This window comes from Duodenibacillus massiliensis (assembly GCF_928721995.1).
In the GTDB taxonomy this organism is placed as follows: domain Bacteria; phylum Pseudomonadota; class Gammaproteobacteria; order Burkholderiales; family Burkholderiaceae_F; genus Duodenibacillus; species Duodenibacillus massiliensis.
Genome location: NZ_OV788642.1, coordinates 1,770,329 through 1,885,174, shown reverse-complemented (window position 1 = coordinate 1,885,174; position 114,846 = coordinate 1,770,329). Strand labels below are relative to the sequence as shown.

Annotated in this window: 98 protein-coding genes, 4 tRNA genes, 3 rRNA genes, 1 other RNA gene and 1 pseudogene (1 of these 107 running past the window's edge); 37 read left to right on the top strand and 70 right to left on the bottom strand. The window is 55.9% G+C overall.

What is annotated here, in order from left to right; genetic code table 11:
* From NXF97_RS08700 to hemC, 4 genes are all read right to left on the bottom strand, one after another.
* Positions 1 to 1,501 carry the 5' portion of an NAD+ synthase gene (locus NXF97_RS08700; protein ID WP_274955742.1) on the bottom strand. It extends 122 nt beyond the left edge of the window, so only the first 1,501 of its 1,623 coding nucleotides appear in the window; its start codon is at positions 1,499 to 1,501; its stop codon lies beyond the left edge, outside the window.
* Between the two features lie 130 nt (positions 1,502 to 1,631).
* Positions 1,632 to 2,183 (bottom strand): inorganic diphosphatase, encoded by a 552-nt coding sequence (gene ppa, locus NXF97_RS08695; protein WP_074009139.1) that lies wholly within the window; start codon positions 2,181 to 2,183, stop codon positions 1,632 to 1,634.
* Between the two features lie 174 nt (positions 2,184 to 2,357).
* On the bottom strand, positions 2,358 to 3,152 hold the full coding sequence (locus tag NXF97_RS08690) for a uroporphyrinogen-III synthase (protein ID WP_022374037.1): 795 nt from the start codon (positions 3,150 to 3,152) through the stop codon (positions 2,358 to 2,360).
* 36 nt (positions 3,153 to 3,188) lie between these two features.
* Positions 3,189 to 4,130: a hydroxymethylbilane synthase gene (hemC, locus tag NXF97_RS08685; RefSeq protein WP_274955741.1), complete on the bottom strand. Its 942-nt coding sequence runs from the start codon at positions 4,128 to 4,130 to the stop codon at positions 3,189 to 3,191.
* 311 nt (positions 4,131 to 4,441) lie between these two features.
* On the opposite strand from hemC, the gene argH reads away from it, so the two are divergent.
* Entirely contained in the window at positions 4,442 to 5,881 is a 1,440-nt protein-coding gene (argH, locus tag NXF97_RS08680) for an argininosuccinate lyase (RefSeq protein ID WP_274955740.1), read from the top strand.
* 79 nt (positions 5,882 to 5,960) lie between these two features.
* Here argH and NXF97_RS08675 read toward each other — a convergent pair whose 3' ends face one another.
* Positions 5,961 to 6,209, bottom strand: a complete 249-nt coding sequence (locus NXF97_RS08675) for a hypothetical protein (RefSeq protein ID WP_274955739.1) — start codon at positions 6,207 to 6,209, stop codon at positions 5,961 to 5,963.
* On the opposite strand from NXF97_RS08675, the gene NXF97_RS08670 reads away from it, so the two are divergent.
* Positions 6,208 to 7,986: an LTA synthase family protein gene (locus NXF97_RS08670; protein WP_274955738.1), complete on the top strand. Its 1,779-nt coding sequence runs from the start codon at positions 6,208 to 6,210 to the stop codon at positions 7,984 to 7,986. The genes NXF97_RS08675 and NXF97_RS08670 overlap by 2 nt on opposite strands.
* A 63-nt stretch (positions 7,987 to 8,049) precedes the next feature.
* Here NXF97_RS08670 and NXF97_RS08665 read toward each other — a convergent pair whose 3' ends face one another.
* From NXF97_RS08665 to NXF97_RS08630, 8 genes are all read right to left on the bottom strand, one after another.
* Positions 8,050 to 8,880: an undecaprenyl-diphosphate phosphatase gene (locus NXF97_RS08665; protein WP_274955737.1), complete on the bottom strand. Its 831-nt coding sequence runs from the start codon at positions 8,878 to 8,880 to the stop codon at positions 8,050 to 8,052.
* A 9-nt stretch (positions 8,881 to 8,889) separates the two neighbouring features.
* Positions 8,890 to 10,290 carry a hemolysin family protein gene (locus NXF97_RS08660; protein WP_022374032.1) on the bottom strand — a complete coding sequence of 467 codons (1,401 nt, stop codon included), beginning with the start codon at positions 10,288 to 10,290 and terminating at the stop codon, positions 8,890 to 8,892.
* A gap of 112 nt (positions 10,291 to 10,402) precedes the next feature.
* On the bottom strand, positions 10,403 to 10,735 hold the full coding sequence (locus NXF97_RS08655; RefSeq protein WP_022374031.1) for a YbaB/EbfC family nucleoid-associated protein: 333 nt from the start codon (positions 10,733 to 10,735) through the stop codon (positions 10,403 to 10,405).
* Complete coding sequence (locus tag NXF97_RS08650; protein WP_274955736.1) at positions 10,677 to 11,177, bottom strand: hypothetical protein; 501 nt, start codon at positions 11,175 to 11,177, stop codon at positions 10,677 to 10,679. Before NXF97_RS08650 ends, NXF97_RS08655 begins: the two co-directional genes overlap by 59 nt.
* Positions 11,178 to 11,202: 25 nt before the next feature.
* Positions 11,203 to 12,528 (bottom strand): DNA polymerase III subunit gamma/tau, encoded by a 1,326-nt coding sequence (dnaX, locus tag NXF97_RS08645; RefSeq protein ID WP_338031946.1) that lies wholly within the window; start codon positions 12,526 to 12,528, stop codon positions 11,203 to 11,205.
* 118 nt (positions 12,529 to 12,646) lie between these two features.
* An RNA gene (ffs, locus tag NXF97_RS08640) (signal recognition particle sRNA small type) lies at positions 12,647 to 12,745 on the bottom strand.
* Between the two features lie 221 nt (positions 12,746 to 12,966).
* A complete protein-coding gene (locus tag NXF97_RS08635; RefSeq protein ID WP_274955735.1) occupies positions 12,967 to 14,709 on the bottom strand; it encodes a glycosyltransferase in 1,743 nt (580 codons plus the stop codon).
* Positions 14,710 to 14,833: 124 nt separating this feature from the next.
* Positions 14,834 to 15,586 carry a basic amino acid ABC transporter substrate-binding protein gene (locus tag NXF97_RS08630; RefSeq protein WP_274955734.1) on the bottom strand — a complete coding sequence of 251 codons (753 nt, stop codon included), beginning with the start codon at positions 15,584 to 15,586 and terminating at the stop codon, positions 14,834 to 14,836.
* A 436-nt stretch (positions 15,587 to 16,022) separates the two neighbouring features.
* Between NXF97_RS08630 and trxA the strand changes: the two genes are divergently transcribed.
* From trxA to NXF97_RS08615, 3 genes are all read left to right on the top strand, one after another.
* Positions 16,023 to 16,352, top strand: a complete 330-nt coding sequence (gene trxA, locus NXF97_RS08625; RefSeq protein ID WP_022374026.1) for a thioredoxin — start codon at positions 16,023 to 16,025, stop codon at positions 16,350 to 16,352.
* 148 nt (positions 16,353 to 16,500) lie between these two features.
* On the top strand, positions 16,501 to 17,763 hold the full coding sequence (rho, locus tag NXF97_RS08620; protein WP_022374025.1) for a transcription termination factor Rho: 1,263 nt from the start codon (positions 16,501 to 16,503) through the stop codon (positions 17,761 to 17,763).
* A 4-nt stretch (positions 17,764 to 17,767) separates the two neighbouring features.
* Positions 17,768 to 18,532, top strand: a complete 765-nt coding sequence (locus NXF97_RS08615; protein ID WP_274955733.1) for a glycerophosphodiester phosphodiesterase family protein — start codon at positions 17,768 to 17,770, stop codon at positions 18,530 to 18,532.
* Positions 18,533 to 18,538: 6 nt separating this feature from the next.
* Here NXF97_RS08615 and NXF97_RS08610 read toward each other — a convergent pair whose 3' ends face one another.
* From NXF97_RS08610 to msbA, 4 genes are all read right to left on the bottom strand, one after another.
* On the bottom strand, positions 18,539 to 20,317 hold the full coding sequence (locus NXF97_RS08610) for an ArnT family glycosyltransferase (protein ID WP_274955732.1): 1,779 nt from the start codon (positions 20,315 to 20,317) through the stop codon (positions 18,539 to 18,541).
* A gap of 171 nt (positions 20,318 to 20,488) precedes the next feature.
* Positions 20,489 to 20,773: a type B 50S ribosomal protein L31 gene (locus NXF97_RS08605; protein ID WP_022374022.1), complete on the bottom strand. Its 285-nt coding sequence runs from the start codon at positions 20,771 to 20,773 to the stop codon at positions 20,489 to 20,491.
* Between the two features lie 186 nt (positions 20,774 to 20,959).
* On the bottom strand, positions 20,960 to 21,523 hold the full coding sequence (gene dcd, locus NXF97_RS08600) for a dCTP deaminase (protein WP_074009150.1): 564 nt from the start codon (positions 21,521 to 21,523) through the stop codon (positions 20,960 to 20,962).
* Positions 21,524 to 21,562: 39 nt separating this feature from the next.
* On the bottom strand, positions 21,563 to 23,416 hold the full coding sequence (gene msbA / locus NXF97_RS08595) for a lipid A export permease/ATP-binding protein MsbA (RefSeq protein ID WP_274955731.1): 1,854 nt from the start codon (positions 23,414 to 23,416) through the stop codon (positions 21,563 to 21,565).
* Between the two features lie 168 nt (positions 23,417 to 23,584).
* Between msbA and NXF97_RS08590 the strand changes: the two genes are divergently transcribed.
* Genes NXF97_RS08590 through NXF97_RS08580 form a run of 3 tightly spaced genes read left to right on the top strand, consistent with a single transcriptional unit; the run spans position 23,585 to position 26,344 of the window.
* Positions 23,585 to 24,475, top strand: coding sequence for a glycosyltransferase family 9 protein (locus NXF97_RS08590; RefSeq protein WP_274955730.1), 891 nt, complete (start codon positions 23,585 to 23,587; stop codon positions 24,473 to 24,475).
* Between the two features lie 29 nt (positions 24,476 to 24,504).
* The gene (locus tag NXF97_RS08585; RefSeq protein ID WP_274955729.1) at positions 24,505 to 25,275 is read left to right on the top strand and encodes a glycosyltransferase family 2 protein; all 771 of its coding nucleotides are present in this window, start codon (positions 24,505 to 24,507) and stop codon (positions 25,273 to 25,275) included.
* A 16-nt stretch (positions 25,276 to 25,291) separates the two neighbouring features.
* A complete protein-coding gene (locus tag NXF97_RS08580; RefSeq protein WP_274955728.1) occupies positions 25,292 to 26,344 on the top strand; it encodes a glycosyltransferase family 2 protein in 1,053 nt (350 codons plus the stop codon).
* Position 26,345: 1 nt separating this feature from the next.
* On the opposite strand, the gene dnaE is transcribed toward NXF97_RS08580, so the two are convergent.
* Positions 26,346 to 29,783 carry a DNA polymerase III subunit alpha gene (gene dnaE / locus NXF97_RS08575; RefSeq protein WP_274955727.1) on the bottom strand — a complete coding sequence of 1,146 codons (3,438 nt, stop codon included), beginning with the start codon at positions 29,781 to 29,783 and terminating at the stop codon, positions 26,346 to 26,348.
* 109 nt (positions 29,784 to 29,892) lie between these two features.
* The gene (gene ettA / locus NXF97_RS08570) at positions 29,893 to 31,557 is read right to left on the bottom strand and encodes an energy-dependent translational throttle protein EttA (RefSeq protein ID WP_022374014.1); all 1,665 of its coding nucleotides are present in this window, start codon (positions 31,555 to 31,557) and stop codon (positions 29,893 to 29,895) included.
* A gap of 221 nt (positions 31,558 to 31,778) precedes the next feature.
* On the opposite strand from ettA, the gene NXF97_RS08565 reads away from it, so the two are divergent.
* Entirely contained in the window at positions 31,779 to 33,329 is a 1,551-nt protein-coding gene (locus NXF97_RS08565; RefSeq protein WP_274955726.1) for a lytic transglycosylase, read from the top strand.
* A gap of 39 nt (positions 33,330 to 33,368) precedes the next feature.
* A complete protein-coding gene (gene fabI / locus NXF97_RS08560; RefSeq protein WP_274955725.1) occupies positions 33,369 to 34,160 on the top strand; it encodes an enoyl-ACP reductase FabI in 792 nt (263 codons plus the stop codon).
* A gap of 41 nt (positions 34,161 to 34,201) precedes the next feature.
* Here fabI and NXF97_RS08555 read toward each other — a convergent pair whose 3' ends face one another.
* Entirely contained in the window at positions 34,202 to 34,981 is a 780-nt protein-coding gene (locus NXF97_RS08555) for a glycosyltransferase family 25 protein (protein ID WP_274956737.1), read from the bottom strand.
* Between the two features lie 43 nt (positions 34,982 to 35,024).
* Entirely contained in the window at positions 35,025 to 35,507 is a 483-nt protein-coding gene (gene fur, locus NXF97_RS08550) for a ferric iron uptake transcriptional regulator (RefSeq protein WP_022374010.1), read from the bottom strand.
* Between the two features lie 189 nt (positions 35,508 to 35,696).
* Here fur and NXF97_RS08545 point away from each other — a divergent pair, with 189 nt between their 5' ends.
* From NXF97_RS08545 to NXF97_RS08500, 10 genes are all read left to right on the top strand, one after another.
* On the top strand, positions 35,697 to 36,089 hold the full coding sequence (locus NXF97_RS08545; protein WP_074009157.1) for an outer membrane protein assembly factor BamE: 393 nt from the start codon (positions 35,697 to 35,699) through the stop codon (positions 36,087 to 36,089).
* 18 nt (positions 36,090 to 36,107) lie between these two features.
* The gene (dapB, locus tag NXF97_RS08540) at positions 36,108 to 36,899 is read left to right on the top strand and encodes a 4-hydroxy-tetrahydrodipicolinate reductase (RefSeq protein ID WP_274955724.1); all 792 of its coding nucleotides are present in this window, start codon (positions 36,108 to 36,110) and stop codon (positions 36,897 to 36,899) included.
* A 72-nt stretch (positions 36,900 to 36,971) separates the two neighbouring features.
* Entirely contained in the window at positions 36,972 to 37,178 is a 207-nt protein-coding gene (locus NXF97_RS08535; protein ID WP_274955723.1) for a hypothetical protein, read from the top strand.
* A gap of 22 nt (positions 37,179 to 37,200) precedes the next feature.
* Positions 37,201 to 37,488, top strand: a complete 288-nt coding sequence (locus NXF97_RS08530; protein WP_022374006.1) for a cell division protein ZapA — start codon at positions 37,201 to 37,203, stop codon at positions 37,486 to 37,488.
* A gap of 493 nt (positions 37,489 to 37,981) precedes the next feature.
* On the top strand, positions 37,982 to 38,458 hold the full coding sequence (locus NXF97_RS08525) for an EVE domain-containing protein (protein ID WP_274955722.1): 477 nt from the start codon (positions 37,982 to 37,984) through the stop codon (positions 38,456 to 38,458).
* Positions 38,448 to 39,257: a sulfite exporter TauE/SafE family protein gene (locus NXF97_RS08520; protein ID WP_022374004.1), complete on the top strand. Its 810-nt coding sequence runs from the start codon at positions 38,448 to 38,450 to the stop codon at positions 39,255 to 39,257. Before NXF97_RS08525 ends, NXF97_RS08520 begins: the two co-directional genes overlap by 11 nt.
* A 24-nt stretch (positions 39,258 to 39,281) precedes the next feature.
* Positions 39,282 to 40,085 carry a hydroxyethylthiazole kinase gene (thiM, locus tag NXF97_RS08515; RefSeq protein WP_022374003.1) on the top strand — a complete coding sequence of 268 codons (804 nt, stop codon included), beginning with the start codon at positions 39,282 to 39,284 and terminating at the stop codon, positions 40,083 to 40,085.
* 54 nt (positions 40,086 to 40,139) lie between these two features.
* A complete protein-coding gene (thiE, locus tag NXF97_RS08510) occupies positions 40,140 to 40,793 on the top strand; it encodes a thiamine phosphate synthase (RefSeq protein WP_274955721.1) in 654 nt (217 codons plus the stop codon).
* A gap of 101 nt (positions 40,794 to 40,894) precedes the next feature.
* Positions 40,895 to 42,421, top strand: coding sequence for a DUF2868 domain-containing protein (locus tag NXF97_RS08505; RefSeq protein ID WP_274955720.1), 1,527 nt, complete (start codon positions 40,895 to 40,897; stop codon positions 42,419 to 42,421).
* A 4-nt stretch (positions 42,422 to 42,425) separates the two neighbouring features.
* Positions 42,426 to 43,853: a DUF3482 domain-containing protein gene (locus NXF97_RS08500; protein ID WP_074009162.1), complete on the top strand. Its 1,428-nt coding sequence runs from the start codon at positions 42,426 to 42,428 to the stop codon at positions 43,851 to 43,853.
* A 248-nt stretch (positions 43,854 to 44,101) separates the two neighbouring features.
* On the opposite strand, the gene NXF97_RS08495 is transcribed toward NXF97_RS08500, so the two are convergent.
* The 10 genes from NXF97_RS08495 to NXF97_RS08450 all read right to left on the bottom strand — a co-directional run bounded on the left by NXF97_RS08495 (position 44,102) and on the right by NXF97_RS08450 (position 53,622).
* Positions 44,102 to 44,602 carry a Dps family protein gene (locus tag NXF97_RS08495; protein ID WP_022373999.1) on the bottom strand — a complete coding sequence of 167 codons (501 nt, stop codon included), beginning with the start codon at positions 44,600 to 44,602 and terminating at the stop codon, positions 44,102 to 44,104.
* 259 nt (positions 44,603 to 44,861) lie between these two features.
* Positions 44,862 to 45,797 (bottom strand): protein translocase subunit SecF, encoded by a 936-nt coding sequence (gene secF / locus NXF97_RS08490; RefSeq protein ID WP_274955719.1) that lies wholly within the window; start codon positions 45,795 to 45,797, stop codon positions 44,862 to 44,864.
* Positions 45,798 to 45,826: 29 nt separating this feature from the next.
* On the bottom strand, positions 45,827 to 47,716 hold the full coding sequence (secD, locus tag NXF97_RS08485) for a protein translocase subunit SecD (protein ID WP_074009164.1): 1,890 nt from the start codon (positions 47,714 to 47,716) through the stop codon (positions 45,827 to 45,829).
* Between the two features lie 199 nt (positions 47,717 to 47,915).
* Complete coding sequence (gene yajC, locus NXF97_RS08480) at positions 47,916 to 48,263, bottom strand: preprotein translocase subunit YajC (protein ID WP_204206992.1); 348 nt, start codon at positions 48,261 to 48,263, stop codon at positions 47,916 to 47,918.
* A gap of 501 nt (positions 48,264 to 48,764) precedes the next feature.
* Positions 48,765 to 49,832, bottom strand: coding sequence for an N-acetyl-gamma-glutamyl-phosphate reductase (argC, locus tag NXF97_RS08475; RefSeq protein ID WP_022373995.1), 1,068 nt, complete (start codon positions 49,830 to 49,832; stop codon positions 48,765 to 48,767).
* 151 nt (positions 49,833 to 49,983) lie between these two features.
* Positions 49,984 to 50,376: a 30S ribosomal protein S9 gene (gene rpsI / locus NXF97_RS08470; protein ID WP_022373994.1), complete on the bottom strand. Its 393-nt coding sequence runs from the start codon at positions 50,374 to 50,376 to the stop codon at positions 49,984 to 49,986.
* Between the two features lie 11 nt (positions 50,377 to 50,387).
* Complete coding sequence (gene rplM, locus NXF97_RS08465; protein ID WP_074009166.1) at positions 50,388 to 50,816, bottom strand: 50S ribosomal protein L13; 429 nt, start codon at positions 50,814 to 50,816, stop codon at positions 50,388 to 50,390.
* A gap of 309 nt (positions 50,817 to 51,125) precedes the next feature.
* On the bottom strand, positions 51,126 to 51,671 hold the full coding sequence (locus NXF97_RS08460; RefSeq protein WP_274955718.1) for a sulfatase-like hydrolase/transferase: 546 nt from the start codon (positions 51,669 to 51,671) through the stop codon (positions 51,126 to 51,128).
* Positions 51,672 to 51,687: 16 nt separating this feature from the next.
* On the bottom strand, positions 51,688 to 53,289 hold the full coding sequence (locus NXF97_RS08455) for a transposase (protein ID WP_274955717.1): 1,602 nt from the start codon (positions 53,287 to 53,289) through the stop codon (positions 51,688 to 51,690).
* Positions 53,290 to 53,316: 27 nt separating this feature from the next.
* The gene (locus NXF97_RS08450; protein ID WP_274955716.1) at positions 53,317 to 53,622 is read right to left on the bottom strand and encodes a hypothetical protein; all 306 of its coding nucleotides are present in this window, start codon (positions 53,620 to 53,622) and stop codon (positions 53,317 to 53,319) included.
* A 430-nt stretch (positions 53,623 to 54,052) separates the two neighbouring features.
* Here NXF97_RS08450 and NXF97_RS08445 point away from each other — a divergent pair, with 430 nt between their 5' ends.
* Positions 54,053 to 54,259: a cold-shock protein gene (locus NXF97_RS08445; protein WP_022373044.1), complete on the top strand. Its 207-nt coding sequence runs from the start codon at positions 54,053 to 54,055 to the stop codon at positions 54,257 to 54,259.
* Between the two features lie 110 nt (positions 54,260 to 54,369).
* On the opposite strand, the gene icd is transcribed toward NXF97_RS08445, so the two are convergent.
* Positions 54,370 to 55,629, bottom strand: coding sequence for an NADP-dependent isocitrate dehydrogenase (gene icd / locus NXF97_RS08440; RefSeq protein ID WP_274955715.1), 1,260 nt, complete (start codon positions 55,627 to 55,629; stop codon positions 54,370 to 54,372).
* A gap of 126 nt (positions 55,630 to 55,755) precedes the next feature.
* Between icd and NXF97_RS08435 the strand changes: the two genes are divergently transcribed.
* Positions 55,756 to 56,172 carry a DUF192 domain-containing protein gene (locus NXF97_RS08435; RefSeq protein WP_022373042.1) on the top strand — a complete coding sequence of 139 codons (417 nt, stop codon included), beginning with the start codon at positions 55,756 to 55,758 and terminating at the stop codon, positions 56,170 to 56,172.
* A 164-nt stretch (positions 56,173 to 56,336) separates the two neighbouring features.
* Here NXF97_RS08435 and NXF97_RS08430 read toward each other — a convergent pair.
* The 3 genes and pseudogenes from NXF97_RS08430 to infA all read right to left on the bottom strand — a co-directional run.
* Positions 56,337 to 56,915 (bottom strand): annotated as a pseudogene (locus NXF97_RS08430) (superoxide dismutase); the annotation flags it as partial.
* A gap of 192 nt (positions 56,916 to 57,107) precedes the next feature.
* A complete protein-coding gene (gene xseA / locus NXF97_RS08425; protein ID WP_274955714.1) occupies positions 57,108 to 58,616 on the bottom strand; it encodes an exodeoxyribonuclease VII large subunit in 1,509 nt (502 codons plus the stop codon).
* A 79-nt stretch (positions 58,617 to 58,695) separates the two neighbouring features.
* Positions 58,696 to 58,971, bottom strand: a complete 276-nt coding sequence (infA, locus tag NXF97_RS08420; protein ID WP_022373040.1) for a translation initiation factor IF-1 — start codon at positions 58,969 to 58,971, stop codon at positions 58,696 to 58,698.
* 352 nt (positions 58,972 to 59,323) lie between these two features.
* Between infA and hemG the strand changes: the two genes are divergently transcribed.
* The 3 genes from hemG (at position 59,324) to NXF97_RS08405 (ending at position 61,206) form a co-directional block, all read left to right on the top strand.
* Entirely contained in the window at positions 59,324 to 59,887 is a 564-nt protein-coding gene (gene hemG, locus NXF97_RS08415; protein WP_022373039.1) for a menaquinone-dependent protoporphyrinogen IX dehydrogenase, read from the top strand.
* Positions 59,888 to 60,090: 203 nt separating this feature from the next.
* Positions 60,091 to 60,441, top strand: a complete 351-nt coding sequence (locus NXF97_RS08410) for a CidA/LrgA family protein (protein ID WP_022373038.1) — start codon at positions 60,091 to 60,093, stop codon at positions 60,439 to 60,441.
* A 6-nt stretch (positions 60,442 to 60,447) separates the two neighbouring features.
* On the top strand, positions 60,448 to 61,206 hold the full coding sequence (locus NXF97_RS08405) for an LrgB family protein (RefSeq protein WP_274955713.1): 759 nt from the start codon (positions 60,448 to 60,450) through the stop codon (positions 61,204 to 61,206).
* A gap of 251 nt (positions 61,207 to 61,457) precedes the next feature.
* On the opposite strand, the gene NXF97_RS08400 is transcribed toward NXF97_RS08405, so the two are convergent.
* The 6 genes from NXF97_RS08400 to NXF97_RS08375 form a co-directional block, all read right to left on the bottom strand.
* Positions 61,458 to 61,679, bottom strand: a complete 222-nt coding sequence (locus tag NXF97_RS08400) for a hypothetical protein (RefSeq protein ID WP_274955712.1) — start codon at positions 61,677 to 61,679, stop codon at positions 61,458 to 61,460.
* 387 nt (positions 61,680 to 62,066) lie between these two features.
* Positions 62,067 to 63,236, bottom strand: a complete 1,170-nt coding sequence (gene dnaJ / locus NXF97_RS08395) for a molecular chaperone DnaJ (RefSeq protein ID WP_274955711.1) — start codon at positions 63,234 to 63,236, stop codon at positions 62,067 to 62,069.
* Between the two features lie 137 nt (positions 63,237 to 63,373).
* The gene (gene dnaK / locus NXF97_RS08390) at positions 63,374 to 65,314 is read right to left on the bottom strand and encodes a molecular chaperone DnaK (protein ID WP_274955710.1); all 1,941 of its coding nucleotides are present in this window, start codon (positions 65,312 to 65,314) and stop codon (positions 63,374 to 63,376) included.
* 344 nt (positions 65,315 to 65,658) lie between these two features.
* A complete protein-coding gene (grpE, locus tag NXF97_RS08385; RefSeq protein ID WP_074009176.1) occupies positions 65,659 to 66,294 on the bottom strand; it encodes a nucleotide exchange factor GrpE in 636 nt (211 codons plus the stop codon).
* Positions 66,295 to 66,360: 66 nt separating this feature from the next.
* Entirely contained in the window at positions 66,361 to 67,356 is a 996-nt protein-coding gene (gene hemH / locus NXF97_RS08380) for a ferrochelatase (protein ID WP_274955709.1), read from the bottom strand.
* Between the two features lie 160 nt (positions 67,357 to 67,516).
* Positions 67,517 to 68,086, bottom strand: a complete 570-nt coding sequence (locus NXF97_RS08375; protein WP_022373551.1) for a VUT family protein — start codon at positions 68,084 to 68,086, stop codon at positions 67,517 to 67,519.
* A gap of 226 nt (positions 68,087 to 68,312) precedes the next feature.
* Between NXF97_RS08375 and NXF97_RS08370 the strand changes: the two genes are divergently transcribed.
* Positions 68,313 to 68,639: a hypothetical protein gene (locus NXF97_RS08370; protein ID WP_338031945.1), complete on the top strand. Its 327-nt coding sequence runs from the start codon at positions 68,313 to 68,315 to the stop codon at positions 68,637 to 68,639.
* Here NXF97_RS08370 and NXF97_RS08365 read toward each other — a convergent pair.
* The 7 genes from NXF97_RS08365 to NXF97_RS08335 form a co-directional block, all read right to left on the bottom strand.
* Complete coding sequence (locus tag NXF97_RS08365; RefSeq protein WP_274955708.1) at positions 68,565 to 69,986, bottom strand: zinc ribbon domain-containing protein; 1,422 nt, start codon at positions 69,984 to 69,986, stop codon at positions 68,565 to 68,567. The genes NXF97_RS08370 and NXF97_RS08365 overlap by 75 nt on opposite strands.
* Before the next feature lie 15 nt (positions 69,987 to 70,001).
* A complete protein-coding gene (locus NXF97_RS08360; protein ID WP_274955707.1) occupies positions 70,002 to 70,166 on the bottom strand; it encodes a hypothetical protein in 165 nt (54 codons plus the stop codon).
* A gap of 184 nt (positions 70,167 to 70,350) precedes the next feature.
* Positions 70,351 to 71,127 (bottom strand): radical SAM protein, encoded by a 777-nt coding sequence (locus tag NXF97_RS08355; RefSeq protein ID WP_074009177.1) that lies wholly within the window; start codon positions 71,125 to 71,127, stop codon positions 70,351 to 70,353.
* A 49-nt stretch (positions 71,128 to 71,176) separates the two neighbouring features.
* Entirely contained in the window at positions 71,177 to 72,346 is a 1,170-nt protein-coding gene (locus NXF97_RS08350; protein ID WP_274955706.1) for a M20 aminoacylase family protein, read from the bottom strand.
* Between the two features lie 154 nt (positions 72,347 to 72,500).
* Complete coding sequence (locus NXF97_RS08345; RefSeq protein ID WP_274955705.1) at positions 72,501 to 73,196, bottom strand: orotate phosphoribosyltransferase; 696 nt, start codon at positions 73,194 to 73,196, stop codon at positions 72,501 to 72,503.
* Between the two features lie 2 nt (positions 73,197 to 73,198).
* Complete coding sequence (locus tag NXF97_RS08340; protein ID WP_022373545.1) at positions 73,199 to 74,206, bottom strand: amidohydrolase family protein; 1,008 nt, start codon at positions 74,204 to 74,206, stop codon at positions 73,199 to 73,201.
* Between the two features lie 50 nt (positions 74,207 to 74,256).
* Positions 74,257 to 75,366, bottom strand: coding sequence for an FAD:protein FMN transferase (locus NXF97_RS08335; protein ID WP_274955704.1), 1,110 nt, complete (start codon positions 75,364 to 75,366; stop codon positions 74,257 to 74,259).
* Positions 75,367 to 75,570: 204 nt separating this feature from the next.
* Here NXF97_RS08335 and NXF97_RS08330 point away from each other — a divergent pair, with 204 nt between their 5' ends.
* Positions 75,571 to 76,149 carry an AIM24 family protein gene (locus NXF97_RS08330; protein ID WP_274955703.1) on the top strand — a complete coding sequence of 193 codons (579 nt, stop codon included), beginning with the start codon at positions 75,571 to 75,573 and terminating at the stop codon, positions 76,147 to 76,149.
* Between the two features lie 77 nt (positions 76,150 to 76,226).
* On the opposite strand, the gene NXF97_RS08325 is transcribed toward NXF97_RS08330, so the two are convergent.
* The 3 genes from NXF97_RS08325 to NXF97_RS08315 all read right to left on the bottom strand — a co-directional run bounded on the left by NXF97_RS08325 (position 76,227) and on the right by NXF97_RS08315 (position 79,518).
* The gene (locus NXF97_RS08325; protein WP_022373542.1) at positions 76,227 to 76,559 is read right to left on the bottom strand and encodes an FMN-binding protein; all 333 of its coding nucleotides are present in this window, start codon (positions 76,557 to 76,559) and stop codon (positions 76,227 to 76,229) included.
* 318 nt (positions 76,560 to 76,877) lie between these two features.
* Complete coding sequence (locus tag NXF97_RS08320) at positions 76,878 to 78,287, bottom strand: flavocytochrome c (RefSeq protein WP_274955702.1); 1,410 nt, start codon at positions 78,285 to 78,287, stop codon at positions 76,878 to 76,880.
* A 166-nt stretch (positions 78,288 to 78,453) separates the two neighbouring features.
* Positions 78,454 to 79,518 (bottom strand): YheT family hydrolase, encoded by a 1,065-nt coding sequence (locus NXF97_RS08315; RefSeq protein ID WP_274955701.1) that lies wholly within the window; start codon positions 79,516 to 79,518, stop codon positions 78,454 to 78,456.
* 472 nt (positions 79,519 to 79,990) lie between these two features.
* Between NXF97_RS08315 and aroG the strand changes: the two genes are divergently transcribed.
* On the top strand, positions 79,991 to 81,052 hold the full coding sequence (gene aroG / locus NXF97_RS08310) for a 3-deoxy-7-phosphoheptulonate synthase AroG (protein WP_022373539.1): 1,062 nt from the start codon (positions 79,991 to 79,993) through the stop codon (positions 81,050 to 81,052).
* A 76-nt stretch (positions 81,053 to 81,128) separates the two neighbouring features.
* Here the strand turns inward: aroG and tgt are convergent, their stop codons facing one another.
* Both tgt and queA read right to left on the bottom strand, forming a co-directional pair.
* A complete protein-coding gene (gene tgt / locus NXF97_RS08305; protein ID WP_022373538.1) occupies positions 81,129 to 82,262 on the bottom strand; it encodes a tRNA guanosine(34) transglycosylase Tgt in 1,134 nt (377 codons plus the stop codon).
* A 5-nt stretch (positions 82,263 to 82,267) separates the two neighbouring features.
* Positions 82,268 to 83,371 (bottom strand): tRNA preQ1(34) S-adenosylmethionine ribosyltransferase-isomerase QueA, encoded by a 1,104-nt coding sequence (gene queA, locus NXF97_RS08300; protein ID WP_274956736.1) that lies wholly within the window; start codon positions 83,369 to 83,371, stop codon positions 82,268 to 82,270.
* A 693-nt stretch (positions 83,372 to 84,064) separates the two neighbouring features.
* On the opposite strand from queA, the gene NXF97_RS08295 reads away from it, so the two are divergent.
* A complete protein-coding gene (locus NXF97_RS08295; protein WP_274955700.1) occupies positions 84,065 to 84,760 on the top strand; it encodes a trimeric intracellular cation channel family protein in 696 nt (231 codons plus the stop codon).
* Here NXF97_RS08295 and NXF97_RS08290 read toward each other — a convergent pair.
* The 7 genes from NXF97_RS08290 to NXF97_RS08260 all read right to left on the bottom strand — a co-directional run bounded on the left by NXF97_RS08290 (position 84,757) and on the right by NXF97_RS08260 (position 94,394).
* Positions 84,757 to 85,794 carry a DMT family transporter gene (locus NXF97_RS08290; RefSeq protein ID WP_074009184.1) on the bottom strand — a complete coding sequence of 346 codons (1,038 nt, stop codon included), beginning with the start codon at positions 85,792 to 85,794 and terminating at the stop codon, positions 84,757 to 84,759. The genes NXF97_RS08295 and NXF97_RS08290 overlap by 4 nt on opposite strands.
* Positions 85,795 to 86,216: 422 nt before the next feature.
* A complete protein-coding gene (locus NXF97_RS08285) occupies positions 86,217 to 86,450 on the bottom strand; it encodes a sulfurtransferase TusA family protein (protein ID WP_074009186.1) in 234 nt (77 codons plus the stop codon).
* A gap of 5 nt (positions 86,451 to 86,455) precedes the next feature.
* A complete protein-coding gene (gene alaS, locus NXF97_RS08280; protein ID WP_274956735.1) occupies positions 86,456 to 89,077 on the bottom strand; it encodes an alanine--tRNA ligase in 2,622 nt (873 codons plus the stop codon).
* A gap of 267 nt (positions 89,078 to 89,344) precedes the next feature.
* Positions 89,345 to 90,679, bottom strand: coding sequence for a phosphoglucosamine mutase (gene glmM / locus NXF97_RS08275; protein ID WP_274955699.1), 1,335 nt, complete (start codon positions 90,677 to 90,679; stop codon positions 89,345 to 89,347).
* Positions 90,680 to 90,718: 39 nt separating this feature from the next.
* The gene (folP, locus tag NXF97_RS08270; RefSeq protein ID WP_022373531.1) at positions 90,719 to 91,585 is read right to left on the bottom strand and encodes a dihydropteroate synthase; all 867 of its coding nucleotides are present in this window, start codon (positions 91,583 to 91,585) and stop codon (positions 90,719 to 90,721) included.
* A 90-nt stretch (positions 91,586 to 91,675) separates the two neighbouring features.
* Entirely contained in the window at positions 91,676 to 93,574 is a 1,899-nt protein-coding gene (gene ftsH / locus NXF97_RS08265) for an ATP-dependent zinc metalloprotease FtsH (protein WP_274955698.1), read from the bottom strand.
* 157 nt (positions 93,575 to 93,731) lie between these two features.
* The gene (locus tag NXF97_RS08260) at positions 93,732 to 94,394 is read right to left on the bottom strand and encodes an RlmE family RNA methyltransferase (RefSeq protein ID WP_274955697.1); all 663 of its coding nucleotides are present in this window, start codon (positions 94,392 to 94,394) and stop codon (positions 93,732 to 93,734) included.
* 61 nt (positions 94,395 to 94,455) lie between these two features.
* On the opposite strand from NXF97_RS08260, the gene NXF97_RS08255 reads away from it, so the two are divergent.
* Complete coding sequence (locus tag NXF97_RS08255; protein ID WP_274955696.1) at positions 94,456 to 94,893, top strand: YhbY family RNA-binding protein; 438 nt, start codon at positions 94,456 to 94,458, stop codon at positions 94,891 to 94,893.
* 84 nt (positions 94,894 to 94,977) lie between these two features.
* On the opposite strand, the gene NXF97_RS08250 is transcribed toward NXF97_RS08255, so the two are convergent.
* Entirely contained in the window at positions 94,978 to 96,231 is a 1,254-nt protein-coding gene (locus NXF97_RS08250; RefSeq protein ID WP_274955695.1) for a hypothetical protein, read from the bottom strand.
* Positions 96,232 to 96,423: 192 nt separating this feature from the next.
* On the opposite strand from NXF97_RS08250, the gene NXF97_RS08245 reads away from it, so the two are divergent.
* Together NXF97_RS08245 and NXF97_RS08240 are read left to right on the top strand one after the other, a co-directional pair.
* Positions 96,424 to 98,805, top strand: a complete 2,382-nt coding sequence (locus NXF97_RS08245) for an inorganic phosphate transporter (RefSeq protein ID WP_022372440.1) — start codon at positions 96,424 to 96,426, stop codon at positions 98,803 to 98,805.
* A complete protein-coding gene (locus tag NXF97_RS08240; RefSeq protein ID WP_274955694.1) occupies positions 98,805 to 99,479 on the top strand; it encodes an HAD family hydrolase in 675 nt (224 codons plus the stop codon). Before NXF97_RS08245 ends, NXF97_RS08240 begins: the two co-directional genes overlap by 1 nt.
* On the opposite strand, the gene uvrB is transcribed toward NXF97_RS08240, so the two are convergent.
* Positions 99,459 to 101,495 (bottom strand): excinuclease ABC subunit UvrB, encoded by a 2,037-nt coding sequence (gene uvrB, locus NXF97_RS08235; RefSeq protein WP_274955693.1) that lies wholly within the window; start codon positions 101,493 to 101,495, stop codon positions 99,459 to 99,461. The genes NXF97_RS08240 and uvrB overlap by 21 nt on opposite strands.
* Before the next feature lie 198 nt (positions 101,496 to 101,693).
* On the opposite strand from uvrB, the gene NXF97_RS08230 reads away from it, so the two are divergent.
* Positions 101,694 to 101,769: transfer RNA gene (locus NXF97_RS08230), tRNA-Asn, on the top strand.
* Positions 101,770 to 102,082: 313 nt separating this feature from the next.
* Here NXF97_RS08230 and NXF97_RS08225 read toward each other — a convergent pair.
* On the bottom strand, positions 102,083 to 102,502 hold the full coding sequence (locus NXF97_RS08225) for a hypothetical protein (protein WP_274955692.1): 420 nt from the start codon (positions 102,500 to 102,502) through the stop codon (positions 102,083 to 102,085).
* A gap of 426 nt (positions 102,503 to 102,928) precedes the next feature.
* Between NXF97_RS08225 and NXF97_RS08220 the strand changes: the two genes are divergently transcribed.
* On the top strand, positions 102,929 to 103,888 hold the full coding sequence (locus NXF97_RS08220; protein WP_022372444.1) for a bile acid:sodium symporter family protein: 960 nt from the start codon (positions 102,929 to 102,931) through the stop codon (positions 103,886 to 103,888).
* A 102-nt stretch (positions 103,889 to 103,990) separates the two neighbouring features.
* On the opposite strand, the gene NXF97_RS08215 is transcribed toward NXF97_RS08220, so the two are convergent.
* The 7 genes from NXF97_RS08215 to NXF97_RS08185 all read right to left on the bottom strand — a co-directional run bounded on the left by NXF97_RS08215 (position 103,991) and on the right by NXF97_RS08185 (position 110,406).
* Positions 103,991 to 104,734, bottom strand: a complete 744-nt coding sequence (locus NXF97_RS08215; RefSeq protein ID WP_274955691.1) for a basic amino acid ABC transporter substrate-binding protein — start codon at positions 104,732 to 104,734, stop codon at positions 103,991 to 103,993.
* A gap of 185 nt (positions 104,735 to 104,919) precedes the next feature.
* Positions 104,920 to 105,034 (bottom strand): 5S ribosomal RNA (gene rrf / locus NXF97_RS08210).
* Between the two features lie 158 nt (positions 105,035 to 105,192).
* Positions 105,193 to 108,075, bottom strand: a 23S ribosomal RNA gene (locus tag NXF97_RS08205).
* 265 nt (positions 108,076 to 108,340) lie between these two features.
* Positions 108,341 to 108,416: transfer RNA gene (locus tag NXF97_RS08200), tRNA-Ala, on the bottom strand.
* Between the two features lie 21 nt (positions 108,417 to 108,437).
* Positions 108,438 to 108,514: transfer RNA gene (locus NXF97_RS08195), tRNA-Ile, on the bottom strand.
* Positions 108,515 to 108,601: 87 nt separating this feature from the next.
* Positions 108,602 to 110,135, bottom strand: a 16S ribosomal RNA gene (locus NXF97_RS08190).
* The 16S, 23S and 5S rRNA genes sit together here with 3 tRNA genes alongside, the layout of an rRNA operon.
* 194 nt (positions 110,136 to 110,329) lie before the next feature.
* Positions 110,330 to 110,406, bottom strand: a tRNA-Met gene (locus NXF97_RS08185).
* Positions 110,407 to 110,758: 352 nt separating this feature from the next.
* Here NXF97_RS08185 and NXF97_RS08180 point away from each other — a divergent pair.
* The 3 genes from NXF97_RS08180 (at position 110,759) to NXF97_RS08170 (ending at position 114,817) form a co-directional block, all read left to right on the top strand.
* Complete coding sequence (locus tag NXF97_RS08180; RefSeq protein ID WP_274955690.1) at positions 110,759 to 111,811, top strand: quinone-dependent dihydroorotate dehydrogenase; 1,053 nt, start codon at positions 110,759 to 110,761, stop codon at positions 111,809 to 111,811.
* 203 nt (positions 111,812 to 112,014) lie between these two features.
* Positions 112,015 to 114,042, top strand: coding sequence for a heterodisulfide reductase-related iron-sulfur binding cluster (locus NXF97_RS08175; protein WP_274955689.1), 2,028 nt, complete (start codon positions 112,015 to 112,017; stop codon positions 114,040 to 114,042).
* Positions 114,032 to 114,817: an IclR family transcriptional regulator gene (locus NXF97_RS08170; RefSeq protein ID WP_022373480.1), complete on the top strand. Its 786-nt coding sequence runs from the start codon at positions 114,032 to 114,034 to the stop codon at positions 114,815 to 114,817. Before NXF97_RS08175 ends, NXF97_RS08170 begins: the two co-directional genes overlap by 11 nt.
* The last annotated feature ends 29 nt before the right edge of the window (positions 114,818 to 114,846 follow it).

The following is a 114,846-nucleotide window of genomic DNA, read 5'->3' as shown; positions in this document are numbered from 1 at the left end:
GCACGAGACTCTCGGGTAACCCTGTTTCTCGGGCAATGGTCTTTTCATCCTCGCGCTTTTCCATGTAGCGCGCAAGAATGGCATCGAGTTCTGCGTAATCCGGAAGCGAATCCTGATCGGTCTGCCCTTCGCGGAGCTCAGCGCTCGGCGCACGCGTAATGATTGTTTCAGGGATGAGTTCAAAACCCGCTTCCCTGTTGATTTCTCGGGCCAGAGCCCAGACACGGGTCTTAAAGACATCCTTAATAGGCGCAAAGGACCCCGCCGTGTCGCCGTAGAGCGTGGAATACCCCACGGCCGTTTCGGACTTGTTTCCTGTTGTGAGCACCAGCTGCCCGAACTTGTTGGAATAAGCCATAAGCAAAACACCGCGGATTCTGGCCTGCAGGTTTTCTTCGGTCACATCGGGCTTTCGATCTTTGAAGTCCGCGGAGAGCTCTGAGACAAAGGCAGCAAAAAGCGGTTCAATGGGCCGCACGACGTAGTGGATGCCGAGGTTGGCGGCAAGCTTCTCTGCTTCCGTGACACTTAAATCCGCCGTAAACCGTGTGGGCATCATGACGGCGTGCACGTGCTCTGCCCCCAGTGCTTTGACAGCTACTGCTGCCACCACGGCGCTGTCAATGCCGCCGGAGAGCCCGAGCACCACGTCCGTAAAGCCGCTCTTTCTCACGTAGTCTCTCACGGCCAAGGTGAGCGCCTTATAAAGCTCGGATTCCGGAGTTTCTTCAGGAGCCGCAACCGGTTCATAACTGTGAGCCGTCTCAAAAACGGCGAATTCCTCGTCAAACGCCGTAAGGCGCAGGCCGATCGTTCCTTGATCATCGGAAACAAAACTCGCGCCGTCAAAAATGAGTTCGTCCTGCCCGCCCGTGCAGTTGACGTAAATGAGGCCGAGCCCTGCGGCTGCGGCATGTCCTACGACAGTGCGTTCCCTCTGACGTGCCTTACCCGCTTCGTAGGGGCTCGCGTTACAGGCAACAAGGATCTCGGCGCCCATCGCTTTAGCTTTTTGAGCGACGTCCGGGTACCAGAGGTCTTCACAGATGCAAAGGCCGACTTTGACGCCTTCGACCGTTACGACCGTTGTGTTGTTGCCCGGCGTAAAGATGCGGGTCTCGTCAAACACACCGTACTCTGGAAGATGCTGCTTGCGGCAAAGGGCCTCGATGCGGCCTGCTCTGAGGACCGCAATGCTGTTAAAGCGATGTCCCTCTGCGACTTCCGGCACGCCGACCAGGACCCCTAGATCCGGGAAGTCTGCGAGTTTTTCCGCCAGCCGCTGAAGTTCCGCCCGGGCCTTCGCGCAAAAGTCGTCTCTTAAAAGCCAGTCCTCCGCGGGGTAGCCCACAAGGCTCATTTCGGGCGTCACAAGAAGCGAGCAACCCGCATCGGCCGCCTTTCGGGCCGCCGACAAAATTTTCTCAGCGTTTCCCCTAAAGTCACCGACTTTTGGGTTCATCTGATAGAGCGCGCACCTTATCGGTTCTTTGGTCTGCATGGCGTTTTGTGAAAGAAGTCTCAAAGCAAACAACGGCACAGATGACACAATAGCGAAAAGCCCGCCACAAACAAAGAAAACGAGAATTCTCTGTTCGCCGCGGGCTTTACCGGGAGCTCAAAACCGAAAATTAAGCGGTCTTGGGCTTCACGTCCATTTCTTCGTAGGCTTTGGCACCGGCCATGATGAGTTCTTCGGCGTCCTTGGCAGTCTTCCAACCCTTCACCTTCACCCACTTACCCGGTTCGAGATCCTTGTAGTGCTCGAAGAAGTGACGGATCTGATCGAGTTCGTCTGCGGGAACGTCGTCAGCGGACTTCCAGGTGGAATAACGCATGCAGACCTTGTTAACGGGCACTGCAAGGATCTTCCAGTCAATACCGCCTTCGTCTTCCATCACGAGAACGGCGATCGGACGGCAGCGGATCACTGTGCCGGCGGTAAGCGCAAAAGGCGTCAGAACACACACGTCAACCGGGTCACCGTCATCGGCAATCGTCTGCGGAATGTAGCCGTAGTTGCAGGGATAGCGCATTGCGGTACCGACGAAGCGGTCCACGAAAAGGGCGCCGGACTCCTTGTCCACTTCATACTTGATGGGATCGGAATTCGCCGGAATTTCAACGATCACGTTAAAGTCATGCGGCACATCACGGCCGGCAGTCACTCGGGCAAGACCCATTTTTATGACACTCTGCTAAAAAATTCTGTGAAAGAAACGCATCCGGCCCGTCAAACAAGGCCCCATAAAAGATGATGCATTCCGAAAGGGGGCGTATTTTAGTGCAAAAGGCGCCGCAACGGAAAAAAGGAACCTGTAATTACAGGCAATTTCGCAAATTTCCGTTGCACCGCCTTACGCGTAAAGGTTTGCGCAGATGTGGCCTCTCACGCGCTCATCGTCCGTCCCGGTGATTTCGATGTGCTCGAACCCTGCTTCTTTTAAGCGCTCAGCACAGCGGGGATGAATCGTGACCGCGGCGCCCTTTAAGAACCACTCGCGCGCGCCGGGCACAACCTTTACGGCATGAAGCATCGTTGCAACTGAGTCGGAACTCGTGAGGTACACGATGGGAGACGGACCGTTAACGGCCTTTTCCAGATCCCGGATCTGCCGGGGATTCAATTCAATCGGCACTCGCACGTAGCAGGCAAGTTTTTCGACGTCGGCTCCGAGCGCAATCAGCTGGTCGCTTAACCACTCGCGCCCGGTCTGCCCGCGCGCAATCAAAACGCGCATCGGAACGCCCGTCTTTTTAACGAGCGCAAAAAGCGCTTCGCTGCCGGAGTGCTCAGCGTCACCCTTGGGGAAGAGAACCTTGACGTCGTCGCCCCAGGCTGCCTTAATGACTTTAGCCGTACCTTCACCGACTGTGGCAAGCGTAATGTGCTCGGGCCAGCGGCGCACCCAATGAGCGACCGCAGCGACTGCGGCAGGAGAGGCCATCACCACCATCTGGACGTCATCGAGATGCGCAAAGCGGTCCGAAACGATGTCCTGATCCTCGGGTAGCGTGATCGTGAAAGCGGGCCAGCGCCAGACTTTCTCAACGCCGTCGGATTCCAAAAGATCGGCCAGCCGGTCGTTTGCCGCGCCGGGGCGCGTCAGAATCACCGGCCGCTGCTTGTTTTCAACAGAACTCCCTGACATTCTTCTCTGTGTTTGGATTGTTAACGAGCTTCTGACTCAGGCGTCCGTTTCTCTGAGAACTTTCTCAAGAAGCGCACGCGCACCCTGCTTTTCGAGTAATGCCACAACCGTGGCGGCAAGGCCCTCGGGATCGGCAAAGGCGCCTCGGGCCTCGGCCCGGATGCATTCCCCGGTGCGGTGGTCGCCTACGTGCGCTCTGAGCCACAACTCGCCCTTATCAACAATGCAGTAAGCCGCCAAAGGCACCTGGCAGGAGCCACCCAGCGCGCGAGAGACAGCGCGCTCGGCCATCGTACAGGCACGGGTTTCGGTGTCGTTTAAAAACTGAAGGGCTTCAAGGATTGCCTTGTTGTCAGCCCTCACTTCAATACCCAGGGCGCCCTGCCCCGGCGAAGGAAGACTCTCAGCCGGTTCAATGAAATGGCGGATACGATCCGATAAGCCCAGACGCTTTAAGCCGGCACCTGCCATCACGAGCGCATCAAAATCACCCCGATCGAGCTTCGAGAGGCGCGTACCGACGTTACCGCGGATCGAAGCCACGTTTAACTTCGGAAAGCGCGAACGGATCATGAGTTCACGGCGAAGGCTCGCGGTTCCGACCTTGGCGCCGTCCGGCAGGTCTTCAAGACGCTCGTACCTGGGGCTTACAAAGGCGTCACGCGGATCTTCGCGCGTACAGACTGCGGCAAGCACGAAGCCTTCGGGGAGCTCCATCGGCACGTCCTTTAAGGAGTGCACGGCAAGGTCTGCTTCACCCGCAAGCATCGCGGCTTCGAGTTCCTTCACAAAAAGGCCCTTGCCGCCCACCTTGGAGAGGGTCTTGTCAAGGATCTGATCGCCGCGGGTGGTCATACCGAGAATATCCACCTGCGCCTTCGGATAGTGCTTTCTGAGCCTGTCCTGAATATGAAGTGCCTGCCACATCGCCAGCGGACTTTCACGCGTGGCGATAACGCAATGCTGCAGATCAGCCATGAACCTTTTCTCCTTTGCTCTTTCTTTTTGCGCCGAGCCTTTCTGTACTCCGGACGCAGACAATTTAGGAATTGTATCAAGCCGTCATTGCGCAAACCTTACTGCCCGCGGCCCTGCGGAAAAGCACCTGCAGAATCTTCCCGTGATACGGTCAGAAGCACAAAATTCCACAGCTGATCAGGCAATTACACCTAGTTTTGATCGGGTGCTTTTTGCTAGAATGCGCGTTTTTCCACGGATTTTGACCGGATTACCCCGGCCGCACAATCCCTTACCGCGGCAATACGCCGCACACTGCCGGACTCTCCGCTATGACTCAAGAGCACAACAACTCCGCCGATCCCCTGCACGCCAAGAAAGAAGCTTGGTCAGGCCGCTTCTCTGAACCCGTTTCCGAGTTCGTGCTCCGATACACGCAGTCGGTGAGTTTCGATAAGCGCATGGCGATGGCCGACATTCAGGGGTCGCTCGCGCACGCGGCAATGCTCGCAAAGTGCGGCGTCATCAGCGAACAGGATCTTGCCGACATCCGCCGCGGCATGGCCACGATCACCGATGAAATCAAGACCGGCAAGTTTCTCTGGCAGCTTGAGCTCGAAGACGTGCACCTCAACATTGAAGCGCGCCTTACGGCCCTGATCGGTGACGCCGGCAAACGCCTTCACACGGGCCGCAGCCGCAACGACCAGGTGGCTACCGACATTCGTCTCTATCTGAGGGGCGAAATCGATGAGATCATTCGGTTGCTCGATCACCTTCAGGAAGTACTCGTTGCGCAGGCCCACAAGGAATACAACACGATCATGCCGGGCTTTACGCACATGCAGGTGGCGCAGCCCGTCACGTTCGGGCACCACATGCTTGCCTACGTCGAAATGTTTGAACGCGACCGCGAGCGTATGTCTGACCTCCGTCACCGTGTGAACCGCTCGCCCTTAGGCGCTGCGGCTTTAGCCGGCACCACCTACCCCATTGACCGCGAGTACAGTGCAAAGCTCCTCGGGTTTGAAGCTGTTGCGCAGAATTCGCTGGACGCCGTAAGCGACCGCGACTTCGGCATTGAATTTACTTCGGCCGCGAGCCTCATCATGGTGCACATCTCGCGCCTGTCCGAAGAGCTCGTCTACTGGATCAGCCAGCCCTTCTCCTTTGTGAAGCTCCCCGACCGCTTTACGACGGGGTCTTCGATCATGCCGCAGAAGAAAAATCCGGACGTCCCCGAAACCGCCCGCGGCAAGTGCGCGCGTGTGGTGGGCGACCTCATCTCCATGGCCATGCTCATGAAGGGGCTGCCTCTTGCCTACAACAAGGATCTGCAGGAAGACAAGGAACCGGTCTTTGACGCAATTGACACCGTCAAAGACACGCTGCGCGCCTTCATCGAAATGATGGCGGGCGTCGTCCCCAACCGCGAACAGATGCGTAAGGCTGCGGCGGCCGGTTACCCCACCGCCACAGACCTTGCCGACTACCTCACCCGCCGCGGCGTACCGTTCCGTACCGCGCACGACATCGTGGGGCGCGTCGTGCGTCACGCCTCCGAAGCGGGCTGCGACATTGCGGAACTCTCGCTTGACGATCTCAGAAGCTACAGCGACGTAATCACCGATGACGTCTATAAGGTTCTCACGCTTGAAGGGTCTGTTGCCGCACGCAACCACGTGGGCGGCACGGCTCCCAACCAGGTCTTAAAGCAGGTGGAGCGCTGGGAAGCGATCTTTAAGGATCGCCACGCCAAAGGCGAAGCGTAAGAAACGTTTCGGCTGAAAACGCGAAAGCCCGGTTTTGACGCCGGGCTTTTTCATGGCTCCAACCTCTAGCGTCCACCCTTTAAAATACCCCCGTTAATTCGAACTCTGACTGCCGCCTGCGGCCGATACCGATGCCCCGCCCCTTCAATGCGCCGACGCTCTTTTCCTTTTTCATAAAACCTGTCGTCTTTTTCCTCGGTTTTCTTCTGATCCTGACAGGGATCCGCTGCTTTTTTTTCACGGAATTCGGTTCAGGCACCCTGACGTGGGATGATTTTTCGCCTGCCTTTTGGATGGGACTGAGAATTGACGCACGATGGCTTTCCATGCTGATGCTTCCGGCCTGGGTACTGTGGCTTTTCGGTGCACGCTTTAAAGCCTGCCGTACGGCATCCGTTCTTTTGGGACTCTTGGGCGGCGGCGTAATGCTCTTTTTGGGATTCGTCAACGTTGAGTTTTTCCGCTTTTACGGCACCCCCATCTCCACCGTCATCTTCGGACTTTTTCAGGACGACACCAACGCCATTATTGCTACCCTGGTTTCCGATTGGCCCATCCTGCAGTACAGCCTCTTCTTTTTAATCTGCACGCTGCTGCCGCTTGTCTTGGCGTGGTACCCCGGCGTCCGGTACACCCCCGGCGGATGGATCCGCTTTTTTTCCGCGGCTGCTTTACTTTCCGTAATTCTTGGGGTGATGCTCAGAGGAAGTCTCAGTACCTTTCCGCTTCGCTATGAAAATCTCGCTGTCTCAACGCACCCTTTCATCAATCAATGTGTTCCCAACGGTGCCATCGGGCTATATGAAGCATGGAAAGGGCAAAAGGCACTGTCGTTTAATGACGGCCCGGAAGGAGGCCTGAAAAAACTGGGCTTCCCCGACATCAATGCCGTCAATAAGGTACTCGGCGCCCCTGAGTCCCGGTCGGTTTCTTCTGCTCCGGCGGTCAAGCCCCACGTTGTGCTCGCTGTAATGGAATCCATGGGCCGAGACGAATTTGAAGCGCATGTCCCCGGAAAAAACAACATGCTCGGAAGGCTGAGCGGTGAACTCGATGACGCCTGGGTTTTCCGAAACGGACTCACAATCGGCAGCGGAACATTTCCGGCACTGGAAGGCATCTTGTTTGATACGCCCTATACGCCGCTTTCGCAGAGCCGTTACGGACACAAACCTTTCCCGTTTGCCAAAGTCATGGCCTTTAAAAATGCCGGTTACAAAGTCGTTTTCCTGAGTGCGGGCTCTGCCAACTGGCGCGGCCTTAATGAAACACTGCCGCTGCACGGCTTTGACAAGGTGTTCGGCGCCTCCGACATCATGGCGGCGTTTCCTGAAGCCCAAACCGGTACTTGGGGTGTCGGTGACGAATGGATGTTTAAGTACGCCCGGAAACTGCTCGCTCAGTCAGACGCAGTAAAACAACCTTTACTTTTGGTTTTATTGTCCACGACCAATCACCCGCCGCACAAAGTACCGGACGGGCGTGCGTCACTGCCCGTGGATCCGGATCTGCTCCCTGCGGTTATTGTCCGGGACAAAACCAAAGACGAGTTTGTTCAGGAACTCAGAACCTATCAATATGCAACCGACTGGCTGGGCTGGTTTATCGGTGATACCCGCAAATCAGGGCTTCTTTCAAAAACGATCATTGCTGCAACGGGCGACCATAATGCCCGCTTTACCTATCCTGCAGCCGGGGCGTGGCATCATCACCTCGGGGTCCCTGTGCTTTTTTGGGTTCCCGAAGCGGTCAGAACCCCCTTAGGAGATGTTGACCAAAACCGCTGGGTCACACAACGGGACATCTTTCCGACTTTGATCGGATTATCACTCGGGCAAACTCCGGCCGCTGAAGACGGCCAGAACCTCGCCCGGCCGACAAGAAAATTCACCTACGGCTTTTTCGGTATCGGCAAATACGGCTTTTCCATCGGACCAGCCGGCATTGCCACCGTTGAAGAAGCAGGAAAAACAAATTGCTTCCGGTTCAGCAGCGACGTACTCAAACCCGCCGTGTGCACAGATACACTCCGGGCGCAGGCAAGATTCAGTGCTGCTCAGCGCGCCAAAGTGGATTGGAATATCCGGTCGGCCCTGCTGAAATAAAAAGGAATCTCTCAGAACGAGCTCTGTTGTCTCAACACCAGAGCTCTTCCTGCCGGTCTGTACTCAGAAATCGGCAAGTCCAGCAGCACACAGCGCAAGAACCACGATACCGAAGACAATACGGTACCAGCCGAACACGCGGAAGTCGTTCGTACTCACAAAGCGCAGCAGCCACCGTACCACAAGGATGGCGGAGAAAAAGCTCACCACAAAGCCGATGGCAACGGACGGCAGCACATCAAAAGAGAGCACCTCACGGCTTTTATAGAGGTCGTAGACCGTTGCGCCGAAAATCGTCGGGATCGCAAGGAAAAACGAGAATTCCGTTGCAGCCTTGCGCGAGAGCCCCAAAACAAGTCCCCCGATAATCGTTGCACCCGAGCGGCTGGTGCCGGGAATAAGGGCAAAACACTGCATCAGTCCCACACCCACCGCGTCCTTCCAGGTCATGTCGTCCATGGAAGCCACGCGCGGCGCCTTGCCGCTTTTTTCATGAGCACGTTCAATCCAGAGAATCAGAATGCCGCCTACGATAAGGGCCGCTGCTACCGCCGCCGGATTAAAGAGGTAGGCTTTAATCGTTGAGGAAAGGAGTACCCCGAGGAAAGCCGCCGGAATAAAGGCGATCACGGTGTTCACGGCGAGCCGCTGTTCTTTCCCGGGCACAAAGAGGTTTCTCAAAATCGCGAAAATCCTCTCCCGGTAGTGCCAGCACACGGCAACAATGGCGCCCGCCTGAATTGCAATGTAAAAGGTGTCCGCGGAGGGCCCCGTGTGAAACCCGATGAGGTCACCCGCGATAATGAGGTGCCCGGTGGAACTCACCGGCAGAAACTCCGTGAGCCCCTCGACAATTCCTAAAAAAGCCGCCTGAAGCGCTTCAATCCACTGCATTCTCTATCCTCAGACCGTTTTGTTGGCGGGTTTAGCTTTGGCTTCACCGACAGCAGCCTGAGCGGCAACAGCGGTTGTTCCGGTACGCACGGCAGAAACGTCAGTCGGCTTGATATCGGCGCGGATCGGTGTTGCGAGCACCTTGTCAATACGGCGCCCGTCCATGTCGGCAACTTCAAACTTCCAGCCGGCCCAGCGCACAACGTCGCCGGTCTTCGGAAGCCGCGCGAGAAGCACCATCATCATGCCGGACAATGTGTTGTAACGCCCCTGCTCTTCTTCGGGCACCGCCTTAATCTGCAGGCAGTCCTTTAATTCGGGGACGGGAATGATGCCGTCCAAAAACCACGAGCCGTCGTTGCGGGGCACCGCCCAGGCGTCATCCGTCGTTGCGGGCTTAAATTCACCGGCAATCGCTTCCAGAAGGTCGCGCGGCGTAACCAACCCCACCACGCCGCCGTACTCGTCCACAACGAGCGCAAGTTGCGTATCCGTCACTTTGAACTGCTCCAGCAATTCCATCCCGGAAAGGGATTCCGGCACATAAGTGGCCGGCGTGAGGTTACTCATGAAGTCGGGTTTGCCGCCCTCAAGCATCTGCTGCAGCAGGGAGCGCGTCGTACAGTAGCCCTTGATGTCATCGAGGCTGCCGCTTGCGACAATCAGGCGCGAACTCATCGAAGTCTGCACCTTGCGGACGTTTTCTTCCTGGCTGTCTTCAAGATCGATCCATTCAATGTCCGCGCGCGGCGTCATCAGCGACCCCACCTGACGGTCGTCTAAACGGAAGACGTTACGCACCATATCGCGCTCAGACATGTCGATGACGCCTGATTCACTGCCTTCTTCAATCATCGCGTGAATTTCTTCTTCCGTGACGCTTGCCTGGTCTTTCCCGGACTGACCGAAAAGCTTGAGCATGCCTTCGGTGGAAACGGAAAGAAGCTTCACAAAGGGACTCATCACGACGGAAAGGAGCTTCAAAGAACCCGAGACACGGCAGGCAACGGTTTCGGGATTGACCTGTCCCAGGCGCTTGGGAACCAGTTCACCGAACACAATGGAGAAGTAAGTGACAAGCACCACCACCGTCACGATGCCGATGAGTTTTGAAGTTTCCGGCGAAATGCCGAAGCCCATCAGAAAATCCGCAAGGGGTTTTGCAAGTGCCGACTCGCCCACAATACCGGAGAGAATGCCGATGGAGGTGATCCCCACCTGAATGGTGGAAAGCGCCCAGGTCGGGTCACTCTGGAGTTTCAACGCTGTATCGGCCCTCTTGTCTCCGTCCTCAGACATCACCTGCAGACGCGCACGGCGGCTCGTGACGAGCGCAATTTCGCTCATCGCGAAAACGCCGTTCATAAAAAAGAGAAAGGCCAAAACCAGGACATCAACCCAGCTACTCATACGACGATGATCTCAAAGGAATAAATCAGAAAAAGCGGATGATAAAAAATCCCGGCGCCAAATGGCTGACAGAAGCGCCATCCGCACCGGGTTTTCTTGTTTCTTAATGCAATCAGAAGGGGAGCTTGAACCCGGGGGGCAGCGGCAACCCCGCCGTGGCTTCCTTCATCTTCTGCTGCGAAAGGGCCTCGGCCTTGTGCGCTGCATCATTAATGGCAGCTGCCACGAGGTCTTCGAGCATTTCCTTGTCATCAGGATCGCCCGAAAGAAGCTTCGGATCGATTTCAACGCGCCGGGCTTCGTGCTTGCAGGTGATCGTGATTTTCACGGCGCCCGCACCGGCTTCACCGGTCACTTCAATGTTGCCGAGCTCAGCCTGAAGGCGCTCAACGTTTTTTTGCATTTTCTGGGCCTGCGCCAGCAGTCCCTGAATGTTTCCACGCATAAGTCTCTGTTTCCTTAATTTCAGCGTCCGTCATATCCCTCACCGAGGCATCAATGACTTTCGCCTGTAGTAGTTGCACGCATTTTTGCACAAAAGGATCACTTTTGAAGGCCGTGATCATCGCAAGACGCGCCTTTCGCCGTTCCGTTTCCACTAAAAGTGAGACGCTTGGCTCATCCTGAGATCTTTCCCGCGGCGCAAAATGCACGGCAAAGGGGTGTCCGAGCGCTTTCTCGATGGCCTCACGGATTTCCTGCTGAATGGCTTCGTTGACCAACGTCTGTGAGGCAACCGCCAGGAGCACGTGATGGTCATCGAGCTCATCCACGGCGCTTGAAGCGGCCACTTCTTTTGCCAGTCCCTTAAGACTGGTTCTGCACAGCAGTTCGCGCCAGTTAAGCAAAAGCGCCGAAGGGTGGACTTCCTGCGGAAGCGGTATCACCTCAGGGCTTTTGGTGTGCAGTGACTTAACCGGCGCCGTGCTCTCCCCCGTCGTCCTCCCAGGGCGGCGGCATATCCGAAATGTTGGGTTCGACAATGTCGGGTTCATGCACCGCCGGTGGTTCGGCGATTTCAGGAGCAACCTGCGGTTTAGGTTCTGCCGGCTGAACCGGCGCCGCAGCTGCAGCAGCGGTTGCCGCAGGAGTCGTTGCCGTTTCCTTCTTTTCCGGTACCTTAAGGCCGAGGCGCGTTCCCGCCGGCCTAAACGCCATCATCCGGAGAATGGCCATCGTAAAGCCGGCATATTCGTCCGGCGCGAGCGGCATATCGTTACGTGCCTGCTGTGCAATCTGGTAATCGAGCTGCACTTCTTCCGGGGTCATGGCTTTTGCCAGAGCCCTGATGCCGGCAGACGTCGTGTCTTCATCGTCCAGAAGTTCCGGCACACGCTGTACCAAAGCCACGCGGTGCAAAAGCCCCGCCATCGCCCGCACGGCTTCCGTGTAGGAAAGCCCTTCGGAACCCAACTTTTCGGCTTCAGCAAGCGCCGCCTGCGTGTTGCCGGAAGCCACATGCATCATGAGGTCAACAAGGGCCTCGTCCCCGATGACACCCAGCATTTCACGCACGGATTTAAGTGTCACGGGACCCGCTGCATAAGCAATTGCCTGATCCAGAAGGCTCAACCCATCGCGCATGGAACCGCGCGCGCATTTGCCGAGCAACAAAAGGGCTGATCGTTCGGCTTCGATTCCCTCTTGCTTGAGAATATTTTCCATGTGATCGGCCACGGCCTGCGGTGACATATTGCGCAAGTTAAATTGCAGGCAGCGGGAAAGCACCGTCATCGGCACTTTCTGAGGATCAGTTGTGGCGAGAATGAACTTCACATACTCAGGCGGCTCTTCCAGGGTCTTTAACATGGCGTTAAAGGCATGTGTTGTGAGCATATGCACTTCGTCGATCATGTAGACCTTGTAGCGGCCCTGCGTGGGAGCGTACATCGCGCGCTCCAAAAGCGCGGTCATCTCTTCAACGGAGCGGTTGGAGGCCGCGTCGATTTCGATGTAGTCAACGAAACGCCCTTCGTCAATCGCCCGGCAGGCTTCGCACTTGCCGCAGGGGTGCGAGGTCACGCCCCCTTTGCCGTCTTCTCCCGTGCAGTTAAGGCACTTCGCAAGAATACGGGAGAGCGTTGTCTTACCCACGCCGCGCGTGCCGGTAAAAAGGTAGGCATGATGCAGACGGTTTTCGTCCAGTGCATGCTTGAGTGCCGCAACAACGGCATCCTGACCGACCATACTGTCAAAGTCATGCGGACGCCATTTGCGGGCAAGTACCTGGTAGCTCATGAAAACGATCCTGAAAGGGTGACCTCAGCAATACCCAGCAGACTGTGCGCCGAGTAACGGTTGCAGCGGAGAGTTTAAGGCACGCAACGGCCGATCGGCAGATTTTTGAAGATACAAAAACGGCGAGCCTTATCCTCGGCACTGAAAGACTTCCGCTGTGGCTGCTTCGTTCCCGACCTGACCAGGTTCACAGAGCTTTCATGCGAGGGGACCCGCCGAGCGCGCATTATATGTGAAAACTATTATTTCAACAATGGCTGAGCTGTACAAAAACAGCCAAACACTAGTGTTTTTCATTCATGCTATTGCTTGGCTCATTATTCAAAGAAAGCATTATCGAAACTTACTGATAGCCAATAAAAGCATTGAAAACCGAGCACCCTAGCTCAAACTAGAGATCAAACCATCCAAAACAATCCAAATTATTTTTACTTAAAACTATCTGTCGTTTTTTTCAAAATATCTCCTCCAAAAGTTTTCGGTAGTCAACTTCTCAAGTTGGGTTTCGTATTTCTTATTACAGCATCTGAATTTCATAAAAATTCTCACCCCCATACAAAAGTTCCGAAAAAATGACTTGATAATTTCTATTTTATTATGACGAAAGCATGTCATCACGCCCGCATCATTGTTATAACAATAGCAATCACGATAAAAACATGTTAACTTCCAAGTTAATGGCTGCCATTTTTTTACAAAAGCTCTGCTCCCTAAAAGAAAACGAGGCAACAATACACAATTTAAAGATATCTTTCTCATTGGCCCCATCCAAAAACGCTTCTTCAACATCTTCTGAGGAAACTCTATAAAGGGAATAACATGATCAAATGCAGGGATATCCTGCAACTCTCCTCTAAACTTCTCCCCCGTCATGTCTTCAGTAAATAGGTTAGTTTTACACAATATATCCTGATACGCTTTATAGGTTGCATAGGACAAAGCATAGTTATAAGAACCTACGCACCCTCTGTTTTGAGATACAAAAAGCCTGAACCAGGATCTCGCAGATGCTCTTTTGGCGTAAATTGAAATAATCAACTGAGAGCGAGCAGACAAATATTGCGTAAACACTGATTCCTTATTTGAAAAACTGTCAACCCATGTAGACACTCCGAGGAGCGTAATAATTTTTAAATTATTTTGCAGAGAAAAAAGAATATCATCACCACGGACAAAAAACGGAAAGGGATAGTGACTAATGGATTTCACAGAAAACGAAAAAAAACACCAGGCCCCATAATTAGCCGAGTACCCAAGGCTATCCATTACTGTTAAATCGTCAATAGAACCAGCATTTTTCTTTTGAAAAACACCAAAACCTCCTCGCTCGCTCCAACGCCCACCTGCTTCCAATACCGTGACAGGAAAATTCTCATCAAATAAAATTCCGCTTATGCCCATTGATCGATCATCAACAACATAAGACCAGTAAGCATAAGTTCTTTTAATACTTTCCTCATGGCAACTAGCATCATCATCCATAAAAAGACAATGGCTAAAACCATTATCTTTCAGATATAGCAAACCTCGAGCAAAGCCCCCCGAACCTCCAACATTTGTATTAGGTATCAAATAGACTTTGTCATTACTTTCCAGTTCATGCCTAGTCAAGTTTTTAGAATTATCAACTACCACCAAATAAATATTTGAATATCTCGTATCGTTTAAAACATCTTGGCAAATACGATGGACCGCAGGTATCACGCATTTTTTTCGATTGAAGTGTGTTATCACCAACCCCAACTTAATGTCTCTTCTAGTTGGTTCGTTTGTAAAAAAGCCACCACCAGATATCTCACCATCACTGATAGCTGTAACACCGACAAAAACCAGTCCTTGCTCCAGGTCTTCCCAAAACGGCATGTCAATGCAAGCCTCATCTGCTTCCAATGATACCTGGTGATCTCCCAACCAAAGAATCGGCTTATACGCCTTTTGCAAACCAAATCTGACGATAAACTTACCGCTACCTCTTATCTTCATAAAAACATGATTAATTCCACATTCTTTTTTCCATGTTTTTACTGACAAAGAATTGAAAAACGTATTAAATAATTCTTCCTGCCCCTTTCTAAAATACAGTGTTTTATTCCTTTTATCACAAACTGCATTGCCGCGGTAGAAAAGATCATGTGCTTCTATGCCTTGATCTTGTTCAAAAGTTATATTTTGGAGAATCATTTATTTAAATTTACTCAAAAAGGCAGGACAAAGAGCTTTTAATCTTTAGCTTGCAAAAAAGGAGAAGACGTATCCCGCCCTCTCCTATTTTTTACCACTGAATTATACCAAGGCTCTTTTTTGGTTATTGAGCACCGAACCACTTCTGATAGAGCTTCTGATAGGTTCCGTCCGACTTCATCGAGCGCAACGCATCATTGACTTTCGTTGCCACGGCTTTATTGCCCTTTTTTACGGCAAAGCCGAAGTACTCGGCATCAAGACGCGTCTTCTGAAGCGTCAGGCCCTTGGCTGCCTTCGGATTCTTCACCATGAAGTAGCCGATCACCGGACGGTCCGTGATGACGGCTTCACTGCCCCTCATCTTCAGATCCATGAAGGCTTCGGCGCCCGTATTAAAGGCCTTGATTTCAGCGCCCTTAATGGTCTTGGCAAGATCCGCGCCGGTCGTGCCGATCTGAACGGCAACAACCTTACCTTCGAGGCTCTTTAAGTCCTTGTAGGTACCGGACGATTCCGTGCGGACCAAAAGGCCCTGACCTGCCTGATAGTAAGGATCACAGAAGTCAACCTTCTTCTTGCGCTCTTCCGTGATGGTGATGCCGGATGCCGCGATATCAATCGTGCCGGAAAAAAGCGCCGGGATCAGACCGTCAAAGCCCATGTTGACGATTTTGACGTCGTAGCCCGCGCGCTTGCCGATTTCACGGATGAGGTCCATGTCAAACCCGACATACTCACGGGTGTGCGTATCCATGAATTCAAACGGCGCAAACGTCGGATGCGTCCCGACACGCAGTTCTTCGGCCGCCTGAGCAGCAAAAGACGTTACGGCTGCAGTCAACGCAGCGGCCACAGCAAAAAGTTTGTTTTTCATTGCAAGAAATCTCCTGCACAGTATGAGAAAGGAACAATCATCTTTGTCGCCTGCCCTGCAGTTATTCCCGCCTGCAGCACATCGGGATTCGTGAAGGAAATATCCATGCACGACCAAACTCTAATTTTGCCCTGAGTCTTCCCTCTTCTCCAATAGGCCTTTATCCCTACTTCAGCCTCACTGGGTCTACCGATGCTATAGGCTATCAATCTTGTCTGAGCCGCAGTTTTTTTGTATAGTGCATCTCACATTTAACGCATCGGGCCCGCATGCTTAAGAGCAGTTCCGTGAGCCCCTTGATTCGAGAGGTTCTGTCTGTCCCTGCTTATTCCCATACCTAGCGAAGAGCCGCAGCATTCATGGATTTCTGCGGAAATGCGCGATCAGGGCGCAGAAACGTCTCCCCAAATTCCATCTTTTTTACAGGACATCAAAAATGAGCGAAAACATCCGTGTCGTAAACGACTCCAACTTCGACGCCGAAGTCAAGCAGGTTGCCGACAAGCCCGTGTTTGTTGACTTCTGGGCTCCGTGGTGCGCCCCCTGCCGTATGCTCGGCCCGCTTCTTGAGGAAGCTGCCGACACCTACGCCGGTAAGGTTGTCGTTGCCAAGTACAACGTTGATGAAAGCAACCAGGTTGCCACCGAAAACGGCATCCGCGGCATCCCGACCATCCTCGTTTACAAGAACGGCGAAATCATCGGCCAGCACACCGGTGCCCTGGGCCGTGCCCAGCTCACCGCCTTTATCGAGCAGTACTGCTGATAAAATGTCACGGCGCCGTGCGATGCGGCGCCGTTTTCTTCCCGCCTTCCGGGAAGTTCCCTGCGTTAAAAATCCGCTTCCTCACACAGAAGCCGTATACGGCTTCTGAATCCGGATACGGCGGATTCACTCTTCCCTATTATCAAAAATGCATCTTTCAGAGCTCAAAACTCTGCACATCAGCCAGTTGCTTGACATGGCGATGGAGCTTGAGATCGACAATGCCCAGCGCATGCGCAAACAGGAACTCATGTTTGCGATTCTCAAAAAACGCGCCAAAGCCGGTGAACAGATTTTCGGCGACGGTACCCTTGAAGTCCTTCCCGACGGCTTCGGTTTTCTGAGAAGTCCCGATACGAGCTATCTCGCCTCCACGGACGACATCTACATTTCGCCCTCCCAGATCCGCCGCTTTAATCTGCACACGGGCGACTCCATTGAAGGCGAAGTGCGTACGCCCAAAGACAACGAACGCTACTTTGCGCTTGTAAAGGTTGACACCGTCAACGGTCAGGCACCGGAAGCCGTCAAACACAGGATGCTTTTTGAAAACCTGACGCCGCTTTTCCCCAACGTCCCGCTGCAGCTTGAACGCAACATGCGCGGTGAGGAAAACCTCACGGGGCGTCTGATTGACATCATTGCCCCGATCGGTAAGGGCCAGCGCGGCCTCATCGTTGCAAGCCCTAAGTCCGGTAAGACGGTTCTGATGCAGCACATCGCGCACGCCATTACCGCAAACCACCCCGACTGCGTTCTGATCGTTCTTCTGATCGACGAACGTCCGGAAGAAGTGACGGAAATGCAGCGCTCCGTCAAAGGCGAAGTTGTGGCTTCGACCTTTGATGAACCCGCCACGCGTCACGTCCAGGTGGCCGAGATGGTCATTGAAAAAGCCAAGCGCCTTGCCGAAAGCAAGAAGGACGTCATCATTCTTCTGGACTCCATTACGCGTCTTGCGCGTGCTTACAACACCGTGATCCCGAGTTCCGGCAAGGTCCTTACGGGCGGCGTTGACGCCAATGCCCTGCAGCGTCCGAAGCGCTTCTTCGGTGCTGCCCGCAACATTGAAGAAGGCGGCTCGCTCACGATCCTTGCAACGGCCCTGATCGACACGGGCTCGCGTATGGATGATGTCATCTACGAAGAATTCAAAGGCACCGGCAACATGGAAATCCATCTGGAACGCCGTCTTGCCGAAAAGCGTGTGTACCCGGCCATCAATGTGAACCGCTCCGGTACGCGCCGTGAAGAGCTGCTCCTCAAGCCCGACGTTCTTCAGAAGGTTTGGGTTCTCAGAAAACTTCTTTACGACATGGATGAAATTGAGGCAATGGAATTCCTTCTCGATAAAATCCGCAGCACGAAGAGCAACAACGAGTTCTTCGACATGATGCGTAAGGGAGGTTAGTTCCATGTCCAGTGTTTCCGCCGCGGCCCCAAATTCTCATTGGCCTTATCCGCGGTTTATAGCGCACCGCGGTGGCGGAACACTGGCTCCCGAAAACACGCTGGCCGGATTCCGGGAAGCTCGGCACTTCTGCTTTCAAGGTATCGAAACCGATGTCATGCTCACCGCGGACGGCGCTGCCGTCCTCTCCCACGACCCGGTTCTCGGGCGTGTCGTTAAGTCCGCATCCCCTGTTGCAAGTCTCTCGCTCAAAGAAATCAAAACGCTTGACGCGGGCTCACTGACCGCACAAAAATGGGCCGGAGAACGGATTCCGACCCTGGAAGAAGCGATTGAAACATGCGAAGCCAACGGGCTTTTCATGAACATCGAAATTAAGCCCGCGAGCGAAAGCGCAGCCCAGGCAACAGCTCAGGAAACCGTGCGGATTGTGAGGAAACTCTTTGCAGGAAAAAGCCTTCCCCTGCTTTCTTCGTTTTCAAGAAACGCCTTGGCAGCGGCTGCCGTTGAGGCACCTGAAATTCCGAGAGGACTTCTTCTTGAAGGGATCCCAACAGACTGGAAAGAAGCCTGCATGAAACTTGCCGTAAAGACGGTGCATCCCGACTGGCAGTCCGTTACTCCCGACTTTGTGGAAGAAGCGCATGCCATGGGGCTTGGGGTTATGTGCTACACGGTAGATTCACCGGACACTGCTGATGCGCTCTTTACTCTCGGCGTTGATGCGGTCTGCACCAACCGCCTCGACCTCTTTGCCGACTGCCGTTAACCCGCCTCAGAGCCGCTGAGGATTTCCCGATTCAATGAAGAAGAAGGATCCGGGATAAAAGCGCCGCACAATGAAACGCTCGTCGGTTCTCGGACGCTTGATGATGTCTTTGGCACGGTCTTTCAGAAGCGGCTGATACTTCTTGTCATCCACGTCAAAACGCAGCAGCTCAAAGCGGCAGACCATCGATTTTCCGGCGGTTACAGGCATGTGCCCGTAATAGGAAATAAGGGACGCCACACCCTGAGAAGCTCTGACCATCTTTAAGCAGTCATCGGGCTGAAATCCCAGCTTATCAAGCTGAGCACGCACGGCCTGTCCCACCGGTTCATAGCTGCGGTTTTCGTTTACGGCCTGCGTGAAAAGGTTCACGACAACAATCCAGAGCACCACCATACCGACGGCCGAAAGCCAGGGACCGTTCCAAAGAACGGGCGAGCGACGCTGCAGACGCTTGTATCCGACCCAGCACCAGGCAACCGTTGCGGTTAAAGCCAAAAGAATTCCGAGGAATCCGGCTTCCGATGCCTGCGCGGTCGGCGCAAGATTAATGATGGACTTAGCCATCTTGGGCGGAAAGCCCATCAGCCAGGCAAACCAGTAAGCCCATACACCGAGCAGTCCGAGCGTCGTGATCGTAAGAGCAAAGCCGTCGAGCATGCTCTGAAAAGAGCGTTTGGCGGAGATAAGCCCAAAGGCCGCCACCGTGCAAAGCGGGGCAATGATGAGGTTTAAGAGATCTTCAGCGCTGAGGCTTCCCGACACCAAAAAGCCCACAAACCACACCGAGAGAAAAACAGCCGGTAAGGCCATGAAGGGCGCCGTCTTGTGCTTTCGCCACTTCACGAAGCCGAGAATGGCAAACGGCCACACTGGGCACAGGTACCACAGCACATGACGGACAAACCAGTCCAGTTCCTCAAAACTGAGAAACCCGAAATACTCAACCTGCTTCTGAGCCCAAAGAAGGAAGTAGTCGCTGATCACTTCCGACGAAGTCACCCAGGCAGCCAGCGGCCAAAGCGAAAACAAAAGAACAGTGACCGCCAGCGTGATGCTCAGTTTCTTATCGGTCTTTCCCCGCGTAGGGAGCATCAGAAAACTGAAAAGGCAGGCTAAAAGCGCCGCAATCCCCAAGATGAGACTTGCCGTAAGCATCAGACCGGCACAGGCGACACCTGCCAATGCCGCCCCAAAATAGGGCCTTGTAAGTGCCCAGGCGCAGGAGAAGAAAGCCAAAGAGCAGAACGCGAGTTCTGCGGAATCGTATGTCGGCTCTCGCAACCGGATCACGAGCCCGAACAAAGCAATGAAAAAGAGTGTGGCGGCATCAGCGACCATGCGTCCGTAATCCCGGTAAGTCGCTTGGTCTGCAAAGATTGTACCCAAGGGCTGTGCTTCTTTACGACGCGCCAAATACCACGTTCCGTACCAAATCGAAGCGGTTGTGATGGCAAACCACAGGCAGGCCGTAATTCTCGCTGCCACCACGGGGGTAAATTCATTCCCCAGCAGCCGCATCAGGATGGCCCCCGCCCAAATGGAAAGCGGGCCGTGATCCGTGATCACAAGACCGGAAGCCATAGGGAAAAGCCAGGAGACGAAGTCACCGTGCGCCATCTCCCAAAACTGTCCGAAAGCGGCCCCTTCTCTCACGGTCCAGACAGCTCGGTCAAAGAGCCCCGGAACAATGAAGAGAATCAGAATCGCCAGCAACAGAAAACGCGGTAGCTTGGCAGCAGCCGTTGAGCTGACGTTGGCGGGAATCGGGCGAAGGTCAAGCATGAACTTTCCAATAATCGGGGAAAAGCAGGGCCGGAACAGCACAGGGCAATAATAAGGTGCTCAACGCCATGAAAAAAGGGCAGCCGGACTCAAAAATTATGATTTTGCGTCCTTCTGCCCCTTTTTCCGAGAATTTGCGTCGGTCAGACGCAAACCTCAAAGAGCCCGAAATTACTTGGCCTTTGCCTTGGCAGCAGCGGCGTTGAGTTCCTGGTTCTTCGCAGCGAACTTGGCGCGGAACTTTTCAACACGGCCGGCTTCAACGATACGGGTCTGAGCACCGGTGTAGAACGGATGGCTTTCAGAAGAGGTATCGAGCTTGAAGAGCGGATAGGTCTTGCCGTCGATTTCGATGGTCTCTTTCGTCTGAACAGAGCTCGAAATGATGAAGGTCTTGTTGATCGAGAGGTCAACGAAGGCAACCTCACGGTACTCGGGGTGAATATTGGGTTTCATTTGATAAAAATTCCGATTAATTAGTCGGTCGCCCTGGCTGCCTTGCGCGCCTGCCGCTATATATCAAGCCGTCTGCTGACGGAGCGGTCTTACGACGGGCATGCGCCCACGTGCCAAACCGGGAAGGGGCGTATTATCAGCAATTTCCAGCATAAAATCAAGGAAGACAACCCTGTTTTTTCAGCTTTATGTCCTGGGGAGAGTAACACCAACCTGCCCCTGATACTTTCCGCCTCTGTCCCGATAACTCGTTTCACACTCCTCATCCCCTTCAAAGAAAAGGACCTGTGCACAGCCTTCATTCGCGTAGATCTTAGCCGGCAAAGGCGTAGTGTTTGAAAACTCCAAAGTTACGTACCCTTCCCATTCCGGTTCAAACGGCGTCACGTTCACGATGATGCCGCAGCGGGCATATGTGGACTTACCCAAACAAATCGTCAGTACGTTGCGGGGAATTCGGAAATATTCAACGGTACGGGCCAGCGCAAAGGAATTGGGAGGAATGATGCAGACATCACTTACAACATCCACAAATGAGGCCGGATCGAAATCCTTCGGATCAACGATGGTCGAATTGATGTTGGTAAAGACCTTGAACTCGTTGGCACAGCGGATGTCATAGCCGTAAGACGATGTCCCGTAGCTGACAATCTTTCGGTTGTCGACATAGCGCACCTGATTAGGTTCAAAAGGCTCAATCATGCCCTGAGCCGCCATCTTGCGAATCCATCTGTCTGACTTAATACTCATTTTTTCAAATCCGATCAAAATAAACTGTCCTACCGGACATCAGGCTGACTGAATCTTGTCTTCTGTGGGTTTTTGCACAAACTGAATGTTGTAGAGGTGAGCGTAAGCCCCCTTCTTTGCGAGAAGTTCTTCATGCCGCCCCATCTCGCAGATTCTGCCCTCTTTAATAACGACAATTTTGTCTGCACCCATAATAGTTGACAGACGATGCGCGACGACAAAAGTCGTTCTACCCTTCATCAAACGGTCCAACGAAAGCTGGATATATTTCTCACTTTCAGTGTCCAGCGCACTTGTGGCTTCATCCAGCAGAAGAATTGGAGCATTCTTCAATAAAGCTCTGGCAATGGAAATTCTCTGCTTCTGTCCACCTGAGAGTTTTTGGCCCGCAGGACCAACCGGGCTGTTTAAGCCTTCGGGAAGTTCGCGGATAAAAGGCGTGAGATATGCAGCATCCGCAGCTTGCTTTATGTCCTCTTCTGACACGTTTTCCATGCCATAGGCAATGTTTGCTGCAATCGTGTCATCAAAGAGCACAACATCCTGACTGACCAACGCTATCTGCTGTCTCAAGCTCTTTAAAGTAACAGTGCTTTGCGGAATGCCGTCAAAATAAATTTCGCCTTCCGTCGGTTGCCAAAATCGCGGAACAAGATTAATCAGTGTTGTTTTTCCAGCACCAGATGCACCTACAAAAGCGATCGTCTCCCCGGGCTTAACGTCGAAAGAGACACCCGTAAGGGCCTGTCGTCCTGCTCCCGCATATCGATAGCCTACATGTTCAAACCTCACACCGCCCAAAAGACGAGGCAATTCCATATTGCCTGGATCTTTTTCTGTCGCCTCATCCATCGTTGTGAACAGGCTTTCTGCGGCAGCCGATATTCTCGCAACAGAACCATTGAGTGCAGAAAGCTTCTTAACGGGATTCATTAATAAAAGCAGGGCAGACAAAAAAGTAATGAAATCGCCGAGTGTCAAATGTCCTGCCTGCGCCTGCAACAGTGCCACGATGACAACGATGGAAACACCGGCCATTGTGACAAACTGGGTTAGTGGCGTTCCTGCTGCAGTCACTGCCTGCATACGCATGGACAATTTATACAAGAGTTCATTAACACCGCGAAACCGCGTCTGCTCCTTTTCGTAAGCATCGTAAATTTTGATGATTCGCTGTCCTTGATATGCCTCAAGAACCGTGTTCATCATGTTCCCCAGCGCCGTCTGTGTCTGCAGACCATATTTCTTGGTCTTTTTATTAACCCACCGAAGAATGACTGCAATCAGCGGTGCCACCACAAGCGTCACCAAAGTTAACTTCCAGTCATGCCATATCAGCAAGCCCAACAACGCCACCAGTTGCAACGAGTCTCTAACAATTGTCGTCAGAAGCTGTGCTGCTCCCCCTAAAGCTGTGCTTGCTTCGTTGATGTACTTAGACATCACAATGCCCGAAGTGTATTTTTGATAATTAGCTGCCGGCCAACGGATCTCCTTCTCAAACATTTCACAGCGGATCTTGAGCAGCACCTGCTGAGAGACTTTTTGCAGAAGATAGGAGCTTCCAAAAGTCGAGCCTCCCTGCAAAAGAGCCACTGCAATCAAAGCTGCCGGCGCCCACCAAAGAGCATTGACATCCTTGGCATAAAAACCCTGGTCAGTCAGTTTTCCCATCAAAACAGCAATCATCGAAGACGTCAGTGCTGTTATCACCATAAAAAACATGGCTGCAATGACTGTCTTGGCATAGGGAACCAAGTAATTAAGCAACCTCGCATAGATCCCCGGGATGCGTTTAAGCCATCCTTTCTGCCAGGGATAATGTCCGCCTTGGAGCGCCGATATGGTTTGCTCTGCGGTTGCTTTTGCCTCAGCGGAAGCGTTCAAAGGCATTTCGCTCGCCCAAAGTGATAATGTCGGTCGCATTGTACATTGCATGCTCTGAACCCACCCGTCAGGCTCTTATAATCAGACCAATGGTTTCCAGATCTTCCTTCCATAAAAAACTTTATCATGTCTACTGTCCTTTGCCGAATTCCCAATCACGTTGGAGACTGCTGTATGTGTCTGCCAGCCCTGAGACTATTGGAAGCAAGCGGTTTTACGCCGGCACTGGTTGGGAAACGCTGGGCAGAAGATTTGATGTCAGGGATGGGCTGGCGCTTTGACCCCATTGAAGGGCACGTCACAGAAGACATCAATCGCATTCGATATTTGGCAGACAATGCCCAGGCCACCCGCGGTCTGCTTTTTCCAAATTCTTTCGGCTCAGCACTCCTCTTTAAGTTCGCTCCAATCCAAACTGCGGGCCTCAAAACCGACTGCCGCAGTTTTCTTCTTGACACAAAAATCCCAGAACCTCCGAAGATGCATGAGGTAGAGCGCTTCTTCTATGTTGCGCACGAAGCGATCAAGGCATGGGGCGGAAAACCCGCTTGGGATAAAGCGCCGAAAAGCCTCGGCCTGATGCTTTTAAAGCGTCATGAAGCAGCCGCCAGAAACCTTATGGAGAAGTTCCACATTCCCGAGCGCTGCTACGCTATACTCGCCCCTGTTGCTCGCGGTCTGCAGGACGGCAAAGTCAAACAGTGGCCTCACTTTAATGATCTTGTTGCACCTCTGAAAGAGATGGGTGTCGAACCGATTATCTTTCCGTCACTCAGGGAAGAAGAGGCCGCAAGAAAGGCCTGTCCGGATGCCACAATTTTGGAACCGACCTCTCTCGGAAATTTTGCTGCACTCGTCAAACACGCTCAGCTAGTGATTGCCAACGATTCCGGTGTCAGCCACATTGCTGCAGCCCTCGGAGTCAAACAAATTACGCTTGTCGGCGTCACCGATCCCTCCCGCACCGGTCCCTGGAACCCCCAGGCCGTAGTGCTTGGTAAGCAAGGTAAGTGGCCCGCCCCGCAGGACGTTATCAATGCCATGCGGCAGATACTTGCGCACTAACTAACTAACTTCCTCCGCTTGGTGTTGACATGTCATCGGAAAAACTGAATGTCTCCGTCGTTCTTCTGACTAAAAACGAAGAACACAATATTGATGCATGTTTGGGCAGCTGCAGTTTTGCCAGAGAAATCATCTTGGTTGACGATGAGAGTACCGACGGGACTGTTGCCAAAGCCAAGACCTTCGGAGCCAAAGTTTTTACCCGGGCCCTCGCCGGCAACTGGGGGGAGCAGCAGACCTTCGCGATTTCCAAGGCAAGCTGTGAGTGGGTTTTCCTGATTGACGCTGATGAAAGGGTGAGTCCTCTGCTTGCGCAGAACCTTGCAAAAACTCTCGAACAAAATCCCCAAAAAGCTTTTTGGATTCAACGGGAAAACCATTACAACTCCGGCAGAAAAGCTCACGGCATTCTGCGCCCGGACTGGGTTCTGCGGCTTTTACCGAGAGAAGGCGCCCGGGTCGAAGGGCAAGTCCATCCGACCATCTGCTCACCCTTTCCTCAGGAAAAGCTATCCGGACACCTCATTCATTTCCCGTACAGAAACTGGGAGGCCTATTTCCGAAAGTTTGAGAAATACACAACGCTTTCTGCAGAGAAATATGAGTCCCAGGGAAAACACTGCGGTTTTGTGAACGGCATCATCATCAAACCTCTGTGGGCCTTTCTTAAGGTGTACTTCTTTAACCTGGGCTTTTTGGACGGCAAAATCGGCTGGACGCTGTCTGTGTATCACTATTTCTACACAATGACTAAGTACGTCAAACTTTACAGCCGCCGGCATCCGGACCAAAGTCTCTGATTCTCTTTAATCGTTCATGCTCCGTCGCCAATTTAGCCCGACAGCGGCCGTCATCATTCCCGCCTATAACGCTGCACGCTACCTTTCCGAGTGTCTTGACTCGCTGAGGAAGCAGACTTACAGCAACTTTATCGCAATCATCGTGGATGATGGATCTGCAGATTCAACAGCCGATATCGTCAAAAGAATCGCTGCAGAAGACCCTCGGTTTATTCTGATTGAAAAACCAAACGGCGGCGTATCATCGGCTAGAAACGCGGGACTCGACTGGGTTTCCGAAAATATCCCGTCCACTGAATTCCTTGGCTTTGTCGATGCCGATGACTATGTCAGTACCGACTACCTGAAAATCTTTGTCCGGGCGCTCAGTGAGCGTAGCTTGGACTATGCGGTCTGCGCCTTCACACCGTTTACCAAATTTGGCCCTGTTCACCGAAAACTCGCCGGCGACAATCGCCCTCTGGCTGCTGATGACGTCGCCGCACAGTTCTTTTGCCTTGACAACCAGTCTCACCCAATTCCGAAAACAGCCAACACATCTCTCTTTCTGAGTAACCGTTTTTTCCGTTGGGGAAAAATTTCCGGCTGCCGGTTTAATACTCAACTCAAGGCTATTGAAGATCAGGATTTTCTGATCCGGGCAATGCCTCATCTACTGAAGGGTATCGCTATTCCTGAAAACCTTTATTTCTACAGGAAGCGGTGTTCGTCCCTCTCCAATGCCGCCAAAGCCAAAGCCCACGATTTGGAAGGGTATTCACTGCTGATGGCAGATCTCGCTCAATTTTCAGAAATTATTCAGCGCGGCATCATCAACAACTATGTTTCCTACGCACAGCAGGAGACATTAGCGTTGCTGGCGTCTGGTGCAAGCACGAGTTCTGAACCGATCACAGCCATCCAAAAAAGCTGTCTGAGCCTTGCCGATCATCCGTTTTTAAGTGATGCCTCAAAAAGAAAACTTCGCCGGATAACCAACATCTGTACTTCAACTGTTTTAAAGGCCAAATGCCGAAATTTGGTGAAGCACCTGCGGATGCTCACTAACCGCATCCGCTACTTCCGGTAGATCAGTACTGATATCCCGCGCCGATCACGCCGTCCTGGGCTTTAAGCATCTGCACAAGATCGTCTGTCGGTCTCACGTAAAACTCGGGCCGGATTTCACCGGAATACCCCTGGGTGAGCACATCAATGCGGCAAGCCACGCCCTCTTCGCTTCCGGTCTTATCTGTAGAAAGGACCTTCGCAACATCCTTAAGGTCCTTGGTAGCCGAAAGCGTGATGTTAAGCACCGCCCCCTTGCGCGCCCGCATCTCTTCCATCGTCTGCACTTCGCTCGCGGTAAAGGAAAGTTTCCCGGTAACGCCGTTTTCATCACGCCTTGCACGGCAACGCCCCGTAAAGACGAGCACTTCATCGGTCTTTAAAAGCTTCTTGTAACGGTCAAGGGCCTCAGCGTAAATAAAGACGTCCTGGCTTTCTTTGCCGTTACTGATCGTGAGAATCCCGATCTTGCCGCGCTGCCCCATCAGCACGCGCATGTCGGTTACAAGCCCCGCGATCGTAAAGTTCTGCCGGCTGTCTGCGAGCTTTTTATAGGGCGTCGCAAAATGTTCCGTTTCCTTTTTGTACTGGGCAAAAAGGTCACCGGTGAGACAGAAACCAAACGCTTCAATTTCCTGTAAGAGCTTTTTGCGTTCACCCCAGGGAATCGCCTTTTTCCAGCTCACAATACGCTCGGCTTCCCCGTTTTCATCGGCAAAGAGACTCCCCTGCCCGACAGAAGCCGCAACGGTCTGCGCTGCCTGCAGTGCCTGACTTACATTCTCAAAGTAAAGTCCGCGGTCAGTGGAAATGGAATCAAAAGCACCGGCACGCACAAGCTGCTCCAGGATCTTACGGTTCACAGTGGGCACGCGCGCCGCAAGGTCAAAGATGTCCAGGTAAAGCCCGTTCATCTTCCGTTCGTTAATGATGTCTTCAACGATGTTTTGCCCCAGCCCCTTAATTGCTCCGAGGCCGATACGGATGGTTTTGGCGTCAGGGACCGTAAAGAACCAGTCGCTCACGTTCACGTCCGGCGGCAAAAAAGTCACGCCGCAGTTACGGGCATCGTCAATCAGCGTGCGCATCTTGTCGCCCTGATCCATCACAAGGCACAAGTTCCCCGCGAAAAAGCACGCCGTATGGTGGACCTTCAAATAAGCCGTCTGCCATGCGACATACGAATAGGCTGCCGCGTGCGACTTATTAAAGCCGTACCCTGCGAACTTTTCCATGAGGTTAAAGATTTCGGTCGCGGTCTCTTCGCTCACATTACGCTCTGCGGCACCCTTAATAAAGACGGCACGCTGCCGCTTCATTTCCTCGACGTTTTTCTTACCCATGGCGCGGCGCAGAAGGTCAGCGCCGCCCAGGGAGTAGCCGCCGATAGCACGCGCGACCAGCATCACCTGTTCCTGATACACCATAATGCCGTAGGTTTCACGCAGAATCGGTTCCATGCGCTGATCCAGATACTCCACCTTCTCGCGCCCGAACTTACGGTCAATAAAGTGCGGAATCTGATCCATCGGGCCCGGACGGTAAAGAGCATTCAGAGCAACGAGATCTTCAAGGCAGTCCGGTTTTGCCTGCCGCAGCTGTTCGCGCATGCCATCGGATTCAAACTGAAAGACGGCGCCGGTGTTGCCGGTCTGAAAAAGTTTCAGGGTTTCCTTATCGTCAACCGGAATACGCTCAAGTTCAAAGTGTTCCCCCGGATGGAGCCTGTCAATGTACTCAACGGCTTTTCCGAGAATCGTCAGCGTCGTAAGTCCCAGGAAGTCGAACTTCACGAGGCCCACGTTTTCGACGTCTTTTTTGTCGTACTGACTCACCGTGTTTTCAGGACGGCCGTCTGCGTTATAAAGCGGACAGAAGTCCGTGAGTTTTCCGGGAGCGATCAGGACGCCCCCCGCATGCATGCCGAGGTTGCGCGTGATGCCTTCGAGTTCCTTGGCGTAACTCATGAGCTCCTTGTACTCGGGCTGCGCTGCAAGCGCCGCAAAGTCCGGTTCCATCTCCGCGGCTTTCTCAAGCGTCACATCAAGCCCCGGCTTTTGCGGAATGAGTTTGGCGAGGCGGTCCACCTCGTTATAACCCATGTTCAAAACGCGGCCTACGTCACGCACAACAGCCTTGGCGCCCATAGCGCCGAAAGTGACGATCTGGCTTACGGCGTCCGCCCCGTAGACGCGCTTCACGTACTCAATCGTGCGGTCACGGTTATGCTGACAGAAGTCCACGTCAAAGTCAGGCATCGAGACGCGCTCCGGATTCAGGAAGCGTTCGAACAGCAGCCCGTAATGCAGGGGATCGAGGTCCGTAATACCGAGGCAATACGCGACAAGCGATCCTGCGCCCGAACCACGGCCCGGCCCCACCGGCACACCGTTACGTTTGGACCAGTTGATGAAGTCCTGCACGATGAGGAAGTACCCGGGGAACTTCATCGTGATGATGGTCTTAAGTTCGTAATCCAGACGCTCCATGTATTCAGGGCGTTTGGCGTCACGGATCTTCTCGTCCGGATAGAGAAACGCGAGGCGCTTTTCCAACCCTTCCTTGGAGAGCTTGACCATGTAGTCATCAAGACTCATGCCGTCAGGCGTCGGAAAGACGGGGAGCTGGGGTTTCTGCAGCACACCGTCCAAGTTACAGCGCTGCGCAATCACCACGGTGTTTTCAAGGGCCTGAGGGATGTCGGAAAAGAGTTCCCGCATCTCCTCTTCGGTCTTGAAATACTGTTGCGGGGTGTACTCCCGCGGCCGTTTGGGGTCTGCCAAAACGTAGCCCTGCGCAATACACACCCGCACTTCGTGCGCGGTGAAGTCCTCTTTTTTCAGAAACTGAACCGGATGAGTGGCTACAAGCGGCAGCTTCTGCGCGACCGAGTGGCCTGCCATCTTCGCAACGAGCGCATCGTCGCCTTTGCGGCCCGCTCGCTGCACTTCCAAGTAAAGCCGCCCGGGGAAAGCCTTCTTTAACTGCTCCGTGACGGCGTCCGCCTCCTCAGGCGTCTTCCCCATGAGAAGCCGCTCGATGATTCCTAAGGGGCCGCCCGAAAGGCAGATGAGGCCCTTACAGTTTTCGGGCGTGAGCCACTCGAGTTTCAGTTCCCCGCGTCCCAAATACTGGTTTTCCATCCAGGCCTTGGAGAGCAAGAGGCAGAGCGACAGGTAGCCCGTGTGGTTCTGGCAGTAAACCGTGAGCCTGTAGGGTTCGTTGCGTTTGCCGGCAATGCTGTTCGTGATCCAGAGATCGCACCCGACAATGGGCTTTATGCCGTCGGCGATCGCGTGCGTGTAAAAGCGCAGCCCCCCGAAGACATTCATGTTGTCCGTGATCCCGAGCGCCACCTGGCCGCGTTCGGCCGCGGTTTCCAAAATCGGATCAAGCCTGACAATGCCGTCGGTGATCGAATATTCAGAGTGAAACCGCAGGTGGACAAACTGGTTGGACATAGTCGCTGACGGAAAACTAAAAAAGGAAGCGGACAGTCAGATGCACTCTCTGTCCGCGGGAAAACTCAACCGGTGCAGAAAGCTCAATCTGCACCGTTTCGATGAAAGGTTAATGCTTCAGGGGCTTAAAGCGCAGGCGGTGCGGACGCGCGGCTTCTTCGCCCAAACGCTTACGCTTGTCGGCTTCGTACTCGTTGTAGTTGCCGTTAAAGAACACCACCTTACTGTCGCCCTCAAAGGCAAGAATGTGCGTGGCAATACGGTCAAGGAACCAGCGGTCATGAGAGGTCACCATCGCGCAGCCCGCGAATTCAAGAAGCGCTTCTTCGAGAGCACGCAGCGTTTCAACGTCCAGGTCGTTTGAGGGTTCGTCAAGGAGGAGAACGTTTCCACCCTTTAAAAGCGTTGCGGCAAGGTGTAGGCGCCCTCGTTCACCGCCCGAGAGCACACCCACGAGCTTTTGCTGGTCGCCGCCCTTAAAGTTAAAGCGTCCGAGATAGGCGCGCGCGGGCATCGAAAACTTTCCGACCTGAAGGATGTCCTGGCCGTCGGCGATCGCGTCAAACACGGTCTTATCGTTCGGGAGCGAATCGCGAAGCTGCGCAACGGCCGCCAACTGCACGGTGTCGCCGAGCACGATTTCACCAGAGTCCGGTTTTTCCTTGCCGTCGATCATCTTAAAGAGCGTCGACTTACCGGCGCCGTTGGGACCAATCACACCCACAATGGCGCCCGGGGGCACCGTGAAGGAAAGGTCGTCAATTAGCAACCGGTCGCCGAACCCTTTGGAGACGTGATGAAACTCAATGACTTTGTTCCCGAGGCGCTCTGCGACCGGAATAAAGATTTCATTCGTTTCATTGCGGCTCTGATATTCGTAGCTTGACAGCTCTTCAAAGCGGGCAAGACGGGCTTTGGCCTTCGCCTGCCGGCCCTTGGGGTTCTGGCGGACCCATTCGAGTTCGTGGGCAATCGCCTTGGAGCGCGACTCCTGCTGGCGCTTTTCGATTTCCAGACGCTTTTCCTTCTGCTCGAGCCAGGAGGAATAGTTCCCCTTCCAGGGAATGCCCTCGCCGCGGTCAAGTTCAAGAATCCATTCGGCCGCGTTATCAAGAAAATAGCGGTCATGCGTTACGGCAACGACGGTCCCGGGGAAGCGGTGCAGGAACTGCTCAAGCCACTCCACGCTTTCAGCATCGAGGTGGTTTGTCGGTTCGTCAAGAAGCAGCATGTCGGGCTGCGACAAAAGCAATCGGCACAATGCCACACGGCGCTTTTCGCCACCCGAGAGGTGCTTGATCACCGCGTCCCACGGGGGCAGACGCAGGGCGTCCGCGGCAATTTCCATTTGTGTCGATGCGTCCGTTCCAGCCGCCGAAATAATGGCTTCAAGTTTGGCCTGTTCGGCCGCAAGCGCGTCAAAGTCCGCATCGGGCTCGGCGTAAGCCGCATAGACTTCTTCAAGGCGCTTTTGCGCGGACATCACTTCGCCCATGCCCTCTTCGACGCAGGCTCTCACCGTCGCTTCGGGATCAAGCTGCGGCTCCTGCGGCAGATACCCGATCTTTAAGCCGGAAAGCCACGTGATTTCCCCGTCGATATCCTTATCGACCCCTGCCATGATTTTGAGCAGGGTTGATTTTCCGGCGCCGTTTAAGCCCAGAACGCCGATCTTGGCGCCCGGGAAAAACGAGAGAGAAATATCCTTAAGAATCTGACGCTTCGGGGGAACGATCTTGCTCACCCGATTCATAGTCATGACATACTGGGCCATGCGGAGAAATCCTGAAGAAAACTGAATTAAGAAGATCACGGGCGCCTGCCCGTGACGAGACTGACAACATTGTAAACGAGACGCCCTCGGGTTCAGCCGCCCGCGATACACAAAAACAGCGGCTCATGCCTTGTAAATTCAGGGGCTTTTAAGTTTTCATACGTCAAACGCACGGTAGAATGCACGCATCTTTTTTCGTGCATGACACCCGGTTTCTTTGTATGCAGTCCTTGTTTCGTCTGATTTTCTGCCTTGCAGCGGGCATTGTCAGCCTATCCGCTGCAGCTCAGGACGAGCTCAGTTTTGAAGGTACCGTGATCAATGCAACGGAAGACATGCGGGCCGCGGAAGACCTTCCCGCCACCGAGCGGGAAGTGGCCCCGCCCGCGGATATCTGGGACCGCATCCGCCGCGGCTTTCAGATGCCGGCCATGAACACCCGGCGCGCCAAGCAGGCCTTAAAACTCTATGCCCGCGATCCGGAATATATCCGCCGCGTCATGGAGCGCGCCGGCAAATACCTCTACCACATCGTTGAAGAAGTCGAACTCCGGGGGATGCCCACGGAACTCGCGCTCCTGCCCTTCGTTGAAAGCGCTTTCCAGCCTGAAGCCCTTTCTTACGCCAAGGCCTCGGGCCTGTGGCAGTTCATACCTACCACGGGAAGCATCTATTCCCTGCAGCAAAACCTCTGGAAGGATGAGCGGCGCGACGTACTGGAAAGCACCCGGGCCGCCTTGGACTACTTAAACCGCCTGCACACGCTTTTCGGTGACTGGCAGCTTGCACTGGCTGCCTACAACTGGGGCGAAGGCAGTGTCTCTCGGGCCATCCGCCGCGCCAAAGCCCGCGGGCAGAAAACGGACTACGTGCATCTCCGGATGCCCCGGGAAACCGCCTGGTATGTGCCCAAACTCATGGCGGTACGTGAAATCATCGAGCACCCCGAGCAGTACGGCGTGACGCTGCCTGACATCGAAAATTCGCCTTACTTTGTGCGCATCACCAAAAGCCGCGACATTGACCTTGATACCGCGGCGCGTCTGGCGGAAATGGAGCCCGAGGACTTTAAGCTCTTAAACCCGGGGTTTAACCTTCCGGTGATTGTGGCAAGCCACAACTCCTACATTCTGCTGCCCATTGACCGCGTGGCGGTCTTTATGGATAACCTCGCAAGCTGGGTCGATACCGGAAAACCGCTTTCTTCCTGGGCGCTTTATCACACGCAGGCAGGTGAAACGCTTTTGGACGTCGCGAACAAAACCGGCATGACAGAGGACGACCTGCGGCGCATCAACCGTATTCCCCGGGGGCGCCGGATTTTGGCGGGCTCAGCACTGTTGGTGGACGCGGGAGGCCAGGATGCCCCAGCCATTTCTGAAGACGAATTAAACGCGAGCCTCAAACTCTCGGAACCTGAAGTGCGCCGCATCGTCTACCGTGTCCGCAGAGGCGACACGCTCTACGAGATTGCCGCGCGGTTCGGTGTGACGCAGAAGTCACTTCGTACCGCAAACCGCCTGCGCACCTCACAGCTTCGCATCGGGCAGCGCCTCATCATTGTGGTGAGCCCCAAAGCCAAGCGCTCGCGCTCGGCCCTCTCGCGGGCGGCGTGCAACCGCAAGGGGAAGGTAACGTATTCCGTGCGCCGGGGTGACACGCTCTCTTCGATTGCCCGCCGCTACGGCACAAGCATTGCCCGCATTAAAAACATCAATTCTCTGGCAAGTTCCCGGCTTCGCGTTGGCCAATGCCTCGTGATCCGCCGATAATGCCGGAACCGCCGACTTTTTAGAAAAAGGAAAACTGCTATGGGTTTCTTATCCGGTAAGCGCCTTCTGATCACAGGCGTCCTCTCCAACCGTTCGATTGCCTACGGTATTGCCAAAGCCTGTCACCGTGAAGGTGCGGAACTTGCCTTCAGTTATGTGGGCGAGCGCTTTAAGGACCGCGTTGCCGGTTTTGCCGCCGAATTCGGCAGTGACCTCGTGCTCGAGATGGATGTGAGTAACGATGAGCAGATTCAGGCAGTGACTGAGAGCCTGAGAAGCGCCTGGGGCGGTCTCGACGGCTTTGTGCACTCGATCGGCTTTGCGCCGCGTGAAGCGATTGCCGGGGACTTTTTGGACGGCCTTTCCCGCTCGGGCTTTCACACCGCGATGGACATTTCCGCCTACTCGTGGCCGGCTCTTGCGAAGGCCCTTTTGCCGCTCATGCAGGGCCGTCAGGCGTCGATTCTGACGCTTACGTATCTCGGAAGTGAACGCACCGTTCCCAACTACAACACGATGGGACTTTGCAAGGCTGCCCTTGAAGCCGCAACGCGCTACCTAGCGGGGTCGCTGGGGCCTCAGGGAATCCGCGCCAACGCCATCTCCTCGGGCCCCATTAAGACCCTGGCTGCTTCCGGCATCAAGGACTTCTCCAAGATCCTTGACTACATGGAAAAGACCTCGCCCCTGCACCGCACCGTGACGATTGATGAAGTGGGTAACACCGCAGCGTTCCTGCTCTCTGATCTCGCAAGCGGTATCACGGGCGACACAATCTATGTGGACGCGGGTTTCCACACTGTGGCCGTAAGCCCAGATTGCGCCGGCTAGAATCAGCAAAGGGTTGCCGCCGCGTGCGACAACCCTTTTCATTAATCAACTGCTCTGATGATCTCTCTGTGGGCTGTCAGCCGATTTAGCCAAACCCAGGCCTTCACATAAGTGCGATAGGGGTGATGACGAATCCACCAAGGGGATCGCGAAAGCTCTCTAACCCTGTTTCCTATTGTAGATACGATAGTTACTTCATCGGTTGTAACCAAGGCTGGAATTACCCGATATGCGAAAACTCCGTTAGTAAACGGACTCAAAGGGCTAAACAGAAAATCGTCAACCGGAGCGACTATTGTTTTTGAAAGATCCAATGCCTTAGCTGCCGCTGGCGAGGATATAAGATAAGCGTAAGCTCCCGATAAAAACGGTTTAATCTGCCTGATTAATTCGTATTTTCTTCCCTCTATCAGTCGCTCACATTGGGGGAGTGCGTCTACCATTTCACTCTCATGACAAAGACCAAAGTGCAACAACTGAGCTTCTTCCGGTATCCAATTTTCGCTAGCGGCAAAAGCCAGGAACTTCGGAGATATCGTTACGTCATCTTCAAAAATCAATCCCCAACGCTCACCGGAATCAACCAACCTCTGCCAACACTTTCTGTGACTTAAGAAACAAGCCACTTCTCCGGGTTTCAACTCTCGGGGATAAACCACCTTTGAAGGATCATCAACCGAAGGTACATGGGATGCAATTTCTTCCGGAGCCATGGCTTGAGCATCAACAGCGGACACTCGTTCAACGCTTAAACCGATTGCCTGGACCTGTTGCTGCATTCGGCTCCACCGATCTTGCGACCGGTCTAAATTAATTACCATTCCTAGCATCTTACAACATCCTTAAACAGTTACAGGCCCGCTGTCACAACCCCGCCTTCTTCTTAGCCTTCTCTTCTTCCTTTGCCTTACATTCGGCACAAATCCCGTACATCGAGAGCGAATGGCTTTCCATCGTAAAACCCATCTTCTCGGCAACCTGTCTCTGACGCCGCTCGATCTCGCGGTCCACAAACTCTTCCACACGGCCGCAACGCGTGCAGACAATGTGATCGTGATGATCGCCGTCATCCATCTCGTAAGTCGCCCGGTCTGAGCCGAAATGGTGACGCACGAGAATGCCCGCCGCCTCAAACTGCGTTAAGACGCGGTAGACGGTCGCAAGGCCCACATCCAGGTTTTCCTTGAGAAGCTGCTTATAGACGTCTTCCGCACTCAAATGCCGCTCTTCGGGGTTTTGCTGCGCTCTCTGAAAGATTTCCAGAATCTTCATGCGGGGAGCCGTTGCCTTCAGTCCCGCTGTTTTCAGTTCTTCTTCCGGCTCTCTGATACCGTAAGTCATTGCCATAGCTCTTAATCTCTCCAGACTGCGCGGGGATCTGAACAAAAATCACACACACCGGAAAAACGGGGAACACTTTCTCCGGAGAATACAAATAATCACGTACCCGCTCCTGATACCCGCTATCATACAATGTTGCCGTGTCTCGCCGACACACTCTTTTTGACTAATCCTGACCTCCCGGAATTAAACCGAATGTCTCTGCGCACAACCCTTGTTGTCCTTACGGCTGCCGCTGCCGCATTTACCGCCGGCTGTAACTTCAACAGCTATGTTTACCGGCCCGACGTGCACCAGGGTAACCTCATCACGAGCGAAATGATTGAGCAGCTTGAGCCCGGCATGTCCCAGGCGCAGGTGCAGTTTCTCCTCGGAGAGCCTTTGATTCAAAGCCCTCTGCATAAAGACCGCTGGGACTACACCTACTATTTGAACCCCCGCCGCGGCGACATTCAGGTGCGCCGCGTCACGATTTATTTTGATGACGCGGGCCGCATGACAAAGGCCGAACACAAGGCGCTTCCCACCGAAAGGCAGGCCGACGAAATGATCCTCGGGCGTGAAACCGACTTTAATCCGGCCCCCTAAGGAAACAACACAAAAACTATGACACCGATTTCCATTACCGTCACGGGTGCCGACGGCCGCATGGGGAAAATGATCCTTGAGGCGGCAGCGGCCGCTTCTGACATCACGGTTGCCGCGGCGCTTGTCCCTTCTGAAAGCGCTTCTCTGGGGCAGCCCGTTCCCGGCACAAAGCTCACCTACACCGATGACGCCGAAAAAGCGTTTTCCGTGAGTGACGTGGTGATTGACTTCACGCGTCCGGCGGGCACGATGGCCTACCTTGCGCTTTGCCGGAAACTTAAAAAACCCATTGTGATCGGAACCACGGGTTTCAGCCCCGAGGAAAAAGCCGCAATCGGCGCTGCAGGCGAAGAGATTGCCGTTGTCTTTGCCCCGAACATGAGTAAGGGTGTGAACGCCGTCTTTAAGCTTGTTGCCGAAGCCGCCCGTGTCCTTGCCGACTACGACTGCGAAATCGTTGAGATGCATCACGCCAAAAAAGTCGATGCCCCTTCGGGCACCGCGCTTGAAATGGGGCACGTTGCCGCCAAAGCGCGCGGCGTTAAGTTTGAGGACGTTGCGGTTTTGTCGCGCGAAGGCCACACGGGCGAGCGCAAAACCGGATCGATCGGGTTTGCCGCACTCAGGGGCGGCGACGTTGTGGGAGACCACACCGTGATCTTTGCCGGGCCCGGTGAGCGCATTGAAATCACGCACCGCTCAGGTTCCCGCGCGGGTTACGCCGCAGGAGCTCTGGAGGCAGCACGCTTTGTTACAGAAAAACGCACGGGACTTTTCAGCATGGCTGATGTCCTCGGCATTACGCTTTGATACCATTACGCCCGACGGAAAAAGCCGGCGCTTTTTCCAAGGGAACTTTTTACCAGCAGGAAAAAATCAGTCATGAAAGAACAACTTGATCAGTTGGAAAACTCCGTTCTTCAGCTTCTTACGGCCTACGCGGACGCCAAGAAGGAACTTGAAACGCTGCGCGAGGAACTCGCGCGCAAGGACGCCGAGATCACGCAGCTCAAAGCCGACAGCAGCGCTGTCGAAGACCGCATCAGCAAACTGGTTGCCGGTCTTGAATCCGAACTGCCCCGCGCCTAAACCCAATTTCGGGAGTTGATCCATGCCCCGCATGACGCTAAAAATTCTCGGTCGCGACTACCTCTTCAATGTGTCCGAAGATGACAGCGCAACACTGCAGGCGGCCGCTGATCTGATCAATTCCAGAGCTCAGCGGCTGCACACCGCCGACACGACGCTCACGGCTGAGCGCCTTGCCGTGACGGCGGCTCTGGAAATCGCCTTTGATTCGATTTCCGGACGCCTCGGCGAAAATCCCGAGGACGCAGCCTGCGCCGAACGGATGCTCGGACTGCGCTCGCGCTGCGAAGCCGCTCTGAAAAAAGACTGACAGCCTTCTGAAGGCTGTCCCAAAGAACACCCGCGAGAAGGTTTTGTCTTCTGTGCGGGTGTTTTCCTTTCCACGCCCGGCATTCTCCGTCCAAACAGCACTTTTCCCCTGAGAAACCACAGTCGGGACTCGGAGCCGTCACTCTCCTGTGCCGCACGCCTAAGCCCTTCCGGTCAGGTCCTTTTTTGCCACGATTCGCGTTTCTCCCTCCGCTCTCCCCCGCTCTTTTTTCGAACGGCATCACGTTGGGATAAGCCACATTTGCCTATAATGACCTTACCCTGCGGGTGTTTCAATAAGGGCTCCAATGTTCCTAACCTATGCACTGTGTGCAAGGCCGCTTAAGTCAGAGAGCCGATAGTGCACCGGGCACGCGTTGCCTGGTCCGATTTCCGCTCCGACCGCGGCCACCTGGACTTTCGGTCTAGGCGACGTAGCCCGAAACACTGTGCGGGGTTTTTCTTTTTTCAAATTCCGACATGGGTTAAGCGTCATGTACTGGCTGATGAAAAGCGAACCGGGGGAATGCAGTTTTGAATATGTCTGCGGCCTGCCCGAACACAAAGTCTCCTGGTGGGGCATCCGCAACTACCAGGCCCGCAACTTCATGCGCGACAAAATGACGGTGGGTGACGGCGTGCTTTTCTACCACTCAAGCTGTGCCGAACCCGGTATCGCAGGCATTGCCGAAATTGCCTCGGAAACCTACCCCGACAGCCTGCAGTTTGATCCCGCCAGCGAATACTTTGATGCCAAAAGCACGCACGAAAAGCCGCGGTGGCTCGCGCTGGACGTGAAAGCCGTCACGCGTATCGACCCGATTCCGCTCTCCGTCTTAAGAGCCACCCCGGAACTTGAGGACATGCTCGTGCTTTCCCGCGGCAACCGCCTCTCCATAACGCCCGTTGAGGAACATCACTGGCGCTACATCATGGATCACCTCGTTAAAAACGCCCGCAATGTCGCTTGAACTCATTGCCGCCCTTTTGGTGCTCGGGGCCTGCACGGGGTACCTCGCGGGCCTGCTCGGAATCGGCGGGGGTATGGTCCTCACCCCCTTTCTGACGCTTATTTTGTCGATGGCGGGCGTGCCTGACGCAGTCGTCGTGCACGCTGCGATTGCCACCTCCCTTTCCACGATTCTTTTTACGTCGCTTTCTTCCGTGAGAGCGCACAACAGCCGCGGCGCGGTGCTCTGGAAAGTGGTTCTGTGGCTTGCGCCCGGGATTTTGGTGGGCGCGGCGTTAGGCGCCAAGATTTCGAGCCTTTTGCCCACCTTCTGGATTTCGATTGTCTTTGCGGCGTTTGTGGGCTTTTCAGCACTCAAAATGTTTCTTAACGCCAAACCCAAGCCCACCCGGCAGCTTCCGGCTGCGCCGGGGCTTTTCGGCGCGGGCACCGGGATCGGCGCCGTATCGTCTCTGGTCGGCGCCGGCGGGGGCTTTATTTCCGTACCCTTTATGGTCTGGTGCAACGTCCCGATGCATAAAGCCGTGGGGACCTCTGCTGCGCTCGGTTTCCCCATCGCGTTTGCAGGAACCCTTTCCTACATCTGGGCGGGCTGGGGCAATCCTGAACTTGCCGGAACCGAGCACATGCTGGGCTACATTCACTGGCCGGCACTTCTTTCTGTTGCCGCCATGAGCGTTCTCACCGCCCCTTTAGGTGCCAAAACCGCCCACAGCATTGACACCAAGCCCTTAAAGCGGCTTTTTGCGTGCCTGCTTTTGTGCCTGGCAACCTACATGCTCGTACGGGCCTTTATTTAAACGATTCTCTCCGGAGACCACACTGTGTCCACAAACCCCCTTCCTCCCAAGCGCCTTGATCCGGAAACAACGGCTGCGCACCTTTTTCACCTGCGTCAGACAGTGCCCCTAGTGCACTGTCTCACCAATCAGGTCGTGCAGGAAATTACCGCCAACGTCCTTCTTAGCGCGGGCGCATCTCCCGCGATGATCATTGCCAAGGAAGAAGTGAGTTCCTTCGTGCGTATTGCCTCAGCGCTCCTTGTGAACGTCGGCACCTTAACGCTTGAGCAGGCTGAAGTGATGCACTTGGCCGTTGACGCCGCCAACCGCGCGGGCGTTCCCTGGGTTTTAGACCCTGTGGCCGCCGGCCTTATCCCTTGGCGCGACCGCATGATTAACGGCCTTTTGGAACTCAAACCCACGGTAATCCGCGGCAACGCCTCTGAAATCATGGCCTTGGCGGGCGCCGGTAAGGGCGGCAAGGGTGTGGACTCCACGGATTCCAGCGACGCGGCGCTTTCGGCCGCCCAAAATCTGGCCGCAGCGCGCGCGTGCATCGTCTGCGTCACCGGCGAAACCGACTACATCACCGACGGCCGCACCACGCTTTACGTCACGGGCGGCAACCGTCAGGCAACTCTTGTGGTGGGCACGGGCTGCTCGCTCTCGGCGCTTGTCGCAGCCTTTATCGCCAAAACCGAGCACCCCCTTGAGGCCGCGGCCGCTGCCTGTGCTTTAGCCAAACGCGCCGCCGAGCAGGCCGCGGGCGTCTCCTCGGGCCCGGGAAGCTTTAGGACCGCCTACATCGACGCACTGCAGCTTCTGCAGGCCAAGGACTTCTATTAATCGTTCGCAAAGGGCATGCTTTTCCGGCACGCCCTTTTTTAAAACGCCGCCCCTATGCCTTCCACACACCCCATCGATCTTTCGCTTTACCTTGTGCTCGACCCCGTGCTCTGCGGCGGGGAAGACGGCATGATTGAAACGGCGCGCGCCGCGTGCGCGGGCGGCGCCACCGTCGTACAGTTACGGGCCCCGGGCTGGAAAAAGCGGCAGCTCGTTGAGTGCGGCAGGGCGCTGAAAACAGTGCTTGCTCCGTATCACGTCCCCCTGATTGTGGACGACGATGCAGACGTCTGCATTGCTGTAAATGCCGACGGTCTTCACGTGGGCCAAAGGGATCTCGCGCCCGAAGACGCACGCGCGATTGTCGGAGGTGACCGCATTTTGGGGCTTTCCGTCACCACCCTTGCGGAACTGACGGCCGCCGACACGACGCCCATCGACTACTTCGGCGTGGGCCCGGTCTTTGCGACCCCCACCAAGACGGATGCCGAACCCGCCTGCGGGTTGGATGGACTTCAGGCGATCACCCGTGCGGCAGGGCTGCCGACGGTGGCAATCGGCGGCATCAAGGCCTTTAATGCAGCCGACATCGTCGCCTCGGGCACGGACGGCATTGCGGTCGTGTCCGCCATCTGCGGGCAACCCGATCCCAAGGCGGCAGCCGAAAAGCTCCTTGCGATCGTCAAAGCCGCGCAGACAACCCCGTAAAACGCACACTCTGTTACCGCACAAAGGGTGTTTCTGAGAGCCCCTTTGCCCGCCGCCTTTGTACAATGCTTTGCATCGAGATCAACCCCGGCGGCCCGGCAATGGCAGAGAAAAAGAAAATTCCGACGGCAAAAATGCCGATTGAAGACGCCAAGTGCGTGCTTCTCGTGCGCTCGCTTGAAGAAAGCGCCGCCCGGGAGGGCGTCAAGGGCCTTTCCTCCGCTGACTTTGCCGAAGCGGGCCTGAAGGCCGCGCACGCGCTCGGAGAAAAAGCCACCGCCGCAGAGCTTTTAGCAGAGCGCGCCCGGCGGGTGCTTGCGTCCGCCAAAGACAAGGGCCTTAAAACCGACGTGGCAACGCGCGCGCTTTTAGCGAGAACGCTTGGCGTACTTTTCGTCATCGCCGCCTTTTTCGCCGGCGCCCTGTTTGACCGAATCGCCAGTCCCGCGCGCATCGTCAATCTCCTCTCGCCCCCGTACTGGACGGTGATTGTCTGGAACCTTCTGATTTACGTCCTGTTGCTTTTGGGGGTCGTGGGACTTTTAGGACGCAAGATTGACGGGCAGGTAAACCTCCCGTTGCGCACAACGCTTGTGCGTCTTGCTTCCGGCTTTTCCTTTGCCGGGCTTCACCGCGGCTGGAAAGGAGCGTTTCTCAAGATGTGGCTCTCCGTCACGGCGCCCCTGGTGCGTTACACGGTCTCGGAACTTCTGCACGCCGCGGCGCTCTTTTTTGCGCTCGGCCTTACCGTAAGCCTTTTGGTAAGAGGCTTCGGCACGGCCTACTGGGCGGGCTGGGAAAGCACGTGGCTCGCAGATAACCCCGCTGCCGTCAAAGCCTTTCTTGATCACACCTTCGGACTTATTCCGGCCGTCGGAGGCCTTCCCGCGATCCCCGACGTTGACATGGTCGAAGCCATGCGCTCAGACCGCCTTGCTTACCTTAAGGAACCCGCAACAGCCGCTCCGTGGCTCATCCGCCTCATGGTGATCACGGCGGTCGTGATCGTCATTCCGCGCCTTTTCTTGGCGTTTCTTGCACGGCACCGCATTAAAAAATTCCGCGCCGCGGTACCGGTCACGCTCAACGACACCTACTATGAAACGGTCTTAAGTCAGTGCCGGCAGGATGCGGCGCTCGGTCGCACCGTGATTCTTGCGCCGCAACCCCTGATTGACCGGCAGGGTACGGCACTCAAAGCCTTTGAAGCCGCCTGGCCGGATAAAAAAGGCATTGTCCTTGTGCCCGTGGACTTTGATAACGAAGCGCTCCTGATTCCCGAAACGGCGGCTGACGCCGCTGACGGGCGCAAAACGATTGTGCTTGTGTGGCTTGATGCCGCACACACCCCCGAAGACGACGTGCACGGACAGGGCCTTGAGATTCTCAAAGCCCAGTGCCCTGAGGATAAAACCGCCTTTGTGGTCATCATTGATGCCGCCGAATTTTCGCTCACGTTTGCGCGCTATCCGGAACGCGTCCGGGAGCGTGAAAAAGCCTGGCAGACCTTCTGCGAAGCGCATCAGGTGCGCGCCTATACGCTCACGGGGGCCGATGCCGCTGCCGGCATCGTTCAGAAGCTTCGCACCCAGGCCGCCGGCCGGGCGCTGATTACATCCAAGGCATAAAGCCATGACCACTGAGATTCATGACGCCACGATCAACCTCAGCATCGTGAGCCACACCAACATCGGCAAGACGACGCTGGCGCGCACCCTCTTAAACCGCGATATCGGCGAGATTGCCGACCGCGCGCACGTGACGGTGACCGCAGACCCCTACCCCTTAATTGACGTTCCTTCCGGCGCACGGCTCATTCTCTGGGATACTCCGGGGTTCGGTAATTCCGTGAATCTTGCCAAGCGCCTTGAGGCGCGCAGCAACCCCCTGGGCTGGTTTTTGGGTGAAGTCTGGGACCGTGTTGCCAACAAGTCGCAATGGCTCAACCAAAAGGCACTTTTACACGTCAGAGACATCACCGACGTCGTTCTCTACCTCGTCAACGCCGCACAGCTGCCCGAGGCCGCTCCCTACGTCGCCGCGGAAATGAAGATTCTGAAGTGGATCGGCAAGCCCGTCATCGTGCTTTTAAACCAGATGGGCGAACCAAAGCCCTCTCGCGAAGAAAGGCTTGAAGTGCAGCGCTGGAAGGATGCGTTAAAAGGCTGCGATATCGTCAAAGATGTTCTTGCCATGGACGCCTTTGCCCGCTGCTGGGTGCAGGAGTTTGCCCTTTTTGAAAGTATCGGCAAAGCACTTCCTCCCGTGTATGAAAAGCCCTACGCGGAACTTAAGGCCGCCTGGCGCGAGCACCGCAAAAAGGCCTTTTACCAAAGTGCGGAAGCCGTGAGCGCCTTCATCAATGCCCGCGTGAGCGATGAAGCGCAGGTCGAGGACATTTCGCTTCTGGACCGCGTGCGACTTTTCGGCAAATCCGTGGGGCTTTTTAAAAACGCCGATATGACGGGAGACCCCGCCAAAAAAGCGCAGACCGAACTCGTGCACCGCGCAGAAGACGACTTTAATACCCTCGCGCGAGAACTTTTGGCTGTAAACGGCCTCACCGGTCAGGTCGAACCCAAAGAGCTTTTCGGGAGACTCAAAGCCTCCTGGCATCAGGCTTCGGCCGGTAAAGAAGCAAAGGCGGGGCTTGCGGGTGCCATCGGCGCGGGGGCCGCGGGCGGCCTCTCCGCAGATCTCATGACCGGGGGGCTCACGCTCGGCACGGGCGCACTGATCGGCGCCATTCTCGGCGCCGCGGGTGCCGTCGGAGCCGTTCATATGTACAGCCGCAAAAAGGAGCAAAACGGCGTGACCGCCGCCTGGAGTCACGCGGCGCTTGAAGACTTCATGCTGCAGTCGGTACTTTTGTATCTGGCCGTCGCGCACTTCGGGCGCGGCCGCGGCAACTGGACTGAAAGCGAATATCCTCCTGCCTGGAAGGAAACCGTCGAAAAGGTTCTCAAAAACCATCAGGCCGAGGACAAGCACCTGCCGATTATGGTGCAGCCGGTGCTGGAAGAGACGCTGAAAACGCTCTACCCGGGGATCGTTCTCTGAGAACGGAAATCCGCCATCCCTGCAGTTCGTGCGACCTCTGCAGCCCGCTCATGTCCGAAGGACCGTTTCCGTCCGGCAGTTGCCCGTTACATGGAACTAACCGACGAACCATTGCCGGCAGCAACAACCTCGAAAAGCTTTACCTCGCAGGGGAATTCGGAGGCAATTACCCGGTTCGTCAAACGCAAAATCCCCGCCGGGCACCACACCCAACGGGGATTCGTTCTCAAGGAGGAGAAACTCTCTGATTACTTCGCTTTGCGGCAGGCGCGCTTGGCAGCGGGCTTGGTGTCGCAGGAAGCGGCATCAGCGTCGGTGCGCATCGCGCGGATGAACCACAGATCCTTGGCAAAGCCGCTCAGGAATTCTTCAAACTGAGCCTGAACCTGGAAGTCGTCATTTTCAGCAGCTGCATCGCGGATTTCTGCAGCGAGCTTCTGCATCGTCTTCATATCGGCTTCAATCATCGCCACGGCTTCGCTGCAGCAGACCGTCTTGAAGGTCCCTTCCTTGATGACGGACTGAGCAAGGGAGTCCTTGAGCGTGGCCACCGGGCTTTCATCGCGCATCTTGAGGATTTCAGCCACATCATCGTAGGCATCGAAGGCGCGGTCGTAAAGAGCTTCGGTGTATTCGTGAACTGGCTTAAAGAGGTGACCGGTCACATTCCAGTGAATGTTGTGCAGCTTCACGTTCCAGACCAGAAGGGAAGCGATGTAGGAGTTAAGAAGCTTGGTCGTATTTTTCATGCTGGGGTTTCCTTATCGTTATGGCGGAGCTTACTTCTTCCGGGACGGGAGTTTCTGCATCCGTTCTTGAGTTACCCGGATTTTTACACAATATCTATCGTTAATCAATGCGCGATAGTATTATCGTATTAACAAGCCTCTCCCTGCATTATGGTCACAGGACTTCCTCCCTCACCGTTTTTACTGCCGGGCCTGATGAAAACGCCGCCCAAGGGCAGCGTTTTCAGGTTGACCCGCGTCAGTTTTTTGGGCCTTCCCGTTACGGTACCATTTCCTGGACTTCGTCCTTTTTGACGGGCTTCACGAGGTCTTCACGCTTCACACCCAGGTACATGGCAATTGCTGCGGCCACGAAGACCGAGGAGTAAATACCAAGGCAGATGCCGATCGTGAGCGCGAGCGAAAAGTGGTGCAGCGCCGGACCCCCGAAGAAGAACATCGAAAGCGTCATGGCAAGCGTTGACGTATGCGTGATCACCGTTCGCGAAATCGTTGCCGTGATGGCGGAGTTGATGACCTCAACCGTTGAGGTGCGGCGCATCTTGCGGAAGTGCTCGCGCACGCGGTCGAAAATAATCACCGATTCGTTCACGGAATAGCCGAGCACCGCGAGCACGGCCGCAAGCACCGGCAGTGAAAACTCCCACTGCATGATCGCAAAAATACCGATGACGATGATGACGTCGTGCAGGTTTGCGATGATCGCCGCGACGGCAAACTTCCATTCGAAACGAAACGCGAGGTAGATCATGATGCCGATCACAACCAAAAGCAGCGCCGTCGCGCCGTCGGTTGCAAGTTCCTCACCCACCTGCGGACCAACGTATTCGTTGTTAAGAAGCTTTACGCCCGGTTCTTTGACGCTTAACACCTTCATGAGTTCCTGCGCCTGCTGGCCCGAAGATTCACCGGCCTTCATCGGAAGGCGGATCATCAGGTCGCGCGCCGTGCCATAATTCTGCACGGCCGCTTCGACCTTGAGTCCCTGCTGAATCTGGCCCCGGACTTCCTCAGCCGACACCGCCTGCGGGTAATTCACCACAACCTGCGTACCGCCCGTGAATTCGATGGAAAACGCCAGGCCGTGCGCGAAGATCCAGTAGACCGCCACCGCAAAGGAAATGAACGAAATCGCATTCAGAATATGCGAAAAGCGCATAAACGGAATGGTTTTGTGAATGCGGAAAAATTCCATTTTCTTTTACTCCGAATCCGTTTACACCCTTAAGCCTTCGCCTTCTCGGCGTCGGGCTTCCAGACCTGACCGATATGCACGCGGGCGAGTTTCTTCTGTCGCCCGTAGATGAGGTTGATCATCGCGCGCGAAACAGTGACCGAGGTAAAGATCGAGGTCATGATGCCCAGGCAGTGCACCACGGCAAAGCCTCTCACCGGGCCGGAACCGAAAATCAAAAGCGCCAGACCCGCGATAAGACTCGTGATGTTGGAGTCAAGAATCGTATTAAAGGCCGTATCGTAACCTTCGCTGATCGCGAGCTGCGGCGTTCGTCCGACTCTCAGTTCTTCACGTACGCGTTCGTTAATCAGAACGTTTGCGTCAACGGCCATACCCAAGGTAAGCGCAATAGCCGCGATACCGGGAAGCGTGAGCGTTGCCTGCAACATCGAAAGGATGGCGATAAGGCACATGACGTTGCAGACAAGGGAAATCGCGCTTACGACACCGAAGACCTGGTAGTAGAGCATCATGAAGATCGCAACCACCGCAAAGCCGTAGAGCGTGGAGCGGAAACCCGCTTCAATGTTGTCGGCACCAAGGCTCGGCCCGATCAGACGTTCTTCCACGATTTCCATGGGAGCAGCAAGTGACCCGGCACGCAGCAGCAGTGCAGTGTCCGTCGCTTCAATCGTTGTCATACGGCCCGAAATCTGCACACGGCCGCCGCCGATTTCCTGACGGATCACGGGAGCGGTCACCACTTCGCCCTTACCCTTTTCAAAAAGGATGATGGCCATGCGCTTACCGACGTTGTCGCGCGTCACATCGCGGAAAATGCGGGCACCCTTATTGTCAAGCGTGAGGTTTACCGTGGGCTCCTGGGTTTGCGAATCAAACCCGGGCTGCGCGTCGTTTAAGTTTTCACCGGTGAGAATCACGCGGCGCTTCACAAGAATGGGCCTGCCCTCGCGGTCCATGTACTTTTCGTCGCCGAAGGGGACGTTACCCTGCTGCATCTGCGCATAGGCTTCGGGCGAATCGTCCACCAGACGCACTTCAAGCGTGGCGGTACGGCCGAGGATGTCCTTGGCCTTTGCGGTATCCTGCACACCGGGGAGCTGCACCACAATACGGTCGGCGCCCTGCTGCGCGATCACGGGTTCGGCCACACCGAGCTCGTTGATTCGGTTGTGCAGCGTCGAGATATTCTGCTTTAACGAGTATTCCTGAACGTTTTGAATCGCTTTCTGCGAAAGTTCCGCAACGATCATGAGTTTGCCGCCTTCGTCAGCCTCACGAAACGACAGATCGGGCTGCGTCTGACGCATCACGTCCATGGCGCGGGCGCGCTCCTCAGCGTCATTAAAGAGCACCTCAATGGTGTTGCCGGTACGGCTGATCCCTGCGTGGCGGATGCGCTTGTCACGAAACTGCGTTCTTAAGTCCGCAGCCGTCGATTCCGCACGCTTCTGAATCGCGGTACGCATATCAACCTGCAGCAGAAAGTGCACGCCACCCCGGAGGTCAAGGCCGAGGTACATCGGAAGCGCGTTGATTTTCAAAAGCCACGAGGGCGTATTGGGCACAAGGTTCGGCGCAACGATATAGCCCGGATCGGTTTTGTCGGGGTTCAGGGCCTTTTCAATCACTTCGCGGGCGAGCAGCTGCTCTTCACCCTGCGTCGGATCAAAACGCACGCGCACCGTGTTTTGCTGAGCGCCCTGCTCATAGAAAACACCGTTGGGAGTGAGCTTGGCATCGGCCAGTGCCTTCTCCACGTTTTTAAGGACCGTCTCATCGACTTTGACGGTGGACTTACCCGAACTCACCTGCACGGCAGGCGATTCGCCGTAGAAATTCGGGAGCGTATAAAGCGCCGCCACAATGAGCACAACGGCAATCAGGATGTATTTCCAAAGAGCGTAGCGGTTCATAGGAAATCAAACAAAAACAATCCGCCGGGAGCTTAAAAATGTTCTCAACGGAAACTGACGGAAAAAGGCAGACACGGCGTTACACGCGCGCTACCGGTAAAACGCGAAAAGGGCGCCTGCCGCCGTCAGTGGTCGGAGGGCGCCCGTTTACGCGGGAGCTTTTTGTTGGGCGGCTCAAAACGGCCGCCGCAAAAAAGCATCAGATCGACTTGATCGTTCCCTTGGGCAGAACCGTCTGAACGGCACCGCGCTGCATCGTAATCGTCACGGGCTTGTCGTCCACGCGGCTGATTTCGATCACGATGTACTGGTCGTTAAGATCCGCAATACGGCCGGCAATGCCTCCGAGCGTCAGGATCTCATCACCCTTGGCGAGCTCCGAACACATCTTCATGTGTTCCTTCTGGCGCTTTTGCTGCGGACGGATGAGGAAGAACCAGAAAACAACGAAAATCAGAACAATCGGAACAATCTGCATGAGCAGACCGCCGGCGCCGCCGGCTGCTGCATCGGCCGTCTGGGCCATTGCATCGGAAATCAGGAACACAACTTTCCCCTTAAGGTATGTATGTAGGCTGCGCCCGTCAAAAGCGCAGTGCCCGCATTATACGGGCTTGCCGCGGACCGCCCAAAAATAAAGTTGCAAACAGTTGTGGACGGATTTCACTGCAAAAGCCGCGCCCCCATGCAGTAGCATAACTGAAATTATCATAAAGCCAGTTATGACGATGCACTTTACCGGCCGACAGACTGAACTTGCTCACCTCCACGCCGCCCGCGAACGCGTTTTCCAGGGGGCCTCAGAAATCAGCTTCAGACCGGCCGCCGCGGTATTGGCAAAACCTCGCTTGTTCTCAAACACTGCGGGAACCAACGCGCGCTTTACCTGTATGCCGCAAACGTAACCGAGGGCCTTCTCACGCGGCGCTTCACAGGATTTGGGCGGAGGCACCCGCTTCTTTGCGAATCGGCTGACGCCTGCCGCAGAAAAAAAGACCGGTGTCTCAAACGAGTCCGGTCTCTGCATGTTTTGGGTAGATCAAGCGCCTTAGGGCGTCGTTGCGGGCCGGTAAAGTCCTGTCTTTTCATCAATGCCCGCCATCAGATTCATCGCCTGCACGGCCTGACCGGCAGCGCCCTTCACAAGGTTGTCTTCCACGACAAGAATCACCAGAAGGTCCCCGCCCTGCGGACGGTGCACGGCAATGCGAGCAAAGTTTGATCCCCGCACACTGCGTGTTTCAGGCGTTGATCCCGCAGGCATCACGTCAACGAAGGGTTCGTCCGCATAGCGCTTTTCAAAAAGCGTCTGCACATCAAGTTCCGTGCCGGGCTTACTAAAGCGCAGATAAATCGTCGAGTGAATCCCGCGGATCACCGGAAGCAGATGCGGCACAAACGTAAGTCTCAGATCCTTGTTGCCGGACAGAAGCCTTAACTGCTGCTCGATTTCAGGCCCGTGGCGGTGCCCTGCAACCCCGTAGGCATGAAAGTTATCAATGTTTTCCGCGGCAATGAGTGAAACACTTGCCTTTTTACCGGCCCCGGAAATCCCGGACTTGCTGTCGGCAATGATGCTCGTGAGGTCAAAGGTGCCCGGATGCGCCTTTTCATAGGCCATCAAGGGAGCCAAGCCCAGTTCAATACTTGTGGGATAGCAGCCTGCCATCCCCACCACACGCGCGGTTTTCATGGCCTCACGCATAGTCTCGGGCTGACCGTAGACGGCTTCGGCCAAGAGTTCCGGGCAGGCATGATCGAGCTTATACCAGCGCTTAAATTCTTCAGCGTCCTTCAGGCGAAAGTCCGCTGCAAGGTCAATGATCCGCACGCCTTTACTCACGAGTTCACGCGCGGCATTCATCGCCACGCCGTGGGGCGTAGCAAAAAACACAAAGTCGCAGACGGTGAGATCTGCGGCATCGGGCGAAGAAAACTTCAGATCGTCCAAAAACCCCCGCAGAAAGGGAAAGAGTTCGGTGACAGATTTACCGGCTTCGGTGCGCGAGGTAATCGCGGTGATTTCCACGTCACTGCGGTTAGCCAGCAGGCGCAGCAGTTCACTTCCCGTATAGCCTGTTGCGCCCACAATCCCGACTTTGATTGTCTTGTCCATTCTGTTTCCTTCCCGTTTTGCGTTTTGAGCGGATACAAAAAAGCCGCCAGCGGCCATAGACCGAAAGCGGCTTTTCGTTTTTGCCCTCTCGTTTTCTCCCGTACGGCGCCGATCGGTGCAGTATACGGGAGAAACGCAGGTCCAAACAATATCAGCGCTTGCTGAACTGCTTGGCGCGGCGGGCACCGCGCAGACCGACCTTCTTACGTTCAACTTCACGGGCGTCGCGCGTGACGAGGCCGGCGTTGGAGAGAACGCTCTTCAGATTTGCATCGTAGTCGATCAGAGCACGGGTAATGCCGTGACGCACAGCGCCGGCCTGGCCGGATTCACCGCCGCCGGTGACGTTGACCATGATGTCAAACGTTTCGACGTTTTCGGTGAGCTGCAGCGGCTGCATGACGACCATACGGCCGGTTTCGCGCTTGAAGAAATCGTTGAGTTCACGACCGTTGATCACGATCTTGCCCGTACCGCGCTTGATGAAGACGCGAGCCACAGAGCTCTTGCGGCGGCCGGTACCGTAGTTGTAGTTGCCGATCATCTTTGTCTTCCTTAAATATCAAGAACCTTGGGCTGCTGAGCAGTGTGCGGATGCTCGGTGCCGGCGTAGATCTTCAGTTTCTTGATCATGGCGTAGCCGAGCGGGCCCTTCGGAAGCATGCCCTTCACAGCGATTTCGAGGGCACGGCCCGGGTGCTTGGCCTGCATTTCCTGGAAGGTCGTTTCATACACGCCGCCCGGATAGCCGGTGTGGCGGTAGTAGGTCTTCTTGCCGGCTTTTTCGGCAGAGAGCTTGATTTTGTCGGCGTTGATCACGACGATGTAGTCGCCCGTATCGACGTGCGGCGTGAATTCGGGCTTGTGCTTGCCGCGCAGACGAGCGGCAATTTCGGTGGCAAGGCGGCCGAGCACCTTGTCACTGCCGTCGACCACGTACCAGTCGCGCTTGACTTCGAGCGGCTTGGCCGAAAAGGTCTTCATTATTTTCACCTAATGGGTTGTGACGCAGCAATCAGACTCGCACTAAGGATGGCGCCCGTGCTTTAACGCGGCGGAAAAGGTGCCGCGACTGTCCGTCACTGAATCGTTTCTACAAATAGTCAGATGCCCGATTCTTCCGGACACCGAGAATGTGTTTTGCTGACGTCTGACGGTCATTATTGCCGCCGATTCAGTGGAAACGGGGAAATCTGCGGCGGCCGACAAAAAATCAGGGGGCGAATTTTACCTGCAAACGCCTGCGTGCGCAAGAGCCGCAAAAACCCTGATTTTTAAAGGCAAAAGAGGCGCCTAGCGCTTTTTCCAGCGGGTAAGCTCATCGACGGCTTCCTTAAGGTACGCGGGCATTGTTTCGTCCTTTGCGGGCCGCCCCGTCTTATCCTGAAACTCAAGCATTCCGAACTTATTGATGAGCACAATGCGCTCGGGTTCCACAAAGGCGTTTGAGCAGTAGCTTGCCGAATGAAACCAGTTTTTGCGGCGGTTTTCGCTCCAGAACGATTCGCCCGTCGTGTAGTCAGTGGTCGGATTGGTGCAGCCGAGCGCCTCAGGAATAAGCGTTGCCGTGAGGTCCGCGGAGGACGTTACCGCGTCCACCAGCCTGCCCGCTTTTCCCGGCCAGTGCACGATGAGCGGTACCTTGATCTGCGCGTCCGTGTAGTTGCCGTTATGCCCCCAGTAGTTCAGTTTATTGTCGTTAAATTCCTCGCCATGATCCGAACTCACCACGACGATCGTGTTTTCCAGAAGCCCCTTTTCCTTAAGGTACCCCGTGACGCGCGCGAGTTCTCCGTCCGTCCAGTAAGCCGAATTGCGGTAGCGGTTAAAGTACGGCACGGGATCCGTGTCGTTCCTAAACAACCCGCGCTTGAAAGCGCGGGGTTTCCTGACACGGTGCAGGCTTTTCCGTAACAGCCAAGGTTTTTGAGGCCTTGTCTGCCCGGGCGTCCCCTGCACCACAGGAACATTTAAAACGCAACCGCTCTACGGGTACGGGCTTCATCAGCTCGATCCGTCGGTTCCGGCGAAGGACTGCTTCGTCTTGCCGATTCGCTGGTTTGTACTGCACTATCGATCCGGCGTTCCCTGAGACTTGTTTGAGCCTCGCAAGCGCTGATTGCTCAGCCTTCAGATCGTAGCTGTCAGTGGCGGGATCCGCAAAATACAGGTTCATGGCGGCCGCGACATCGCGGTCCATGTACCAGCCCGTATCTCCCAACTGATAACTTCTCTCCCAAAGAGCCTTCTTACGGTACGTTCCCGTTTCGGGATCGTGCTGACTCGGGCGCAGTTTCCGGGGACTGACTTCCACCACACAACAGCCGGCGCTTTCAGCCTTACTTGTCATCCGGGTTATCAATCCTGCAATACCGCTTTTGCCCAAACTCTTGCCGTATCCGGCTCTCTGAAATGCTTTGTATGAGTTCTTCTCCACAATGACGGTGCCGGCCCTGCCGAACACCTGGTTAATCACTTCGCCGTGCAGGCAACGGCGGGTTTCCGCCTGACGGCGGTACAGATCCGCAAGTTTTGCCTTTGTTGCCTTATAGGTCTTGGATTCCTTCCAGACAATCTTTTTTCCGGCGGCTTTAACGGTGCCGTCCGCGTTGTAGCACTCCCGATTTGTGTCTCTGCGGGAGCGGTTCATGGCACGTAAAAGACGCGCAATCTCCTTTTCCTGAGAGACAGTGCCCGCGCTCACCAAAATCTTCTGCTGCCACTCGGGGCTGTAAAAAGTCATGGTCCTCGGGCCCGGATCAACAGCCACCTTGAGATCCTTGGGAGCATAAACGTGCTTGACGGGCGGTACGCCTTCGACAATGAGCTGAACAAAGTAGCGCATACGGCCGCGGATCATCCGCCGGACAAGACGGCAGTATTTGACACGCTTAAAGCCGGACGGATCTGTTGCTGAAAGAAGAGCTTCTTTCTGCCAGGCATCCGGGGCTTCAGCCTTTATCACCAGATCCAGAACCTCGAGCGTCCACGTCTTAGCCTTCCAACGCAACCCTGTTTTGTTTGATTTTCCCTCAACGCTGTGCAAGCCCCGTTTAGCACTCTTAAACCGCGGCTGACCGCCCTGATGAAGCAGCCAGCGCTCAATGCCCTGCCAGACACGTGTGGCAATTTTCTGCGCTTCGTTGATGCCGATGCGCTTTGTAAAGCCGCCCTTGGCACGGTGCTCTTTCACGACATCATGCAGGGCATACTCGGAAAGGCGAGCGGACTTCTGAATTTCCTTAAACCGCTTGTTACGGTCTTTGCCCTTGGGCATCGCGGCCGTCAGCTTCCATGCTTCAGTGCTTTTCATGGCGCGCACGCGTTTCTTTGCTGTTCCAAGAACAGCATTGAAGAGCTGGCGTGCATCGGAGAAGTAGGTCTCCAGTGCACTTTCCTGATCCTCTCCGGTTTTCAGGCCCAGCTCGATGACAAAGGACGGTGTGCGCGATTTCATAGCGGCTGAATATACCTTAAGCGAAAACTATGTGCATGGTTTGGCTGCGTTTGGGCCAAGATTAAAAAATTTCGAAAGCCCGCATTCCTCCCGGGGCTCAAGCCCCGGGCTTCCTGCGGGAAATTCTGTGAGCGGCCACCCCGGTACCATCAAAAAGAGGAGCGTCAGAACGAAGACATGCCCGGTGAGAAACACAAAGAAGTACGCGTACTGCCAGAAGGCCCAGTCTTCGGTACCCGTAAAGTAGCGGCTGCCTGTGACGGCTGCGACAAGCGCCGTAATCAAAGCCGCACGCAGCAAAAAGCCCGCGCCCGCACGGTCGGCGCCGAGCATTTCCCATAAGCGTTTCTTGCCCGCGCGAAAACGGCCGGCCGGTGTCTCAGAAATAAAGGTGCCGCATTGTAGCGGCTCGCGCTTAAATCCCCGAAGCGCCGCGCCAAAGCCCGCGGCAGAGGCTTTCGGAGCACTACCCCCCTTGTTTTCCCGCTCCCTAAGGAAAAACACGTGTAGTAAAAAACACAAATACCGCACTGCCTTAAGTCAAAAAGATGGCCCTCTGACTCGCCAATTGAGTCGGCTCAGCGTATTGTGTAACGTGCATTCGGCCTGAAGTCAGGGCTTTTGTCCTGAAAACTCTCGCTCACATGCTGGGATGCCGCACTTATCTATCCGTTTTACAGCGGCATCTGGCTCTGATGTTCTTTTGTTATCGGCAGAAACGTTTTTTGCCGGAGAAGCGGAGCAGGATAATTAGGAGTTAGAAATGGCAAGTGGTATTGTCAAATGGTTCAACGACGCCAAGGGTTTCGGTTTCATCACCCCGGACGAAGGCGGCGAAGATCTTTTTGCTCACTTCTCTGCAATCGAGATTGAAGGCTTCAAGACCCTCAAGGAAGGCCAGAAGGTGACGTTTGAAGTCGTGACCGGCCCCAAGGGTAAGCAGGCTGCTCACATCAAGCCCGTGAAGTAATTCACGTCTCGCTTTCGGCAAAAAAGCGCCGGTTCCGTTTCGGGAATCAGCGCTTTTTTCTTGTCCGGCAAACGCGGGAAGGCCCAAAAAACCTTCCCGTTTTTTTGCGCTTAGAGCTTCGCGATCAGCTCATCACCGAACCTGGAGCACGTGAGCGTCACGGCGCCTTCAACGAGCGCCGCCAAGTCCGCGGTGACGCGCCCCGAGGCAATCATGGCGGCCACGCCCTTTTCGATGAGATCAGCCGCTTCGTTCCAGCCCATGTGCCGCAGCATCATCTGCGCGGAGAGAATTTCCGAGCAGGGATTGGCGATATTTTTCCCGGCAATCGCGGGGCCCGTACCGTGCGTGGCTTCAAAGATCGCGACGGTATCAGAGAGGTTTGCCCCCGGGGCAATGCCGATGCCGCCCACCTGCGCCGCGAGGGCGTCGCTCACGTAGTCACCGTTCAGGTTCATGGTGGCGATGACGTCGTAGTCGGCGGGCGCAAGCAGGACCTGCTGCAAAAAGGCGTCACAGATGCAGTCCTTCACCACAATCATGCGGCCCGTCTTCGGGTTTTTAAACTGGCACCAGGGGCCGCTGCTGATCACTTCGGCGCCGAACTCGCGCTTGGCAAGGGCATAACCCCAGTCACGGAAAGCGCCTTCCGTAAACTTCATGATGTTGCCCTTGTGCACCAGAGTGACGCTCTTACGGTCATGATCCACCGCGTACTGCAGGGCTTTACGCACCAGGCGTTCGCTCCCCTCACGGCTTACCGGTTTAATGCCGATGCCGCTCGTTTGGGGAAAGCGGATCTTTTTAACGCCCATCGCGGTCTGCAGAAATTCAATCACCTTTTTGGCTTCGGGGGTATCCGCCGCCCACTCAATCCCTGCGTAAATGTCTTCGGTGTTTTCGCGGAAAATCACCATGTCGACTTTTTCCGGGTGCTTCACGGGAGAAGGGGTACCTGCAAAGTAGCGCACGGGTCTGAGGCACACGTAAAGATCGAGCGTCTGGCGCAGCGCAACGTTGAGGCTTCGGATACCGCCGCCCACCGGTGTTGTGAGCGGCCCCTTAAAGCCCACCTTAAACTGCCTCAACGCTTCAAAAGTTTCTTCGGCGATCCACGTGTCCTTGCCGTAAATCTTTGTGGCTTTTTCGCCCGCATAGATTTCCGTCCACCAGATACGGCGGCGTCCGGCATAGGCTTTTTCTACTGCTGCATCCACCACCTTTTTCATCACGGGCGTGATGTCCGCCCCGATCCCGTCGCCCTCAATGTAGGCCACGATCGGGTTATCCGGCACCACAAGACGCCCGTCCGTATCAACGGTTATGGCACTGCCCTGCGGCGGAACCTGAATATGCTCAAATGCGCACATATGGGATATTCTCCTTAGAATAGAGCCTGGCCGCCCGTTAACGCAGCCGAAGTCGAATTTTTTAATTATGGCGGCTCAGCTCATTTTCTTCCTATGCAATTACGCTTACTCGTTCTCGGAACCCTGATGCTTTCGTCACTGGCAGCCTACGGTGACGACAACGTGCGCATGGAAGAAAAAACCGTGACGGTAAACGACAAGGCGCTTACGGTGGAAGTCGCCCGCACGATTGAAGAGCAGCGTAAGGGCCTGATGTTTCGCACGGAGCTTGCCGCCGACCGCGGCATGGTCTTTGTGTTTACGCCCGTGCGGCCCGTGGCGATGTGGATGAAAAACACCCTCATTGACCTCGATGCCGCCTTTTTGGACGAAAAGGGCTGCATCTTCCGGATTGCCTCGATGAAGGCGAAAACGCTTGATCTGCACCGCTCGAAATTGCCTGCGGCCTATGTTGTTGAAACAAACGGCGGGTGGTTTGACTTTCACAACGTAAAGCCCGGGGACTGCTTTGCCGGAATTAAGGAATTAAGGCCGCGCCGATAGCTGCGGCGTGCGCCCATAAAAAAGACGACCCTTGAGCCGTCTTTTTTACTGACTGCGGGTTTCGATTCCCCGCAGTCACCGGATTAAACGTCAGCCTCTTAGTGGCAGCCGCCGCAGCAGCAGGACGTTTCCGCACGGCTGCCGCAGCCGCAGGGAGCGCCGTTAAAGCGGTCTTCCACAAATTTCCAGTTGACGAGCTTATCGAAGAACGCCGCGATGAACTTCGGACGGGCGTTGCGGTAGTCGATGTAGTAAGCGTGTTCCCAGACGTCAATCGTCAGAAGCGGCCTCATGCCGTGGACGATGGGGTTGTCGGCGTTGGAGGTCGAGAAAATATCGATCGTGCCGTCTTCCTTTTCCACCAGCCACGTCCAGCCGGAACCGAAGTTGCCGGCCGCAGCGGCGCTGAAGGCTTCCACAAAGGCTGCCACGTCACCCCACTTGGCGACAATCGCGTCACGCAGGGCACCCGCGGGTTCACCGCCGCCGTTGGGGGTCATGCACTTCCAGAAGTAGTTGTGGTTGTAGACCTGAGCAGCGTTATTGAAAATGCCGCCCTTGGCCTTCAGAATGATTTCCTTTAAAGGCTTGTCTTCCCATTCGGTACCCTTGATGAGCTTGTTGAGGTTCGTCACATAGCCCTGATGGTGCTTGCCGTAGTGGTACTCAATCGTTTCCTTGCTCATCACGGGAGCAAGCGCGTCCATGGCGTACGGAAGATTCGGCAGAATAAATTCGCTCATTGTCAGTCTCCTGAATTTCTCATGAAAACCGGGCGGCCGGGCAACACGCCCCGTCACCGGCACCGGTTAAGTTGGGCGCATCATAGTGCCGGATGGCTTAGAAATGCCTTATGGTTTTGCCGACTGAAAAAGCAGGTAACAATTTGCCGGTATCGGCTAAGCGGGAGTGCCTAAAAAATGAGCGATTCCGACCTATTTCGCCGTGCTTACCACGCGGCTTACGGCCTCGCCCCGGGCAAAGCGCACAGTCAGGCTCTCCCCGACCGTGAGTTTTGCGGCATCGCGCACAATTTCCCCCTTGTCGGTGACCGCGAGTGCGTAGCCACGCGAGAGAACCGCTTCGGGCGCCAGGGCCTTCAGGCGCTTGGTGAGTGCCGTCTGCCGCTCACGCTTAAGTCCCGTTTCTCCGACAATGAGGCGCTTTAAAAGGGCCTCGCGCCCGGCCAATTCCGTGCGCATCAGCGTCACGTCAGGCAGGGAATCGGCAAGTCTGCGGGTGAGTGCTGTCAGCGCGAGCCTCTTTTCGGGAACCTGGTTTTGAAGCGCTGCCTCAAGCCTTGCGGACAAACGCGCAAGCGTAAGCGACTGAGCGTCAAACGCGGGCCGCGCCCTGATAAGTCGCGCCGACGCCTCAAGATACGCCTTTTCTTTCTGCGCAAAAACCGTTACGGGGAGCCCGGCCACACGGCTTACCGCATAGTCAAGCCGGCGCTCCGCGTTTTCCATCTGCCGCTCAAAAAGGCGCTCCAGGCGGCTTGCCCTTTCAGCGCGGTAAAGCGCATGCATTACGGTTTCCCTGAGGCTGCGCTTCATCACGGCAAGAGCCCCGGCAATGACGCCGTCGGCCGCCTTCCAGTTTTCCATGGCTTTGGCGGCCGCCGCAGTGGGCGTTGCCGCACGAAAGTCCGCCACGAGGTCTGCGATCGTCGTGTCGGTTTCGTGTCCCACGCCCGAAATCACCGGTGTATGCAGTTCCGCAATAACCCGCGCGAGCGTTTCTTCGTTATAGGTCCAGAGGTCAGCGAGGCCCCCCCCGCCCCTCACGAGCAAAATAACGTCACACTCGGCACGAAAGTCCGCGTCCCTGAGCGCCGCGCAGAGTTCGGCCAAAGCGCCCTCTCCCTGCACCCGCGCGGGATAAAGGATGATGTCAACGGCAGCGCCCGCAAGCAAAATCGTGCGCACCGCGTCACGCAATGCCGCGGCTTCGGGACTTGTGACAATGCCGATGCGCCTCGGGTACAGGGGGAGCGCTTTTTTGCGCGAAACGTCAAAAAGGCCTTCGGCAAGAAGCTTTTCCTTTAACGCAAGAAAGCGCGCATAAAGGTCACCCTCGCCCGCCCTTTTCAGGCGCTTTACCACGAGGTTCATCTGCCCCCGGGGCGCATAGATGTTGATTTCGCCCTCAGCCACAACACTGTCGCCGCGCGCAGGGACAAAATCCAGGCGCGAAGCTGCCCCCCGAAAAAGCGCGCAGCTGATGTGCGCATCTTCCCGGGCGTCCTTCAGATCAAAATAGATGTGTCCGGAGGGCGCTCGCGAAATTGAGTGAATTTCTCCGGTGACTTTGACCGATGAAAAACCGGCGGCGAGCACCGATGTGATGCGGCGCAAAAGCTGCGCCACACCTTCGGCGGCGGGCCTGACGGGTTCAGCTGCGCCGTACCCGGCCCAGAGGTCAAAGTCGTCAAAGTTTTGCATCAGTTGTCTTGCGGAGACAAAAACACCGCCCGAAGCAAAGACTTAAGGCGGCATTTTTTACAGAGCGTCCGGGGCCGGATTAACGGCGGCGGTTTTGCTGCGGCTGCGCGGCACCCGCACCCATCGGAGGACGGCCCTCGATGTGGCGGAACGTGATGCGGCCCTTCGTGAGATCGTAGGGCGAGAGTTCCAGGGACACTTTGTCGCCGGCCAAAATGCGGATGTGGTGCTTGCGCATCTTGCCGTTGGTGTACGCGATGAGTTCATGACCGTTGTCAAGCTTGACACGGTAGCGGGCGTCGGGCAGGACTTCCAGAACCTGGCCGGCCATTTCAATAAGGTCTTCTTTTGCCATAAATCCAAAGCACTGCAGGCGGCGTTTTGTTGTCGGTCCGGCTCTGCAGCTTACTGTGTTTGTCTTTTTGTGCGCACCGATCCCGAAAGGGGCCGGACCGCGCTTTTGGCGCCCGCCGCATTTGTACGCAGACGCTGAATTTTTGATTTTAGACTGTTTTTTGTGCGCACGCGAGTACCCACCGCGAACTTTTTTGCTGGAAAAACCGTGTTCACCCTCCCATTTTGTCCGCAATGCGCGAATTTTTACGCCCGAAATTTTCTCCAAAGGCCTGCTGAATCTCTAAAATGGATTCTCTGCGCCGGTACCTGCCGGGCGCGGCAAAGAATCAGAATCCCCGGGAGCCACTTCCATGAAACACGTCCTTCTGGCCTATTACAGCCATGCCGGCCACACCGCCCGCATTGCCCGCCGCATTGCCGAAACCATTGAGGCCGAAGGCAGCCGCTGCGACGTCGTAAGCATGATGGAAGCGGTGCGCGAGGGCGTTGACTGGGATAAGTACGACATCGTGATCGTGGGCTCCCCCATCGTCTATGGTGTCTATAACCGCGTGGTCTGGGAGTTTGTCTCCGCCTACCGCGACCGGCTTGAGTCGATGCCCAACAGTTTCTTTAATGTGACGGTGGTCGCACGCTCCCCCAACAAAGCCCGCCCTGAAGGCAACCGCTACCTGCAGAAATTCGTGAAGCGCTCCCCGTGGAAGCCCCGTGACCTCAAGTGCTTTGCCGGCAAGGTCGACTACCCCAACTGGAACTGGTTTGACACCCTCATGATTCAGATCATCATGAAGATTACGAACGGCCCCACCAATCCCAACACGGTCGTTGACTACACCGACTACGAGGACCTTAAAAATTACGCCCGGCACTGCTTAAATCTTGATGTTGAGCAGGGTTTTGCCAAGAAAGCGTAACGCTCATTAACACGATTCCAAGGTCCGCTGCAGTTCATTGTGACGGACTTTTTCTTTTTCGTCTTTGCCCGCTTTTTTGATAAAAGGCACGACTGCTATCGTCCACCCCGTAGCCAAGCTATGGGTTTCAGTGTCAGAATTGCCCGCTTTCCCCGATGTAACTGCCCGGCCGATTGTTCTGTCGGGCTTTTTGGACTGACGCCATGGTTCTTACCATTGCATTGCTTCTATTCTTTCAGCTTGCGGGCACGGCCATCGTGACCGTCACGGGACTGCCCATTCCCGGCCCCGTGATGGGCATGCTGCTTTTTCTTTTTGCGCTGATGGTCAAGGACAACCTTCTGCAACAGACGCTGCCGGTGGTTAACGTTCTTCTCGCGCACTTTTCGCTGCTCTTTGTGCCGGCAGGCGTGGGCATCATGCAGCACGGCGCCCGGCTTGCCGCCGAGTGGCTGCCGATTGCCGCCTCCATTGTCATCTCAACGCTTCTGGCGATGGCCGCAACGGCGATCACGGTCCGCATTGTGATGAAAGTGATGAAAATTCAGGGGTAACGCATCATGTGGGACTCACTTCTTACCTCTTTACTGGAAATCCTCCAGGAAGTCTGGAGGCGTGAGCAGGCTGAGCCGTCACTTTGGCTTGCCGCAACGCTTATTGCCTATGCCATCGGCATGTGGGGCTATAAAAAGAGCGGTTATAAGCCGATCTGCACGCCGCTGCTGACCGCCATCGTGATTGTGGTGACTCTTCTTTTGGTTTCCGGCACCGACTACAAAACCTACCTTGAAGGCGGTCAGCACATCAACTTTCTGCTGGGACCCGCGACCGTAGCGCTTGCCGTGCCCCTTTACGAGCAACGTCTGAGGCTTGCAAAACTGTGGCTCCCCTTAACCTGCGGGCTCATTGTGGGCGCGAGTACCGCGATTGTCTCGGGTATTGTGATTGCTTCGGCGCTCGGCGCGAGCAAAGAAACCGTCATCAGTCTGGCGCCTAAAAGCGTCACGGTGCCGATTGCCATGGGTGTGAGTCAGCACTTGGGCGGTATTCCGGCTCTGACCGCGGCACTCGTCGTGATCACCGGTGTAACGGGCGCTTTAATCTGTAAGCCCGCGATGGCGCTTCTCAGAGAACATAACGATGCGGTGCGCGGTTTCTCAATCGGCCTTGCCTCGCACGGCGTGGGTACGGCAACCGCCTTTCAGATGAGCCGCGATACGGGTGCATTTTCCGGCCTTGCCATGGGCCTTTGCGGCCTGCTGACGGCCTTTATCGCTCCGCCGCTTTTACAGTGGACGCTGCCGCTTTTCTTTGATTAACCGGAAGGCATTTACACCTAAGCCCGCGGCGGAAAACGCCAGCGGGCTTTTTTGTCTGCAGCAGTCCCTTGCGGCCATCGGATAGGAGGCGGGGCTAAGCCCCGCCGTCCTTCCACACCACCGCCCGTACCGATCTGGTAGGCACTGCTCACGCAGTGTTTTACGGCGGTTTTCATAGTTTTACCTTCCCATACCGTTAACTCGGTGCATACCGAGCCAACACCATCCATTCTTCTTCAGAATACCATTGGTCAGCTTGGTCGAGAGAATTTGGCTGTGTGCAACCCGCCAGGCGCCTTTTCGGGTATTGGCCCATTTATGGGCCGTCTCTTCATCGCCTCGTTGAAATGAGCCTGCGTTAAGGCCGTTAAGCCGCCGGCTTCCATCAGTTGCTCTACGGCATCGTTCAGAATGGTCTGTTGCTTGTCGGTAAATTTTACGGTGTCGTTTATTTTGGGTGTACGGTGTGCCACGGTGATTCCTTTCGCGCCCTACGGGAGCGCTATTATCGCCTGGACACAAAAAACATTACATCCTCGGTAAGAACGCGTTCTTTCCCACCATGTACCTGCTACATCTACACCTCGGATTCCGTGTAGCTTCGGGCTTCATCTTGTTTTGCAGGCTTACCCTGCTTCGAATGCCTTATGCAGTTTCTGTACGTCAGGTCAGTGGTTTGCCTCCGGCTTCCTTCAGATCCCGCCTCGCGGCGGCCCCCCTTGCTCTTGGCTATGTGCTTGGTGCTGCCCCCTGCACTCGGGACTTTCACCCTTTAGAACGCGCCCATGCCGAGCGCACAAAAAAGCGGACCCGAGCCCAAAACTCAGATCCGCTTTTCCCGCTTCGAAGGCTTGTGCAGATTAGCCGCCGAAGAACTTCTTCATCTTTTCAATGAAGCCGGTGCTTCTCGGGGAATGCTTGTCCTCACCCCCTTCAGACAACGACGCACCGAATTCCTTCAGGAGGTTCTTCTGCTTCGTGGTGAGGTTCACAGGCGTTTCCACGTACACGTGCACGTAGAGGTCGCCCTTCACATGCGAGCGGACGTTGGGGACGCCCTTGCCGCGCAGCCTCAGAATCTTCCCGGACTGGGTGCCCTCAGGAATCGTGATGCGGGTTTCCGTGTCCATTGTGGGCACGGACACTTCGCCGCCCAACGCTGCCGTCGTAAAGCTGATCGGAAGGTCGGCATGCAGATCGTCGCCTTCACGCTGGAAGATATCGTGGGGCTTAATCATGACCTGCACGTAGAGGTCACCGGCGGGGCCGCCGTTTACACCCGGTTCGCCCTTACCGGCAAGGCGGATTCTCTGGCCGTCGTTAATACCCGCAGGAATTTCGACTTCAAGCGTTGTGACTTTCTTGACGCGCCCCTGGCCGTTACATTTCGGGCAGGGATCGGTGATGATTTCACCCGTGCCGTTACAGTAGGGGCAGGTCTGCTGCACCTGCAGAAAGCCGCTGCTCATGTTGACGGTACCGGTACCGTGGCAGTGCGGGCAGGGTTTCTTCGTGGTGCCTTTCTTTGCGCCCGTGCCGCCGCATTCGTCACAGGTCTCCCACACTGGAAGCCTGAGATCCGTTTTCATGCCGTGCACGGCCTGCTCAAGCGTTACTTCCAGGGAATAACTCAGATCGGCCCCGCGGTAGACACGAGGTCCGCGTCTGGCCTGGCGCCCTGCGGCACCGCCACCGAAAATCTCGCTGAAAATATCGCTGAAGTCGCCGGCGTTAAAGCCTCCCTGGCCGAAACCGCCGAAACCGCCGAAGCCCCCGAAGCCGCCCGCTCCGCCTGCGGCGCTCGGGTCGACGCCGGCTTTGCCGAAGCGGTCATAGGCGGCCTTCTTCTGGGGGTCGGAGAGGACCGCGTAGGCCTCACCCACCTGCTTAAATTTTTCCTCGGCCGCCTTGTCACCGTTATTGCGGTCGGGGTGATACTTCATGGCCAGTCGCCGATAAGCTTTTTTGATGTCCTCATCGGAGGCGTCGCGGGATACGCCCAGTACCTCGTAATAATCCTGATCAGCCATTTTTTAACACAATCCCTCGTGTGCTGTAGAACAAACGAAAGGCCGGAAGGGCTTGGATGAGCGTCTTCCGACCTTCACGCAGGGCTCACCGCCCGCGTCTGAAGCGGGGCACTTGCGTACCCCGCGCACCGTGCTTATCAGTGCTTGACTTCCTTGAAGTCGGCATCAACGACATCGTCGTCATTGCCGCCCTTCGGGGCTTCGCCGCCCGCGGCGCCCGCGGCCTGACCGGCCTGAGGCTGAGCCTGCGCGGCCGCTGCCTTATTGAGCTTTTCGCCCACTTTCTGCGCGGCAGCCATCAGGCGCTCCACGGCCTTGTCGATTGCGGCCTTGTCTTCGCCCTTGACCTGCGCTTCAACGTCTTTGACCGCTTCTTCGCAGGCAGCGCGGTCAGCGCTTTCGACCTTGTCACCCAGGTCCTTGAGCATCTTCTGAACCTGTGCAACCGAGGCGTCCGCGGTGTTACGCGACTGCGCGAGCTCAAAGCGGCGCTGGTCTTCAGCCTTGTTGGCTTCAGCGTCAGCCACCATGCGCTTGATCTCGTCTTCGGACAAACCGGAGCTTGCCTTAATCGTGATCGTGTTTTCCTTACCGGTCGCCTTATCCTTGGCGCTCACGTGCAAAATGCCGTTGGCGTCAATATCAAAGGTCACCTCAATCTGCGGCAGTCCGCGCGGAGAAGGCGGAATCCCTTCGAGGTTGAATTCACCCAAAAGCTTGTTCGAAGCCGCCATCTGGTGTTCACCCTGGTAGACCTTAATGGTCACGGCAGGCTGATTGTCTTCCGCGGTCGAAAACACCTGCGAGTGCTTGGTCGGAATCGTGGTGTTGCGCTTAATCATCGCGGTCATCACGCCGCCCAGCGTTTCAATACCAAGCGTCAGAGGCGTCACATCAAGAAGCAGCACGTCGTGACGGTCACCGGTCAAAACCGAGCCCTGAATTGCAGCGCCGATAGCCACTGCTTCATCGGGGTTCACGTCCTTACGGGGTTCCTTACCGAAGAACTCGCGCACCACTTCCTGCACGCGGGGCATACGGCTCATGCCACCCACAAGAATCACGTCGGAAATATCCGAGGTGCCGGCCTTGGCATCAGCCAGAGCCCTCTTCACCGGTTCAATCGTGCGCTGAACGAGGTCTTCGACGAGGCTTTCAAACTTCGCACGCGTCACCGTAATGTTCATGTGCTTCGGACCGGTGGCATCTGCCGTGATGTAGGGCAGGTTCACTTCCGTTTCCTGACGGCTCGAGAGTTCAATCTTGGCCTTTTCCGCGGCGTCCTTTAAGCGCTGCAGGGCGAGGATGTCTTTACTCAGGTCGCACCCCGTGTCCTTACGGAATTCGTCAATCAGGTACGTGACGAGGCGCTGGTCGAAGTCTTCGCCCCCGAGGAACGTATCGCCGTTTGTGGAGAGCACTTCAAACTGCTTGTCACCGTCGACGTTGGCGATATCAATCACCGAAATATCAAACGTGCCGCCGCCCAAGTCGTAGACCGCTATCTTGCGGTCGGAATTGCCGGCCTTATCCAGACCGAAGGCCAAAGCGGCTGCCGTCGGTTCGTTGATGATGCGCTTGACTTCCAGACCCGCGATACGGCCGGCGTCCTTAGTTGCCTGACGCTGGCTGTCGTTAAAGTACGCAGGCACCGTAATCACGGCTTCCGTCACGGGCTCACCGAGGTAATCCTCAGCGGTCTTCTTCATCTTACGGAGAACTTCAGCGGAAACCTGCTGCGGAGCCAACTTCTTGTCAGCAAGAACCTGCACCCAGGCGTCGCCGTTATCAGCCTTCACGATCTTAAAGGGCGCACGGCTGATGTCCTTCTGGACTTCCGCATCATCGTAGCGGCGGCCGATCAGGCGCTTCACGGCAAAGAGCGTGTTCTTGGGGTTCGTCACAGCCTGACGCTTTGCGGGCGCACCCACGAGAATCTCACCGTTTTCAAGATAGGCAACGATCGAGGGCGTTGTGCGGGCGCCTTCGGAGTTCTCAATGACGCGAACCTTGTCGCCTTCCATAATGGCAACGGCCGAATTGGTTGTCCCAAGGTCGATACCGATAATCTTTGACATCTTGTTTCTCATCCTCTTGTCTGCACCCTGTGCGTGCCTGATGCCCACGGCTGAGTACGAACCTCAGGCACCGCAGCTACCGTTTTTTACCTTAACTGACGGCAACCGGCACAGCGTGCTGTTTAAAACTTGTTGCGCCTTCGGGGCCAAGCCCCATCGGCTGATAAGCCCTATATGGGGACGGGGTGATTTTTTTCAACAGGCGGAAAAACGTTTTGTTGCAATGGCTCGAAAAAGCGACACCCGGCCCCGCCGCCGCAGGGCCCGACACGAACGCCGGGCAACAAAAAAGGCACCCTCCCTTTGAGAAAGATGCCTTCTGCCGTCAAACCTAAGATTGACGCTTAGCCCTGAACGACGCTTACCATCGCGGGACGCAGCACGCGGTCGTGAATCATCCAGCCGCGCTGAAAGACTTCCGCCACGCACCCGGCGGTTTTACCTTCGGTTGCGGGAACCATGGCAATCGCCTGCTGCGTGTTGGGATCAAACTTCTCGCCCTTGGGGTCGATTGCGCGCATACCGCTCATTTCCAGAGCGTGCACAAGCTGCCGGTGGGTGGCCAAAATGCCATCACGCAGAGCGCCCGCGTCTTTAGCGGACACTTCAATCGCCTTTTCAAGGCTGTCGACAACCGGGAGAAGGTTCTTTGCAAACTTTTCAATCCCGAACTTCTGAGCCTTCTGCACGTCTTCAGCGCAGCGGCGGCGCGTGTTGTCCATTTCAGCGACGGCGCGCACGTAAAGGTCGTAGTGTTCTGCGGCCTTGGCGTTGGCTTCCTCAAGGGCCTTTGTGGCCTTGGTGAGTTCGTCAACCTCAGCTTTGACTTCAGCGGCTTCAGCCTGCGGCTTTTCACCGCAGGTGCAACCGCACCCGCAGCCGCAGCCGCCCGCGGCGTCACTGGCTTCAGCCGCTTTCTTTAATTCTTCCGCGGCTTGGGTTTCCGACTGCTGCGTCGGTTTTTCGTTCATGTCGGCCATTTTTTAAGTGGACTCCGAAAAATTCATTACCTGTATCAGGCAATATGGAGGCTTTCTGCCGGTTTTTCAAGCCCCGGCAACGGCGCTTTTCACGATGGCGGCGTAGGCGGCAACCGCTTCGGGCTGCGCGTTCATCGCGGGGATGTAGTGGAAGGTCTTTCCGCCCGCAGCCAGAAAGATTCCCTTTAATTCGTCCCCGATCTCTTCAATGGTCTCCAGGCAGTCCGCGGCAAAGCCAGGGCAGACGACGTCAAGGCGCTCACCCCCTTCAGAGGCCAGGCGCTTTGCGGTATCAATGCTCGCGGGCTCAAGCCACTTTGCGCGCCCGAACTTTGACTGAAAAGAGAGCGTCCACGCATCTGCCGGTAAGCCGAGTTCTTCGGCAATGAGCCGTGCCGTTTCCCTGCACTGCGCTTCATACGGGTCCCCGCGGTCGGAACTTGCCTGAGGAATGCCGTGAAAGCTCATGAGAAGCTTTCCTTTTTCACCCAGGGGCCCGACGGCAGCCCAGTGGCGCCGCACGTCGTCGGCGACAGCACGGATGTAGGCGGGATTGGTGTGATAGTGCTGAATGCTCACGGTCTTGCCGCGCCAGGGGTGCTTTTTGCGCACGGCTTCCACAGCGTCATAAACCGCGGTCGTCGTCTGCGTTGCAAACTGCGCGAACAAGGGAAGAACAACCAGACGCTCGGGCCGGATTTCATCCAAAAACTTCGGAAGCTCATCGACCACCCGGTGTGTGCCGTAGCGCATCGCCCAGCGCACTTTCCAGCCCTCACCCAACGCTTTTTCCAAGGCCTCTGCTGTCTCAGCGGTGACCGCCACCAAAGGCGCACCCTTTTCCGTCCACACGGTTTTGTAGCGCGCGGCCGAGGCTTCAGGGCGTTTTCTCAGAATAATGCCGTGCAGGATGGGAAGCCACAAAAGCCGCGGCATTTCCACGACGCGGGGATCTCCCAAAAATTCCGCAAGATAGGTTTTAAGCGCCTCTTTGGTGGGCGCTGCGGGCGAGCCCGTGTTAACCAAGAGCACCAGCGTCTCTTTGGGATTTACTTCAGGCATGTTTTGACCTTGGCTGCCCGGCGGGCAGGTAAGAGAAAAGCAGTTCACGCGTTGTTGTATTTGTCAGTGCGCAGGACGAAAGCGGCAAACCGGCCGGTTTATGCCGGCTGCCGTCTGTTATCTGCCGCCATTTTGCCGCTTTTCCCTTAATCAGGGCTTTTTATGCTTGAACAGGCGCGCGTCGTAAGCCTCTGACTGTCACGATGATTAACGCGGCCAAAAGGCTCATTTCGAATTTTCCGATCACCTGCCCTGCAACGTAGTCCAGAGACCCGAAGGCAAGCGAGAGGAAGAGAACCGAATCGACAACGCTTCCGGCAAAGCCCGACGCGACAATCGCCCAGGCCGGAAAACGCCGGCGCATCGGCGTGTAGACAATGAGGTCAGCCGTTTCAGAAAAAAGAAAGGCCGCGCAGGAAGCGATCACGAGGCTTGCGTCACTTAAAAAGCCGGAAAGCGCAGTACCCGCCAAAATGCAGTAAAACGCCCAGCGTGTGCCGAGGCAGTGATGCACGGCGTCACGCAAAACGAGCGCAAGGCCCGCGAGCAAAACAGCCGACGGCGCCATGAGACCGGGCAGAACCGGCACCAGGCAGGGGCCGTCCTTGAGACAGACAAGCCCCACATTCATGACCACCCAGTTGCCGAGCGGAATCGTGAGGATAAATAGGACAGCTGAGATAAGTCCCCAGAAACGATGCGTCTGAGGGTACGCGGCAATATGCGACATATTGTTTGACTCCCGGCCACAGACGGTGCGGAGAACCGAAGCGGCCTTACGTTAACCAAAGCCCGAAGTTTCCTTCCGGGCGATGCGGACGCCATTTTACAAGACCTCAGCCGCCTGCGAAACCGTTTTTGTGTTGCACTGTCACGGTTTTGTCATGAAAACTCAGGCATTTTGTCACAGTCGCGCCTCAGACTGCGCCCCGTACCAAACGGGAATCAAATCAAAAATGCAAGAGTACTACCTTGTTTTGCTGGTCTTTCTGGGGGCTTTAGCCCTTTTTGACCTCTTTGTGGGCGTCAGTAACGACGCCGTCAATTTTCTGAATTCGGCCTTAGGCTGCCGCATTGCCTCTTTCCGCACCACGATGTGGGTCGCGGCCGCAGGCGTCATGCTCGGCGCCACCTTTTCTTCGGGCATGATGGAAATCGCCCGAAGCGGCGTCTTTCATCCGCAGATGTTCAGCTTCACCGAAATCATGCTAAACAACCCGCGCTTGAAAGCGCGGGGTTTCCTGACACGGTGCAGGCTTTCCCGTAACAGCCAAGGTTTTTGAGGCCTTGTCTGCCCGAGCGTCCCCTGCACCACAGGAACATTTAAAACGCAACCGCTCTACGGGTACGGGCTTCATCAGCTCGATCCGTCGGTTCCGGCGAAGGACTGCTTCGTCTTGCCGATTCGCTGGTTTGTACTGCACTATCGATCCGGCGTTCCCTGAGACTTGTTTGTGCCTCGCAAGCGCTGATTGCTCAGCCTTCAGATCGTAGCTGTCAGTGGCGGGATCCGCAAAATACAGGTTCATGGCGGCCGCGACATCGCGGTCCATGTACCAGCCCGTATCTCCCAACTGATGACTTCTCTCCCAAAGAGCCTTCTTACGGTACGTTCCCGTTTCGGGATCGTGCTGACTCGGGCGCAGTTTCCGGGGACTGACTTTCACCACACAACAGCCGGCGCTTTCAGCCTTACTTGTCATCCGGGTTATCAATCCTGCAATACCGCTTTTGCCCAAACTCTTACCGTATCCGGCTCTCTGAAATGCTTTGTATGAGTTCTTCTCCACAATGACGGTGCCGGCCCGGCCGAACACCTGGTTAATCACTTCGCCGTGCAGGCAACGACGGGTTTGCGCCTGGCGGCGGTACAGATCCGCAAGTTTTGCCTTTGTTGCCTTATAGGTCTTGGATTCCTTCCAGACAATCTTTTTTCCGGCGGCTTTAACGGTGCCGTCCGCGTTGCAGCACTCCCGATTCGTGTCTCTGCGGGAGCGGTCCATGGCACGTAAAAGACGCGCAATCTCCTTTTCCTGAGAGACAGTGCCCGCGCTCACCAAAATCTTCTGCTGCCACTCGGGGCTGTAAAAAGTCATGGTCCTCGGGCCCGGGTCAACAGCCACCTTGAGATCCTTGGGAGCATAAACGTGCTTGACGGGCGGTACGCCTTCGACAATGAGCTGAACAAAGTAGCGCATACGGCCGCGGATCATCCGCCGGACAAGACGGCAGTATTTGACACGCTTAAAACCGGACGGATCTGTTGCTGAAAAAAGAGCTTCTTTCTGCCAGGCATCCGGGGCTTCAGCCTTTATCACCAGATCCAGAACCTCGAGCGTCCACGTCTTGGCCTTCCAACGCAACCCTGTTTTGTTTGATTTTCCCTCAACGCTGCGCAAGCCCCGTTTAGCACTCTTAAACCGCGGCTGACCTCCCTGATGAAGCAGCCGGCGCTCAATGCCCTGCCAGACACGTGTGGCAATTTTCTGCGCTTCGTTGATGCCGATGCGCTTTGTAAAGCCGCCCTTGGCACGGTGCTCTTTCACGACATCATGCAGGGCATACTCGGAAAGGCGGGCGGACTTCTGAATTTCCTTAAACCGCTTGTTGCGGTCTTTGCCCTTGGGCATAGCGGCCGTGAGCTTTCATGCTTCAGTGCTTTTCATGGCGCGCACGCGTTTCTTTGCCGTTCCAAGAACAGCATTGAAGAGCTGGCGTGCATCGGAGAAGTAGGTCTCCAGCGCACTTTCCTGATCCTCTCCGGTTTTCAGGCCCTGCTCGATGACAAAGGACGGTGTGCGCGATTTCATAGCGGTTGAATATACCTTAAGCGAAAACTATGTGCATGGTTTGGCTGCGTTTGGGCCAAGATTAAAAAATTTCGAAAGCCCGCATTCCTCCCGGGGCTCAAGCCCCGGGCTTCCTGCGGGAAATTCTGTGATGTCACGAAAATGGCCATCCCGGTCATACCCGTTAATTTGCCTATGACTGCAGTCAGTCAAACGCGTGCGCGTCAATGCCCCTTGCCCTTAAAAGGTTCACGATGCGCATGAGTTCTTCGTCGGTTGCCTTCTGAAGGGCCTTATCCGGTGTATCGCGCGAAATCGTGTAGACATCAACGCCCGCCGGTTTAATCGCGGCCACCGCATCCACCCAGGGGAGCACGTACTTGTCGGTCGTGTTGTCAACGTCCACGCCCTGCCAGGCGCCTTTTAAAAACATTGACTGAATCACGCACTTTCCGCCGCAGGCCTTCATGCGGTCAATAAGGACATTGACGTCATAGCGACACTGCGGCCTGTCCACCAAATTGATGTAGTCAGGATCGACGGTATCAAGTTTCAGGCACGCCTTATCGAGTTTCATCACCGCTTCAAAAACGCGGTCGTTCGTAAGGTGCGTGGCGTTTGTGAGAAGACAGACTTTAGCCTCGGGAAACCATGTGTCACGCAGGGCCTTGACGTCCTCAGCAATCTCGGCAAAGTGCGGGTGTGAGGTGGGTTCGCCGTTACCGGCAAAGGTAAGCGCATCAAGCGTTTCACCGGCCTCTTTCATCGCTTTGAGGCGGCGGTTAAGTTCTGACTTCACGAACTCACGCGCGGGGAGCTTTTTTTTCGGAAGCGTATCGGCGTTAAAGCCGCACTCACAATAAATGCAGTCAAAGTTACAGACCTTACCGTCCTCGGGAAGCAGATTAATGCCGAGCGACCGCCCGAGTCGGCGGCTTTTCACCGGCCCAAAAACGGGGGACGGATAAATGATCGTTGCCATCGGCCTTTCTCCTCTTTTTTCTTTTAAGCCGCTTTAGGCTTTAGATTTGTTAAGCACCAAGGCGCAACAGCGCGAGTTCCGCCCAATACGCGGCCCCAAGGGGCAGCACCGTGTCGTCAAAGTTAAAGCGCGGGCTGTGCAGCACGTGGTCGCTCCCCGGATTCCGGTTACCAATAAAGGCAAAACCGCCCGCAACCTTCTGACGCAGGAAGGCAAAGTCTTCGCTTGCCATCTCCGGGCGCCCTTCGGTCACAACGTGCTCGCTTCCGACCACGCGGCGGGCCGCTTCGCGCATCGCGGCAACCGCTTCCGGAGTGCTCGTTAAAACCGGCGCCCGCGCCACAACCTTCACGGCAATGTCTGCCCCCGTCGTGGCGGCAATACCCGCGCAGACGGCCTCAATCCGCGACCAGATTTTCTTACCTGTTTGGGCATCAAAAAAGCGCGTGCAGCCGCCCAGTACCGCTTTTTCCGGAATGACGTTGCAGGCAAAGCCGCTCTGAAACTTCGTGACGCTGACGACCGTCGTTTCCGCGGGATCGGCGTTTCGCGACACAATCTGCTGCAGCGCCTGCACAAGAAGGCTCCCGGCGTAGACGGGATCAACCGATTTATCGGGTGCTGAGCCGTGGGCGCCTTTCCCGGTAATCGTGATTTCAAAGAAGTCGGCGCCCGACATGGCGGCGCCCGGGAGCACCACAAAGGTCCCCGAGGCTGCCCGGGGCTGATTGTGCATGCCGTAGATCTCATCGCACGGGAAGCGCTCAAAGAGGCGGTCCGCGAGCATTGCTTCCGCGCCCCCGCGGCCTTCTTCAGCGGGCTGAAAAATAAAGTTCACGGTCCCGGCAAAGTCACGGTGCTGCGAGAGCCACTTCGCCGCGCCCAGAAGCATCGTCATATGCCCGTCGTGCCCGCAGGCGTGCATTGTGCCTTTATTTTGAGAGGCGTAGGCGCAGCCCGTTTCTTCGGTAAGCGGCAGCGCATCCATGTCGGCTCTCAGGCCGATCGCGCGCCCTTCGCCCTTTGTGCCCTTTAAAACCGCCACAACCCCGTAGCCGCCGATGCCTTCGTGCACGTCAAGCCCGAAGCTTTTAAGTTTCTCGGCCACAACCGCAGAGGTCCTCTTTTCCTCGCGCCCGATTTCAGGGTGCGCATGAAAGTCACGGCGCCAGGCTGTGAGTTCGGCTGCAGTCGCGCGGATATCATCCAAAAGAGACATGTTTAATTCCGGAAAATTTTTTTGGTATCCGCGAGTCTAGCGAAGCACCGCACGGGCGGCGCTTAAGCGTTGCACTCTGTCACACGCAAAAAAAAAGAAAACGGCCGGAAACAGACCGTCTCCGACCGCTTGCGCCGCGTACAACCCGCGAAAATCAGTTTTCGCGGGCCGAGGCGACCTTACCGTGCATCGCTGCCCAGGTCCACGGGGTCTTGAGCCACTCAAGCACGAGCTTTTCTTCTTCGGGCGTGATGTTGCCCATCTCGCGGGCTTTGTTCACGACCTTATTAAAGGCAATCACTTCAAAGGTGGTAAGCCCGTCTTCGGCAAAAAGCTTCACGGTCTCAGGGATCCCGAAATTCGTAATCGACATCACCTGGGTGACAGTGGCACCCTCGTCACGCAGCCCTCTGATTGCGTCAAGGCAGGAAAGACCCGTCGAGATGTGGTCTTCAAGGAGCAGCACGTTCTTACCCTTCACGCACCCACCTTCAATACGCGAGCGGTTGCCGTAGGTCTTGGCTTCGCGGCGCACCATGATGGCGGGCAGCCGCAGGCGGTAGGCGAGCGCCGCCGCGTGCATCGAACCCGCGGCCTCAACGCCCGCGACAATATCAAAGGAGAGATCAAACTCCTCCACACGGCTTGCCATCGTTTCGATGACATCGCTCCAGGCTTCCGGATAGTAGAAAAGCTTGCGGTTATCGACGTAGACCGGCGAAATGAGACCGGACTTCAGACGCATCGGCTCTTCGGTGAGAAATTCCACGGCCTTGGCGCGGATGAGGCGCTCGGCCATGATGTCTTCCGCGATGCTGCTTGTGTAGCTCGGCTTAAATTTGTGCGCCATCGTTACTCTCCCTTATCCAGACCGAGAGCCTTGCGGCCGTTTTCGGTAGCAATTTTCACCAGGGCATCAAAGTCATCAAAGCGGCAGCCGGTGGCAAGAAGCTGCAGTTCGTGCCACATATCCCCTGCGCTCCAGGGCACCATGGCATCACAGACGTTATCAGTCCCCAAGGCCACCGTGACGCCTGCCGGAACAAGCTCATCCACCGGCGTCATCGAATTGTGCATCGGGCCGATCGACTCGGTGCGCGCCGTATCAATCCAGGCCGTGGGGCAGCAGACCATCATGACCTTGGCTTCCTTTAAGAGGCTGTAGAGCCGCTGACGGTACATCTTGGAGTGTGCGCCGATTGAAATACCGTGAATCGCAACAACCTGCCCCTGCATGCCGTGCTCAATCGTCTTGTGAGCAAGCATCTCGGTCTCGTATTCGCTTGAGAGATTGAACTGGTCCACGTGCGCGTGCACCATCTTGCCCTGCGCTTTGGCGGTCCCGAGCAAAATGTCAAAAGCTTCGGCGGCACGCCCGAAGTCGCGTTCGTCGCGCTTAGGCAACCCCCCGATGATGTCGACCATCTCAGAACCGATATCAAACCAGTGACGGGCCTGAGGATCAATCACGCCTTTCAGAGTCTGATTGGCAAACTTCACCGTGATCTGATCCTTGTAGTGCTCGCGCGCTCTCCAACCGGCCTTAATGGCGCGGTCCTGCGTGAGCGGATCAATGTCCACAAAGGTCGCGCAGGCCTTGCAGCCCTGCTTGATCATCAATTCAAAGAAAAGGCTGAAACGACGGTAGAAATCTTCTTCCGTGGATTCAGCCTTCAGACGATCAAGTGCGTCCCACTTCTGCTGCAGCGTGCAGGTACGGCGCATTTCCAGAATTTCAGGCGACAGGGTAAATGCACGGTCCGCATGCGCATGGGTGTTGACCCAGCCGCCTGCCTTCATAATGGCGGGCTCAATCATGTCGCGGACGGTACGTGCCTGTTCGTTTGTCACGTCAGTCATGACTCTTTCTCTCGCTTCGTTTCGTTAAAAAAACCATTCTGTTAATTTTCTCACTTTTGGGCCGATGCTGCCCGTGTGAGGATATTGAGCTTTACGTCGGGCGCAAGAAGCGTAAGACGCGGCGCAAGCCCCTCACTCACCCACGCGGTCTTTTCGTCCGGTGACAGTAAAAACGCCCGGATTTCAGGGTTCTCTCTGAGGTAGGCAAGCGCTTTTTCGCGCCCCATGGCAAAAAGCGCCGTGCACCAGCCGTCGGCTTTGGCGCCGTCAGCGTCCACAATCGTCACGGAACTGAAGGACACGGGCACCGGGCGTCCGGTCTTGCCGGAGAGAATATGCCCGTAGGTCTTGCCCTCGGCGTCCATGTAGCGCTCGTAGTCCCCTGACGTAATCACCGATTCGTTTTTCGCTTCAATGACGGCGAGCGTTTCGCCGCGGTCAGCCTTCGGGTCCTGCACGCCCACGCGCCAGGCGCGCCCGGAAGGGGCACTGTTAAGCAATGCAACGTTGCCACCCAGATCGACGATTGCGCGCACCGCACCCGCTTTTTTTAAGTCCTGCGTGAGCGCCGTTCCGATCCAGCCCTTGGCGATCGCGCCGAGATCAATGTTTTGCCCGGCGCGGATTTTCACGCGGCAGGTGCCGTCTTCGCGCCTCTCGGTTTCAATGCCCCGCCAGTTGACGTGCTTTTTGGCTTCGGCAATCGCGGCGTCCGAAGGAACCTTGTCGCCCCCGAACCCGATTTTCCAGACGTTGACAACCGGGCCGATCGTGGGATCAAACGCGCCTTCTGAAGCCCGGGCAATCGCTTTTGCCTGATCCATCACATCCGTGATGCGGCAGTCCGTTACAACCCATTCACCCGCTTTTTTATTTAACTCCGTCATGGGACCCGCGGCATGCACGGTAAAAAGCGTTTCATAGGCAAAAAGAGCTTTTTCAAAGCGCGCGGGCAATGCATCCGCCGTTTTTTGATCTTTGGCGTAGAAACTGCCCTGAATGAAGGTTCCCATGGAAAAGCCGGTGTACTGCGCAGAGGCTTCTTCGGGATGAGCGGATTGGGCAGCCGTTGCTGCCGCCGGAAATAGAAAAAACGGAAGGACTGCGGCCGCTAAAGCCGCGAGCTGTGCTTTGCAAAATAGGAAGTTCGTCTTCTGCATGCCGCCACCCGTTTCGGGAGAAAGGTTCCCGCATTCAGCAACCGTCCGTGCGGTTACCCAAAATAAATTCGCGGGATTCTAGCAAAAGCAACCGTTTCTTTTTCGGTAAAAATCAGTTTCTCTCAGTTTCAGAGCCTCAAATGCGCGCAGCAGGCGTTTCGGAGCTAGCCTTTTTTGTTGTCAACCATTTTTCGACAGATCACCATGGCTCAGTTTGATATCTCCGGGTCCGTTGATCCGCTTTTAAGCGTCACACTCAATAAGGGCGAAAGCCTTTTTGCCGAATCCAACGCCATGGTGGCGATGGACGGCACTTTGTCGCTCTCAGGCCGCACCAAAGGCGGCTTTTTTAAGTCGCTTGCACGCAAGTTGTTAAACGACGAAACCTTCTTTCAGCAGAAAATCACCGCCGAAGACGAGGGCGGCCGCGCGCTTCTCGGAAATTCCGGGGGCCTTTTTGTAATGGCAACCGAAGGCGAAGGCCGTGTGGCCGTAAGCGGCTTCGGAAGCGTCCGTCGCATTGATATCGCCGACGGCCAAAAGCTCATCGTTGATAACGGGCACCTCCTCGCCTGGGAGAAGTCCCTTGACTATGAGTTGTCAATCAACACATCCCGCTCGGGGCTTCTGGGCAAACTCGTCTCAAGTCAGACCACAGGCGAAGGGATTGTTCTGAAATTTAAGGGGCCTGGCGCGGTCTACGTCTGCTCCCGCAATAAGGGCGGGTTCCTCAACTGGGTGTTTTCTCAGATGCCCGAGGAAAAAGCCGTCAAAAACGAATAAGTCGGGCACGAAAAACCCGCCTCAGGGAAACGCTTCCCGGGCGGGTTTTCTTTCATCAGGCGGAAAAATTCACCCGATTACTTGGCCTTTGCGAGAGCCTGATTCACAGCGGCGATGATGCCCTTGGAGGAGTTGGAGGCACCCGTCACAACGTTCACGCCTTCCGTGCCGTTATTGGCAACGATCTGCTTGGCGAGCTTCTTTTCGGCTGCGCCCACGAGCATGGCGGTTTCACCGTGCTTGACAACCTTGACGGAAGCAACCTTGCCGCCCTTCACCTGCACCTGAACGGTGATCTGGCTGGCGTTGCCCTGGCCCTGGCCTTCATAGGTGCCGTCCTTGTAGGAAGCAGCGTTCACACCGGCGCAGAGCATGGCGGCAGCGGCCGCAACGATAACCTGTTTGATCATGGCTTAAAAAATCCTCAGAAAAACCACCGTACCCGTCTGACGGGCACTGATTTCAGTCGGCCCGCGTTAAAAAGCGCGCCCTAAAAACGCGTTTTTCCCGGCGGGTTGATTCACAGGCCGCAATAGTAATGGGTTCGCCCCGTTTTTAGGTAACGATTTCACCCTAATTTGTGTCAGTTTCCTAAGCCCGTGAGGGAAAATCCCGAGTGTTCCGGGCATCAAAAAAGGCGCCCTCCGCAAAGGAAAGCGCCTTTTTCTTTCACCGTTTATTTTCCGCGGACCGCGACTAAACAGTCCTCAGACGGAAAAAACCTCAGGTTAGTGAGCCTTGGCGTAAGCCGTGGCAGACTGACCGGCGATACGGCCGTAGACGATGATGTCGGCCTGAGCATTGCCGCCGAGACGGTTGCCGCCGTGCACGCCGCCCGTGACTTCACCGGCTGCGAAGTAGCCCGGGATCACCTGGCCGCGGAAGTTATAAACCTGAGCCTTGGTGTCGATCTTGAGACCGCCCATCGTGTGGTGCACGGCGGGGGTCACGACGATCGCGTAGTAGCCCGGCTGGTTAAGCGGACGTTCCATCTTGGTACGGCCGCAGCAACTGTCCTTACCGGCAGCCTGATCCTTGGCGTACTGTGCCATCGTGGCCTTGAGGGCATCAGCCGGAACCTTCATCTTGCCGGCGATTTCTTCAAGGGTCTTACCCTGAAGAACCATGCCCGGGCGCTTGACGTAGCCTTCGATGGCCTTGAGGCTCTTACGGACGGATTCATCAAAGAAGAGGTAGGCGTGGCCGGTGGGCTGCTTCAGAATGGCGGCCGAGACCTTGTCACGGGTGCTCAGTTCGTCGTAGAAGCGCTTGCCGTTCATGTTGATGAGCACAGCACCGTTACCGCGGACAGCTTCCGTGACCATGATGCCGGACTGTTCGTTAAAGGTCGGGTGGGTCTGAATTTCAGGCAGATCCACGAAGGCTGCGCCGATCTTTTCGGACAGAAGCAGGCCGTCGCCCGTGGCACCCGGATGGTTCGTGGTGGCAAAGCCCTTCAGACGCGGAACGATCTTGGAAACGAGGGCATTGTTGGCACCGAAGCCGCCGGCGGCGTTCACCACGGCCTTGGTGTTAATCGTGTAGACCTTGCCGTTTTCAAGGTTCTTCACCTTGACGCCGACCACTGCACCCTTCTTGTTCTGGATGAGGTCGACAACCTGGCTTTCGGTTCTCAGATCGATCTTACGGGCCTGAACAGCGTTATCGAGAGTCTTCACGACTTCGGGGCCGACAGCTGCGCCACCCGTGGGACGGTGGCAGCGCTTGTTGGTAGCGCCGCCCATGAAGCCCACGTCGTTGAAGTCACCGCCGAGCTTAATCAACCACTGCACAGCGGCGTTGGAATTCTGAGCGAGAACCTTGACGAGTTCGGGGTTGTTCTTGTTGTGACCACCCTTCATCGTGTCCTTGTACATCTGTTCGATGCTGTCCTTGATGCCGAGCTTGGCCTGCTGCGGGGTTTCAGCCGCATTGATGCCGCCCGTGGCGCGGACCGTGTTGCCGCCGACAAACGGCATCTTTTCAAGAACGATCACCTTGGCTCCCAGATCGTGCGCCGTAACGGCAGCCGCCATACCGGCACCGCCCGCACCGATCACGACGACGTCGGCGTGCTGAGCAGCCTGAGCCGCACCGAAGGCTGCGGCAAGCATGGAAGCAATTACGAGTTTCTTCATTATGTTCCCCTCCTCATCGGGAATTGTGACGGCCCGGATACCTCTTTGAGGGTACCTCACGGGCGCATTTTTTTCATTATATCCGCGTGCATCGGCACAACCCCTTGGGTAAGTCCCCTCTGTTGCACAAAGTGCCACGCCGACTTTCAGAAGATTTTGATGCGGATCAACCTTTGCGGAACCATTTACCGGCAAGACGCGTCAATGTCCCTTCCGGTTTTGGCTTGACCTCCGTTACGCCCACGTTATTGGCGTGCGGGGTAAAGCCCGAGAAAAAGGTAAAGATGTGTTCGGGCAGATAAAAGAGGTCGCCCGGGGGGGTACCTCTCGGGAAACCAATGTGCCCACCCTCTTCGGGCTGCTCCAGATACACGTCGGACGATACATCCTTTTCCCCGGGCAGAGCCCACACCGGCAGAAACGGATCATTTTTGGCGTTAAGCATCAGAAGCGGCACCTTCACACCCGCTAAACCCGGCTTGGCCGAACAGCGCGTCCAGTAGTCCATCGCGCTTTTAAAACCGTGAATGGGCGCCGTGTAAATCGAATCGAAGTCGTAAAGCGTCGAGCAGTTTTTCACCACGTTTTCGTCAATAAGGTCCGGAAAGCGCCGCGCTTTTTCCAAAACCTTTTCCTTGAGCGTTGACAAAAACATCTCGGCGTAGAGTTTATTGGCGCCAAGCGACACTATTTCGCTACCTGCCACCAGATCCACGGGTGCGCCGACGCTCACCGCGGCCGTCAGAAACGAAGCGTCGCTGCCCAAATCCCCAAGACACTTTGAAAGCTGGTTTCCGCCCAGACTCACCCCCACGGCATACAAGGGCGCCTCCGGGTAGCGCGCGGCCACCGTCTTTAAAGCCCAGCTGTTGTCAGCGGTATCACCGGCAAAATAAGCGCGCGGCAGGCGGTTCGGGAGCCCTCCGCAGCAACGGAAATGCGCAACCACACCTCTCCAGCCCTTGTCCGCGGCGTAGCGCATGAGGGCCTCCGCGTAGTGGCTTTCCGAAGATCCTTCAAGCCCGTGGAAATGCACGAGAAGAGGTGCCGTCAGGTCTGAGGGTTCGGGCGTTGCCCAGTCAAAGATCATAAAGTCGCCGTCGGGCATATCAATGAGCTCACGGCGGTAGTGAATCTCAGGGCGCGGGAAAAACCGCGCAGGTATCACGGTCTGCAGATGCGCGCCCGGAAGCCACTTGGGCGCTTTGTAGTCGGGAGTCAGAATCGGCATGGTGGAAATGTCTTCTCGCAATTAGCCCGCCTCGGCGGACCAAGACAAAGGATGGGGGGGATTCTAGAGCGGCTCATTGACAAGAAAATGCTTTTGCCAGGATAACTTCCCGCAAAGTCCGCGATACATAAAATCCCTTAAGCAAAAGAACGGCTTTGCACAAATTCAGACTTCGCAGTAAAGTAAAGCCCGTTGCCGCCCGAAAAAGTCATGTTTTTTCAGGGTGCATGAACGAAATTTTGGAAGAAACGATGCTTAACCGCGCCGCCCGATTTTTTTATTACTTTTACTTTTTCTGCACACCGGCGGAAGGAGTGAGAGCGCGCACGAGTTTTTAAGCACGACTTCGAAAGAACCCCGACCGCCTGGCCATCAAGACCCGGCGGTTTTTGTTTCTCAGGCCGGGCGAAAAGAACCCGGCGGTGTTTGGCAAAACGATTTTTTAACCGACACCGAAAGAAAGGACTGAAACATGCGCTACACAACCGATGACCTCCGCATCAAAGAGATCCGGGAACTTACGCCTCCGGCACACCTCATCCGGGAATTTCCCTGCGAAGAAGTCGCTGCCGACACCGTGCACCGCGCGCGTCTTGCCGCGCACGACATCCTGCACGGTAACGACGACCGATTGATTGTTGTGGTGGGCCCCTGCTCCATTCATGACCCCAAGGCCGCGCGCGAGTACGCCGAGAAACTCGCGGAAGTGCGCCGTAAGCTGCAGGGGGAACTTGAGATCATCATGCGTGTGTACTTTGAAAAGCCGCGCACGACGGTGGGCTGGAAGGGGCTCATCAACGACCCCGACATGGACGGCTCCTGCCGCATCAACCACGGCCTGCGAATTGCCCGTGAGCTCATTCTTGACATCAACAACATGGGACTGCCCACGGGGGTTGAGTACCTCGACATGATCACGCCGCAGTACATTGCGGACCTTGTGAGCTGGGGCGCCATCGGCGCGCGCACCACGGAAAGCCAGGTGCACCGGGAGCTCGCAAGCGGCCTTTCCTGCCCCGTGGGCTTTAAAAACGCCACCAACGGTGCCGTGAAGATCGCCGTGGACGCCATCGGCGCGGCCGAACACCCGCACTCCTTCCTTTCCGTTACCAAGGGCGGCATCTCCGCCATTGTCACCACAACCGGCAATGAAGACTGCCACATCATTTTGCGCGGCGGCAAGGAACCCAACTACGACGCAGAATCCGTCAAAGCCGCCTGTGAGCTTTTGAAGGCCGCCGGTCACCGCGAAATGGTGATGATCGACGCCTCGCACTCCAACTCCAAAAAGATCTGCCGCAACCAGATTCTGGTGGTGGACGACATCTGTGCGCAGGTTGCCGACGGCTCCAGTGCCATCATCGGCGTCATGATTGAATCCAACCTCGTCGAAGGCCGTCAGGACATTACGCCTGATAAGCCCCTCACCTACGGTCAGTCGGTGACGGACGCGTGCCTCGGGTGGGATGACACCGTGAAGCTGCTTGAGAAGCTTGCGCGCGCCGTGCGCGACCGCCGCAGCCGCAACTGCTGATACCTCTGGCAGCAAGCGCAAAAAAGCCGGCGAAACCGTTTTGGGTTTCTGCCGGCTTTTTTGTGCGCGGGCCTCTTTAGTCCACGCCGCGGGCTCTGTCGCGGTAGAACTGCTCGCGCCAGGCGCCAAAGCGCCCCTCATCCAAAGCCTGCCGGATTTCTTCCATCAGATGCACGTAAAACGTGAGGTTATGGATGGAATTCAGACGCGCGCCGAGGATTTCGTTCACCTTCTGCAGATGGTGCAGATAGGCGCGTGTAAAGCCCCGGCAGCAGTAGCAGCTGCAGCTTTCATCGAGCGGCCGCATGTCGTCTTTGTATTTGGCATTGCGGATTTTCACGTCGCCGTAACGGGTAAAGAGCCAGCCGTTGCGGGCGTTACGGGTAGGCATCACGCAGTCAAACATATCAATGCCGCGCGCCACCCCTTCCACGAGGTCTTCGGGCGTTCCCACGCCCATCAGATAACGGGGCTTGTCTTCGGGCATCTCGTGGACGACTTCATCCATGATGTGAAGCATCTCTTCCTTGGGTTCACCCACGGAGAGGCCCCCGACGGCATAGCCGTGAAAGCCGATGTCTTTGAGCCCGGCCAGTGACTCACGTCTGAGTTCCGGAAACATCCCGCCCTGCACGATCCCGAAAAGCGCATTGGGATTTTCCAGGCGGTCAAATTCCTCGCGGCTGCGTTTGGCCCATCTGAGCGACAGACGCATGGATTTGGCGGCTTCTTCTTTGGTTGCGGGCCTGTCGCCGATCATGTAGGGCGTGCATTCGTCAAAGACCATGGAGATATCAGAATTGAGGGTCTTCTGAATCTGCATGGAAACTTCAGGCGTCAAAAAGAGCCGGTCGCCGTTAATGGGCGAAGCAAAGCGTACGCCCTCTTCGCTGATTTTCCTGAGTGCCCCGAGGCTAAAGACCTGAAAGCCGCCCGAGTCGGTCAAAATCGGCTTATTCCAGTTCATGAAGCGGTGCAGACCCGCGTGCTTTTCAATAACTTCCAGGCCGGGACGAAGCCAGAGGTGGAAGGTGTTTCCGAGAATAATCTGGCTCCCCATCTCTTCGAGTTCGTTCGGAGCCATGGCCTTTACGGTTCCGTAGGTGCCCACCGGCATGAAAATCGGTGTCTGAACCACCCCGTGGTTCAGCGTCATGCGGCCGCGGCGGGCCTTACCCTCGGTTTTTAAAACTTCAAAGGAAAGACTCACGGTATTTACTCCTTGGCGGTGTTGTCCGGTCGAGCCCGGTCTTTTTCCGGGAGCTCAAAAAAGCAGGCGTCGCCGTAACTGAAAAAGCGGTATTTGTTGTCCACGGCGTGGCGGTAGGCTTGCATCACCCGGTCGCGGCCGACGATAGCCGAAACCAGCATCACGAGCGTGGACTTGGGAAGGTGAAAGTTCGTGATCATCACGTTGATCACGTCAAACTTATAACCCGGCGCAATAAAAAGTTTCGTGTCCATGGCGCCCGCGCGGATGACGCCCGGCGCAACGGCAGCGCTTTCGAGCGCTCTAAGGCTCGTTGAGCCCACCGCAATCACACGCCGCCCCTCACGCTTGGCGCGGTTTACTTTTTCGGCGGTCTCTTCGCTTACGGTGAGCCACTCGGAATGCATCGTGTGCTCTTCGAGGTTTTCCTCACGCACGGGCTGAAAGGTCCCCGCGCCCACGTGCAGCGTCACAAAGGCTTCGTCAACGCCTTTGTCCTTAAGTTCTGCCAGGAGTTCCTTCGTAAAGTGCAGGCCCGCGGTCGGTGCCGCCACCGCTCCCGGGCACTTGGCGTAGACCGTCTGATAGCGCCCGGCGTCTTCGGCCTTGGCTTCACGTTCGATGTAAGGCGGCAACGGCACTTTGCCGAAAGCGTCAAGCACAGCGAGCACCGGCTCATCAAATTCCAGCAGAAAGAATTCCCCCTGACGGCCCGTGACGGTCGCGCCCGCTTCTTCACCCTTATCGTTGACCGCAAAAAGGCGGCTTCCGGTTTTGGGCGTTTTGCTGGCTCTGAGCATACTTAAAGCCGTCTTTTCTCCGGTGACGCGCTCGATCATGAATTCAACGGCGCCTCCGGTGTCTTTGTGACCGCGCAGGCGCGCCTTAATCACCTTGGTGTCGTTCATCACCAGAAGGTCGCCCGGGCGCAGAAGCTTTTTGACGTCGGTGAAGTGAAGATCCTCAATCACGCTGTCCGTAACGTGCAACAGGCGCGAGGCCGTGCGGTCTGCAAGCGGATACTGGGCAATGAGTTCTTCGGGAAGATTGAAGTCGTAGTCGGACAGATGCTGACCGACCAGATAGTCTGGATGCAGTTGAAATGCCATGATGGCTTTACCGGCCAAATAAAAGAAAGGCGCCATTTTAGAGATTTCGTGCGGCTTTTCCTCTGTTTTTTCTAAGGTTTTACCATAACAGAAACATTTGGAAACAAACATACATGCCAAAACAATACCAACATGATTGCGAATGATTCTCATTTACTGTATAGTTTCACCAACTGGGAAACAAAGCGCGGCGACACCGCAAACGGTACCTTTGGGGTCGGTACCGGTCGCCGGTAACCACGTTTCAGATCTGTTTCTCCTGCAGTCTGGACGATGTTTCTTGGGGTTCTTCTGACGCGGTAACGGGATTTTCAGGCTCCCGTTACCGCTTTTTTTCGTCCTTTACGCCTAGTTCGAAAGTCTAGTTGCGAATGATTCCCATTATGAGTATATTGTCGGCAACTGGGAAACACAGGCGGTGACACCGCAAACAACGTCAACGGGGTCGACGTTGGTCACCAAGGCCTTGCGTTTCAGGATTGTTTCTCCTGCAGTCCGAAACATGTTTCTTGGGGTTTATATGTTCGCGCTGACGGAACTTTCAGGCTTTCCGTCAGCGCTTTTTTTCGCGGTAAGTCTGACGGGCGTGCGCGTCCGTTCTCTAAAATAGCCAAAGAAAGTCGACAAAGAAGCGTTGTCTGTCCCGTCCGGGTCGATTTTCCTTTGTGCGGCAGGCGCACCGGAGGAAACACCATGCAGTCTGGAATTCTCACGCTCACCGACATCATCGGCATCGCCGCCTTTGCCTTTGCGGGTATTTTGGCCGCTGACGGTAAAAAGCTCGATCCGGTGGGCGTTTTTGTGATGGCCTTCACGACCGCTTTCGGCGGGGGGCTGGTGCGCGACATCATCATTGACAACCGGCCGTTTTTCTGGGTCGCGCACAGCGGGTACGTGTGGCTCACGATTTTTATCGCGGCCTTTGCCCCCTCCCTTTTAAAGCACTTCAGGGAGTTCCTCCCCTATTCCGTCTTTATCTGGTCGGACGCCGTGGGCCTGGGATTTTTCTCCGCGGGCGGCACGGCGTTATCGCTGCAGGCGGGGCTCCCACCCCTGCCCGCCGCCATCCTTGGCGTGTGTACGGGTGCTTTCGGCGGCATGATCCGCGACGTCTTTTTAAACCAGATGCCGATGGTGCTCTCTGACAAACAGCCCTACGCTTCCGCAGCGTTTCTGGGCTGCTGGATTTATATCGCTTTGGTGTACTTCGGCGCGGACGATGCGTTTTCCCTCATTTTGTCGAGCCTTCTGATTGTGGCCGTGCGGATGCTCTGCTGGTACAAAGGCTGGAACATCATCCGCTACCGTGACGGGGACGAGCCCAAAAAGGCAACGGATCAAAAGCCCGCCGTCACAAAAACCGGCAGCCGGCCCGATCCGTCGGGTTAAATACCGTTTGTGCCGTCGGCAGCAATGCGGTCGCGGTTGGCGGCACCCCGACGGGCCTCATGCGGCTCATCCTCCGCGTCATGCACGACCTTAATCGTTGACTGAAAGACCTGAAGCGACCCCAAAACACCGAACATCAGAATCGCAAAACCCACGACCATCGAAAGTGTCGGAAGTTCCCCGCGCCAGATGAGCGCATAAATCACGGCAAACACAGACTCAAAGACGATGAACTGGCCTCCGAGTCCCGCAGGCAGCCGCTTACTCATGCTGTTCCAGCAGATCATCGCTATCCATGAGCAGAAAAGGCCGATCACAAAAGCCGTGGCAAAGAAGGTCCAGGGTGCGGGCCCCCAGACGGACACCGTCGTGTCCATAAAGCCCATGGGCCAGGCAACGATTCCAAAGAGCACCATCACCAGGGGCAACACGGTCACGCCCTGCAGTGCCGTCCACGCCCCCGTTGAAAGCCGCGTGTGCTTTAAGAGCCACTCGGCATTCATGATGGAAAACCAGGTCCAGGAGATGACGGCAGCGATACCGAAACCAACACCCACCCAGTATTCGGTGCCGCCTTGGGCGCTGGCGGTCACGGCGCGTTCAAATTCGGAATAGTTGGCAATCACGAGGCCCACGAAAATGATGCAAAGCGGCGGCAGAATCTTTGCCCAGGGCAGTGCCGCGTCACTGCCGGCATTGCGGAAATTCGAACCGATCGCAACAAGCACCGGAATCACGGCCATAAACATGCCTGCAAGCGGCGCTCCCGCGAGACGAATGCAGACGGTAAGAAGGCAGTAAAAAAGAACGTTGCCGAAAAGCGGAAGCTTAAAAGACTGCCAGACGTCGGTGCGGGTAAAGCGCTTTAATTCCCGCCGGTAGACATAAAGAAACGGCAGCGAAATAAGACCGAACGCGATAAAGCGCGAAAGCGCCACCAGTACCGGGTTATAGTCCGGCACGACCAAAGGGGCGATGTAGATTAAGCCCCAGAGAGCACCGCTTGCGATGCCCAGTAAAACACCCGTCAGCATGACAAAAAACACAGTTTCCGAACGCCCGCCTTTCACCCGTGCGTTCTTTTTCTGCTGATGCGGCCGCTTTCTTTGATGAAGGAGGGAGTCGTTAGTGAAAGCGCCGTCCTTAAGGCCCCGCTTCCCGCGCCGCCGGCGCAGACCGTGGAAACCCCGCCTTAAGAAATCAGGTGAGCGTGAAAATTACCTGCATTTTCTGCGGCTTCCGACTCCGGATGAAAGCCGCCGCCCGACACGGTTTTCTAAAAGGCGACGGATGGTAGCACTGTGTTTTGCCTAGGTAAAGTACCTTAGTCAAAAATTTCCCGTAAAGACGGCATTTTCCGGACTGGGACTTACCCTTAAGCCGCAGAAACGGGACGAAAAAAAAGCCCGGCCGAAGCAAAGAATTGCTGGACCGGGCCTCATGCCGCAGAAAACCGTTACGGACGGTGCTTCACCACGTGCTTTGTGGTTTTGCCGTCAGCCTGCATCTCCTGCGCGACCAGAATATGGCCGCTTTGCTCACAGAAAAGCCGGATATCCGGCACGGCGTGGGGATCATCGGTGAGAACTTCCACGACGTCCCCGGCCGCTTTTTTCGCAAGCGCCTTTTTGGTTCTTAAAACCGGCAGGGGACAGGCCATCCCCCGCAGGTCAAGCACTTCGGCCTCCATCACGCTCAGGCGAGCTTTTCGCCGATAAACGTGCGGGCTGCCTTCATGGCGTCGGCCAGTTTGGCGACGTCAGCGGCGCCGGCCATCGCCATATCGGGCTTGCCGCCGCCCTTGCCGCCCGCGACGGCCGCCGCGGCGTTGACAAGTTCTCCGGCCTTGATGCGGCCCGTGAGGTCTTTGGTGACACCGGCGCAGAACTGGATCTTGTCGCCTGCGACCGCAAGAAGAATCACGGCACTGCCGAGCTTGTTTTTGAGATCATCCATCGTGGTTCTGAGGCTCTTGGCGTCCATGCCTTCAAGCACGGCAACGAGAACCTTGACACCGGCGACGTCTTCGGCCTTTGCCACCACATTGGCGCCCTGCGCGGCCGCGAGCTTATCCTTGGCGGCCGTCAGTTCCTTTTCAAGTTCGTGGGCGTCGGCGATCAGGCGGTCGATCTTACCGGGCAATTCTTCCGCAGGCGTCTTAAAGCGTGCGGCGCTTTCGGTAAGCAACGCGGCATTGTGCTGCATGAGTTTCAGGGCATTCATGCCGGTCACGGCTTCCACGCGGCGCACGCCTGCGCTGATGCCGGCTTCCGACACAATCTTGAAGCACCCGATGTCGCCGGTGCGTGCAACGTGCGTGCCGCCACAGAGTTCCCGCGACGTACCGATATCAAGCACACGGACCGTGGCGCCGTACTTTTCACCGAAAAGCATGACGGCACCGGCCTTCTTTGCTTCTTCAATCGACATTTCACGCGCAAGCACCGGGGTATTGGCAAGAATCTCGGTGTTGACGATGTCTTCGACTTCAGCGATCTGTTCGGTCGTCATGGGCTTGTCGTGCGTGAAGTCAAAGCGGGTGACCTTGCTGTTCACAAGGCTCCCCTTCTGCGCGACGTGGGCGCCGAGCACTTCACGAAGCGCCTTATGCATGATGTGCGTCACGGAGTGGTTGCGCGCGACGGCTGCGCGCGTTGCCTGATCGACCTGCGCGTCAAGCACGTCACCGGCCTTAAGGCTTCCTTCCTTGATGTGCGCGGCATGCCCGAAGACACTTTCCTTGATGCGGAAGGTGTCCGTGACCTGCAGCAGCGTCGTGCCGTTTTCAAGGACACCGACGTCACCGACCTGGCCGCCCATCTCAGCGTAAAAGGGCGTCTTGTCAAGCACCACAATCACGTCGTCGCCTGCAGCCGCTTCTTCAACCTGCGCACCGTTACGGTAAAGCGCAAGGACCTTGGCCTGCGGTTCGTCCAGGGTCTTGTAACCCTCAAACGTATTGTTTTCACCGGTGTAAAGGACTCCGGCCGCAACCTTAAACTTACCGGCAGCGCGGGCCTTGGACTTTTGTTCGTCCATTGCCTTATCAAAGGCTTCGACGTCAACCTTAAGACCGCGTTCGCGGCAGACGTCGGCGGTGAGGTCAACCGGGAAGCCGTAGGTGTCGTGCAGCTTAAAGGCGACATTGCCGTCAAGCACGCCGTCCTTGGTTTCGGCAATGGCGGCTTCGAGAATTTCCATGCCGTTGCTTAACGTCTGCAGGAACCGTTCTTCCTCGCTCTTAATGACTTCGGCAATGCGCGGATCCTTCACTTCAGGATAGGTGTCACCCATTTCCTGCGCGACGGAATCAACGAGCTTATAGAAGAAAAGCCCGCGGGCGCCGAGCTTGTAGCCGTGGCGGATGGCGCGGCGGCAGATGCGGCGCAGCACGTATGCGCGGCCTTCGTTACCGGGCTTGACGCCGTCAGCAACGGCGAAGCTGCAGCAGCGGATATGGTCGGCAATCACCTTAAGCGAGGGCGACTGCGGATCCACGTTTTGCGCTCCGGCTTCTTCCACGGCATTTTTCGCGGCGGCCATGATGTTCTGGAAGAGGTCGATGTCGTAGTTGGTCGGCACGTCCTGCAGCACGGAAGCAATACGCTCAAGCCCCATCCCCGTATCGATGTTGGGGTGCGGCAGGCGGTTGAGTTTGCCGGTCGTGTCACGGTTAAACTGCGTGAAGACGAGGTTCCAGATTTCCATGTAACGGTCGCCGTCTTCATCCGGGCTCCCCGGAGGGCCGCCCTGCACGGACGGACCGCGGTCATAGAAGATTTCCGAGCACGGACCGCAGGGACCGGTGTCGCCCATCATCCAGAAGTTGTCCGACATGTAGCGCGCGCCCTTGTTGTCGCCGATGCGGATGATGCGCTCGGCCGGCACGTGGATTTCGTTCAACCAGATGTTGTAGGCCTCATCGTCCTCAAAATAGACGGTGACCCAGAGGCGTTCCGGCGGCAGCTTATAAACGGTCGTTAAGAGTTCCCAGGCCCAGTGAATCGCATCGTGCTTGAAATAATCGCCGAAACTGAAGTTTCCGAGCATTTCAAAGAACGTGTGATGACGCGCCGTGTAGCCGACGTTATCAAGGTCGTTGTGCTTGCCGCCCGCGCGGATGCACTTCTGAGAGGTCGTTGCGCGGTGCAGCGACTTATCAAGGCCCAGGAAGTTGGCCTTGAACTGGTTCATACCGGCATTGGTAAAGAGCAGCGTCGGATCGTCCTTGGGAACGACCGGGCTTGACTTCACAATCGTGTGGCCCTTGCTCTCGAAAAACTTGAGGTACGCCTGACGAATGTCGGCGGCCGTCATATAGGTACTGGGTTTCATAGTACTCGCAATAAATTCGCGCTTAAAAAAGCGGAAGCCGCCCGTTTAAGGGCGACCGAAAACCTGTGCGGTACGGGCGGTTTGTTTTTCAACCAATGCTGCCCCGGCAAAAAGCGAAGCGCCGTCCGCGAAAACGATGAATTTTAACCGTTAATTGCGGCCTCAACCACGGCGAAAGGCAAAAGCCCGAAAGAAAAACGGGCCGTTTCTTTCAGAAAATCCGCCCGTTTGTGTTTTTTTCAGGAAGCCTCAGACTCTGAGCGCATCGGCAAGGCCCTGCGCAAGCGTCTGTGCCTCGGCCTTATCCCCCGTCTCCACCATGATCCGGAGCAGAGGTTCCGTGCCTGAGAGGCGGATCAGCACGCGCCCGCGCCCCGCGAGCGTTTTCTCTGCCTCAGCAACCGCCGCAACAAACGCGGCATTACCCTTCCAGTCATAGCCCTTTTCAATACGCTTATTGATGAGAACCTGGGGCATGAGTTCAAGCCCCGCCAAAAGTTCAGCAAGCGTCTTACCGGTGTCTCTGACGGCAGCCAAAACCTGAAGCGCGCTCACGATGCCGTCGCCGGTACTCTGCCTGTCAAGCGCAATGATGTGCCCGGAGGATTCGCCCCCGAAAAGCCAGCCGCGCTTGGTGAGTTCTTCCATCACGTAGCGGTCGCCCACCTTGGCGCGCACGAAGGGAAGCTTCATTTCGCCGAAGCGCTTTTCCAAAGCGTAGTTTGTCATGAGCGTGCCGCAGACACCGTCAACACGGCCCTTTCGGCCCCGGTCGCAGACGATGGCGTAAAGAAGCTCATCACCGTTATAAAGGTGGCCTGCGGCGTCAGCCATAATGAGGCGGTCGGCGTCCCCGTCAAAGGCAAGGCCGTAGGCGCAGCCCGCCTTGGCGGTGCGCTCGGCCAGGGTATCCGTGTGCGTCGCACCCACACCCTCGTTGATGTTAAAGCCGTTGGGACTGACGGCGTCCGCCGTCACATCAGCGCCCAACTCATGAAAAACGGCGGGAGCGACGTGGTAGGAAGCGCCGTTGGCGCAGTCGAGATAAAGCTTCATCCCCTTAAGATCGAGCCCCGCGGGGAACGTGCTTTTACAAAATTCAACGTAGCGGCCGGCCGCATCATCGAGCCTTCGGGCTTTGCCGAGATTGTCGCTTGCCTCACAGTGAAAGCCTTTGTCGATTTCGGCTTCAACGGCAAGCTCCACGGCGTCCGGAAGTTTTGTGCCGGCAGCGGAGAAAAACTTGATGCCGTTGTCGCAGTACGGATTGTGGCTTGCGCTGATCGCAACGCCGGCTTCAAGTCTCAGAGCCCGCGTGAGATAGGCAACTGCGGGCGTCGGAATGGGCCCGGAGAGAACCGTATCCACGCCGGCAGACGAAAACCCCGCCTGCAGCGCGGCTTCCAGCATGTAGCCCGACACCCGGGTGTCCTTGCCGATTAAAACCGTCGTTTTGCGTCCGGCATTTTCCCTGCGGATCACGCGGCCTGAGGCCTGCCCCAGAAGCATCACAAAGTCCGGCGTCATGGGAAAAGTTCCCACCGTGGCTCTTACACCGTCCGTGCCGAAGTAGCGTCGCGTCATGTTGTTCTTTCTCTTTTGGCGGATTCAAACCTCTAGATATTAATCCTTAAGACGCACCTCTGCCGCACGCACGGCCGCCAAAACGTCAAAAGCTTCCTTCGTTTCCCTCACGTCGTGCACACGCACCAGCTGCGCGCCGCGCTCAACGGCAATCAGGGCCCCGGCAACCGAACTCACAATACGGTCGCCAGCCTTGGCTACGCCCGTGACGGCCCCCAGGGACGACTTACGGGAAAGCGCCATCAAAAAGGGCCTGCCGAGTTCCACGAAATGCGCCGTTGCCGCAAGAAGCTCAAAGTTCTGCTCCACGTTTTTCCCGAAACCAAAGCCCGGATCAAACATGACCGCCGCGGGGTCTGCGCCGGCGGCAAGCAGCACCTTTTCCTGCGAGAGCAGAAAGTCGGTGACTTCGCCGATCAAGTCCGTGTAGGACGGGGCCTTCTGCATGGTGCGGGGCGTCCCCTGCATGTGCATCACAATGAGGCCGCAGCCGCTTTGGGCGGCAGCCTGAGGCGCCCCCGCCTCACGAAAACCCCGGATGTCGTTCAAAATCTCGGCGCCTGCGGCCGCGGCTTCCCGCATCACTTCGGGTTTACTTGTGTCCACCGACACAATAAGTCCCTCTCGGGCCAGCGTCTTTACCACCGGAATCACACGGGCGAGCTCTTCTTCAAGCGAGACATCCGCCGCGCCCGGGCGCGTGGATTCGCCCCCGACGTCGATGATGTCGGCGCCGTCAGCGGCAAGTTTTCTGCCCCAGGCAACGGCCGCCTCGGTTGTGGCGTGTTCTCCGCCGTCAGAAAAGGAGTCGGGCGTCACGTTCACAATCCCCATGATGCGGGGGCGGGTCAGATCGAGCGTGCGGGTTCTGAGTTTCCAGGCAACCGCTGCTTTTGAATTTTGCATTTTCTCTTGTCCTTTCACGGAAAAAGGACGGAAAGCGCACGGCACTCCGTCCTTTTGCCGGGGCCTGCGGGCCCCGTCTTCACATCCTTCTTACGCCGCAGGCGGCTGTGAGCCGTTATCCTGCGCGGACGCAGCAGCTGCAACCGCAACGGGAGCCGCCGGCTGCGCGGCCCCGGCGGGCTGCGAAACCTTCGGTTCACGCGGGGGCTTGCCTGCCATGATGTCGTCGATCTGATCGGCGTCAATCGTCTCCCATTTGAGAAGCGCCTGCGCCATGGCTTCAACCTTGTCGGCGTTGTCTTCAATGAGTTTACGCGCGGTTGTGTACTGCTCTTCGAGGATGCGGCGGATCTCGTTATCGACCGCACGCATGGTTTCCTCAGAGATGTGGCTTGTGCGCGTCAGAGACCGCCCCAGGAAGGGATCCCCTTCGTTTTCGGCGTACACCATCACGCCCATGCTGTCGCTCATACCGTAGCGCGTCACCATGTCGCGCGCCATCTGGGTGGCACGTTCAAAGTCGTTGCTTGCGCCCGTGGTCATCTGATGCATGAAGACTTCTTCGGCAATGCGGCCACCGAACAAAATCGCGATGCGCGTCAAAAGGTACTGTTTGTCGTAGGCGTAGTGATCTTCTTCCGGAAGCTGCATCGTCACGCCCAGGGCTCTGCCGCGCGGGATGATCGTCACCTTATGCACGGGATCGGACTTGGGCATGAGTTTGGCTACGAGCGCATGACCGGATTCGTGATAGGCGGTGTTGCGCTTTTCGTCCTCGGTCATCACCATGGACTTACGTTCCGCGCCCATCATGATCTTGTCTTTGGCAAGCTCAAAGTCGTTCATATCGACCACACGGCCGTTACGACGTGCGGCAAAAAGCGCAGCTTCGTTCACGAGGTTTGCGAGATCGGCGCCTGAAAAGCCCGGTGTGCCTCGCGCGAGAATGTCAGCGCGCACGTCCTGCGCCACAGGGATCTTTTTCATGTGAACGTTGAGAATCTGCTCACGCCCGCGAATGTCGGGCAGCGGCACCACGACCTGGCGGTCAAAGCGGCCCGGGCGAAGGAGCGCCGGATCCAGCACGTCAGGGCGGTTTGTTGCCGCGATCACGATGATGTTGGTGCCGGTTTCAAAGCCGTCCATCTCTACGAGCATCTGGTTTAACGTCTGCTCGCGTTCGTCGTTGCCGCCGCCCAAGCCTGCGCCACGCTGACGGCCCACGGCATCGATTTCGTCGATGAAGATGATGCAGGGCGCGTTTTTCTTGGCGTTTTCAAACATGTCGCGCACTCGCGCGGCACCCACACCCACAAACATTTCCACGAAGTCAGAGCCTGAAATCGAGAAAAAGGGCACCCCCGCTTCACCGGCGATGGCTTTCGCAAGAAGCGTCTTACCGGTCCCGGGAGGTCCGACGAGCAAAATGCCGCGCGGAATATGGCCCCCGAGCCTCTGGTACTTCGAAGGGTCCTTGAGAAAGTCCACGACTTCCTGGACGTCTTGCTTCGCTTCATCGCACCCGGCAACGTCGTTAAACCGCACCTTGTTGGCGGTGTCGTCAAGCATTCTTGCCTTACTCTTACCGAAGGAGAAGGCGCCGCCCTTGCCGCCCTGCATCTGACGCATGAAGAAAATCCACACGCCGATCAAAAGCAGCATCGGGAACCAACTTACAAAAAGCGTCTGCAGGAAAGACGGTTCCTCTTCGGCCTTACCGTAAACCTGCACGCCGTTTTTACGCAGATCGTCCACCATCCAGAGGTCGCCCGGACTGGTGATCGAATAAGCGGGCCCGTCGGTGGGCGTCACGGTGAGCTTTCTGCCCTGCACGTCCACGCGGCTGATGCGGCCTGCCTTGGCGTCAGCCATAAACTGCGTGTAACTCGTCTGTTCGGCCGCCGGAACCGCACGTTCGCCGTCAAACTGCCGAAACACGGTAAAGAGCACAAAGGCGATCAGCACCCAGATCGCGATGCGCCCCAGCATCCTGTTGTCCAAAATTGTCCTCTCAGTCGTCGGTATTTTTGCCGTCACCGGGAGCGCTCAAGGCGCACAGACGGCTTCATTTTGCACGTAGCCTAAACGAAATCGGGCGTTTTGTCGTCCAAAGCCGCGAATTTCCAAGCTTTTTTGTATCCGGTCGTTAAGCGTTCTTCTTTGCGGGTTTAAGTCCCCGCCCCACCACATACATTTCCGGACTCGTATCGCGGCTTGCCTCGGGTTTGCGCTGCTTCACCGTCTTAAAGACGCGCTTGCAGCTTTCCACAAACTGCGAGTAGCCCGAGCCCTGAAAAACCTTCGTTACAAAGACCCCTTCGGGTTTGAGGTTCTTTTCGGCAAATTCAAGCGCAAGTTCATTTAAAAGAAGGCTCGCGCCCGCGTCGACCATCGCTACGCCCGAAAGGTTCGGAGCCATGTCGCTGATCACCACATCGGCCTTGCCGCCCTCCAAAAGCGCATCCAGGGCGTCCGCCACTTCCTGCTCCCTGAAGTCGCCCTGCAGAAAATCCACGCCCTCAATGGGCTCCATCGGGAGAATATCCATCGCAATCACGCGGCCGCAGAAGGTGCCGTCAGGGTTTGTGAGGCGCTTTCTTGCAATCTGAGACCAACTGCCCGGAGCGGCGCCTAAATCCACCACGGTCATTCCCGGGTGAAAGATCTTTTCCTTTTCGTCAATTTCCAGCAACTTGAAAGCCGAACGCGCACGATACCCCTGCGCACGGCTCATTTTGACGAAGGGATCGTTGATGTGACGCTCGATCCAGGCACGGTTGGAGCGGAGTTTTTTCTGTGATTTGGGCATAGACCAATTACAATAGCGGGACAAAAAAGAGTGTCTTTTTCTTAGGAGAAAGCTTTTTATTATGGCCGAACTCATTTTAGAGCGCGACAAGCGTCTCGAACTGCGCGGACAGGCGCATCACCTCAAAGCCCGCGTTCTTTTGGGCGCAAACGGACTTACCGAAGCCGTCGAAAAGGAAGTAAGCCGCGCGCTTGACGATGCGGGGCTCGTGAAGATTCACGTTCCGGGCGACGACCGTGAGGAGCGCACCGCCATTTACGAAGCGCTTGCCGACAAGCTCGGCGCAGCGCGCATTCAGGCAATCGGCAAGATGCTCGTTCTCTGGCGCCCGCCCGTTGAAAAAGAAGAAAAGAAACCGGCCTTTGAACCGGCTCCTTCAAAAAAGAAGGTCGCCGTGAAAAAGCCCGGCATGAAAAAGACGGCCAAAAAGCCCGTCATCACTCATGCCCGTCCGAAGCGCAAGACCCTCACGAAAAAAGCAGCGCTTGCCAAGTGCTGATTCCTGTCTGAGTGAGATACGCCAAACGGCATCCGGTTTTCGGGTGCCGTTTGTTTTTTCCTGGCAGCTATATCTGCGCCCGGCTTAATCCGCGTCCAGAGCCGCCGTCAACGCGTCATGCAGATCTTCATCGAGCTCATCGCAGGTCACGGCGGCAACGATCTGATAACCCAGAAGGCTGATGCAACGCTCCGCGTAACTGTCAAATTCCGTTTCCAGAAGCTTCCAGCCGACTTTTTCACGCTCCACGCCAAAACACGCCGATGCGAGAAAAAGCAGGTACGACAGACTCTCACGCACGCGCCAGGCGTCTTCTTTGCTCTGAGAATCGAACGCTTCCGTGAGTTCGTCGAAATATGGCGTCAGGAATTCGCGTTCCGTTACCTTTCTCAGGCTTTTGACTGCCTCCGGCCACAACACAGAACAAACCACCTTGGCTTCCTGAGCGTTGCTGAGCAACACCTCAATGTCCGCGTCCCGGAGGTCTTCCTCTTTTTTCAGCGTTTCAGCAAAGTCATCCCGACGCTCAGCCCAAGCGCGCCGCATGAGCGGTACAAGACTTGCAAATGCCAGAACAATATACGGACGCAGGCGCGAACCGACTTCTTTTGTTCCGTTCAGGATTTCTTTGGCGGTTGATTCAAAAAGCTGCGGTATGTCCGGATCATCCGGCCATTCATCCTCATCAAGCCCGTCATCCTCTTTCTCATCTGCTTCGTCCGTGTCTTTCCCGTACGAATCGAGCATGTCCTCCAGGTGCGGCGCCACGAAAAACGTCAGAAGAACACTGAGGGCCGAGGAAAAATCCCCGGCTTCATCTTCGGCCTGTGCTTGTGGCAACCCGCGGGCGACGAATGCCTCAGCCACCACAGAAGCAATCACAGCAGACATCTCTTCGGGTGCGGCATCCTTAAGTGCTTCAGAAAACTGTTTTCCGAGCAAACGCATGGCAATACGCGCAGTCACAGAAACCGCCGTGCGCAGGTTAACCGCCTCCTGCCGCTTTCCTTCCCGGCTGTGCCACAATCTGACGCCCTCGGATCGGGTTTCGCCGCTTCCAAAAAGAAGGCGGTCCTTCTCCGGAAACACCTCATTGAGCACGCCGTAACAGGCGAGATCCTCATCGTCGGCAGGGGAAGCCGCTGCTTTATCTGCCCGATATGCCGCTTCAAGCGTGCGGCCGACAAGCAACCTGTCAATTGTGTTCAGAAATGTTCCGACCAAGTCAACCGCCACAGCCGTCATTTCGTGCGGCAATGCGCGAAAAGCCGCTTCAAGATTTTCCCGGCTGACACCGGCATCCTTAATAAAAAATCCTTTGTAAGAATCGTCTTCCATTTTTCTCTTCCCGCCCGACAACCGATTGTTATTGCAGCGGCACGAGACTAACACGGCAAGGCCTTTTTTCCGCGCCTGCAGCGAAATATTTGCCGAATGTGTCGGTTTGTCACAAATCTGTCACAAAACCCCGTCAGACTCTCAAAAATATCATAGACCCGTCATATTTGTGCCTGCGGCACAGCTCTCGCGATGGACAACTTTTACCTTGTCATCCTGGCTTTTCTGGCGATTCTCGCCTGTTTTGACCTCTTTGTGGGCGTCAGTAACGACGCCGTCAACTTCTTAAATTCAGCCCTGGGTTGCCGCATCGCCACCTACCGCACCACAATGATTGTGGCAAGCCTCGGTGTGCTTCTCGGAGCCACCTTCTCTTCGGGGATGATGGAAATCGCACGAAGCGGCGTTTTTCATCCGCAGATGTTTACCTTTGCGGAAATCATGGTGATCTTTTTTGCCGTGATGGTCAGCGACGTGCTGCTGCTTGATACCTTCAACTCCCTGGGGCTTCCCACCTCCACCACGGTTTCGATTGTCTTTGAACTGTTGGGCAGCGCCATGGCTGCGGCGCTTTACAAAATCCTCACCGCCGACGGGTCAGTGGCGGGCCTGGCTGAATACATCAACAGCGCCAAGGCGCTCACCATTATTTCGGGCATTCTGATTTCGGTGGTCGTCGCCTTTATCGCGGGCATGGTCGTGCAGTACATTGCGCGCCTTATTTTCACCTTTCACTTTGAGCGGATGTACCGCCGCGTGGGCGGCCTTTTCGGGGGATTCGCGATCACCGCGATCTTTTACTTTCTGGTGATTAAGGGGGCTTCGGGCTCAAGCTTCATGCGCCCCGAATGGATCAGCTGGATTAACGCCAACACGCAGACCATTCTTCTCTCGCTTTTTATCGGGCTCACGGTTCTTTTTCAGATCCTCATCCTGCTTTTTAACCTCAATATCTTCAAGATCGTCATTCTGTCGGGGACGTTTTCGCTTGCCTTTGCCTTTGCCGGCAACGACCTTGTGAACTTTGTGGGTGTGCCTCTGGCGGCTTTAGACAGCGTGCGCGACTTTATGGCAAACGGCACGGATGCCGCAACGTACCTGATGACAAGCCTTCAGAAGGGAAGTGCCGCGCCCACGTTCTTCCTCTTACTCTCGGGCAGCATCATGGTGGCAACGCTCTGGCTCAGTAAAAAAGCCAAACGCGTGGTGCAGACCTCCATCAACCTCTCTTCGAGCCAGTCGGGCACGCACGAGCAGTTCGGTTCGTCGCTGCCCGGGCGAATGATTGTGAGAAGCTCGATGACGCTCGGCCGCGTTGTGCGCCAGATTATTCCGGCCCCCGTGCAGGTGATGCTGCACTCGCGCTTTAAGCCGCGGGCAATCAAGCGCGGTGAACCCGTGCTTCCCTTTGACTATGTGCGTGCCTCCATCAACCTCGTTTTAAGTTCGATTCTGATTGCTTCGGCAACGAGCCTCAAGCTCCCGCTTTCGACGACCTACGTCACCTTCATGGTGGCGATGGGCTCAAGCTTCGCGGACGGCGCCTGGGACCGTGAGTCGGCGGTCTACCGCATCTCTGGCGTTTTAACGGTCATCAGCGGGTGGTTCCTGACGGCACTCACAGCCTGCACGGTCGCGGGCGTGATGTGCATGCTCGTGATGATGGGCGGGGAACTGATGTGCTGCGCTCTGATTCTTCTCGCCGTCACGCTTCTTGTGCGCTCCAACTTCTTTGGTAAGAGCAGCGCTGACACTGTGATCGTGGCCCCGAAGGCCAGCGACTGCAATTCCGTGCGGGACGCCTTAAACAAGATGGTGGGCACGTATCTTTCCCGCACCGTGGATATTTACAGCGACACCGTCACGAGTTTTCTTGACGACAACGAAACGGGCCTGCGGCACTTAAAGACGGACGCCACCTCGCTATTTGACAGCCTCTCGCAGCAGAGAAGCACCTACTACGGTATGGCGCAGGGTACGGGCGGCGCAGACACCAAACTTGATCAGGATGCGCGCTACTGCTTCTTAAGAACCTACACCAACATGCGTGAAGTGGGGCGCGGCCTGCAGCGGCTGACAACCACCGTTAAGGAGCACGTTGCCAACCGTCACCGTGTTTTCCATGGTGAGTCAAAGCGCAATCTTTTGGCGCTTGTCAAAGACCTGCAGCGCCTGAGCCAAACCGGCGAAGGCAAGCATTCCCTGGAAGCCGTAAGCCTCTCCGCCAACGACATCATCAGCGAAATCGACGCGATGCAGTCGGACCTTTTAAAGTCCATTTCCCGCGAAAACCTCTCGATGCGCGGCTGCGAGCTCTACCTCACGTTCCTGCAGTTTGCCCGTGAGCTCGTGAACCGCTACTCGATTGTCGCGGTGCTGCAGAAGGAATTAAACGACCTCTGTGACGAAAACGACCGCCGCAAAGCCAAGGAAGCAACGGAACAGAAAACGACTGCGGCCACGCCCGCAGCCCAGCCCTCGTCGGGACGCAGAATTCTGCAGGCGCTGCATCTGACGCCGCGCCAGCCCAAGGTGCCTGACGGGCAGAGCAACACGCCTGAAGGAAAGGCCTGATGCCCGCGCACTTTAAAGCCGTCCTTTTTGATCTGGACGGCACGCTCGTGGACAGCGCACCGGACCTTGTGGCGGCCGTCAACAGCCTCAGGCGTGATCTGGGGCTGCCGGAGATCATTTATGAGGCCTTAAGGGGCCGGGCCGGACACGGAATACGGGGCCTTGTGTGGAGCGCGCTGAGAATCCGTAAAGAGGATCCCCCCTTTGCAGGGCTTTCAGACGCGTTTCTCACGCATTACGAAGCGCATATCCATGACGGCACGCACCCTTTTGCGGGTGTTGAGGCAATGCTCACGGCACTCACCCGACGCGGCATTGCCTGGGGCATTGTCACGAATAAACCGGAGCACCTTGCAAAAATTGTCGTCGGCAACAACCCGGTGATCTCCGGGGCCCGCTGCGTGATCGGCTGGGACACGGTCGGGAAAATGAAACCGGCTCCGGATTCCCTCATTTTGGCCATGAAAACGCTGGGGGTTATGCCGTCCGAAGTTTTGTACGTCGGAGACGATGCGCGCGACACACTTGCCGCACACAACGCCGGCTGCCGCGCAGCCGCCGCCCTTTGGGGCTACACAACCGGCAACACCCAGCCGGCTGACTGGGGATCTGACTTTCTCCTTAAGAGCCCCGCAGAGCTCCTTAACCTTCTCTCAGAGCCCGTCGCCGGCTGACCCGAAGACAAGCTTTTTGAGTTCCTCCAGGCGGTCGCGGTACATTGCGGCCTGCTCGAAGTCGAGATTTTTAGCGCACTCAAGCATCTTCTTTTCGGTTTCCTTGATGCGCTTGGCAACGCTTTTTTCATCATCGGGATTGACGTCGGCCAAGACAATCGCCGATTCTTTCTTGGCCTGATCCGGGCCCTTATAAACCCCGTCGATGATTTCACGGACTTCCTTCACCACAGACCGCGGCGTAATGCCGTGCTCCTTGTTGTAGTCCTGCTGCTTGGCGCGGCGCCGTTCCGTCTCTCCGATGGCTTCCTTCATCGAGTCAGTCATCTTGTCGGCGTACAAAATGGCCTTGCCGTGGACGTTACGCGCGGCGCGCCCGATGGTCTGAATGAGCGACCGCGTTGAACGCAGAAACCCCTCTTTATCCGCGTCCAGAATCGCCACAAGCGAAACTTCCGGAATGTCCAAGCCCTCACGCAAGAGGTTAATGCCCACAAGCACGTCAAAGACGCCGGCACGAAGGTCGCGGATGATTTCCACGCGCTCCACCGTATCGATGTCGGAATGGAGGTACCGGACCTTGACGTTGTGTTCGCTTAAAAACTCGGTGAGCTCTTCGGCCATGCGCTTGGTGAGCGTGGTGACAAGCACGCGGTCCCCGACCTTCGTGCGCTCGGAGATTTCGCTTAAAACATCATCGACCTGCGTTGTCGCGGGCCGCACCTCTACTTCGGGGTCCACAAGCCCCGTGGGACGCACGACCTGCTCGACGATCTGAGAACTCTTTTTGAGTTCCCACTCCGCGGGCGTAGCCGACACAAAGATGCTGCGGCGCATCTTGCGCTCAAATTCGTCAAAGCGAAGCGGCCGGTTGTCAAGGGCCGAAGGCAGACGAAACCCGTAATTGACAAGCGTCTCTTTTCTTGAGCGGTCCCCGCGGTACATGCCGCCTAACTGCCCCAACATCACGTGGCTTTCATCGAAAAACATGAGGGCATCGCTGGGGAGGTAGTCAATAAGGCACGGGGGCGCCTCCCCGGGCGCAAGGCCCGTCAAATGCCGCGAATAGTTTTCAATGCCCTTGCAAAAGCCCACCTGATCGAGCATTTCAAGGTCAAAAAGCGTTCTCTGCTGCAGGCGTGCCGCTTCGATTTCCTTGCCGGCCGCCCTGAGTTCGGCAAGCCGCTCCTTAAGCTCCGCCTTAATCGTGCCGATTGCGTGCACGATCTCGTTTCTCGGAGTCACGTAGTGACTTGCGGGGTACACGACAAAGCGCGGCACCTTCTGGCGCACCTGGCCCGTTAAGGGATCAAAGAGCACGACGGCATCCACCTCATCGTCAAAAAGCTCAATGCGGACCGCAATTTCAGCGTGTTCGGCGGGGAAGACATCAATCGTGTCGCCCCGTACCCGAAACGTGCCGCGAAGAAATTCGAGGTCATTGCGCTTGTACTGCATTTTGACGAGCTGCTTGATGAAGTCTTCGCGCGTTTTGGTGTCGCCCTGCCGTAGAATCAGACGCATCATCGTGTAGCTTTCGGGCTTACCGATACCGTAAATTGCAGAGACCGTCGCGACGATGATCGTGTCACGACGCTCCAAAATACTTTTGGTGGCGGCAAGCCGCATCTGCTCGATGTGTTCGTTTACCGCCGAATCCTTTTCAATGAAAAGATCACGCGCCGGAACATAGGCTTCCGGCTGGTAGTAGTCGTAGTAGGAGACAAAGTACTCGACGGCGTTTTCCGGAAAGAACTCACGCATTTCCGAATAAAGCTGCGCGGCCAGCGTCTTATTGGGGGCCATGACAAGCGCCGGCACCCCCACGCGCGCGATGACGTTGGCCATCGTGAAGGTTTTGCCTGACCCCGTGACGCCCAAAAGCGTCTGAGCGGAGAGCCCTTCTTCCACCCCTTCCGTGAGTTTTTCAATGGCAGGACCCTGGTCACCGGCCGGATCGTAGGGCGAATGCAGCCTGAAGGGCGAATGCTCAAACGTGAGAACCTTATCTGTCATCGCTGTTGCACTAAAACACAGTACCAAACGCAGAAACGGTTAACTTTAGCACCCGGCGCATCCGATCGCCTCAGGAAGACGCAATTTTCTTTTCGTTGAATTTCAGTTACTTAGCCTCCAGAGCCGAATTTATTTCTAAAAATCGGCTGTAAGGACTTGCCAAGAGTGAAAAACGCCTGTATAGTTCGCGTCCTGCATTCCCCGATAGCTCAGTCGGTAGAGCAACGGACTGTTAATCCGTGGGTCGTTGGTTCGAGCCCAACTCGGGGAGCCAGAATTCATAAAGGTCCTGATACAAACGTGTCAGGACCTTTTCATTTGTGCTTGCCGCACCCGCTTCTCACAAAATTGTGCGTTTTCTCTGTAACTTGCGCACGTACGTAGAAGGCCGCCATTACGACGGCCTTTTGCGTATCCGGGCTCAGTCATCAAGGTCCGGCGGCAAATCCAGATCGGAGAGTTCTACAGGCATATCGAGATCGGCCGGCGGTTCATCATCGTCCTAGGGCAAAGTGCTGATTTGTTCGGCTGTGGGTGCCTGCAGACCCAAGATTGAAAAGAGCTCTTTCTTCCGGCCTACGATTTCATCAAAGATCCATCCCTCCGGGAAATGTTGCTTGCAACGCCCGTGCCAGGGGTGTAGCCCCCACCAGCTGATTCAACGCCCAAGTAGCACCACCGTGTAAGCGGACTATCTCTTTGGTCCGCCGAATTGAGTCCTCGGGATCAATGGGCTTGAACTCAAGTCGTCCGCCTCTGTAGCGATAAACGCGGAACTTCTCCAGTCCGGGGTGCTCCTTTTTAAAGTCCTCTTTGAAAACAATCTCCCAGCAATCCTTCTTACCGTTGACCGGCAGGCACTTACCGACAGAGCGGGAATTCCCCTTGCTGCGGGCAGGACGCTTCTTAACGGGAACCCAAGTGTTCTTGTACGTCATTGCGTCCCTGTTCTTGGCTGAACCGTTGATGATCAGGGGCGGCAGTTCCGGAAGCGTAATGTTGGGCATGGTGTGCTCATAGATACCTGTAGAGATGTTCTTTTTTGCGCAAAATATCGTTGTTTGCCATTGATTTAAAGCAAAACTTTGACGATTAATCTATGCATGTATCTATACGCGCACAATTTGGACTTCTTTTCTTCAAAAAAACCACGCTGTAAGCACAAGGCACTATGAAGCCTCAGTAAAACCGTTCTAGCATGACGGTTACCCGGTTTTTTCCGCATCCACCGAAAGGAAAAAGCGTGCCGGGGCGTTTTCTGAGGTCAACACAAACGGCCCGCGGAAAACGTTGGCTGTTACGTTCTGAAGGCCTGGCTCACAGCCTTTGCGCCTGCAGAAGCAGTCAAATTCGTGCGGTCTGCGCCGGACAACCCCGATGCCGGTACCGTCTGCACCGTTGGTTTACATGCATTGCGAAAGAAGTTAAGAAAAATGAAAACTCTGGCCTCCGTCAGTCAGTTCTTCGGCAAGACTTTTGCCCTCTGGGTGCTTGTCTTTGCCGCCCTCGCGTTTTACTTTCCTGCAACCTTTAAGGTTTTTCTGCCCTACGTCTCGATTCTTCTCGGGATTGTGATGTTCGGTATGGGTCTTACGCTCTCCGTGGGCGACTTTAAGGCCGTTTTAACGCGCCCCCGCGACGTCTTCATCGGTATTGTCGGTCAGTTTGTGATCATGCCCGCAATTGCCGCGTTTCTCTGCTGGGCGATGAACCTGCCGCCCGATATTGCCGTGGGCGTCATTCTTGTGGGCTGCTGCCCGGGCGGCACCGCCAGTAACGTGATGACCTTCCTGGCCCGAGGCGACGTGGCGCTTTCCGTGACCATTACGAGCTGCACCACGATTCTCGCGCCGCTTGTCACGCCGTTTTTGATTTACTTCCTCGCCAACCAGTGGGTGGAAATCAATCCGCTCGCGATGTTCTGGTCCATCTGCCAGATCGTGCTCATTCCGATCGCCTTGGGTGTGGCCGTGAAGTCGCTCTTCGGTCGTAAGGTGGAAGTGGCTGTCTCGGCGCTCCCGCTGGTAAGCGTAGTGGCAATTGTGCTGATTCTGGCGGCTGTCGTTGCCGTGAGCCGCCCCACGATTGAGAAGGCAGGCCTGCTCGTTCTTGCCGTCGTGATTCTGCACAACGGTCTCGGACTTTTGCTCGGCTACATTCTCGGCAAGGTCTTTCACATGGAACTCCCGAAGTGCAAATGCCTTTCCATCGAAATCGGTATGCAGAACTCGGCCCTTGGCGTGGCGCTTGCAACGGCGCACTTCGCGACGATGCCTCTCGCGGCACTGCCCGCTGCGGTCTTCAGCTTCTGGCATAACGTCTCCGGCCCCATCATGGCCACGGTTTACCGCCGCATGAATGACAAGGCCGGTGAACCGGTTGAATTCAAATAACGGTTCACCCACCAAGGCGGCGTCACACTGACGCCGCCTGAATACGAAACGCCCGATTTCTTCGCGGAAACCGGGCGTTTTAGTGTGCGTTAAGCGTACGCTTTAGAGCGTATCGCCGAACCACTTCACGTAGATTTTCTTGTACGTACCGTCTTCACGCACAGCCTTTAAGGCTTTGTTGAGACGTTCACGCAGGGCATTACCCTTTTGCACGGCAAAGCCGTAATCGTCCTCAGAAAGGATCACCGGCACTTCCCTCAGGTTCAGGTTGCGCGCAGCCTTCTGGGTGAGGAAGTATTCGTTCACGGGCTTATCGTTCACCATCGCCCAGCAACCCTTCTGGTTGACTTCCAAAAAGGCTTCCGCAGCGGAATTAAACGTGCGGATCTTCGTTCCCTTGAGACGCTGAGAGAAGAGTGCCCCGGAGCTGCCGATTTCAACGCAAAGGGTTTTGCCTTCCAGATCCTTCGCGCCCTTAATCTTGTCGACGTTATCCTTGTGCGTCATGATCGAGAGACCGCTCTTGTAGTAGGGGTCCGAGAAATCAACCTTGGCTGCACGCTCGGGCGTAATCGTGAGTGCGGATACCGCCACATCAATGGAGCCTGAAACAAGCGCCGGCACCAGGCCGTCTAAGCCCATCGAATAGATCTGCACGTCAAACCCGGCCTTTTTGCCGATGGCGTTGATGAGATCAATGTCAAAGCCGACGTACTTGCCGGACGCTGAATCCAGGAATTCAAAGGGGGGATAGACCGTCTCACTGCCGACACGCAGGGTTTCGGCGTTGACGCTCACGACAACAAGCGCGGTCGCTGCTGCGAGCGCAATCTTTTTGATATTCATACCGTAGGTTCCTTTTCCTATTGTTGTACGGGATTATTTCGGTGCGGCTCATATGGCCGCTCGAGAAGCCATGAGTCTACGCATCCCGGGGTAAAAAACCATACGGCAAAATGGCTAGGAACAAACCCTTTAGGCAAAGAAAAACCCCCGAGACCGTTTTGATCCCGAGGGTTTTAAATGGTAAAGCCCGGCAGTGTCCTACTTTCACTGGAAATACAACCAACTATCATCGGCCCAGAAGCGTTTCACTGTCCTGTTCGGAATGGGAAGGAGTGGTACCGCCACGGTATGGCCGCCGGGCAAAGCCTGTTGTCTCAGAAGTTCATCAATTGAACTCCCGTGACGAAGTCTTTGCAAAAAGAAGTAAGCGTCGGAACGCGATTATTTGCATTCACTGCGCTTCAAAATCCATTGTCCGTTTCTCAACTGCCTTACATTAGGCTAGGCAGCACGGTTATAGGATCAAGCCTCACGAGCAATTAGTATCAGTCAGCTCAACGCCTCACAGCGCTTGCACTCCTGACCTATCAACGTCCTGGTCTCGAACGACTCTTCTGGGAGGTCCAGCCTCCGGGAAGACTTATCTTCAGGCAAGTTTCCCGCTTAGATGCTTTCAGCGGTTATCTCTTCCGCACATAGCTACCCGGCTGTGCCACTGGCGTGACAACCGGTACACCAGAGGTGCGTCCACTCCGGTCCTCTCGTACTAGGAGCAGCCCCCGTCAATCTTCCAGCGCCCGCGGCAGATAGGGACCAAACTGTCTCACGACGTTTTAAACCCAGCTCACGTACCTCTTTAAATGGCGAACAGCCATACCCTTGGGACCGGCTACAGCCCCAGGATGAGATGAGCCGACATCGAGGTGCCAAACACCGCCGTCGATATGAACTCTTGGGCGGTATCAGCCTGTTATCCCCAGAGTACCTTTTATCCGTTGAGCGATGGCCCTTCCATTCAGTGCCACCGGATCACTATGACCTGCTTTCGCATCTGCTCGACTTGTCGGTCTCGCAGTCAAGCACGCTTGCGCCATTGCACTATCAGCACGATTTCCGACCGTACCTAGCGTACCTTTGTACTCCTCCGTTACTCTTTAGGAGGAGACCGCCCCAGTCAAACTGCCTACCATGCACGGTCCCGGAACAGGTTTACTGTCCGCGGTTAGAACCTCAAACAAATCAGGGCGGTATTTCAACGTCGGCTCCCCAAAGACTGGCGTCCTCGGTTCTCTGCCTCCCGCCTATCCTACACAGATCGGTTCAAAGTCCAATGCAAAGCTGCAGTAAAGGTTCATGGGGTCTTTCCGTCTAGCCGCGGGGAGATTGCATCATCACAAACATTTCAACTTCACTGAGTCTCGGGAGGAGACAGTGTGGCCATCATTATGCCATTCGTGCAGGTCGGAACTTACCCGACAAGGAATTTCGCTACCTTAGGACCGTTATAGTTACGGCCGCCGTTTACCGGGACTTCGATCAGGAGCTCTCACCCCATCACTTAATCTTCCGGCACCGGGCAGGCATCACACCCTATACGTCGACTTTCGTCTTTGCAGAGTGCTGTGTTTTTAGTAAACAGTTGCAGCCACCTATTCTCTGTGACCTCTTCATGCTCGGAGTGTTTCACTCTTCACACTACAAAGGCACACCTTATCCCGAAGTTACGGTGTCAATTTGCCGAGTTCCTTCTCCCGAGTTCTCTCAAGCGCCTGAGTATATTCAACTCGCCCACCTGTGTCGGTTTACGGTACGGTCGACATTAAGCTATAGCTTAGAGGCTTTTCCTGGAAGTTCATCCCATCACTTCGCTTCTAAATGAAGCTCGATGCTTTGTCTCGGAGATTCGCCGGCGGATTTGCCTGCCGGCCTCCTACACGCACAAACCGGGACATCCAACACCCGGATGATGCTCAAAACTCCGTCCCCCCTTCGCACTTAACGTCGGTGCAGAAATCTTAATCTGCTTCCCATCAGCTACGCTTCTCAGCCTGGCCTTAGGGGCCGACTCACCCTGCTCCGATGAACGTAGAGCAGGAAACCTTGGGCTTACGGCGAGCGGGCTTTTCACCCGCTTTATCGTTACTCATGTCAGCATTCGCACTTCTGATACCTCCGGCATGCGTTACCACACACCTTCGCAGGCTTACAGAACGCTCCCCTACCACTTGCACTTGCGTGCAAATCCGCGCTTTCGGTTACAGACTTAGCCCCGTTACATCTTCCGCGCATGAGGACTCGATCAGTGAGCTATTACGCTTTCTTTGAAGGATGGCTGCTTCTAAGCCAACTTCCTGACTGTCTTAGCCTTCACACTTCGTTTTCCACTTAGCCTGTATTTGGGACCTTAAACGGCGGTCTGGGTTGTTTCCCTTTTGAGTCCGGACGTTAGCACCCGGTGCTCTGTCTCCCGTGATTCAACTTCCGGGTATTCGGAGTTTGCCATGGTTTGGTAAGACGCCATGTCCCCCTAGCCATAACAGTGCTCTACCCCCCGGAGTCATTCACGAGGCACTACCTCAATAGTTTTCGGGGAGAACCAGCTATCTCCAGATTTGTTAAGCCTTTCACCCCTAACCACAGCTCATCCGCCGGTTTTGCAACACCGGTCGGTTCGGTCCTCCAGTGTGTGTTACCACACCTTCAACCTGGCCATGGTTAGCTCATCTGGTTTCGGGTCTACGCCTTACGACTCTATCGCTCTGTTCGAACTCGCTTTCGCTGCGCCTCCCCTACTCGGTTAAGCTTGCCGCAAAACGTAAGTCGCTGACCCATTATGCAAAAGGTACGCAGTCACCCCGTAGGGCTCCTACTGTTTGTATGTATGCGGTTTCAGGTTCTATTTCACTCCCCTCCCGGGGTTCTTTTCGCCTTTCCTTCACAGTACTGGTTCGCTATCGGTCGATCATGAGTATTTAGCCTTGGAGGATGGTCCCCCCGTCTTCGGACAGGATGTCACGTGTCCCGCCCTACTTATCGTCTCCTTAGTACCATGCACCGGACTTCGCATACGGGGCTGTCACCCACTGTGGCCGGCCTTTCCAGACCGTTCTGCTGTCACCATGCATTATCAAAGACTAGGCTGCTGCGGTTTCGCTCGCCGCTACTGCCGCAATCTCGGTTGATTTCTTTTCCTGCAGTTACTTAGATGTTTCAGTTCACTGCGTTCGCCTCACAAACCTATGTATTCAGTTTGTGATACCGGTTACCCGGTGAGTTTCCTCATTCGGACATCTGCGGATCAAAGTCTTTTTGCCGACTCCCCGCAGCTTTTCGCAGGCTTACACGTCCTTCATCGCCTATGATCGCCAAGGCATCCACCACATACACTTAGTCACTTGATCCTATAACCCTGCAGCCTTTTGCCCGCAGAGTATTCACGTGACTGATTTCGTAACGTGCTGTTCTCTTGGTTAATTCGTTGAGATTCTCGTTCAATGAAGATTTGAAACTCAGTTCAAATGCAATCACATCCCGTTTCAGCGTCTCATCAACGCTGAAATTGAACGCTTTACTTCTTTTTCCAAATTTTTAAAGAGCTCGGTGCATCTTCGTACTGAAGACACTCCGTTTAAAAACTCTCATACAAGAGCTTTTGAACTGAATGTCTGGTGGAGACAAACGGGATCGAACCGTTGACCCCCTGCTTGCAAAGCAGGTGCTCTCCCAGCTGAGCTATGCCCCCGCGTGTTTCATGCACTGCGTTTGGTGGGTCTTGATGGACTCGAACCATCGACCCCCGCCTTATCAAGACGATGCTCTAACCAGCTGAGCTAAAGACCCAACCGCATTACAACTTCAACAGACTCAACCGATAAGTGTGGGAACTTCCTTCTTTTACTGCAGTCCCTTTTCAGAAACTTTCTCTAGAAAGGAGGTGATCCAGTCGCACCTTCCGGTACGACTACCTTGTTACGACTTCACCCCAGTCATGAAACCCACCGTGGGCGCCGCCTTCCTTGCGGTTGGGCAAACGTCTTCTGGTGAACCCCACTCCCATGGTGTGACGGGCGGTGTGTACAAGACCCGGGAACGTATTCACCGCGGCATGCTGATCCGCGATTACTAGCGATTCCGACTTCATGCAGTCGAGTTGCAGACTGCAATCCGGACTACGATCGGTTTTCTGGGATTGGCTTCACCTCGCGGCTTCGCTGCCCTCTGTTCCGACCATTGTATGACGTGTGAGGCCCCAGCCATAAGGGCCATGAGGACTTGACGTCATCCCCACCTTCCTCCGGTTTGTCACCGGCAGTCTCATCAGAGTGCCCTTTCGTAGCAACTGATGACAAGGGTTGCGCTCGTTGCGGGACTTAACCCAACATCTCACGACACGAGCTGACGACAGCCATGCAGCACCTGTGCTCAGGTTCCCTTGCGGGCACTGCCTCATCTCCGAGGCATTCCTGACATGTCAAGGCTGGGTAAGGTTTTTCGCGTTGCATCGAATTAATCCACATCATCCACCGCTTGTGCGGGTCCCCGTCAATTCCTTTGAGTTTTAATCTTGCGACCGTACTCCCCAGGCGGTCTGCTTCACGCGTTGGCTTCGTTACTGAGAATTAAATTCCCAACAACCAGCAGACATCGTTTAGGGCGTGGACTACCAGGGTATCTAATCCTGTTTGCTCCCCACGCTTTCGTGCATGAGCGTCAGTTGCGTCCCAGGGGGCTGCCTTCGCCATCGGTGTTCTTCCACATATCTACGCATTTCACTGCTACACGTGGAATTCCACCCCCCTCTGACGTACTCCAGTCGGACAGTCACAAATGCAGTTCCCAGGTTAAGCCCGGGGATTTCACATCTGTCTTACCCAACCGCCTGCGCACGCTTTACGCCCAGTAATTCCGATTAACGCTTGCACCCTACGTATTACCGCGGCTGCTGGCACGTAGTTAGCCGGTGCTTATTCTTCAGGTACCGTCAGCACTCCGGCATATTACTCCGGAGCTTTTCGTCCCTGACAAAAGCGGTTTACAACCCGAAGGCCTTCTTCCCGCACGCGGCATGGCTGGATCAGGGTTGCCCCCATTGTCCAAAATTCCCCACTGCTGCCTCCCGTAGGAGTCTGGACCGTGTCTCAGTTCCAGTGTGGCTGGTCGTCCTCTCAGACCAGCTATTGATCGTCGCCTTGGTGAGCCTTTACCTCCCCAACTAGCTAATCAAGCATCGGCCGCTCCGTCTGCGCCGGGCCTTGCGGTCCCCGGCTTTCACCCTCAGGTCTTATGCGGTATTAGCCATCCTTTCGGACGGTTGTCCCCCACAAACGGACACGTTCCGATGTATTACTCACCCGTTCGCCACTCGCCATCAGAGAGCAAGCTCTCCATGCTGCCGTTCGACTTGCATGTGTAAGGCATGCCGCCAGCGTTCAATCTGAGCCAGGATCAAACTCTTCACTTGAATCCTGCTTTTTTGGTCGTACTCAAATCACTCGCAGAAACTGACTGAGATAAATCTCAATCATTTCTTTGGCTTAAAGTCTGAGTACTTCCGATTTTTTTTGCGTTTCCACGAAGAAACTGCATTTTTCAGAAGCACCCACACTTATCGGTTCGTCTGTTTCAGATTTTTAAAGAACACCGAAAACTTGTCGTTGGTTGCGGAGGGAGGATTTGAACCTCCGACCTTCGGGTTATGAGCCCGACGAGCTACCGGACTGCTCCACCCCGCGATCCGAGTTTTCGCTCTGCCTCATCAGCAGAGACAGCGCATATTACAGAACGATTTTTCTGATGTCAAGCTTTGCGCCAAAAAATTTTTAAGCGCCTTTTGCGGCCATTACCTGAGTTACGCCCCGCCTGAGGTTTTTTCGCCTTGATTTACAGCGGTTTTCCGAAAGCCAGCCAACCCCGACGGCCCCGCTCTGTTAAAATGCACAAACAACAACACTTAGTGCTTTCGGCCTACGCCGCACACCATATGCTGACAGCCGCTTGAAAGTTTGAAGAGGCTGTCGGAAAATGCGCGTGCATTTTTCCCCTGCGGCAGAGCATTTTGCCGCCATTTACAAACGATAAACCGCCATGCTTTACAAACTTGCCAAGAGCGTTCTCTTTCAGATGCAGCCTGAAACTGCCCACCATCTGATCATGGAGAACCTGGACTGGGTCACTTCGTTCGGTCTTCATAAGCTGCTTACCCACACGCCCCCGGAAGATCCGGTGGAAGTGATGGGCATCCGCTTTCCCAATACGATCGGGCTTGCGGCCGGCATGGATAAGGACGGCGAGCGTGTAAGCGCTTTCGGTGCCCTCGGGTTCGGCCACGTCGAAATCGGCACGATTACGCCGCTCGCGCAGCCCGGTAACGCCAAGCCGCGCTGTTTCCGCGTGATTCCCGCCGAAGGCATCATCAACCGCATGGGCTTTAACAACGAAGGATGCGACAAGGTGCTCAAGAACTTAAAGAGTGCCGACGCCTTTAAGCTCAGAGGCGGTGTTTTGGGGATCAACATCGGCAAAAATGCCGTCACCCCCATTGAAAATGCGGTGAGCGACTACCGTATCTGCCTGCAGAAGACCTATGCCAAGGCCGATTACATCGCCGTCAACATTTCAAGCCCCAACACCAAGAATCTGCGGACGCTCCAAGGCGACAAACCCCTGTGCGAACTGCTCGAGGCCCTTAAGACCGAGCGTGAAAAGATCATGGAAACGCAGGGTCTGGCCTACAAGCCCATCGCCGTGAAGCTTGCGCCCGACCTCGATAACGAGGCCATCCTGCGCGCCGTGGACCACATTGTGAGCTACGGCATGGACGCGGTGATTGCCACCAACACGACGATTGATCACTCCTCCGTTCAGGGGCTGCCCCACTGGGAGGAAACGGGCGGCCTTTCCGGTAAGCCCCTGATGGAGCGCTCCACCGAATGTCTGCGCCTCATTACCGAGCACCTCAAGGGCGAACGCCCCGTGATTGCCTCGGGCGGCGTCATGACCGGGGAAGACGCCGTCATCAAGATGCAGGCCGGCGCCGCACTCGTGCAGCTTTATTCGGGCTTTGTCTATAAGGGACCGGCTCTGGTGGCTGAGTGCGTGGAAGCCGTTGCCAAGTGGCGCGCTGAACAAAAGCACTGACATACATTTTTTCTGAGCCGGTTTCAGCAGTCTGATTCCGGCTCTTTTTCTCCGAAATATCCGATACTTCGCTCATGGTTTGGTGCGGTAAAATCGCCCGCACCTTTAAGAGAGGTCTGACGGCGCGGCTTCCTGCCGCAAACCGACAAACGAAAAACACCGCAGCCTCTGAAAACCCCAACACAACAATTACAGCGACAGCCATGTTGTCTTCCACTCTTCCTGTCCGTCCCGCCTTTTGGAACGTACCGCTTTGGGCCGAAATCGGCGTTTACATCATCGGACTCATCGCCGTCATCTTCTGCGCGGCAGGCATTATCCGTGTGATCAGGGAGCGCCGCGCGGGAGCGGCGCCCGAAACGCCTGAAGGCCCCCGCAAGCGGCGCATCGCAAATCTTTTCTGCGAGGTACTCGGACAAAGCAAAGTCATGCGTGGCGCAAGCGGCAAAGCACATCTGGCGATTTTCTGGGGCTGCATTTTCCTTTTCTGGGGAACGGCCACCGCCACGCTTGACTGGGACGTCGGTCACTATGTGTTCGGGCAGCAGTTTCTGACCGGACGCTTTTATCTTGTCTACAAGCTCATCCTGGATACGGCCGGCCTTGCCGCTTTAATCGGCCTCGGCTACGGCGCCTGGCGCCGCTTTGTGGCGCACGACGAGCGGGTGGAAAGCAACGGGCGCTTTGCCTGCCTTATTGCAAGCCTTGCCGCCATCATCATTACGGGCTTTTTCGTTGAAGCCCTGCGCCTTGCGGTGCAGCAGCCCGCCTGGCGTGAGTTTTCTCCCGTGGGTAACCTCCTTTCCCAGCTGTTTGCGAGCAGCACCCCGGAATTTCTGACCACAGCCCATCTCTTTCTTTGGGTTGTGCACGGGCTTGCCTCGCTGATTTTCATCGCCGCGGTGCCGCTCACGTTTTATTCGCACATCTTTAAGACGCCGATCTCCATTTTCTGGCAGAAAGTGTCGCCCGCGGGTGCCATTGCCAAAATCGACAACATCGAAGAGCAGGAAACGTTCGGCATTTCCAAGTACGAGCAGTTCACCTGGCGCGACCGCGCCCGCTTTGACGGCTGCACCGAATGCGGCCGCTGCCGCGGCGTGTGCCCGGCCGTCAAGGCTGATACGCCTCTGGATCCGAAGTCGCTCATCATGACGCTCCGAGACAGAATGCGCGATGCGGCAAACGACAAGGAACTTATTGGGGGGCTCGTGAGCCGTGACGCGCTCTGGAGCTGCACCACGTGTGGCGCCTGTGCGCGCGCCTGTCCCGCCGACATTCCGATTCCGGATCTCATCGTCTTGATGCGCCGGCATCTTGCGCTTGAAACAGGCGAATTCCCCGAAGGGCTCGCCGGCGCCCTGGAAAACACCGCTTCGGTCGGTAACCCCTGGGGCATGGACCCGGGCAGCCGCCTTGCGTGGGCCAAGGACCTGGATGTGCCGGTTGCCAAACCCGGCGTTGCCTACGACGTACTCTACTGGGTGGGGTGTTCAGCCAGTTACGACCGCCGGGCGCAGAAAATTGCCCGCGCCATGGTGAAGATTCTCAAGGCCGCCGGCATTCACTTTGCCGTAATGCAGGAAGAGCGCTGCCACGGCGACTTCGCTCGCCGCGCCGGTGAGGAATACCTCTTTCAGACAGCTGCTGCCGAAAACATCGAAAACCTCAGAAAGTATCAGTTCAAGGAACTCGTTGCGGCCTGCCCGCACTGCTTTAACACCCTTAAAAACGAGTATCCCCAGTTTGAGGGCGGCACCTTTAACTGCGTGAGCCACACGGTTCTCATTGACCGGCTCATCACCGAAGGGCGCATCAAGGTGAGTAAATCGCAGTTTTTCACCGTGATGCACGATCCCTGCTATCTCGCGCGCATGAACGGCATCACCGCCGAACCCCGCCGGGTGCTCGAAACCCTAGGCGCACACCTGCGCGAAGCCAAACACAGTAAGGCCGATACGCTTTGCTGCGGCGCGGGCGGCGCTCAGATCTTTATGGACCGGCCGGCCCGCATCAACGTGATCCGCCTGAAAGAACTCAAGGACACCAAGAGCGAAGTCGTTGCAAGCGCCTGCCCGCACTGCCTCACGATGCTCACAAGCGCGCAGGCTCAGCAAAAAGAAGGCGCCAAGGACGAGATTCTCTTCCTTGACGTCGCGGAAATCGTGGCCCAGCAGCTCGAAAGCGCTGCCGCCGAAGAAACGTCCGGAAGCCAGCGTCATGGCAGCTGATAAAGATTCAGACATCAAAACCGTGCAGGTTCTTGACCGCGCCGTCAAAATTCTCGACGTGGTCGCTGCCGGCTCGGACCCGGTTAATTCCAACCGCATCGTGCAGGAAACCGGGATTCACGCGTCTACCGCACACAGGCTTTTGTGGAGCCTCACCGAGCTCGGATTTCTGGAGCACACGACGGAAAACTGCTGGCGTCTGGGCCTGCGGTTTCTCGAGTACGGCAACCGCGTGCGCCGGGCGCTTCCCGTGCGCACTGCAGCCGTTGACGTGATGCGCTCGCTTTACGAAAAAACGCAGCTTACCGTCAACCTTTCGATGCGCTCGGCGGATTCGATCATGTACATCGATCACGTCTACGCGCCCAAAACCGGCGTGCGGTTTTCCCGCCAGGTGGGAGCCGTGGCGCCGATGCACTGCACAAGCGGCGGCAAACTCTTTTTAAGAGAAATGACGCCCGAGGATCTGAGCGCCTACATCGAGCGCACGCATCTGGCACCGCGCACATCGCATTCGCTTGCCACCCGCGAAAAACTCATCATTGAACTGGACCGTATCCGCGAAAGAGGCTGGGCCGAAGACAACGAAGAGCTCGAATACGGCATCCGCTGCATCGGTGCGCCGATCAGGGACGAAAACGGCCGCATCACGGCGGCCGTCACACTGGTCTCTGACACGGAGATCAAACGTAAGCCCGAATTTGTGGACCTGCTCGTTAAGGGCGCGGCGCAGATCTCGGCGGCACTTGCCTCAGCGGCGCAGCCCGCCGCCTGATTTAAAGGCAGGACTCAAAGCGGCAGTGC

Bases quoted from the DNA above. Each gene is read 5' to 3' on its own strand.
- ppa (WP_074009139.1), bottom strand. From the start codon at position 2,183: ATGGGTCTTGCCCGAGTGACTGCCGGCCGTGATGTGCCGCATGACTTT.
- NXF97_RS08690 (WP_022374037.1), bottom strand. From the start codon at position 3,152: ATGTCAGGGAGTTCTGTTGAAAACAAGCAGCGGCCGGTGATTCTGACG.
- hemC (WP_274955741.1), bottom strand. From the start codon at position 4,130: ATGGCTGATCTGCAGCATTGCGTTATCGCCACGCGTGAAAGTCCGCTG.
- argH (WP_274955740.1), top strand. From the start codon at position 4,442: ATGACTCAAGAGCACAACAACTCCGCCGATCCCCTGCACGCCAAGAAA.
- NXF97_RS08670 (WP_274955738.1), top strand. From the start codon at position 6,208: ATGCTGATGCTTCCGGCCTGGGTACTGTGGCTTTTCGGTGCACGCTTT.
- NXF97_RS08675 (WP_274955739.1), bottom strand. From the start codon at position 6,209: ATGGAAAGCCATCGTGCGTCAATTCTCAGTCCCATCCAAAAGGCAGGC.
- NXF97_RS08665 (WP_274955737.1), bottom strand. From the start codon at position 8,880: ATGCAGTGGATTGAAGCGCTTCAGGCGGCTTTTTTAGGAATTGTCGAG.
- NXF97_RS08660 (WP_022374032.1), bottom strand. From the start codon at position 10,290: ATGAGTAGCTGGGTTGATGTCCTGGTTTTGGCCTTTCTCTTTTTTATG.
- NXF97_RS08655 (WP_022374031.1), bottom strand. From the start codon at position 10,735: ATGCGTGGAAACATTCAGGGACTGCTGGCGCAGGCCCAGAAAATGCAA.
- dnaX (WP_338031946.1), bottom strand. From the start codon at position 12,528: ATGAGCTACCAGGTACTTGCCCGCAAATGGCGTCCGCATGACTTTGAC.
- NXF97_RS08635 (WP_274955735.1), bottom strand. From the start codon at position 14,709: ATGATTCTCCAAAATATAACTTTTGAACAAGATCAAGGCATAGAAGCA.
- NXF97_RS08630 (WP_274955734.1), bottom strand. From the start codon at position 15,586: ATGAAAAACAAACTTTTTGCTGTGGCCGCTGCGTTGACTGCAGCCGTA.
- trxA (WP_022374026.1), top strand. From the start codon at position 16,023: ATGAGCGAAAACATCCGTGTCGTAAACGACTCCAACTTCGACGCCGAA.
- rho (WP_022374025.1), top strand. From the start codon at position 16,501: ATGCATCTTTCAGAGCTCAAAACTCTGCACATCAGCCAGTTGCTTGAC.
- NXF97_RS08615 (WP_274955733.1), top strand. From the start codon at position 17,768: ATGTCCAGTGTTTCCGCCGCGGCCCCAAATTCTCATTGGCCTTATCCG.
- NXF97_RS08610 (WP_274955732.1), bottom strand. From the start codon at position 20,317: ATGCTTGACCTTCGCCCGATTCCCGCCAACGTCAGCTCAACGGCTGCT.
- NXF97_RS08605 (WP_022374022.1), bottom strand. From the start codon at position 20,773: ATGAAACCCAATATTCACCCCGAGTACCGTGAGGTTGCCTTCGTTGAC.
- dcd (WP_074009150.1), bottom strand. From the start codon at position 21,523: ATGAGTATTAAGTCAGACAGATGGATTCGCAAGATGGCGGCTCAGGGC.
- msbA (WP_274955731.1), bottom strand. From the start codon at position 23,416: ATGCCTTTGAACGCTTCCGCTGAGGCAAAAGCAACCGCAGAGCAAACC.
- NXF97_RS08590 (WP_274955730.1), top strand. From the start codon at position 23,585: ATGTGTCTGCCAGCCCTGAGACTATTGGAAGCAAGCGGTTTTACGCCG.
- NXF97_RS08585 (WP_274955729.1), top strand. From the start codon at position 24,505: ATGTCATCGGAAAAACTGAATGTCTCCGTCGTTCTTCTGACTAAAAAC.
- NXF97_RS08580 (WP_274955728.1), top strand. From the start codon at position 25,292: ATGCTCCGTCGCCAATTTAGCCCGACAGCGGCCGTCATCATTCCCGCC.
- dnaE (WP_274955727.1), bottom strand. From the start codon at position 29,783: ATGTCCAACCAGTTTGTCCACCTGCGGTTTCACTCTGAATATTCGATC.
- ettA (WP_022374014.1), bottom strand. From the start codon at position 31,557: ATGGCCCAGTATGTCATGACTATGAATCGGGTGAGCAAGATCGTTCCC.
- NXF97_RS08565 (WP_274955726.1), top strand. From the start codon at position 31,779: ATGCAGTCCTTGTTTCGTCTGATTTTCTGCCTTGCAGCGGGCATTGTC.
- fabI (WP_274955725.1), top strand. From the start codon at position 33,369: ATGGGTTTCTTATCCGGTAAGCGCCTTCTGATCACAGGCGTCCTCTCC.
- NXF97_RS08555 (WP_274956737.1), bottom strand. From the start codon at position 34,981: ATGGTAATTAATTTAGACCGGTCGCAAGATCGGTGGAGCCGAATGCAG.
- fur (WP_022374010.1), bottom strand. From the start codon at position 35,507: ATGGCAATGACTTACGGTATCAGAGAGCCGGAAGAAGAACTGAAAACA.
- NXF97_RS08545 (WP_074009157.1), top strand. From the start codon at position 35,697: ATGTCTCTGCGCACAACCCTTGTTGTCCTTACGGCTGCCGCTGCCGCA.
- dapB (WP_274955724.1), top strand. From the start codon at position 36,108: ATGACACCGATTTCCATTACCGTCACGGGTGCCGACGGCCGCATGGGG.
- NXF97_RS08535 (WP_274955723.1), top strand. From the start codon at position 36,972: ATGAAAGAACAACTTGATCAGTTGGAAAACTCCGTTCTTCAGCTTCTT.
- NXF97_RS08530 (WP_022374006.1), top strand. From the start codon at position 37,201: ATGCCCCGCATGACGCTAAAAATTCTCGGTCGCGACTACCTCTTCAAT.
- NXF97_RS08525 (WP_274955722.1), top strand. From the start codon at position 37,982: ATGTACTGGCTGATGAAAAGCGAACCGGGGGAATGCAGTTTTGAATAT.
- NXF97_RS08520 (WP_022374004.1), top strand. From the start codon at position 38,448: ATGTCGCTTGAACTCATTGCCGCCCTTTTGGTGCTCGGGGCCTGCACG.
- thiE (WP_274955721.1), top strand. From the start codon at position 40,140: ATGCCTTCCACACACCCCATCGATCTTTCGCTTTACCTTGTGCTCGAC.
- NXF97_RS08505 (WP_274955720.1), top strand. From the start codon at position 40,895: ATGGCAGAGAAAAAGAAAATTCCGACGGCAAAAATGCCGATTGAAGAC.
- NXF97_RS08500 (WP_074009162.1), top strand. From the start codon at position 42,426: ATGACCACTGAGATTCATGACGCCACGATCAACCTCAGCATCGTGAGC.
- NXF97_RS08495 (WP_022373999.1), bottom strand. From the start codon at position 44,602: ATGAAAAATACGACCAAGCTTCTTAACTCCTACATCGCTTCCCTTCTG.
- secF (WP_274955719.1), bottom strand. From the start codon at position 45,797: ATGGAATTTTTCCGCATTCACAAAACCATTCCGTTTATGCGCTTTTCG.
- secD (WP_074009164.1), bottom strand. From the start codon at position 47,716: ATGAACCGCTACGCTCTTTGGAAATACATCCTGATTGCCGTTGTGCTC.
- argC (WP_022373995.1), bottom strand. From the start codon at position 49,832: ATGGACAAGACAATCAAAGTCGGGATTGTGGGCGCAACAGGCTATACG.
- rpsI (WP_022373994.1), bottom strand. From the start codon at position 50,376: ATGATCGGCAACTACAACTACGGTACCGGCCGCCGCAAGAGCTCTGTG.
- rplM (WP_074009166.1), bottom strand. From the start codon at position 50,816: ATGAAGACCTTTTCGGCCAAGCCGCTCGAAGTCAAGCGCGACTGGTAC.
- NXF97_RS08455 (WP_274955717.1), bottom strand. From the start codon at position 53,289: ATGAAATCGCGCACACCGTCCTTTGTCATCGAGCTGGGCCTGAAAACC.
- NXF97_RS08450 (WP_274955716.1), bottom strand. From the start codon at position 53,622: ATGCTCGGCGCCGACCGTGCGGGCGCGGGCTTTTTGCTGCGTGCGGCT.
- NXF97_RS08445 (WP_022373044.1), top strand. From the start codon at position 54,053: ATGGCAAGTGGTATTGTCAAATGGTTCAACGACGCCAAGGGTTTCGGT.
- icd (WP_274955715.1), bottom strand. From the start codon at position 55,629: ATGTGCGCATTTGAGCATATTCAGGTTCCGCCGCAGGGCAGTGCCATA.
- NXF97_RS08435 (WP_022373042.1), top strand. From the start codon at position 55,756: ATGCTTTCGTCACTGGCAGCCTACGGTGACGACAACGTGCGCATGGAA.
- xseA (WP_274955714.1), bottom strand. From the start codon at position 58,616: ATGCAAAACTTTGACGACTTTGACCTCTGGGCCGGGTACGGCGCAGCT.
- infA (WP_022373040.1), bottom strand. From the start codon at position 58,971: ATGGCAAAAGAAGACCTTATTGAAATGGCCGGCCAGGTTCTGGAAGTC.
- hemG (WP_022373039.1), top strand. From the start codon at position 59,324: ATGAAACACGTCCTTCTGGCCTATTACAGCCATGCCGGCCACACCGCC.
- NXF97_RS08410 (WP_022373038.1), top strand. From the start codon at position 60,091: ATGGTTCTTACCATTGCATTGCTTCTATTCTTTCAGCTTGCGGGCACG.
- NXF97_RS08405 (WP_274955713.1), top strand. From the start codon at position 60,448: ATGTGGGACTCACTTCTTACCTCTTTACTGGAAATCCTCCAGGAAGTC.
- dnaJ (WP_274955711.1), bottom strand. From the start codon at position 63,236: ATGGCTGATCAGGATTATTACGAGGTACTGGGCGTATCCCGCGACGCC.
- dnaK (WP_274955710.1), bottom strand. From the start codon at position 65,314: ATGTCAAAGATTATCGGTATCGACCTTGGGACAACCAATTCGGCCGTT.
- grpE (WP_074009176.1), bottom strand. From the start codon at position 66,294: ATGGCCGACATGAACGAAAAACCGACGCAGCAGTCGGAAACCCAAGCC.
- hemH (WP_274955709.1), bottom strand. From the start codon at position 67,356: ATGCCTGAAGTAAATCCCAAAGAGACGCTGGTGCTCTTGGTTAACACG.
- NXF97_RS08375 (WP_022373551.1), bottom strand. From the start codon at position 68,086: ATGTCGCATATTGCCGCGTACCCTCAGACGCATCGTTTCTGGGGACTT.
- NXF97_RS08370 (WP_338031945.1), top strand. From the start codon at position 68,313: ATGCAAGAGTACTACCTTGTTTTGCTGGTCTTTCTGGGGGCTTTAGCC.
- NXF97_RS08365 (WP_274955708.1), bottom strand. From the start codon at position 69,986: ATGCCCAAGGGCAAAGACCGCAACAAGCGGTTTAAGGAAATTCAGAAG.
- NXF97_RS08360 (WP_274955707.1), bottom strand. From the start codon at position 70,166: ATGAAATCGCGCACACCGTCCTTTGTCATCGAGCAGGGCCTGAAAACC.
- NXF97_RS08355 (WP_074009177.1), bottom strand. From the start codon at position 71,127: ATGGCAACGATCATTTATCCGTCCCCCGTTTTTGGGCCGGTGAAAAGC.
- NXF97_RS08350 (WP_274955706.1), bottom strand. From the start codon at position 72,346: ATGTCTCTTTTGGATGATATCCGCGCGACTGCAGCCGAACTCACAGCC.
- NXF97_RS08345 (WP_274955705.1), bottom strand. From the start codon at position 73,196: ATGGCGCACAAATTTAAGCCGAGCTACACAAGCAGCATCGCGGAAGAC.
- NXF97_RS08340 (WP_022373545.1), bottom strand. From the start codon at position 74,206: ATGACTGACGTGACAAACGAACAGGCACGTACCGTCCGCGACATGATT.
- NXF97_RS08335 (WP_274955704.1), bottom strand. From the start codon at position 75,366: ATGCAGAAGACGAACTTCCTATTTTGCAAAGCACAGCTCGCGGCTTTA.
- NXF97_RS08330 (WP_274955703.1), top strand. From the start codon at position 75,571: ATGGCTCAGTTTGATATCTCCGGGTCCGTTGATCCGCTTTTAAGCGTC.
- NXF97_RS08325 (WP_022373542.1), bottom strand. From the start codon at position 76,559: ATGATCAAACAGGTTATCGTTGCGGCCGCTGCCGCCATGCTCTGCGCC.
- NXF97_RS08320 (WP_274955702.1), bottom strand. From the start codon at position 78,287: ATGAAGAAACTCGTAATTGCTTCCATGCTTGCCGCAGCCTTCGGTGCG.
- NXF97_RS08315 (WP_274955701.1), bottom strand. From the start codon at position 79,518: ATGCCGATTCTGACTCCCGACTACAAAGCGCCCAAGTGGCTTCCGGGC.
- aroG (WP_022373539.1), top strand. From the start codon at position 79,991: ATGCGCTACACAACCGATGACCTCCGCATCAAAGAGATCCGGGAACTT.
- queA (WP_274956736.1), bottom strand. From the start codon at position 83,371: ATGGCATTTCAACTGCATCCAGACTATCTGGTCGGTCAGCATCTGTCC.
- NXF97_RS08295 (WP_274955700.1), top strand. From the start codon at position 84,065: ATGCAGTCTGGAATTCTCACGCTCACCGACATCATCGGCATCGCCGCC.
- NXF97_RS08290 (WP_074009184.1), bottom strand. From the start codon at position 85,794: ATGCTGACGGGTGTTTTACTGGGCATCGCAAGCGGTGCTCTCTGGGGC.
- NXF97_RS08285 (WP_074009186.1), bottom strand. From the start codon at position 86,450: ATGGAGGCCGAAGTGCTTGACCTGCGGGGGATGGCCTGTCCCCTGCCG.
- alaS (WP_274956735.1), bottom strand. From the start codon at position 89,077: ATGACGGCCGCCGACATTCGTCAGGCGTACCTCAAGTTTTTCGAGAGC.
- glmM (WP_274955699.1), bottom strand. From the start codon at position 90,679: ATGACGCGACGCTACTTCGGCACGGACGGTGTAAGAGCCACGGTGGGA.
- folP (WP_022373531.1), bottom strand. From the start codon at position 91,585: ATGCAAAATTCAAAAGCAGCGGTTGCCTGGAAACTCAGAACCCGCACG.
- ftsH (WP_274955698.1), bottom strand. From the start codon at position 93,574: ATGCTGGGGCGCATCGCGATCTGGGTGCTGATCGCCTTTGTGCTCTTT.
- NXF97_RS08260 (WP_274955697.1), bottom strand. From the start codon at position 94,394: ATGCCCAAATCACAGAAAAAACTCCGCTCCAACCGTGCCTGGATCGAG.
- NXF97_RS08255 (WP_274955696.1), top strand. From the start codon at position 94,456: ATGGCCGAACTCATTTTAGAGCGCGACAAGCGTCTCGAACTGCGCGGA.
- NXF97_RS08250 (WP_274955695.1), bottom strand. From the start codon at position 96,231: ATGGAAGACGATTCTTACAAAGGATTTTTTATTAAGGATGCCGGTGTC.
- NXF97_RS08245 (WP_022372440.1), top strand. From the start codon at position 96,424: ATGGACAACTTTTACCTTGTCATCCTGGCTTTTCTGGCGATTCTCGCC.
- NXF97_RS08240 (WP_274955694.1), top strand. From the start codon at position 98,805: ATGCCCGCGCACTTTAAAGCCGTCCTTTTTGATCTGGACGGCACGCTC.
- uvrB (WP_274955693.1), bottom strand. From the start codon at position 101,495: ATGACAGATAAGGTTCTCACGTTTGAGCATTCGCCCTTCAGGCTGCAT.
- NXF97_RS08225 (WP_274955692.1), bottom strand. From the start codon at position 102,502: ATGCCCAACATTACGCTTCCGGAACTGCCGCCCCTGATCATCAACGGT.
- NXF97_RS08220 (WP_022372444.1), top strand. From the start codon at position 102,929: ATGAAAACTCTGGCCTCCGTCAGTCAGTTCTTCGGCAAGACTTTTGCC.
- NXF97_RS08215 (WP_274955691.1), bottom strand. From the start codon at position 104,734: ATGAATATCAAAAAGATTGCGCTCGCAGCAGCGACCGCGCTTGTTGTC.
- NXF97_RS08180 (WP_274955690.1), top strand. From the start codon at position 110,759: ATGCTTTACAAACTTGCCAAGAGCGTTCTCTTTCAGATGCAGCCTGAA.
- NXF97_RS08175 (WP_274955689.1), top strand. From the start codon at position 112,015: ATGTTGTCTTCCACTCTTCCTGTCCGTCCCGCCTTTTGGAACGTACCG.
- NXF97_RS08170 (WP_022373480.1), top strand. From the start codon at position 114,032: ATGGCAGCTGATAAAGATTCAGACATCAAAACCGTGCAGGTTCTTGAC.